The 115,343-nt window shown below is 55.8% G+C and carries 102 protein-coding genes and 2 pseudogenes (2 of these 104 only partly in view); 53 read left to right on the top strand and 51 right to left on the bottom strand.

Features of this window, described 5'->3' with window-relative positions:
* The 3 genes in view from glgX to treZ are tightly spaced (at most 15 nt apart) and all read right to left on the bottom strand, a layout consistent with a single transcriptional unit that may run on beyond the window.
* Positions 1-757, bottom strand: partial view of a glycogen debranching protein GlgX gene (glgX, locus tag ACOTXC_RS01305; RefSeq protein ID WP_421767324.1) — the 5' portion only. It extends 1,319 nt beyond the left edge of the window; 757 of the gene's 2,076 nt are visible here — the first part of the coding sequence; the start codon lies at positions 755-757; the stop codon falls past the left edge of the window.
* A gap of 15 nt (positions 758-772) precedes the next feature.
* Complete coding sequence (gene treY, locus ACOTXC_RS01310) at positions 773-3,241, bottom strand: malto-oligosyltrehalose synthase (RefSeq protein ID WP_421767325.1); 2,469 nt, start codon at positions 3,239-3,241, stop codon at positions 773-775.
* Complete coding sequence (treZ, locus tag ACOTXC_RS01315) at positions 3,238-5,025, bottom strand: malto-oligosyltrehalose trehalohydrolase (protein ID WP_421767326.1); 1,788 nt, start codon at positions 5,023-5,025, stop codon at positions 3,238-3,240. The genes treY and treZ overlap by 4 nt, the downstream gene beginning before the upstream one ends.
* A 131-nt stretch (positions 5,026-5,156) precedes the next feature.
* Here treZ and ACOTXC_RS01320 point away from each other — a divergent pair, with 131 nt between their 5' ends.
* The 4 genes from ACOTXC_RS01320 (at position 5,157) to ACOTXC_RS01335 (ending at position 8,675) form a co-directional block, all read left to right on the top strand.
* Positions 5,157-5,684: a GNAT family N-acetyltransferase gene (locus tag ACOTXC_RS01320; protein WP_022648161.1), complete on the top strand. Its 528-nt coding sequence runs from the start codon at positions 5,157-5,159 to the stop codon at positions 5,682-5,684.
* A 111-nt stretch (positions 5,685-5,795) separates the two neighbouring features.
* The gene (locus ACOTXC_RS01325; protein ID WP_421767327.1) at positions 5,796-6,680 is read left to right on the top strand and encodes an SDR family oxidoreductase; all 885 of its coding nucleotides are present in this window, start codon (positions 5,796-5,798) and stop codon (positions 6,678-6,680) included.
* Between the two features lie 107 nt (positions 6,681-6,787).
* A complete protein-coding gene (locus ACOTXC_RS01330) occupies positions 6,788-7,765 on the top strand; it encodes an MBL fold metallo-hydrolase (protein ID WP_421767328.1) in 978 nt (325 codons plus the stop codon).
* A 1-nt stretch (position 7,766) separates the two neighbouring features.
* Positions 7,767-8,675: a LysR family transcriptional regulator gene (locus tag ACOTXC_RS01335; protein ID WP_063841991.1), complete on the top strand. Its 909-nt coding sequence runs from the start codon at positions 7,767-7,769 to the stop codon at positions 8,673-8,675.
* Here the strand turns inward: ACOTXC_RS01335 and ACOTXC_RS01340 are convergent.
* On the bottom strand, positions 8,666-9,550 hold the full coding sequence (locus ACOTXC_RS01340; protein ID WP_421767329.1) for a LysR substrate-binding domain-containing protein: 885 nt from the start codon (positions 9,548-9,550) through the stop codon (positions 8,666-8,668). The two genes, ACOTXC_RS01335 and ACOTXC_RS01340, sit on opposite strands and share 10 nt — an antisense overlap.
* Positions 9,551-9,661: 111 nt before the next feature.
* On the opposite strand from ACOTXC_RS01340, the gene ACOTXC_RS01345 reads away from it, so the two are divergent.
* From ACOTXC_RS01345 to ACOTXC_RS01355, 3 genes are all read left to right on the top strand, one after another.
* Positions 9,662-11,143: a UbiD family decarboxylase gene (locus ACOTXC_RS01345; protein ID WP_421767330.1), complete on the top strand. Its 1,482-nt coding sequence runs from the start codon at positions 9,662-9,664 to the stop codon at positions 11,141-11,143.
* A gap of 129 nt (positions 11,144-11,272) precedes the next feature.
* Positions 11,273-11,560: a VF530 family DNA-binding protein gene (locus ACOTXC_RS01350; protein ID WP_022648167.1), complete on the top strand. Its 288-nt coding sequence runs from the start codon at positions 11,273-11,275 to the stop codon at positions 11,558-11,560.
* A 7-nt stretch (positions 11,561-11,567) separates the two neighbouring features.
* A complete protein-coding gene (locus ACOTXC_RS01355; RefSeq protein ID WP_022648168.1) occupies positions 11,568-12,857 on the top strand; it encodes a glycoside hydrolase family 10 protein in 1,290 nt (429 codons plus the stop codon).
* Between the two features lie 39 nt (positions 12,858-12,896).
* Here the strand turns inward: ACOTXC_RS01355 and dsbG are convergent, their stop codons facing one another.
* The 11 genes from dsbG to ACOTXC_RS01410 all read right to left on the bottom strand — a co-directional run bounded on the left by dsbG (position 12,897) and on the right by ACOTXC_RS01410 (position 25,865).
* Positions 12,897-13,673 carry a thiol:disulfide interchange protein DsbG gene (gene dsbG, locus ACOTXC_RS01360; protein ID WP_165715933.1) on the bottom strand — a complete coding sequence of 259 codons (777 nt, stop codon included), beginning with the start codon at positions 13,671-13,673 and terminating at the stop codon, positions 12,897-12,899.
* 41 nt (positions 13,674-13,714) lie between these two features.
* Positions 13,715-14,272, bottom strand: coding sequence for an RNA polymerase sigma factor (locus ACOTXC_RS01365; protein WP_173651615.1), 558 nt, complete (start codon positions 14,270-14,272; stop codon positions 13,715-13,717).
* A gap of 5 nt (positions 14,273-14,277) precedes the next feature.
* Entirely contained in the window at positions 14,278-14,691 is a 414-nt protein-coding gene (locus ACOTXC_RS01370) for a hypothetical protein (protein ID WP_063149932.1), read from the bottom strand.
* A 191-nt stretch (positions 14,692-14,882) separates the two neighbouring features.
* Positions 14,883-16,433, bottom strand: a complete 1,551-nt coding sequence (locus tag ACOTXC_RS01375) for a methyl-accepting chemotaxis protein (RefSeq protein WP_421767331.1) — start codon at positions 16,431-16,433, stop codon at positions 14,883-14,885.
* A 95-nt stretch (positions 16,434-16,528) separates the two neighbouring features.
* A complete protein-coding gene (locus ACOTXC_RS01380) occupies positions 16,529-17,545 on the bottom strand; it encodes a LacI family DNA-binding transcriptional regulator (protein WP_017693400.1) in 1,017 nt (338 codons plus the stop codon).
* 28 nt (positions 17,546-17,573) lie between these two features.
* The gene (locus ACOTXC_RS01385) at positions 17,574-18,980 is read right to left on the bottom strand and encodes a sucrose-6-phosphate hydrolase (RefSeq protein WP_421767332.1); all 1,407 of its coding nucleotides are present in this window, start codon (positions 18,978-18,980) and stop codon (positions 17,574-17,576) included.
* Positions 18,980-20,350 (bottom strand): sucrose-specific PTS transporter subunit IIBC, encoded by a 1,371-nt coding sequence (locus ACOTXC_RS01390; protein ID WP_421767333.1) that lies wholly within the window; start codon positions 20,348-20,350, stop codon positions 18,980-18,982. Before ACOTXC_RS01390 ends, ACOTXC_RS01385 begins: the two co-directional genes overlap by 1 nt.
* A 66-nt stretch (positions 20,351-20,416) precedes the next feature.
* Complete coding sequence (locus ACOTXC_RS01395; RefSeq protein ID WP_023306237.1) at positions 20,417-21,934, bottom strand: carbohydrate porin; 1,518 nt, start codon at positions 21,932-21,934, stop codon at positions 20,417-20,419.
* A gap of 171 nt (positions 21,935-22,105) precedes the next feature.
* Complete coding sequence (locus ACOTXC_RS01400) at positions 22,106-23,002, bottom strand: aminoimidazole riboside kinase (protein ID WP_421767334.1); 897 nt, start codon at positions 23,000-23,002, stop codon at positions 22,106-22,108.
* 88 nt (positions 23,003-23,090) lie between these two features.
* A complete protein-coding gene (locus ACOTXC_RS01405) occupies positions 23,091-24,302 on the bottom strand; it encodes a diguanylate phosphodiesterase (RefSeq protein ID WP_228338689.1) in 1,212 nt (403 codons plus the stop codon).
* A 66-nt stretch (positions 24,303-24,368) separates the two neighbouring features.
* Entirely contained in the window at positions 24,369-25,865 is a 1,497-nt protein-coding gene (locus ACOTXC_RS01410) for an alpha/beta hydrolase (protein ID WP_199008555.1), read from the bottom strand.
* A 267-nt stretch (positions 25,866-26,132) separates the two neighbouring features.
* On the opposite strand from ACOTXC_RS01410, the gene ACOTXC_RS01415 reads away from it, so the two are divergent.
* The 7 genes from ACOTXC_RS01415 to ACOTXC_RS01445 are packed head-to-tail and all read left to right on the top strand — an operon-like array spanning position 26,133 to position 32,961.
* A complete protein-coding gene (locus ACOTXC_RS01415; protein WP_161177224.1) occupies positions 26,133-26,987 on the top strand; it encodes a MurR/RpiR family transcriptional regulator in 855 nt (284 codons plus the stop codon).
* 12 nt (positions 26,988-26,999) lie between these two features.
* On the top strand, positions 27,000-27,572 hold the full coding sequence (ddpX, locus tag ACOTXC_RS01420; RefSeq protein WP_421767335.1) for a D-alanyl-D-alanine dipeptidase: 573 nt from the start codon (positions 27,000-27,002) through the stop codon (positions 27,570-27,572).
* A gap of 15 nt (positions 27,573-27,587) precedes the next feature.
* Positions 27,588-29,120 (top strand): ABC transporter substrate-binding protein, encoded by a 1,533-nt coding sequence (locus ACOTXC_RS01425; RefSeq protein ID WP_421767336.1) that lies wholly within the window; start codon positions 27,588-27,590, stop codon positions 29,118-29,120.
* A gap of 23 nt (positions 29,121-29,143) precedes the next feature.
* Positions 29,144-30,166 carry an ABC transporter permease gene (locus tag ACOTXC_RS01430; RefSeq protein WP_069596588.1) on the top strand — a complete coding sequence of 341 codons (1,023 nt, stop codon included), beginning with the start codon at positions 29,144-29,146 and terminating at the stop codon, positions 30,164-30,166.
* Positions 30,163-31,059 (top strand): D,D-dipeptide ABC transporter permease, encoded by an 897-nt coding sequence (gene ddpC / locus ACOTXC_RS01435; protein WP_022648185.1) that lies wholly within the window; start codon positions 30,163-30,165, stop codon positions 31,057-31,059. Before ACOTXC_RS01430 ends, ddpC begins: the two co-directional genes overlap by 4 nt.
* Positions 31,056-32,042: an ABC transporter ATP-binding protein gene (locus tag ACOTXC_RS01440; protein ID WP_421767337.1), complete on the top strand. Its 987-nt coding sequence runs from the start codon at positions 31,056-31,058 to the stop codon at positions 32,040-32,042. Before ddpC ends, ACOTXC_RS01440 begins: the two co-directional genes overlap by 4 nt.
* Positions 32,035-32,961 (top strand): oligopeptide/dipeptide ABC transporter ATP-binding protein, encoded by a 927-nt coding sequence (locus ACOTXC_RS01445; RefSeq protein WP_063147295.1) that lies wholly within the window; start codon positions 32,035-32,037, stop codon positions 32,959-32,961. The genes ACOTXC_RS01440 and ACOTXC_RS01445 overlap by 8 nt, the downstream gene beginning before the upstream one ends.
* A 30-nt stretch (positions 32,962-32,991) precedes the next feature.
* On the opposite strand, the gene ACOTXC_RS01450 is transcribed toward ACOTXC_RS01445, so the two are convergent.
* Positions 32,992-33,420, bottom strand: a complete 429-nt coding sequence (locus ACOTXC_RS01450) for an OsmC family protein (RefSeq protein ID WP_003857069.1) — start codon at positions 33,418-33,420, stop codon at positions 32,992-32,994.
* 69 nt (positions 33,421-33,489) lie between these two features.
* On the bottom strand, positions 33,490-34,377 hold the full coding sequence (locus tag ACOTXC_RS01455; RefSeq protein WP_072201089.1) for a LysR family transcriptional regulator: 888 nt from the start codon (positions 34,375-34,377) through the stop codon (positions 33,490-33,492).
* Positions 34,378-34,488: 111 nt separating this feature from the next.
* On the opposite strand from ACOTXC_RS01455, the gene ACOTXC_RS01460 reads away from it, so the two are divergent.
* The 7 genes from ACOTXC_RS01460 to adhP all read left to right on the top strand — a co-directional run bounded on the left by ACOTXC_RS01460 (position 34,489) and on the right by adhP (position 42,009).
* Positions 34,489-35,340, top strand: a complete 852-nt coding sequence (locus ACOTXC_RS01460) for a Vmh family MBL fold metallo-hydrolase (protein WP_421767373.1) — start codon at positions 34,489-34,491, stop codon at positions 35,338-35,340.
* Between the two features lie 51 nt (positions 35,341-35,391).
* Positions 35,392-35,913: a VOC family protein gene (locus ACOTXC_RS01465; RefSeq protein ID WP_063849073.1), complete on the top strand. Its 522-nt coding sequence runs from the start codon at positions 35,392-35,394 to the stop codon at positions 35,911-35,913.
* 141 nt (positions 35,914-36,054) lie between these two features.
* Positions 36,055-36,270 (top strand): biofilm-dependent modulation protein, encoded by a 216-nt coding sequence (bdm, locus tag ACOTXC_RS01470; RefSeq protein ID WP_022648192.1) that lies wholly within the window; start codon positions 36,055-36,057, stop codon positions 36,268-36,270.
* Positions 36,271-36,365: 95 nt separating this feature from the next.
* Entirely contained in the window at positions 36,366-36,503 is a 138-nt protein-coding gene (gene sra / locus ACOTXC_RS01475; protein ID WP_000841561.1) for a stationary-phase-induced ribosome-associated protein, read from the top strand.
* A gap of 176 nt (positions 36,504-36,679) precedes the next feature.
* Positions 36,680-38,377 carry an NAD-dependent malic enzyme gene (locus tag ACOTXC_RS01480; RefSeq protein ID WP_022648194.1) on the top strand — a complete coding sequence of 566 codons (1,698 nt, stop codon included), beginning with the start codon at positions 36,680-36,682 and terminating at the stop codon, positions 38,375-38,377.
* Between the two features lie 706 nt (positions 38,378-39,083).
* Entirely contained in the window at positions 39,084-40,793 is a 1,710-nt protein-coding gene (locus ACOTXC_RS01485; RefSeq protein WP_421767338.1) for an ABC-F family ATP-binding cassette domain-containing protein, read from the top strand.
* Positions 40,794-40,998: 205 nt separating this feature from the next.
* Entirely contained in the window at positions 40,999-42,009 is a 1,011-nt protein-coding gene (gene adhP / locus ACOTXC_RS01490; protein WP_023306254.1) for an alcohol dehydrogenase AdhP, read from the top strand.
* A 39-nt stretch (positions 42,010-42,048) separates the two neighbouring features.
* On the opposite strand, the gene ACOTXC_RS01495 is transcribed toward adhP, so the two are convergent.
* Positions 42,049-42,558, bottom strand: coding sequence for an RrF2 family transcriptional regulator (locus ACOTXC_RS01495; protein ID WP_421767339.1), 510 nt, complete (start codon positions 42,556-42,558; stop codon positions 42,049-42,051).
* Positions 42,559-42,688: 130 nt separating this feature from the next.
* Between ACOTXC_RS01495 and ACOTXC_RS01500 the strand changes: the two genes are divergently transcribed.
* A complete protein-coding gene (locus ACOTXC_RS01500) occupies positions 42,689-43,891 on the top strand; it encodes an NAD(P)/FAD-dependent oxidoreductase (RefSeq protein WP_148741982.1) in 1,203 nt (400 codons plus the stop codon).
* 39 nt (positions 43,892-43,930) lie between these two features.
* Here ACOTXC_RS01500 and araJ read toward each other — a convergent pair whose 3' ends face one another.
* On the bottom strand, positions 43,931-45,106 hold the full coding sequence (gene araJ, locus ACOTXC_RS01505) for an MFS transporter AraJ (protein ID WP_023306256.1): 1,176 nt from the start codon (positions 45,104-45,106) through the stop codon (positions 43,931-43,933).
* A gap of 161 nt (positions 45,107-45,267) precedes the next feature.
* On the opposite strand from araJ, the gene ppk2 reads away from it, so the two are divergent.
* A complete protein-coding gene (ppk2, locus tag ACOTXC_RS01510) occupies positions 45,268-46,086 on the top strand; it encodes a polyphosphate kinase 2 (RefSeq protein ID WP_022648203.1) in 819 nt (272 codons plus the stop codon).
* A gap of 59 nt (positions 46,087-46,145) precedes the next feature.
* Here the strand turns inward: ppk2 and fdnI are convergent, their stop codons facing one another.
* From fdnI to fdnG, 3 genes are read right to left on the bottom strand one after another with little or no spacing between them, the layout of a single operon-like run.
* Complete coding sequence (gene fdnI, locus ACOTXC_RS01515; protein WP_023300174.1) at positions 46,146-46,802, bottom strand: formate dehydrogenase-N subunit gamma; 657 nt, start codon at positions 46,800-46,802, stop codon at positions 46,146-46,148.
* Positions 46,795-47,679, bottom strand: coding sequence for a formate dehydrogenase subunit beta (gene fdxH / locus ACOTXC_RS01520; RefSeq protein WP_003857048.1), 885 nt, complete (start codon positions 47,677-47,679; stop codon positions 46,795-46,797). The genes fdnI and fdxH overlap by 8 nt, the downstream gene beginning before the upstream one ends.
* Before the next feature lie 11 nt (positions 47,680-47,690).
* Positions 47,691-50,738: a formate dehydrogenase-N subunit alpha gene (fdnG, locus tag ACOTXC_RS01525; protein WP_108367593.1), complete on the bottom strand. Its 3,048-nt coding sequence runs from the start codon at positions 50,736-50,738 to the stop codon at positions 47,691-47,693.
* A gap of 219 nt (positions 50,739-50,957) precedes the next feature.
* On the opposite strand from fdnG, the gene yddG reads away from it, so the two are divergent.
* The gene (yddG, locus tag ACOTXC_RS01530; RefSeq protein WP_045308154.1) at positions 50,958-51,836 is read left to right on the top strand and encodes an aromatic amino acid DMT transporter YddG; all 879 of its coding nucleotides are present in this window, start codon (positions 50,958-50,960) and stop codon (positions 51,834-51,836) included.
* Between the two features lie 624 nt (positions 51,837-52,460).
* Complete coding sequence (ompC, locus tag ACOTXC_RS01535; RefSeq protein WP_022648207.1) at positions 52,461-53,534, top strand: porin OmpC; 1,074 nt, start codon at positions 52,461-52,463, stop codon at positions 53,532-53,534.
* A 44-nt stretch (positions 53,535-53,578) separates the two neighbouring features.
* Here the strand turns inward: ompC (ACOTXC_RS01535) and ACOTXC_RS01540 are convergent, their stop codons facing one another.
* Positions 53,579-55,069, bottom strand: coding sequence for an MFS transporter (locus ACOTXC_RS01540; protein ID WP_023306260.1), 1,491 nt, complete (start codon positions 55,067-55,069; stop codon positions 53,579-53,581).
* 116 nt (positions 55,070-55,185) lie between these two features.
* Between ACOTXC_RS01540 and ACOTXC_RS01545 the strand changes: the two genes are divergently transcribed.
* The 6 genes from ACOTXC_RS01545 to narI all read left to right on the top strand — a co-directional run bounded on the left by ACOTXC_RS01545 (position 55,186) and on the right by narI (position 64,077).
* Positions 55,186-55,761, top strand: a complete 576-nt coding sequence (locus ACOTXC_RS01545) for a TetR family transcriptional regulator (protein ID WP_015570471.1) — start codon at positions 55,186-55,188, stop codon at positions 55,759-55,761.
* A gap of 209 nt (positions 55,762-55,970) precedes the next feature.
* Positions 55,971-57,356 carry a NarK family nitrate/nitrite MFS transporter gene (locus ACOTXC_RS01550; protein WP_421767340.1) on the top strand — a complete coding sequence of 462 codons (1,386 nt, stop codon included), beginning with the start codon at positions 55,971-55,973 and terminating at the stop codon, positions 57,354-57,356.
* Positions 57,357-57,423: 67 nt separating this feature from the next.
* A complete protein-coding gene (locus ACOTXC_RS01555) occupies positions 57,424-61,164 on the top strand; it encodes a nitrate reductase subunit alpha (protein ID WP_023306262.1) in 3,741 nt (1,246 codons plus the stop codon).
* The gene (gene narH / locus ACOTXC_RS01560; protein ID WP_023306263.1) at positions 61,161-62,705 is read left to right on the top strand and encodes a nitrate reductase subunit beta; all 1,545 of its coding nucleotides are present in this window, start codon (positions 61,161-61,163) and stop codon (positions 62,703-62,705) included. The genes ACOTXC_RS01555 and narH overlap by 4 nt, the downstream gene beginning before the upstream one ends.
* Complete coding sequence (gene narW / locus ACOTXC_RS01565; protein WP_421767341.1) at positions 62,705-63,400, top strand: nitrate reductase molybdenum cofactor assembly chaperone; 696 nt, start codon at positions 62,705-62,707, stop codon at positions 63,398-63,400. Before narH ends, narW begins: the two co-directional genes overlap by 1 nt.
* On the top strand, positions 63,397-64,077 hold the full coding sequence (gene narI / locus ACOTXC_RS01570; protein ID WP_022648214.1) for a respiratory nitrate reductase subunit gamma: 681 nt from the start codon (positions 63,397-63,399) through the stop codon (positions 64,075-64,077). The genes narW and narI overlap by 4 nt, the downstream gene beginning before the upstream one ends.
* A gap of 88 nt (positions 64,078-64,165) precedes the next feature.
* Here the strand turns inward: narI and ACOTXC_RS01575 are convergent, their stop codons facing one another.
* On the bottom strand, positions 64,166-64,615 hold the full coding sequence (locus ACOTXC_RS01575; protein WP_047365085.1) for a hypothetical protein: 450 nt from the start codon (positions 64,613-64,615) through the stop codon (positions 64,166-64,168).
* A 94-nt stretch (positions 64,616-64,709) separates the two neighbouring features.
* Positions 64,710-65,555, bottom strand: coding sequence for an N-hydroxyarylamine O-acetyltransferase (gene nhoA, locus ACOTXC_RS01580; protein WP_421767342.1), 846 nt, complete (start codon positions 65,553-65,555; stop codon positions 64,710-64,712).
* Between the two features lie 105 nt (positions 65,556-65,660).
* Between nhoA and ACOTXC_RS01585 the strand changes: the two genes are divergently transcribed.
* Positions 65,661-66,233: a flavin reductase family protein gene (locus ACOTXC_RS01585; protein ID WP_045622528.1), complete on the top strand. Its 573-nt coding sequence runs from the start codon at positions 65,661-65,663 to the stop codon at positions 66,231-66,233.
* A 48-nt stretch (positions 66,234-66,281) separates the two neighbouring features.
* Here ACOTXC_RS01585 and fusA read toward each other — a convergent pair whose 3' ends face one another.
* Positions 66,282-68,381, bottom strand: coding sequence for an elongation factor G (fusA, locus tag ACOTXC_RS01590; protein ID WP_023330144.1), 2,100 nt, complete (start codon positions 68,379-68,381; stop codon positions 66,282-66,284).
* 161 nt (positions 68,382-68,542) lie between these two features.
* On the opposite strand from fusA, the gene ACOTXC_RS01595 reads away from it, so the two are divergent.
* Positions 68,543-68,845 (top strand): ArsR/SmtB family transcription factor, encoded by a 303-nt coding sequence (locus tag ACOTXC_RS01595; protein ID WP_022648218.1) that lies wholly within the window; start codon positions 68,543-68,545, stop codon positions 68,843-68,845.
* On the opposite strand, the pseudogene ACOTXC_RS01600 reads toward ACOTXC_RS01595, so the two are convergent.
* Positions 68,840-69,775, bottom strand: a pseudogene (locus ACOTXC_RS01600) (LysR family transcriptional regulator). The gene ACOTXC_RS01595 and the pseudogene ACOTXC_RS01600 sit on opposite strands and share 6 nt — an antisense overlap.
* Before the next feature lie 85 nt (positions 69,776-69,860).
* Between ACOTXC_RS01600 and ACOTXC_RS01605 the strand changes: the two are divergent.
* The gene (locus tag ACOTXC_RS01605) at positions 69,861-70,337 is read left to right on the top strand and encodes a GNAT family N-acetyltransferase (RefSeq protein WP_022648220.1); all 477 of its coding nucleotides are present in this window, start codon (positions 69,861-69,863) and stop codon (positions 70,335-70,337) included.
* Positions 70,338-70,477: 140 nt separating this feature from the next.
* Here the strand turns inward: ACOTXC_RS01605 and ACOTXC_RS01610 are convergent, their stop codons facing one another.
* The 12 genes and pseudogenes from ACOTXC_RS01610 to ACOTXC_RS01665 all read right to left on the bottom strand — a co-directional run bounded on the left by ACOTXC_RS01610 (position 70,478) and on the right by ACOTXC_RS01665 (position 81,458).
* Positions 70,478-71,113: a helix-turn-helix domain-containing protein gene (locus ACOTXC_RS01610; RefSeq protein WP_022648221.1), complete on the bottom strand. Its 636-nt coding sequence runs from the start codon at positions 71,111-71,113 to the stop codon at positions 70,478-70,480.
* A gap of 90 nt (positions 71,114-71,203) precedes the next feature.
* Complete coding sequence (locus tag ACOTXC_RS01615; RefSeq protein ID WP_421767343.1) at positions 71,204-72,205, bottom strand: Kdo(2)-lipid IV(A) acyltransferase; 1,002 nt, start codon at positions 72,203-72,205, stop codon at positions 71,204-71,206.
* A gap of 185 nt (positions 72,206-72,390) precedes the next feature.
* Positions 72,391-72,621: a tautomerase PptA gene (gene pptA, locus ACOTXC_RS01620; RefSeq protein ID WP_022648223.1), complete on the bottom strand. Its 231-nt coding sequence runs from the start codon at positions 72,619-72,621 to the stop codon at positions 72,391-72,393.
* Positions 72,622-72,658: 37 nt separating this feature from the next.
* Positions 72,659-73,276: a glutathione S-transferase family protein gene (locus ACOTXC_RS01625; protein ID WP_421767344.1), complete on the bottom strand. Its 618-nt coding sequence runs from the start codon at positions 73,274-73,276 to the stop codon at positions 72,659-72,661.
* Between the two features lie 166 nt (positions 73,277-73,442).
* A complete protein-coding gene (locus ACOTXC_RS01630) occupies positions 73,443-74,330 on the bottom strand; it encodes an ABC transporter substrate-binding protein (protein ID WP_048965890.1) in 888 nt (295 codons plus the stop codon).
* Positions 74,331-74,339: 9 nt separating this feature from the next.
* Entirely contained in the window at positions 74,340-75,113 is a 774-nt protein-coding gene (locus ACOTXC_RS01635) for an amino acid ABC transporter ATP-binding protein (RefSeq protein ID WP_022648226.1), read from the bottom strand.
* A complete protein-coding gene (locus tag ACOTXC_RS01640) occupies positions 75,097-76,023 on the bottom strand; it encodes an amino acid ABC transporter permease (RefSeq protein ID WP_023300190.1) in 927 nt (308 codons plus the stop codon). Before ACOTXC_RS01640 ends, ACOTXC_RS01635 begins: the two co-directional genes overlap by 17 nt.
* A gap of 9 nt (positions 76,024-76,032) precedes the next feature.
* Positions 76,033-76,542, bottom strand: coding sequence for a GNAT family N-acetyltransferase (locus tag ACOTXC_RS01645; protein ID WP_023306272.1), 510 nt, complete (start codon positions 76,540-76,542; stop codon positions 76,033-76,035).
* A 9-nt stretch (positions 76,543-76,551) separates the two neighbouring features.
* Positions 76,552-78,815, bottom strand: a pseudogene (locus ACOTXC_RS01650) (NtaA/DmoA family FMN-dependent monooxygenase).
* A gap of 16 nt (positions 78,816-78,831) precedes the next feature.
* The gene (locus ACOTXC_RS01655) at positions 78,832-79,953 is read right to left on the bottom strand and encodes an amidohydrolase (protein ID WP_421767345.1); all 1,122 of its coding nucleotides are present in this window, start codon (positions 79,951-79,953) and stop codon (positions 78,832-78,834) included.
* Positions 79,950-80,951 (bottom strand): MsnO8 family LLM class oxidoreductase, encoded by a 1,002-nt coding sequence (locus tag ACOTXC_RS01660; protein WP_058646546.1) that lies wholly within the window; start codon positions 80,949-80,951, stop codon positions 79,950-79,952. Before ACOTXC_RS01660 ends, ACOTXC_RS01655 begins: the two co-directional genes overlap by 4 nt.
* 108 nt (positions 80,952-81,059) lie before the next feature.
* Complete coding sequence (locus ACOTXC_RS01665; RefSeq protein ID WP_421767346.1) at positions 81,060-81,458, bottom strand: (R)-mandelonitrile lyase; 399 nt, start codon at positions 81,456-81,458, stop codon at positions 81,060-81,062.
* A 112-nt stretch (positions 81,459-81,570) separates the two neighbouring features.
* On the opposite strand from ACOTXC_RS01665, the gene ACOTXC_RS01670 reads away from it, so the two are divergent.
* Together ACOTXC_RS01670 and ansP are read left to right on the top strand one after the other, a co-directional pair.
* Positions 81,571-82,461 (top strand): LysR family transcriptional regulator, encoded by an 891-nt coding sequence (locus tag ACOTXC_RS01670; RefSeq protein WP_063841748.1) that lies wholly within the window; start codon positions 81,571-81,573, stop codon positions 82,459-82,461.
* A 327-nt stretch (positions 82,462-82,788) separates the two neighbouring features.
* Positions 82,789-84,285 carry an L-asparagine permease gene (gene ansP / locus ACOTXC_RS01675; protein WP_022648235.1) on the top strand — a complete coding sequence of 499 codons (1,497 nt, stop codon included), beginning with the start codon at positions 82,789-82,791 and terminating at the stop codon, positions 84,283-84,285.
* Between the two features lie 92 nt (positions 84,286-84,377).
* Here ansP and ACOTXC_RS01680 read toward each other — a convergent pair whose 3' ends face one another.
* Entirely contained in the window at positions 84,378-85,439 is a 1,062-nt protein-coding gene (locus ACOTXC_RS01680; RefSeq protein ID WP_022648236.1) for a YncE family protein, read from the bottom strand.
* Positions 85,440-85,686: 247 nt separating this feature from the next.
* Between ACOTXC_RS01680 and pqqU the strand changes: the two genes are divergently transcribed.
* Entirely contained in the window at positions 85,687-87,804 is a 2,118-nt protein-coding gene (gene pqqU / locus ACOTXC_RS01685; protein WP_421767347.1) for a TonB-dependent receptor PqqU, read from the top strand.
* Positions 87,805-87,935: 131 nt separating this feature from the next.
* Here the strand turns inward: pqqU and ACOTXC_RS01690 are convergent, their stop codons facing one another.
* The 3 genes from ACOTXC_RS01690 to ACOTXC_RS01700 form a co-directional block, all read right to left on the bottom strand.
* The gene (locus ACOTXC_RS01690; RefSeq protein ID WP_022648238.1) at positions 87,936-88,604 is read right to left on the bottom strand and encodes a GntR family transcriptional regulator; all 669 of its coding nucleotides are present in this window, start codon (positions 88,602-88,604) and stop codon (positions 87,936-87,938) included.
* 256 nt (positions 88,605-88,860) lie between these two features.
* Positions 88,861-89,895 carry an NADP-dependent oxidoreductase gene (locus ACOTXC_RS01695; RefSeq protein WP_421767348.1) on the bottom strand — a complete coding sequence of 345 codons (1,035 nt, stop codon included), beginning with the start codon at positions 89,893-89,895 and terminating at the stop codon, positions 88,861-88,863.
* 66 nt (positions 89,896-89,961) lie between these two features.
* Complete coding sequence (locus ACOTXC_RS01700; RefSeq protein ID WP_017382277.1) at positions 89,962-90,537, bottom strand: helix-turn-helix domain-containing protein; 576 nt, start codon at positions 90,535-90,537, stop codon at positions 89,962-89,964.
* A gap of 148 nt (positions 90,538-90,685) precedes the next feature.
* Here ACOTXC_RS01700 and ACOTXC_RS01705 point away from each other — a divergent pair, with 148 nt between their 5' ends.
* Positions 90,686-91,204 (top strand): GNAT family N-acetyltransferase, encoded by a 519-nt coding sequence (locus tag ACOTXC_RS01705; RefSeq protein ID WP_023306282.1) that lies wholly within the window; start codon positions 90,686-90,688, stop codon positions 91,202-91,204.
* A complete protein-coding gene (locus ACOTXC_RS01710; RefSeq protein WP_193131961.1) occupies positions 91,201-91,650 on the top strand; it encodes a DMT family transporter in 450 nt (149 codons plus the stop codon). Before ACOTXC_RS01705 ends, ACOTXC_RS01710 begins: the two co-directional genes overlap by 4 nt.
* A 3-nt stretch (positions 91,651-91,653) precedes the next feature.
* Here ACOTXC_RS01710 and ACOTXC_RS01715 read toward each other — a convergent pair whose 3' ends face one another.
* Together ACOTXC_RS01715 and ACOTXC_RS01720 are read right to left on the bottom strand one after the other, a co-directional pair.
* Positions 91,654-91,887 carry a YdcY family protein gene (locus ACOTXC_RS01715; protein ID WP_058646539.1) on the bottom strand — a complete coding sequence of 78 codons (234 nt, stop codon included), beginning with the start codon at positions 91,885-91,887 and terminating at the stop codon, positions 91,654-91,656.
* 100 nt (positions 91,888-91,987) lie between these two features.
* Entirely contained in the window at positions 91,988-93,586 is a 1,599-nt protein-coding gene (locus ACOTXC_RS01720) for an ABC transporter substrate-binding protein (RefSeq protein WP_276170148.1), read from the bottom strand.
* A gap of 282 nt (positions 93,587-93,868) precedes the next feature.
* Here ACOTXC_RS01720 and ACOTXC_RS01725 point away from each other — a divergent pair, with 282 nt between their 5' ends.
* The 3 genes from ACOTXC_RS01725 to ACOTXC_RS01735 are packed head-to-tail and all read left to right on the top strand — an operon-like array spanning position 93,869 to position 100,357.
* Entirely contained in the window at positions 93,869-95,200 is a 1,332-nt protein-coding gene (locus ACOTXC_RS01725) for an SrfA family protein (protein WP_276170149.1), read from the top strand.
* 4 nt (positions 95,201-95,204) lie between these two features.
* Positions 95,205-98,186: a virulence factor SrfB gene (locus ACOTXC_RS01730; protein WP_421767349.1), complete on the top strand. Its 2,982-nt coding sequence runs from the start codon at positions 95,205-95,207 to the stop codon at positions 98,184-98,186.
* Positions 98,183-100,357: a virulence factor SrfC family protein gene (locus ACOTXC_RS01735; protein WP_421767350.1), complete on the top strand. Its 2,175-nt coding sequence runs from the start codon at positions 98,183-98,185 to the stop codon at positions 100,355-100,357. The genes ACOTXC_RS01730 and ACOTXC_RS01735 overlap by 4 nt, the downstream gene beginning before the upstream one ends.
* A gap of 33 nt (positions 100,358-100,390) precedes the next feature.
* Here the strand turns inward: ACOTXC_RS01735 and ACOTXC_RS01740 are convergent, their stop codons facing one another.
* Both ACOTXC_RS01740 and ACOTXC_RS01745 read right to left on the bottom strand, forming a co-directional pair.
* Complete coding sequence (locus tag ACOTXC_RS01740) at positions 100,391-101,149, bottom strand: alpha/beta fold hydrolase (protein WP_154051312.1); 759 nt, start codon at positions 101,147-101,149, stop codon at positions 100,391-100,393.
* A gap of 86 nt (positions 101,150-101,235) precedes the next feature.
* On the bottom strand, positions 101,236-101,409 hold the full coding sequence (locus tag ACOTXC_RS01745; RefSeq protein WP_003856960.1) for a GhoT/OrtT family toxin: 174 nt from the start codon (positions 101,407-101,409) through the stop codon (positions 101,236-101,238).
* 243 nt (positions 101,410-101,652) lie between these two features.
* On the opposite strand from ACOTXC_RS01745, the gene ACOTXC_RS01750 reads away from it, so the two are divergent.
* The 3 genes from ACOTXC_RS01750 to ACOTXC_RS01760 are packed head-to-tail and all read left to right on the top strand — an operon-like array spanning position 101,653 to position 102,546.
* Positions 101,653-101,979: a DUF1971 domain-containing protein gene (locus tag ACOTXC_RS01750; RefSeq protein ID WP_022648249.1), complete on the top strand. Its 327-nt coding sequence runs from the start codon at positions 101,653-101,655 to the stop codon at positions 101,977-101,979.
* A 27-nt stretch (positions 101,980-102,006) separates the two neighbouring features.
* The gene (locus ACOTXC_RS01755) at positions 102,007-102,360 is read left to right on the top strand and encodes a DUF1971 domain-containing protein (protein WP_421767351.1); all 354 of its coding nucleotides are present in this window, start codon (positions 102,007-102,009) and stop codon (positions 102,358-102,360) included.
* 3 nt (positions 102,361-102,363) lie between these two features.
* Positions 102,364-102,546 carry a DUF1869 domain-containing protein gene (locus ACOTXC_RS01760; RefSeq protein WP_003856955.1) on the top strand — a complete coding sequence of 61 codons (183 nt, stop codon included), beginning with the start codon at positions 102,364-102,366 and terminating at the stop codon, positions 102,544-102,546.
* Positions 102,547-102,581: 35 nt separating this feature from the next.
* On the opposite strand, the gene patD is transcribed toward ACOTXC_RS01760, so the two are convergent.
* From patD to ACOTXC_RS01775, 3 genes are all read right to left on the bottom strand, one after another.
* Complete coding sequence (patD, locus tag ACOTXC_RS01765; protein WP_421767352.1) at positions 102,582-104,006, bottom strand: aminobutyraldehyde dehydrogenase; 1,425 nt, start codon at positions 104,004-104,006, stop codon at positions 102,582-102,584.
* A gap of 139 nt (positions 104,007-104,145) precedes the next feature.
* On the bottom strand, positions 104,146-105,570 hold the full coding sequence (locus ACOTXC_RS01770; protein WP_421767353.1) for a PLP-dependent aminotransferase family protein: 1,425 nt from the start codon (positions 105,568-105,570) through the stop codon (positions 104,146-104,148).
* An 82-nt stretch (positions 105,571-105,652) separates the two neighbouring features.
* Positions 105,653-105,841 carry a hypothetical protein gene (locus ACOTXC_RS01775; protein ID WP_017693360.1) on the bottom strand — a complete coding sequence of 63 codons (189 nt, stop codon included), beginning with the start codon at positions 105,839-105,841 and terminating at the stop codon, positions 105,653-105,655.
* 417 nt (positions 105,842-106,258) lie between these two features.
* Between ACOTXC_RS01775 and ACOTXC_RS01780 the strand changes: the two genes are divergently transcribed.
* The 6 genes from ACOTXC_RS01780 (at position 106,259) to hslJ (ending at position 110,701) form a co-directional block, all read left to right on the top strand.
* Positions 106,259-106,741 (top strand): Hcp family type VI secretion system effector, encoded by a 483-nt coding sequence (locus tag ACOTXC_RS01780; RefSeq protein WP_063147267.1) that lies wholly within the window; start codon positions 106,259-106,261, stop codon positions 106,739-106,741.
* Positions 106,738-107,217 (top strand): DUF2778 domain-containing protein, encoded by a 480-nt coding sequence (locus tag ACOTXC_RS01785; protein WP_072053791.1) that lies wholly within the window; start codon positions 106,738-106,740, stop codon positions 107,215-107,217. Before ACOTXC_RS01780 ends, ACOTXC_RS01785 begins: the two co-directional genes overlap by 4 nt.
* A gap of 383 nt (positions 107,218-107,600) precedes the next feature.
* On the top strand, positions 107,601-108,995 hold the full coding sequence (locus ACOTXC_RS01790) for a cytochrome ubiquinol oxidase subunit I (protein ID WP_415343057.1): 1,395 nt from the start codon (positions 107,601-107,603) through the stop codon (positions 108,993-108,995).
* 5 nt (positions 108,996-109,000) lie between these two features.
* The gene (gene cydB, locus ACOTXC_RS01795) at positions 109,001-110,011 is read left to right on the top strand and encodes a cytochrome d ubiquinol oxidase subunit II (RefSeq protein WP_421767354.1); all 1,011 of its coding nucleotides are present in this window, start codon (positions 109,001-109,003) and stop codon (positions 110,009-110,011) included.
* On the top strand, positions 110,011-110,139 hold the full coding sequence (locus ACOTXC_RS01800; protein WP_017693358.1) for a DUF2474 domain-containing protein: 129 nt from the start codon (positions 110,011-110,013) through the stop codon (positions 110,137-110,139). Before cydB ends, ACOTXC_RS01800 begins: the two co-directional genes overlap by 1 nt.
* Before the next feature lie 124 nt (positions 110,140-110,263).
* A complete protein-coding gene (gene hslJ, locus ACOTXC_RS01805; RefSeq protein ID WP_023300211.1) occupies positions 110,264-110,701 on the top strand; it encodes a heat shock protein HslJ in 438 nt (145 codons plus the stop codon).
* A 1-nt stretch (position 110,702) separates the two neighbouring features.
* Here the strand turns inward: hslJ and ACOTXC_RS01810 are convergent, their stop codons facing one another.
* Positions 110,703-110,969, bottom strand: a complete 267-nt coding sequence (locus ACOTXC_RS01810) for a DUF333 domain-containing protein (RefSeq protein ID WP_003856935.1) — start codon at positions 110,967-110,969, stop codon at positions 110,703-110,705.
* Positions 110,970-111,240: 271 nt separating this feature from the next.
* Here ACOTXC_RS01810 and nifJ point away from each other — a divergent pair, with 271 nt between their 5' ends.
* The gene (gene nifJ, locus ACOTXC_RS01815; RefSeq protein WP_421767355.1) at positions 111,241-114,765 is read left to right on the top strand and encodes a pyruvate:ferredoxin (flavodoxin) oxidoreductase; all 3,525 of its coding nucleotides are present in this window, start codon (positions 111,241-111,243) and stop codon (positions 114,763-114,765) included.
* A 387-nt stretch (positions 114,766-115,152) separates the two neighbouring features.
* Positions 115,153-115,343: the 5' portion of a porin OmpC gene (ompC, locus tag ACOTXC_RS01820; protein ID WP_022648258.1), read on the top strand. 937 nt of this gene lie beyond the right edge of the window; 191 of the gene's 1,128 nt are visible here — the first part of the coding sequence; its start codon is at positions 115,153-115,155; its stop codon lies off the right edge, out of view.

The following is a 115,343-nucleotide window of genomic DNA, read 5'->3' on the forward strand; positions in this document are numbered from 1 at the left end:
CCGCCGGGCCGTAATAGCGGGACGCTGGCGCAAAGAAACCGAGCGAGTTATAGCCCCAGAAGTTTTTCAGGCCGCGATCGAGCAGGTGCTGATCGTCAGGGAACCAGTGAACCGGTAGCAGCTCGACCGAGGTAATGCCGAGGCTTTTGATGTACTCCACCGAGGCTTTATGCCCCATCCCCTCAAACGTACCGCGCAGTTCAGGCGGAATAGCCGGGTTAAGCTGGGTAAAGCCTTTTACGTGGCTTTCATAGACCACGGTATGCGGCCACGGGATATCGGGCCGGCGTGAGTCCTGCCAGTCAACGGCATTGGGGTCGATGACCTTACATTTGGGCGTAAACGGCGCGCTGTCTCGCGTGTCAAAACTGAGATCCAGCTCGTCGTGTCCCAGCTCATAGCCGAAGTGGGCATCGTTCCACTCAATTTCACCTACCAGTTCACGGGCATAGGGGTCAATAAGCAGCTTATTGGGGTTGAAGCGGTGACCCTTCTCCGGATCGTAGGGGCCGTAAACGCGGTAGCCATACAGCGCCCCCGGTTTCAGGTCCGGCACATAGCCGTGCCAGACCTCATGGGTATATTCCGGCAGTTCCAGACGGGCGATTTCTGTTTTTCCCGAAGGATCAAACAGACACAACTCCACCCGCTCAGCGTGGGCGGAAAACAGGGCGAAGTTCACCCCTTTTCCGTCATAATTTGCGCCCAACTGTTGGCCATGACCGGCCCGAATTTCAAACGTTGTATCCTTTGGCATTTTTGTTCTCCTCAATTATTCGCAGGTAAGCAGAACCAACAAACATCCCTTTTCAGACGTTAAATCCAGCGTCTCTGGCAGAAGGCGACGCTCACCGGTAAACAGATCCCGGTAGTGCTTCCCGGCCAGCGCCTGGGGTATGGCCACGGTAGTATTGGCCCACAGCATCGCATTATCGGTGACGTCAAACACCAGGCGCGGCACGGCGACGATCAGCGCCTCGTCATCTTTGATGCGGGCATAAACGATCAGATTCTCCTCCCGCTCGCCGGTTACCTTCAGCGGCAGCCAGTCGCCGTAGCGGAAAAGCGCAGGGTAATGTGGCCGAAGCCGTAACAGCGTGGCGGTGACGTACTGCTTCACGCTGCCGTCTCGCCAGCGTTGCGCATCGTTAAAAACGGTGCCATCCGCTACGCTGAGGTTTTCCGCCAGTGCGGCGAAATCCGGTTCGCGGCGGTTATCCGGGTCGACGAGGCTGAAGTTAAGCCCCTCGCTGCCCTGGTAGATGTCCGGTACGCCAGGCGCAGTCAGTTTGATCACCGTCTGGCTCAGGCTGTTCATTAACCCAGCCCGAATAAACGGCTGGAGTGCGGCACTGAAATCACGCAGGAACAGGGTGTTATCCGGGGAAAGCAGATGGCGCACGTAGTCCAGGACCACGCTCTCGTAACCTTCGTTGCTGTCGATCCAGTCGGTACGCTGCTTGGCCTCGCGCAGGGCTTTCTCGATAAAGCCGAGGAAACGCTCTTCCAGTGACTTAAGGCCATCACGATCCTCAGGCGACAGGGTTGCTGGCCAGACGCCCGCCAGCGCCTGGAAGATCATCCAGGTGTCGGCGGCGTTCGGCGCGGTGCCATCGTTGAGGAATCGGACCTGCGTCTGGTTCATCTGCCGCCAGCGCGCCAGATTTTCTCCCCACAGATCTGGCGCTTCCGTCAGCGTATACAGACGAGCTCGTGCATCCTCGCCGCGTTTGGTGTCGTGGGTGGAAGTTCCCAGCAGCGCATCGGGCTGACGGGCAAGTCGAATGCGCATCTCCTGATGAAAACGGGAAAGTGAAAACGCGCGCGGCGTCGGGTCGGCGCCGACTTCGTTCAGGGCCAGCTCCAGGTTATGGCGGAAGAACAACGTATCCTCTACCGATTTCGCCATCAGCGGCCCGGTCAGCTGCTGAAAACGGGTGCGGAAAAGCGAGGCCAGTGCGTGGTCATGCTCGGGCAGATCGCCGGAAAGAATACGCACAATCAGACTCAGAGCGGGTTCAGAGGTGTTGACGCTGGCGACCACGCGGCTGAGCAGCGCCACATCCGGTGACGTCAGCCCCTCAGCGGTGCCGTAGGTGCGATACACCGGAAACGCGATAAGCAGCTCGCGCAGGGCATGGCGGATATCCTCATGCTCCACTTCGGCACCGTTATGCCCGGCCAGCTCGCTGGCTATTTTGAGCAGCGTGGTAAATTCACCTTCAAAATTACGATCGGTCATCAGGCCTTTGGCGTTGCGAAGTTCCGCCTGCCTGTCAACGGTCGTACCCAGCGTCTCGTCGTAGAGCGTCTCCAGCCGCGAGAGGTTGGTATCATCCACCAGCACTTCCGCCAGGGAGGCGATAAACTCATAGCCCGTAGTACCTGAGATGGGCCACTCCGGAGGAAGCTGTTCCCCTTTGGCGAGGATCTTCTCTACCGTGATGTAGCAATCCGGTCCGGTCGCCGCACGCAGTCGCTGCAAATAACCCAGCGGATCGGCAAGCCCGTCCACATGGTCAATGCGCAGGCCGTCGACAACCCCGGCGTGGACAAGCTCAAGGATCAGGCGGTGCGTGTCTTCGAATACCGCCTCATCCTCTACCCGCACGCCGACCAGCCCGGTGATTTCAAAAAAGCGCCGCCATGAAAGCTGTTTCGGCGCTTCCCGCCAGGACATCAGCCGCCAGCTTTGCGCCTCGTGGATCTCAGCGATGCTCTTGCCTTCGGCATACGTGCCGGGATTAAGCGGATAGGCGGTATCATAGTAAACCAACGCCGCGCTGTCGGTGACACTGTCACGTTTCAGGGTGATAGCCCCCCGCTCCAGCTCGGCTTCAAAGGTGTCGCCAAGAAACGGCAACGTCAGCGGTCGGGACCAGTCGATATCAAAATATGCCGCATAGCGGCTCTGCCGACCATGCTCGATAACATCGCGCCACCAGCGGTTTTCCAGCGAGGTCGACATATGGTTAGGAACGATATCCAGAATCAGCCCCATTCCCGCCTGCTTTAATGCTGCCGCCATGCAGTCAAACCCTTCCCGCCCGCCAATCGCCGGGTCGATTTCGTTGGGGTCGGTCACGTCATAGCCGTGGGTGGAATCCGTGGTTGCGGTGAAAACAGGCGACGCGTAAAGATGGCTAATTCCGAGGTCTTTCATATACGGAATCAGGTCCACCACGCGATCGAAGGTCATGCCGTTGCGAAACTGAATTCGGTAAGTAGAGGAAGGGATCATAGCGCTGCTTCTCCATCAGCAAAGCGAACAACAATACTGTTCGGCGGCAGGTTTTCGACTGCCTCCGGCCAGCTAAAGATCGTTTTTCCGGGCAGGTCCGCTAAGGCGAGGGGCTTTTTGCCGATATTCAGCGCCAGCGACAGCGTACCGGACGGAAAACGCCAGCTCACGGCAACCATGCCGAGCGCCGTTTGCAGGACGTTACCCTCCACGGCGCCCCGCTGTTTCAGTAACGGGACGATAAAGCGTTGACGCAGCGCAATCAGTTCGCGCGTAACGTGCAGCCACGCCCTGCCTTCCTCCGTGTCTGCCTTGTTCCAGTCAAGCTTCGACCGCATAAAGGTATCTACGTCATTGGGGTCCGGTACGGTTTCATCGTGCCCGGCATGGCCGGTAAACTCTTTCGCGCGACCCTCCCGCACGGCTTTCGCCAGGTCGCCGTGGAAGTCGGTGAAAAAGAGGAACGGATGCGTTTCGCTATACTCCTCACCCATAAACAGCAGCGGGATATGTGGCGACAGGAGCAGCGCCGCGAACAGCACGCGCGTTTTCTCCGCCCCAGCCAGAGAGATAAGCCTCTCCCCCTGGGCACGGTTGCCGACCTGGTCGTGATTCTGAATAAAATCGACAAAAAACTGCGGTGGTTGCTCGCGACACTCTACCCCGCGCGATTTCCCGGTCTGAAGCGAGATTTCCCCCTGGTAGACAAAGCCCTCTGCCAGCGCCCGCGCCAGCTTTTTCTCCGGCTCAAAGGCAAAATCCTGATAATAGGCGTGTGATTCCCCGGTCGCAAAGACATGCGCGGCGTTGTGAAAATCATCATTCCATTCGGCGGTGAAAAGCGGTGTCTGACCATGTTCATCGCGCGGGTGCAGGAAAATCACGTTGCGACTGTCTTCGGTGGTCAGATGGATATGCCGATCTGGAAAGGCGTCGCGGATCCGTTGCGCTATCTCGGGAAGAATATGGGTCTCAGCGTCGTCATGGATCTGGTCGATGGCGTCGAAGCGCAGACCGTCAAGATGATACTCCGAGAGCCAGAATAACGGCGCCTCAGCGATGTATTGCCGGACGGCTTCAACCTCATAGGCTATACCGTTGCCCCACGGGGTCATACGATCCTGATGGAAAAACGCCGGCGAGAGCAACGGCAGGTAGTTCCCTTCCGGGCCAAAGTGGTTGAGTACAATATCCAGCACCACGGAAAGCCCGAGCGCGTGGGCGGCATCGATGAAGGCATGAAAATCATCCGGTGTGCCATAAGCTGAGTGCGGGGCATACAGCAGTACGCCATCATACCCCCATCCGCGCGCGCCCCCGAACTGGGACACGGGCATCACTTCCAGTTGCGTAATACCCAGTTCGGCCAGATAAGGCAATTTATCGATGGCCGCCCTGAAGGTTCCTTCCCCGGTGAAGGTGCCGATATGCATCTCGTAGATCACCGTCTCTTCCCACGGTCGTCCTTGCCATTCCCGCTGAGTGGGCAGGCTGCGACGCGGGTCGATCACCACCGACGGGCCGTTGACGTCAGCCTGTTGCGCGCGGGAGGCCGGATCCGGCACCGCCATTCCATCCTGTAAAACAAACTGATACGGCGTACCGTGTCTGACGCCGGGCACGTCAACCTGAAACCAGCCGTCGCCCACCGCCGCCATCGGAATGTCGGTGTCGGTTAAACGCAACGTGAGATCTTTCTGCCCTTCTGCCCAGACGCGAAAACGTACAACGTCATCGGAAATAAACTCAGCACCCCAGTGCCTGCGACATGTTCTGAATTCCATTCATTGTCCTCGAATGACCACATTTTACGCGGAACGAAATACAAGCTTAGACCAGGATGAACAGAGTGTTATGCCAGCAGGGTATGCCGCTTCGTCTATTATCTATTTATAACTCCCACTTAAGGAATACTATGCATATTCGAAAAGGATTAAGCACCGACCTCGCCCGTCTTGAATGTTGTGATTTTTCTTTTACGGTCGATGAGATTGCCAGAGAACCTTTTCTCAATGGTGATTTGCATATCGAGGCGCTAACCGATCCTTATCATAAAACCTATGAACTGGATCTCCAGACGCTGGAAAATCATTGCGTTAATCCCGATTCAATATTTCTTATCGCCGAAACGGATGACGGTGAAATCGCCGGTTTTATTACCGCGTCCTGCAACTGGAATAAATTTATTTCGGTGGATTACATTGCCGTGGAGCGTTCAAAACGCCGAACGGGCGCGGCGCACAAGCTGATGTCTGCCACCCACGTCTGGGCGCGAAGCCTCAATGCGCCCGGCTTACGGCTGGAGACGCAGAACGTTAATGTTTCTGCCTGCCTTTTCTATCGTCACTATGGGTTTATTCTGGGCGGTTACGATCGTTACCTTTACAACGCCCTGCCGGAAAAAGATGAGGTCGCCCTTTTCTGGTATTACATGCTGGCTTGAGAAAATATTTTATATTCGCCACTGGAATATAGATTTGTCTGAATTTGTCAATTTTGCCCGCTTACGTTTAATTAACGACTAATCTTGGAATTCACTATTAAGGAGGCCGGTATGTCTACAGGAAATAATCACACGCTGCATTACCCTCGTCCACCGTTTGCAGAACAACCGCAAAGGGCTCCCGGGCTGGCATCGGAAATGAAGCCAATACCGGATCATGGTGAAACAAGTTATATCGGGTCAGGAAAACTGGCAGGAAAAAAAGCGCTGATTACCGGCGGTGATTCCGGCATTGGTCGCGCGGTAGCCATCGCCTATGCCCGTGAAGGTGCAGATGTCGCTATTGGCTATCTGCCGGAAGAGGAGTCCGATGCGGCATCGGTCATTGCGCTGATTCAGGCCGAAGGCCGTAAAGCGGTCGCCATTCCCGGCGACATTCGCGTGGAGTACTTCTGCGACACGCTGGTGGAAAAAGCCGTTGCCGAACTGGGCGGCCTGGATATCCTGGTGAATAACGCCGGACGCCAGCAGTACTGTGAATCTATCGACGATCTCACCACGGCAGATTTTGACGCGACGTTTAAGACCAACGTCTATGCCCCCTTCTGGATCACCAAAGCTGCGCTGCGCCATTTGCAGGAAGGTGCCGTGATCATCAACACCACTTCCGTTCAGGCGTTTAAACCGAGCGCGATCCTGGTGGACTATGCGCAGACCAAAGCCTGTAACGTGGCCTTTACCAAGTCTCTGGCCCAGCAGCTTGGGCCGCGTGGCATTCGGGTGAATGCCGTCGCGCCAGGTCCATACTGGACGCCTCTTCAGTCCAGCGGCGGTCAGCCTCAGTCTAAAGTTCAGAAGTTCGGGGAAGATACGCCCCTGGGGAGACCGGGTCAGCCGGTTGAAATCGCACCGCTGTATGTGCTGTTTGCCTCCGATTCCTGCTCATACGCTTCCGGGCAAGTGTGGTGCTCTGACGGCGGTACCGGCGTGCTGTAAAGCATCCTCTCAGACCTATCCATTTCATGGATAGGTCACATTCACTCCCCTGCTGTTCTCAAAAATCGCAGTTGAACTATGATGAACTTACTATTAAGGAGCCCATCATGTTTACTGTGAAAAAACTCGCGATATCAACCCTGTTGACCGGTTCAGTTTTATTCTTTCCAGCGATCCACGCGGTGGCTAGCGTTCCGCAGCATGTGGTGAAACAGCAGGCTGGCGGCTACAGCGTTCAGGTTGGCGACACGATTATCACCGCCTTTACGGACGGCAGCGTGCCGCAGGATCTTCACGCCTTACTGCGCCGGACGACGGCGGAAAATACCGATGCGTTACTGGCCAAAAACTTCCAGGCCAATCCGGTGGAAGCATCGATTAACGCGTTTTATATCGCCTTGCCCGGTCACAAAATCCTGGTGGATACCGGTTCCGGTCAGCTCTTTGGCCCCGGCAAAGGCGGGCGGCTGATTGAAAGCCTGGCGACCCAGGGCATCAAACCCGAAGATATTACCGATATTCTAATCACCCATGCGCACTCAGATCACGCTGGTGGCCTGGTCAAAGACGGTCAGCGCGTGTTTACCCGCGCGCAGGTCTATGTCGGCAAACCGGATATCGATTTCTTCTTTAACGACAAGAACCAGAAAAAGTCTGGCTATGACCAGAACTACTTCGATGTCGCGCACAAGACATTAAAGCCTTATCTGGATGCCGGAAAAGTGAAGACTTTCTCAGGCTCCGAACAGCTTCTGCCGGGCATCAGCGGTACGGTTCACCCGGGCCACACCCCAGGTTCCGCGTTTTACACGCTGGAGAGCAAAGGTGAAAAAATTACCTTTGTCGGTGACATCATCCACGTCGCCGCAGTTCAGTTCCCGCAGCCCAACGTGACGATTGCTTACGATGAGGATCAGGACGGCGCCGCCCGGGTGCGCAACGCAGCTTTCGCTGAGTTTGTGAAAAACAAAGATCTGATTGCGGCGCCACATCTGCCTTTCCCCGGGATCGGCTATGTGACGAAAGGTGAGCGGGACGGCTACGCGTGGGTCCCGGTGACCTATACCAACCGTGACGCAAAATAAGATGTCCCCCTCCGATATGGATATGGACCTGATCCTGACGCTGGATGCGTTACTCAGGGACCAGAATATCACCCATGCGGCCGCGCGGCTGGGCATCAGCCAGCCAGCAATGTCTGCCCGCCTGGCACGCCTGCGCGTGTTGTTTGGTGAGCCGCTGTTTGTCCCTTCCCCACACGGACGTGGGGTGTTACCGACGCCGCGCGCCGAAGCGTTAAGGCCGCAGGTCGCGACGGTTTTGCAGGGTATATCGGCGATGCTTGAACCCACCACGTTCAACGCGCAGAACAGCAACCGCACTTTTGTTATTGCCCTGCACGAAAACCCGGCGCTAATGCTGGGGGCTGAGTTGCAGAATCAGATTAGCAGTGCGGCACCAGGTATCCGCCTGCGTTTTGCGCTCCCGGAAACCCAGCTGCTGTCAGCGCAGATGGAAAATGGCGATGTGGATATTTATGTTGGCGTTAATGCGGGGGCGCACGATGCATGGGTCAGACGCAAACTGTTTGACGATGAATATGCCACAGCCCAGCGGAAAGGCCATCCGCGCGGTACGGGGCCGGTGGATCTGGAAAGCTATTGTAGTCTTTCACACCTGGTGGTTTCATCCGAGGGCGACCCGTTCGCGGGCTTTGTCGATCAGCATCTGGCGGGGCTTGGCCACCAGCGTAACGTGGTGATGTCGACGCAAAGCTATGCGATGGCGCCTGCGATTGTTGCCGGTACCGATTTACTCTGCACCCTACCCAGGCGCATGTTGCTACGCTTTACGCAAACGCTTGATATTTTTCCGCCGCCGCTGGATCTCCCGCCGATCGTCATCGGTATGTACTGGCATCCGAAAAACAGTCAGGATCCGGCTAATCGCTGGCTACGTGAACAGCTTCTTCAGGCCGCCGGACGTCAGGTATGATCGAGGATACTCAGCAATTTTTTCAGGACCTCAGAGCGAATAATCCGGTGGCAAACCAGCGTCAGCTCGCTCTCCCGGAGTCGGTCAAGAATATCCACAAAGACGACGTTTTGTACGCATATCGCCTTCGCTGAAGCTGGCAGCATGGCGATGCCAAACCCTGCCGAGACGAGGCTTATCACCGTGGGGACATCGGTGGCATTTTGCACAACGTCAGGCTGTACGCCCGCGCTGTGGCAGGCATCATAGAAATATTGCTCCAGCCCCATCCCCTCCGGGTCGCGCAGGGCGATCCACTTCTCCTCTTTCACCGACGCAAGCGTCAGCGCGGCGGAGCCCGCCAGACTGTGTTGACGAGGTAAGGCCAGCACGGCTTTTTCCGTTGTGAATGGACGGCTTTGAAGATCGTCAGGCAGCAGCGGTAACGGGGCACGAATAATGGCCACATCCAGCTGGTTGCTTTGCACGCCGGTATAAAGTGTTTGCACGTTTCCCGTCATCATGGAAAGGCTGATGGCTGGCCATTTCTCATATAAAAGCCGCAGCGCGTCGGGCAGCTTACTGTCGAATATCGCGCTTGAAACGCATCCGAGATTCAGCACGCCCTGTTCCCCTCTGGCCGTCTGTCTGGCATCCAGAATCGCCTGATCGGTCATAAAAATCGCCACTCTGGCTTTACTGAGAAACGCCTCACCGGCTGGCGTCAGCGTCAGGCGACGATTCGCCCGGCTAAAGAGCATTACCCCCAGACGATCTTCAAGCGTTTTGATTTGCTGGCTTAGTGCCGGTTGCGCCATGTTAAGGCGCTCCGCCGCACGATGCATGTGAAGCTCTTCCGCCACCACGATAAAATTGCGCATCAGTCGAAACTGCATACTGTGCCTTCAGTATTGATAATAAAATTCATATTAATATAGCATAAATGATGCAATTGATAGCCTTCTTCGTCCGGTTAAGAATGGATGCAATCATCCGAGGGGGAAAATATGGAAAACCACATCAACGATCTCAGAAGTGCTATCGAACTGCTCAAACGCCATGAAGGTCAATACCTTGAAACCAACCATCCGGTCGATCCTGACGCGGAGCTGGCGGGTGTGTACCGGCACATTGGTGCTGGCGGCACGGTAAAACGTCCGACGCGCATCGGCCCGGCCATGATGTTTAACGCTATTAAGGGGTATCCCGACTCCCGTATTCTGGTCGGTATGCACGCCAGCCGCGAGCGGGCGGCGCTCCTGTTGGGCTGCGAGCCCTCTGAACTGGCAAAACATGTCGGCCAGGCGGTGAAAAACCCGATTGCTCCCGTTGTCGTCCCGGCGGACCAGGCGCCGTGTCAGGAGCAGGTGTTTTATGCCGACGATCCGGACTTCGATCTGCGTAAATTGCTTCCGGCACCGACCAACACGCCGATAGATGCCGGTCCGTTCTTCTGTCTGGGGCTGGTGCTGGCAAGCGATCCGGAAGACGCCTCGCTGACCGATGTCACTATTCACCGTCTTTGCGTTCAGGAGCGCGATGAGCTCTCCATGTTCCTTGCCGCGGGCCGCTATATTGAAGTGTTCCGTAAGAAAGCCGAAGAGGCGGGCAAACCCTTGCCGGTCACGATCAATATGGGTCTCGATCCCGCTATCTATATTGGCGCCTGTTTCGAAGCCCCTACTACGCCCTTCGGCTACAACGAGCTGGGTGTCGCCGGTGCGTTACGTCAGGCTCCCGTCGAGCTGGTGCAGGGTGTGGCCGTAAATGAAAAAGCGATTGCGCGTGCGGAAATCATCATCGAAGGCGAACTGCTGCCGGGCGTGCGCGTAGAAGAAGATCAGCATACCCACACCGGGCACGCGATGCCGGAATTTCCCGGCTACTGCGGGGAGGCTAACCCCTCCTTGCCGGTAATTAAAGTGAAGGCCGTCACGATGCGTCATCAGGCGATCCTGCAAACCCTGGTAGGACCGGGCGAAGAGCACACCACGCTGGCCGGTTTGCCAACGGAGGCCAGCATCCGGAATGCGGTGGAAGAAGCCATCCCCGGTTTCCTGCAAAACGTCTATGCGCATACCGCTGGCGGGGGCAAATTCCTTGGGGTATTGCAGGTGAAAAAACGCCAGCCTTCTGACGAAGGGCGTCAGGGTCAGGCGGCCCTCATCGCGTTAGCCACCTATTCCGAGCTTAAGAACATTATTCTCGTCGACGAAGACGTGGATATTTTCGACAGCGACGACATTTTGTGGGCGATGACGACCCGTATGCAGGGCGATGTCAGTATCACCCATCTGCCGGGGATCCGCGGTCACCAGCTCGATCCGTCTCAGGCGCCGGACTACAGTCCCTCCATTCGTGGCAACGGGATCACCTGCAAAACGATTTTCGACTGTACGGTGCCCTGGGCGCTAAAATCCCGCTTTGAGCGTGCGCCTTTTATGGAGGTAGACCCGACGCCGTGGGCACCTGAACAGTTTAAAAAATAGTATTAACCGGAAATCCTCTTCACCCTTTACGGGTGAAGAACCTCACGCTGAAATTGCCGCGTCCCCTGCTTTCTTGTAACCTTTGAGCGTTTATCACATCCCCATAAAAAATGAGACTACCGGACGCCTATGACAGCACCTATTTCCAACGATCCTTTGCATGGCGTAACGCTTGAAATGCAGGTTAACGCGCTGGTTGCGCGATATGGCTGGAATGAACTGGGCAACCGAATCAAAATCAACTGTTTTCGCAAGGACCCGAGTGTTAAATCGAGTCTGAAGTTCCTGCGCCGGACCCCATGGGCGCGGGCGGAAGTTGAAGCCCTCTACCTCGACTCCCTTCACGATGACGGTAACGAGGAACAGGACGAACCGGCGTTTAATCCCTGGACGGATGGCCGGACACCCAGGAGCTAACACGCAAATGATGCGACACGTAAAACGGACTGGCGCACTGCTTGGCTGCGCGCTTTTACTGGTAAGTTGCACTTCCAAACCACCCAAATCACTCGTTACCCCGCTGCCGCAGGCGAAACCTGTACAGCAGACTAACGAACCCATGCGCGGGATCTGGCTGGCGACCGTCTCCCGTCTCGACTGGCCCCCCGTGTCATCGGTGAATGGCCGCAGCGCGGACCAGCGTATCGCCCAGCAACAGAAGGCGCTGACGGACAAGCTCGATAAGCTGAAAAAGCTTGGGATCAACACCGTCTTCTTTCAGGTAAAACCGGACAGTACGGCGCTGTGGGCCTCTGAAATACTGCCGTGGTCAGATACCCTGACCGGGACTATCGGGGAAGACCCCGGTTACGATCCGCTCCAGTTTATGCTGGATGAAGCGCACAAGCGCGGGATGAAGGTTCACGCCTGGTTTAACCCTTACCGCGTCTCCACCAATACGAAGCCGTCGACCATCGCCGCGCTTAACCGTACCTCATCGCTTCATCCCTCCAGCGTCTACGTCCAGCATCCGGAGTGGATCCGCACCTCGGGGGATCGTTTTGTTCTCGACCCGGGCATTCCCGAGGTGCGGGACTGGATAACCCAGGTGGTGATGGAAGTGGTGAATCGCTACCCTGTCGACGGCGTTCAGTTCGATGACTATTTTTACACCGAGACGCCGGGCTCAACCCTGAACGATGCCTGGACCTTCAGGCGCTACGGCGAGGGATTTGCGTCGAAAGCTGACTGGCGTCGGCACAATACGCAGCAGCTGATTGTGCAGGTATCAAGGGCGATCAAGCAGGCAAAGCCTGAGGTTGAATTTGGCGTCAGCCCTGCGGGTGTATGGCGCAACCGCTCCTTCGACCCGGCAGGATCGGACACGCGCGGTGCCGCAGCCTACGATGAATCCTACGCTGACACGCGAAAATGGGTACAGCAGGGTTTACTGGATTACATTGCGCCGCAGATCTACTGGCCCTTCGCCCGCGACGCGGCACGATACGATGTGCTGACAAAATGGTGGGCTGACGTGGTGAAACCGACCCATACCCGCCTGTATATCGGGATCGCGTTCTACAAAGTGGGCGCGCCTTCCAGAAACGAACCGGACTGGACGGTGAACGGCGGCGTACCGGAGCTGAAAAAACAGCTCGACCTCAACGATTCACTGCCAGACGTAAAAGGCACCATCCTGTTCCGTGAAGACTATCTTAACCAGCCGCAGACGCAGGAAGCCGTAAATTACCTCCGGGGGCGCTGGGGTAGTTGACTGAAAAAAGGCAGAAAAGCCTTGTTTCTGCCTTTCTTTTTACGGCTTCGGCCCGAACATCGCCTCAAGCTGTTTTGCGTCTGGCATGCCCACGACCTGCTGCAGTTCGTTTTGGTCATTCAGGTAATAAATAGCCGGTGTGGCATTTGCGCCGAGACTGTCCATAAGCGTCTGGTGATTTTGCAGGATCTCAACGGTTTCCCGTGAAGCCACCCCTTCAGGTTTAGGCAGCTTTTTACCGCCGGACAGCTCGTACTCTTTCCAGGCCGACACCGGATCTTTGGCATTCAGGATCGCAGAGGCGTTACGCCCGCTGTTCGGGTTAAGAAACGCAACCAGCAGCGTGTTGAGCTGGACCTTGCCGGCCTTCACCCACGGCTGCGCTTCAGCCCAGAACTGCTTGCAGTACGGGCAGAACGGGTCGGCAAAAACAAAGACTTTGCGCGGGGCGCTCTCCGCGCCCTCTTTCAGCGGATGCGCCGCATTGAGCTTTTTCCACATCTCGCGGCCCATCGGGGCGTAGATCTCTTTCTGGAAAAAGGCCTCGCTGAGGTTGGTTCCCTTCTCATCATACAGATAGCCAGACACCACGTGCTTTCCGTCAGGGGTCAGAAAGAGCGTCACGCCCATGTCCTGATACTGCCCCAGCCACGCTGGCGCGCCGCCGGGGGCATCAATTTTCTTAATGATTTTGATATCCTGCTGCTCACTGAAGTGCTTTACCACATCCGGAAGCGACTCCTCTGCCCTGACCAACCCTGAAACCAGCAGAGCAGAGAGTAACAGCATCTTTTTCTTTGCTAACAGTTGAAGCATAACGACCCCTCTAAGATATTGTTTTTCAGAGTGGTCGAACTTTATTGCCCTGTCAACGCTTCATAAATATCCTTGAGGCGACTACGCAAAAATCGCACGGCTTTGTGTTTGCGGGATAATAACGCCTGCACGCTGTCGCCCGTTTCCTCCGCCAGCACCTTCATGGTGTATCCCTCAAATTCCGTTTTTTCAAACACCTCGCGCTGTGGTGGCGGCAGTTCCGACAGGGCTTGCCCCAACTCTTCCCACAGCAGCATGTTGAGATACTCCTCCTCCGGCGTTTGCGGTACGCCGAATAACGTTTCTGCAATCTCCTGCTCCGGAAAGTCCTCGTCATCTGCCGTCAGGTACCCCGGCAGTGAAACCTCATGCTTTTTTCGCGCCCGGTCGATCATCTCATTTCGCGCGGCGCGAAACAGCCAGGCGGCGACGTTCTCGACCGGTTGTTCCACTTTCATCAACTGCCAGGTCACTTCCTGAAGAATATCATCGACATCATCACGAACCGCAGTCCGTCCGCGAATGAAGGCTTTTAGCCGTGCGCGGCAGGCATTGAGTGCCGAGATCAGTAATGATTCCCCCGCCTCACCGGCTTTCATATCGCTCACTCAGTTTCCGGCGCTTTCGCAGCGTTATCATCTCGCTTCTCATCCCGGTCATCGTGCCACCGGCAATGACCGTGACGACCAAATCCTGCCCGACGCTGCTGAATGAAGGCTTCACGTTGTTCGGGGGTCATATTCATCCAATGTGCGTGCATACGACGGTGTGCACCGAACATGCCTGGACGAAAACCCAGCCCACCGAAAAGAATGCGGCTCAGCAGCAGGATCCCCAGCGCCTGCCAGAAGCCAATGGCTTTAACCCCCAGGATGGCCGGGAGTAACGCGTTCCACAGGGACATGACCAGCAGGCCAAGCACCACGAACAGGACTGCGCCTATCACAATGCCCTTGTACATACGATGGCGGCCCAAACCACGCCCGTGACCTTTTCCGTGCATATCAAAATTTCTCATGTGTACCTCGTTTATGTTGAATGATTATGGTCTCTGATGAGGTAGACGGATGAGGAACAGAAATATTGCCGGGGAAAGATAAAATTTATGTGATAGCGGCTTTGTACGGATAACAGTAATGGCTGAAGGAGATTGTGCAGCGGCTGAATGCAGACATTAAAAAGGCTCCAACAGGAGCCTTCCTCATTTAATCACGCAATTGCCGGCAGACGAAAACTCGAAATACTCTGCGACAGCTGCTGCGCCTGCTCCTCCAGCGAGGCCGCGGCTGCGGCGGATTGCTGCACCAGCGCCGCGTTCTGCTGGGTCACACCGTCCATCTCCGTTACGGCCTGCCCAACCTGACCAATTCCACGGCTCTGCTCTTCTGAGGCAACCGAAATCTGTTCCATCAGCGTATGCACTTTATTCACAGAGCTGATAATAGAATCAATCACCTCTCCCGAACGATTCACCAGTTCCGCACCGTTTTTCACGCTGGAAACAGACTGGGCGATAAGGCTTTCGATATCCTTCGCCGCCACCGCGCTTTTCTGGGCCAGGGTGCGCACTTCACTTGCCACCACGGCAAATCCTCGCCCCTGCGTACCGGCACGCGCCGCTTCAACGGCCGCGTTCAGCGCCAGAATATTAGTCTGGAAAGCAATACTGTTGATGACGCTGGTGATGTCCTCAATACGCTTCGAATTGGACGCGATAGTATTCATCGTTTCGATGACTTCACGGGTTACCGCTTCACCGGTATGGGCATTTTTCACGGCATCCTGCACCAGCTTACCGGCCTGGAAAACGTTATCGGTATTATTCGCCACCGTCGCACTCAGCTCTTCCATGCTGGCGGCCGTCTGGGTCAGGGCAGAAGCCTGTTGCTCGGTACGGGAGGCCAGGTCGATATTGCCGGAGGCAATTTCCTGCGCCGCATGCGTTACGGTGTGGCTGGCATCGCGCACCTGAGAAATGGTGGAGAGCAGCGCCTGGCGCATCTGCTCCATCGAGGACATCAGGTGATCGATTTCATTCCCGGAATCACGCTTGATCGGTACCGGTACGTCCAGCTTCCCGGCCGCAATCTGTCGACAGTGCTCGCGCGCCAGGTTCACTGGCGCAAAGACCACGCGTTTCATCAGCAGGCTGACGACGAAGATCACCACCACGAACAGCACCGCAATGCAGGCGATAATAATCAGACCCGACACAAAATTATGGCTCGCATCCTCGTTCAGCGTTGTGGCGTACTTCTGGTGAACGGAGAGAACCTGATCGAGCACAATTTCATATTGGCGATCGAGTTGAGACACCACGGGAATAAGAGCGTTGAACCGCGACACATCGTGAGCGGCGGCAGCGGCAATCAGCGGTGCCAGTCCCTGGTTACGGTAGTTTTGCCACGCCTCCTGGTAGGCAGTGACCAGCGGGGCTTCGTCCTGCAAACGCGGCGAGGCCATAAACGCCGAAAATGCACTATCGGCTTTGGTCAGCGCCTCTTTAACCGAGGCCAGTTTCGCAGACGAGTCGGTGGCGTCCCCCGCTTCCACCATTTTTACATACTCCATAACCCTGACGCGCAGGGTTCGGCTATGGTTAATGGGATCAATAATGGACAGGACCACCTGAATTTCTTTGTTCACATTATCCAGCGAAGTATTACTTTTAATGATGAGCCCAACGCTGGTGATGGTGCTGGCCACAAAGAAAAAAAGCAGGGAAAACAGGATAATCAGGGATGATTTTTTCAACGACATAACACACCTCAGGGATATAATTTCCCTTTGGTTATCGGCTGAATCCGATCTTTAATTAATTAAAGTTATTGATATATCCTTCAGACGTTACCCTGTCACTCCACGGCCTTGTATCGCCGTTGCAGTGTGGCATCCAGTTTACGCTGGATTGGCTCCGGCGTTTCCCCTTCAATCAGTTTGCCAATCAGATCAAAGCAGTGCCAGGCGAGCTGGCGGTTATCCTGACGAACGGTATCGACAGGAATGGTCAGAGAATCATAGAGATAGTGATCATCAAAGCTGGCCAGACGCATATCGCTTTGCAGCAGATTATGTTGCCCCATATAGCGCAACACCCCTTCCAGCAGACCGCAGGCGGCGGTAAAAAGGGCTTTTGGCGGGCGGCCCAGGCGCGCGCAAAGTTCGGCAAACATTTCGTAGCCGGAGCTCGGATGGTAATTACCATGAATAATCCACTCCGGACGTAACTCGACGCCAGCGTCACGCAGCCCCTGCTTAAACCCTTCCAGCCGGTCACGCGTCGGGGAAAGCCGCGGCTGGCCGCCGAGGAAGTAGAACTCATCCGGATGCTGGCGCGCAATGTCGGCCACCAGCGTGGCAGTCGGGGTAATTGAATCGGTGAGGACCAGCGGCAGAGAACTGTCGTTCATATGACGGTCAAAGAGCACAACGGGCAACTGCTCGCTCAGCTTTTGATAATCCGCGTCGTTGAGCATGCTGGAGGCGACAATCAGCCCGTCCACCTGGCGGGCCACCATGTTATTGACCACCACCGTCTCCTGGCCCGGATTTTCATCGCTACAGGAGATCAGCAGCTGAACACCCGCCTCGCGGCAGAGGGTCTCCAGCTCATGAGAAAAAACGGCAAACCCGTAGTTGGTGATTTCCGGCACCACCAGACCAATGGTGTGGCTGCGGTTGTCCCGCAGCGAACGGGCGTGAATACTGGGCTGATAATGATGTTCTTTGGCAATCGCCAGCACACGCTCGCGTGTCTCCTCCGCCACCCGAAGCTCTTTGCTGCGGCCGTTCAGAACCAGACTGGCGGTGGCTTTTGATACCCCCGCGAGCTCCGCGATATCTTTAATGGTGACGCGTTTTGTTTTTCTCACAACGACTTAGATCCGGCTGCCAAAACCCCTATTCTATCATGCAGCTGCGCAGCGACCAGTAGCGTAATGTGATATCGGACGCACCTTCGAAGCGTACCTGGGCCGGATGGTCAGGAAAATAGCGGCTGCTCATGACGCCTTCACCGTGATTGATGAAAATTTCGACGCTGGAACAGTCGCACAGCACGCATAAATGATGAACAGAGCCCTGCCAGTAGCGGGTCAACGTCTCTCCGGTTTCCAGGCTGGCGCGTTCCAGACGGATCCCCGCATCATCCATAATCAGCCGCAACGCGCCGGCAAAATCTACGTTTACGCACGATGCGCTCAGTTCGAACTCAAGACGCGTTCCCTCCAGCACCGGGGCATCGCTGGCGCGTCCCTGCCAGTGATGTTCATCCTCGCGCAGTGTTTCCAGCTCACGGACCGGCGTTTGCCAGAGCTTACCGTTGCGGTAGCGCAGCTCGCGCGGACAGGTCATCTGGTGGATCCAGCCGTGCCCCCGTGTAGGCTGGAGCATCTCTTCGCCGTCCGGCACGCCCATCCAGCCGATGAGGATGCGGCGGCCGTCTTCTGCCACCGTGGTTTGCGGCGCGTAAAATTCGAAACCGGCATCAAGCTCATGCAATTCGTCGTGCGCAAATGCAGGCGTTTGATAATCAAATGCCCCACTCATCCAGACGGCCGGATAGGTGTTGAGATAGCGATGCAGTTCGCGCGCCAGCCCCTGTGGGCAGCAGATCAAGACGTGTGTGCCATCAAGCGCAAACAGATCCGGGCACTCCCACATATAGCCCGCGTCCGTGAGTCCATTGACGCCGTGACCGGCGATTTCGCCGCAGGACGCCCAGGTGTGCAAATCGGCTGACGTAAACAGCAGCACCTTGCCGCGCTTATGCTGATCCTGCGCCCCGAGCACCATGTACCACTGCCCGTCATGGCGCCACACTTTCGGGTCGCGGACGTGCCCGGTATACCCGTCCGGCAGGGGCAACACCGGTCCCAGTTTGGCAAACGTGCCGTCGTCATTTTGCACCGCCAGACACTGCCAGGCGGTGCGGCCGCCATCGTCAAACTTAACGTTGCCGGTATAGCACAGGGTCAGCACGCCGTTGTTATCCATGGCGCTGCCGGAGTAACAGCCATTGCGGTCATACTCTTCGTCAGGCATCAGCGCCATTGGCTCGTGCTGCCAGTGCACCAGCTCTGCTGAGCTCCAGTGTCCCCAGCACTTGTAGCGATGATCGCAGCCCAGCGGGTTCCACTGATAAAACAGATGGTAACGTCCGGCAAACCAGATAAAGCCGTTCGGATCGTTCATCAGCCCCGTCACCGGCGCAGGATGCCACTGCGGATAGTGGCTGTCCGCTTGCGCACGCGGCTGGCCTTGCATAACGGCCTGCAACACGGCAGGCCAGCGGGAAGGTAAGGTCATTATTCAGAGTCCGTCTTATATTTCAGCAGCAGAGAGACGGTGAACGCCACGCCAAAGGCAATCACCATGCCGATAATATAGTTGAGCAGCGAGCTGGCCTGAACGATCGCCATACCGGGAAGCGCCGTCAGACCAACGGCGGTCATGTAGACATGCACCGACACTACCCAGGCCCCGCCCGCTGCGCCACCGATCAGGGCCGCGATAAACGGCTTCACGAAACGCAGGTTGATGCCAAAAATTGCCGCTTCGGTGATGCCCAGCATCGCGGAAAACGCCGACGGTAAGGTAATGGCTTTGATTTTGGCATCGCGGGTTTTGAACCACACCGCCAGACACGCCCCGCCCTGCGCCACGTTCGCCATCGCCCAGATCGGCAGCAGGAAGTTCACGCCAATCGACGGGTTACCCAGCAGTCCGGCCTCAATAGCGTGGAAGCTGTGGTGAATGCCGGTAATGACAATCACCGAATAGAGCCCACCAAACAACAGCCCGGCCAGCCAGCCCGCGTGGGCAATCAGGGTGCTAAGAATAAAGGAGATCCCGTCGCCCAGCCCGCGTCCCGCCGGGCCAATAATCAACAGCGCGATAAAGCCGGAGATAATGACGGTCAGGAACGGCGTCAGGATCAGATCTAACGCATCCGGGATCGCCCGGCGAAGCTGTTTTTCCACAATGCTCATAAACCACACCGCCAGCAGTACCGGGAAGACGGTTCCCTGATAGCCAATCATGGCGATTTCAAGACCGAAGAAGTTCATGGTGTGGAAGCCGGACGCTACGCCCCAGGCGTTGGTCAGCGCCGGATGAGTCAGGATGCCGCCGAGCGTTGCGCCCAGATACGGGTTGCCGCCAAACTCCCGCGCGGCGGTGAAGCCAATCAGGATCGGCAGAATAATAAACGCCGCCGAGCTGCACATATCCAGCATGATATAGAGCGCGTTATCCGGATTAACCCAGCCGTAGGTTTTAACCATCCCGAGCAGGCCCATCAGCAGACCCGAGGCCACGATCGCCGGAATAATCGGCACGAAGATGTTGGAGAGCAGACGCGCGATGCGCTGGAACGGGTTCAGCTTGCGGGCTGCAATATCCGCCGCTTCCGATTTACTGGACTCGCTAATCCCTGCCGCCTGAATAAACGCGGTGTAAACCTTATTCACCACCCCTGTGCCGAAGATCACCTGCATCTGCCCGGCATTTCGAAAACAGCCTTTCACGCCTTCAACCTTGCCGATAGCCTGCTGGTCGGCAAGCGCATCATCGACCAGCACCAGACGAAGGCGCGTGGCGCAATGTGCCGCGCTGGCAATGTTCTCTTTGCCACCGAGCAGCGGAATCAGCTCGCGCGCAATATGATTAAAATCCATAGATACCTCTTCCTGACCTCTTTTTATGATGTTCGAAACGCCCCCGCAATGCGGGAGCGTGAAGGGTTAAAACCAGGTTTCCATCTGCACCCCAAAGTTCCATTCCCCACCCGCGTTGAAGCCGCTGCTGCCAAAGGCGTCATCGCTGGCGTAGTTATCCAGCTTGCTGCTCCAGTCCATCCAGGTGGCGAACAGGCGCAGCTCCGGACGGCTGAAGAAATCGCCAATCTTGCCCGCCTTTAACGTCGGGGCAAAGGTCAGCTTGTAGAAGCTACCGTTAACCGCATTGCGATCCTTGTAGCCTTCCGGGTTTAAATCCATGTACTGATAGCTGCCCTCGAACGCGAGGGCGAAATTCTGGGTCACCTCTTTGATCAGACGCGTATTGAGCGTGACCCACTCATAGCTGTCGCCCTTCACGTAGCGGTCCTTACTGCTTTGCGCGAGTACGGCGGGCGCAATGTGCCAGCCACCGCCCAGCGGCGTGACACCGTAACTTGCAAAACGCCAGGTATCGGCTTCTGACAGCAATGCGCCGTCTGCACCAATGCTTTTCACCTCGGCGCCCAGACCGTGGCCGTAAAGCAGCGCCGTTTTGGCGGAACCTTCCCGCAGGCCGTAGAAGCTCTCGTTATGCAGACCCACCAACGCATGCACCCCGTTATTCGCCGCATCGGTTTTAATCGGATCGCCGTTGCTGTCCTTACGGTCGTCATTATCTTTTGCCCGTAAGCCGCTGACCATCAACTGCACCGGCCCGGCGAAGTGGTTCATGCTTAAGATGTAGTTCTGGACGTTGTTGTCGATCTCCTCTTCGCTGCCGAAATTACGGCCATAAAGGGAGAAGTTACTGCGCAGCGTATCGTTCCACTTCACGTCGTAGACGCCGCCGCCGGTCCCGGCGAGAAATACCACGTCGGAATCCAGCCAGTGAATGTCGAAGTTGTCGCGGTCAAAACGCTTACCCGCCCAGAAGGTGCTGCCTTTCAGCGCACCGGTAACGTCCGGCAAATTGCCCAGCTCGGCAAAGGCCTGACGAATGTTCAGGTCGCTGCTGTCTGCCGACCAGTCGTTATAGGTTTTCTGACCGTCGGCCAGCATCGCCTTAAAGCGCGTCGTCGCGCCATTTTCCAGCGTCTGTTTGTGCTCAACATTCAGCTCAACGTAGGTATCCGCTTCGTTCCCCAGACGCCCAATGGCCCCGCCCGTTTCCCCGGCGGGCGTCAGATAAGGGCCGCTTTTGCTGCTGGAGGCCGCGTCGTTCATCAGCAGGCCGGAACGGGCGTAACCGTGAAATTCAAAACCGCCTGTCCGGTCGGCTTTTTCTTCCAGCACCGTAGTACGTTGCGCCACCGCCTGTGTGGAGGTCTGCGCTTCCTGCTGCGCAGCCACCAGCTGCTGTGTTTTCTGTTCCGCTGCCGTGGCGCGCTTTTCAGCAACCTGCGCGCGGGTTTCCGCCTCCTGCAAACGCTGCTCCAGCGCCGCCAGGCGCGCTTCGATACGTGTCATATCCGTCTGGGCAAAAACAGAGGTACTCCCGGCCAGCATGCCTATCATCACGGCAAGTCTGCGTTTTTTATACATTTTGTCGCATCCCTAATAACTATCGGTAAAAGTGCTAAATTGCTAAACCGGTTTAGGCGAGTGATACTAAACCGTTAAATTTTGAATCGGCAACGTTTTTTGGTAAACCGTTTTAGTAAGTGTGATCGAGGCGACAATTCAGGCCCCCGACCGGAGGCCTGGCGACGTGAATTACAGTTCGTGATGATAAGGCAGCGCGGTCATTGCCCCTTTTGCGGTTGTCGCCAGCGCTCCGCAGCGCTGCGCTAACGTGATGACCTCTGAGAGACGGGCCTGGCCATGACGTGCCAGACCGAACAGCAGCCCGGCGACGAAAGCATCCCCCGCACCGGTGGTATCAATGCATTCCACGGGTGATGCAGGATAGTGCGTCAACGCGCCTCCCTGCCAGGCGGTCACGCCCTCTTTTCCCTGCGTCACCAGCACCAGCCTGGCCGGACAGGTGCGCATTAGCTCCGCCAGCCCCTCATGGACCTGCGCATTTCCGGTTAAGAACGCCAGTTCTTCCACCGAGATTTTCACCACATCTGCACAGGCTAATGCCCGCTCAAGACACTGACGCAGCTCGACTTCATCGTGCCAGAGATCGGCGCGGATATTGGGGTCAAAGCTGACGAATCCCCCCGCCAGTCTGATAGCGGACATCGCCTGAAACGTCGCGGAACGGCTGGGTTCGGCGCTGAGCGCGATAGAGCAGACGTGCAGCCACTCCCCGGCGCGGAATGGAGGGAGATCGGCAGAGTCGAGGAATAAATCAGCACTCGGGCGAACCATAAAGGTAAAGGAACGTTCACCGTCGTTATCGAGATCCACCACCACCGTGGAGGTGCGATGCTGCGGGTCCAGGCGCAGCCATTCTGTATTAACCTGCTCATCCGCAAGCGTTTTTTGCATAAAACGCCCGAAGGGGTCGTCGCCCACCCGGCCTATAAAGGCGCTTCTGCCGCCCAGACGCGCAATCCCAACCGCGACGTTGGCCGGTGCGCCGCCCGGACATTGCAGCAGTTTGCCCTCTCCGTCGGGCAACAGATCCACCACTGCATCGCCAAGTACCCAGATCGTCTCCATATCACCTTCTTAGCTAAATAATGTTAAACCGGTTTAGCTATTTAAGCACAGGCAGGGTGTCGGGGAAATATGGCGAGGGAAAATTTGCTTAACCTACCCGTTGGGGCCAGTGGATATCACCCACGCCATTGAGTTGCGGGCGGGCGAACAAAAAGCCCTGGAAGCGGCGAATACCGGCGGATTCAAGCCAGCACCACTCTTCTACCTTCTCAATGCCTTCTGCGACCAGCGTAATCTCCAGATCGGTGCAGCAGCTGATTATCGACTTCACAATCGCCTGCTTGGGTCCGCTCTGGTGGATATCGCTGACGATCTCTCTGTCGATTTTGAGCTTATCCGGCTGGAACCGGGTGAGCAGCGACAGACCGGCATAGCCGGAACCAAAATCATCTATTGCCAGCCCAACCCCTTCCGCTCGCAGCTGTTTAATGGCGCTGTTAAACTGGTTAAAGCCGGATATCATCTCGTTCTCAGTGACTTCAATGACCACCTGCTCTGGCTGTAGACCGTGCTTTTTGATCTGCGTTACCAGGAACTCTACCGCACCCGGCACGTTAACCAGCGACATTGGCAGCAGGTTCACCGCCAGTTTGTGGCTGCCGATGCCCAGCTTTTGCGCCAGCGCAAAGGTCCAGGCTTTGGTATGCAGATCGACTTCGTATATCTTTTCACGATCGAGACTACGGAAAAAATGCTCCGGGCTGCCGCCGTCGTTTCCGCGTATAAGCGCTTCGAGAGAACTGATTTTGCCTTCGGACGGCTCGACAATGGGTTGCAGCGCAAACTGGCAGGGCTGTCCCGCCAGCAGACCTAACCCTTTACCAAACGGCGCGCGCTCTCGCGAAAGCGTCCATTTATCAGGCTCATAGTCCGAAGCGGGTGGGATAGCGGTTTTGCCGGCGATAAAGGTCTGAATAAATTTGAAGACCCGATCCTCAGAAGTCAGGTAGCTTTCCAGCTTGCTGTAATGCAGAACCGATGCCAGAACCGCTTTCGGGGTCTGAACGTCCATGTTAAACAGCAGCATTCCCACGTCTTCGAAACGTCGGCGCGGACCGTAATCGCGCATCAGCTCCACCACGCCGGTATGCCGGTTGTCCGCACGGATGGTGTTAAAAAGCGCGACGACGTTCTGTTCCGTGCCTTCGAGAATTTGCAGAACGTCACGTCCACTGGAGAGAAGAATGCCTGAGATGCCCTGCTCCGTATTACGGATCCTGGCCTTTTCAACCAGCGAGTTTAACGCTGCGGAGGTGCAGGTTAAGCTCAGCTGGCTTCGATAAATGAGAGTTGTCAGCACAGAAACGGGGTCCGGTATGGGGTATACGCCTGAACGGTACTGTTTAACATAGTTCCCTGGGATGGCCTAGTCTATTCCACTTCGGGGTAGATTCTCCCCGAGACGGCTGTCGATCCGCGTCTGCATATAGTCGTAGAAAGGATTCGACGTTACGCGCATCAGCGCATCTTTGCCGACACTCAGAACCGATGTTTCTCCCCACAGGGCTATCGTCCCGAGACTGATTCCATAGCGGTTTTTCACCTCAGGATGGCGGCCATACAGATCGTCTTCAGGCGGGAACGGAATGGCAATATGCGACAGGGAATAAACCTCCTGCGGATACGAGACCGACAGCGGCGTCACCGTTTCCCGGGTGCTGCCCGCAGGCGTTGTCTTTGCCACCATATCAAACCTGTCAGGGCTGGCATTGGTCACGATTGTGACACTGTAACGTCTTTTCGCCTCGGGCAGCAGGTCAGCCACCGCCGTCCAGGATGATGGCCTGAACAGTGGACGGAAACTCCCGGCCTGATTGATGTCAAATACCACCAGTTCGCTGCCATTTGCCGGAAGCTGGTCAAACAGCCCGCTGACTACGGCGCGGGTACTGACCGTTGAATCCATGACCGACTGAAACGCCAGTACCGGCGGAAGCTGCGTTAGTTTGTGATCATGAACATCGCGGTTTATCTGCTCATGCAGCGCCCGGGTAAGCAGCCAGGACTGACGTGCCGCATTCACCGGGAACGAATTGTATTTATAAGGATTATATTCCGGAGAAATGTTGAGCCACGCGGCTTTGGCAAACGCCGGTAACATAGCCGGTAGCCCGGCGAATCCGGCAAAGCGCGCAAACGCCGTGACGCCAATCATCGGTGAGAGCAAAACGATCTGCTGAGGTTTACGCAGTTCAGGCGCATCAAGGGCGTCGAGGGCGTATTTCATCGCCAGCGCCCCGCCGTTGGAATAGCCCACCAGGTGCAGGGGAAGATCGTTCCCCGTCAGGCGTGTTGCTTCACGAACCGCAAGGCGCGTAGCTGCCAGCCACGCCTCCCAGTCAACGTCTGTCAACGCGCCCGGCGCCGTGCCGTGTCCGGGCAAACGAGGTACTACGGCCACAAAGCCGTGCTTTTGATAATTCACAGCCAGACGCCTGACGCTGTAGGGCGAATCCGTCAGACCGTGCAACAACACTACCGCCCCGCGCGGCTTTCCGGCAGGCATCAGCACAAACGACCGGTTTGCATCCGGAGTAAAGTGTCCAGGCCACACCAGGCTCTGACGGTAATAGCGGTTCAGCGGCGTGCGCTCTGCGGGGGTGACTTTCGCCGTCACCTCAGCATCAAGAGCGGTGAAGATGGCGTTTTCCCGCGCGACATAAGCTGCGAAGGTCGCGTTATCCATCTCCTGCACGGACATTTCGTCAGCCCGCCATGTATGCCAGTGATGCAGGGCCGGCCCCTGCTGCGAAAGATAAACCCGCACCGCCAGCAGAACGAGCACAATGATCCCGATGACCATCGCTATTTTTTTTGCGAGAGCCATCAGGCGCACGCTGACCCGCCAGGGCAAATTCGCCATGTAAGGCTCCCTCTCTTATCCACAGAGCTTTCATCTTACCAAAAAATGTGAAGAGGCTGTCGTATTCACCAAATAGATACCGCTCAGGCCGGACACTGCACCAAAAGTGAACTACGCTGCACAAATGTTGAGCATCTGTTAAACAAATATTGCATTAACTTTGCTGCACAGCGCGTTTTCGCCGCAATGTGAACATGGCACGCGTCCTGCATTGTTAATCTGATAACAGAAACCCGGCCTTTGACAGCCAGTTAACAGCGAGGCGGTATGACGACCAAACCAGAGGTGTTGAGCCGAATCGAAGCGACCTTTAGCCAACTCACCCCGAGCGAAAAACGGGTGGCAAGCTGGATGCTGGCGCACGTCGGACAGATCCCTTTTGAAACGGCTGAGAGCGTGGCGCTGGCAACGGCCACCAGCGGGATCACCGTCGGACGCTTTCTGCGCAAGCTGGGCTATCGCAACTTGGACGACGCCAAAAAAAGCCTGCGCAATCCCCACCAGCCCTGGGGCATTAACGAGCGTCTCGACTCCTGGAAGCAGCAACAGCCGCTGTCGGATCGCCTTCAGCACTCCCTGTCGCTGGAGGTGGACGCCATTGCCCATGTCTACCAGCTGGCGCAAAGCGAAACGTTCAGGCAGGTGGTCCAGCAACTTTCCCATGCCGACGCCGTCTTCGTGCTGGGGATCCAGTCCACGCGCGGGATCGCCAATGCGTTCTTCAGCCATCTGGAGTATCTGCGCCCGCGTGTAAGCTATTCCGAAGGGCTCTCCGGTAGCTGGGTGGAGTCGCTTAACTCCGGCTTTGCTAACCCGTATATCGTGCTGACCGATACCCGCGCCTACTCCGCCATTGCCCGCCAGTACTGCCGCGTGGCGAGCGAAAAAGGCCTGGCGATGGCGCTGATCACCGATATCTGGTGCCCGTGGGCGCGGGATTACCCGATTGATTTACTCCAGGTGAAGACCGATACCGGCCATTTCTGGGACTCGCTGGCGCCGGTGAGCTGTCTGTTCAACCTGCTGCTGTCGGGCGTCGTGGAGGCGCTGGGAGATGCGCTGCCGGAACGTCTGGCAATCAACCGACAACTACAACAAGAATTTGGTCAATTTGAACGCTAAAGGAGCGGAGCTATGCCTGAAGAGAGTCAACTGATTGATGTGGCGAAAACTTTTCCCACGCTGCATATCGATCTGAAATACGCGACCGCCGATAACATTACCGGCCGCCCGATCTATCAGCACGCCGCGTGCCTGCTGCACACGGATGCCGCCACCGCGCTGGCGAAATCGATCAGTATCGCCGCGCTGGCCGGTCTGAAGCTGGTGGTCTACGACGCCTACCGCCCCCAGCAGGCACAGGCGCAACTCTGGGATGCCTGCCCCAATCCGGAATACGTGGTGGATGTCGCGATTGGCTCGAACCACAGCCGGGGCACTGCCATTGACGTCACGCTGATGGATGAACACAACAACGTGCTGGATATGGGCGCCGGGTTTGACGAAATGCACGACCGTTCTCATGCCTGGCACCCTTCCGTTCCGCCCGAGGCGCAGCGAAATCGTCTGCTCCTGAACGCCGTTATGTACGGCGGCGGTTTTGTGGGCATCAGCAGCGAGTGGTGGCATTTCGAGCTGCCGAACGCCGCCAGCTATCCGCTGTTAGATGACCAGTTCGCCTGTTATCCGATCACACACTCACTGTAATTCTGGAGCCCGGCCATGAAAACAACGCTGCTTACTACCCTGATTGCCGCTACGCTCGCCCTGAGCGCCCTTCCCGCTCTGGCGGCGGTGCCAAAAGATATGCTGGTGATAGGGAAAGCTGCCGATCCGCAAACGCTGGATCCGGCGGTCACTATCGATAACAACGACTGGACGGTGACCTACCCCTCGTACCAGCGTCTGGTGAAATACAAGCCTGGCACCACGGAGGTGGAAGGCGATCTGTCGACGGGCTGGAAGGCGTCAGACGACCAGAAAGTGTGGACGTTCACCCTGGCAGATAATGCAAAATTCGCCGACGGCACGCCGGTGACCGCCGAAGCGGTCAAGCTGTCGTTTGAACGTCTGCTTAAAATCAACCAGGGACCTTCCGAAGCGTTCCCGAAAGATTTGAAAGTGGACGCGGTGGATGAGCATACGGTGAAATTCACCCTCAGCCAGCCGTTTGCCCCGTTCCTCTACACGCTGGCCAATGACGGCGCGTCGATCGTCAACCCGGCGGTGCTGAAGGCCAATGCCGCCGACGACGCACGCGGTTTCCTGGCGCAAAACACCGCGGGTTCCGGACCGTTTATGCTGAAAAGCTGGCGGAAAGGTCAACAGCTGGTGATGGTGCCCAACCCACACTGGCCAGGTGAAAAGCCGCACTTTAAGCGCGTCTCGGTGAAGATTATCGGTGAAAGCGCCTCGCGTCGCCTGCAACTTTCCCGTGGCGATCTGGATATCGCCGACGCCCTGCCGGTGGATCAGCTTGCTGCTCTGAAGCAGGAAGGCAAAGTGGCCGTGGCGGAATACCCGTCCCTGCGGGTGACCTACCTCTATCTGAACAACAGTAAGCCTCCAATGAATCAGGTGGATTTGCGCCGCGCGGTCTCCTGGGCGACCGATTACCAGGGGATGGTGAAAGGCATTCTCAGCGGGAACGGCAAGCAGATGCGCGGCCCGATCCCGGAGGGCATGTGGGGCTTCGATGCGAACGCCATGCAGTACAGCTTTGACGAGGCCAAAGCCAAAGCGGCGCTGGAGAAAGTCAAAGATAAACCTGCCAGCCTGACGTTCCTCTACTCCGATAACGACCCGAACTGGGAGCCTATCGCCCTCTCCACGCAGGCGAGCCTCGGCAAGCTGGGGATTAACGTCAAGCTCGAGAAACTGGCGAACGCCACCATGCGCGACCGCGTCGGCAAAGGTGATTATGACATTGCGATTGGTAACTGGAGCCCGGACTTCGCTGACCCGTACATGTTCATGAACTACTGGTTCGAATCGGACAAAAAAGGGCTGCCGGGTAACCGCTCATTCTATGAGAACAAAGAGGTCGATGCGCTGTTGCAGGCGGCACTGAAAACCACCGATCAGGCGGAACGCACCAAAGATTACCAGCAGGCGCAGAAAGTGGTGATTGACGAGGCGGCTTACGTTTATCTGTTCCAGAAGAACTACCAGCTGGCGATGAACAAAGAGGTCAAAGGCTTCACCTTTAATCCGATGCTTGAGCAGGTCTTTAACATCGCCACCATGAGTAAGTAACGGCCCACGCCGGGGGGAAGTGTATGACGTTCTGGAGCATTGTGCGCCAGCGCTGCTGGGGGTTAATCCTGGTGGTGGCCGGTGTCTGTATTATTACTTTTATTATTTCACACCTGATCCCCGGCGATCCGGCCCGCCTGCTGGCCGGTGATCGCGCCAGCGATGAAATCGTGCAGGGCATCCGCCAGCAGCTGGGGCTGGATCAACCACTCTATATTCAGTTTGGCCGCTACGTTGAGGCGCTGGCACATGGCGATCTGGGCACGTCTATTCGCACCGGTCGCCCCGTTGCGGAAGATTTGAAAGCTTTTTTCCCCGCCACGCTGGAGCTTGCCTTTTGCTCCCTGCTGCTGGCGCTGGTGATTGGCGTGCCGCTGGGCATTTTATCGGCGGTGTACCGTAACCGCTGGCTGGATCACCTGGTGCGACTGATGGCGATGACGGGCATCTCGACGCCTGCCTTCTGGCTGGGACTGGGAGTTATCGTTCTGTTCTACGGTCAACTGCAAATTCTGCCCGGCGGCGGCAGGCTGGACGACTGGCTCGATCCGCCCGCCCACGTTACCGGTTTTTATCTGCTGGACGCTCTGCTGGAAGGCAACGGCGAGGTGTTTTTCAACGCCCTGCAGCACCTGATTTTACCCTCCCTGACCCTGGCCTTTGTGCATCTTGGTATTGTGGCGCGTCAGGTACGTTCCGCGATGCTTGAGCAACTGAGCGAGGATTATATTCGTACCGCCCGCGCGAGCGGGTTGCCGGGCTGGTACATCGTCCTGCGCTACGCCTTACCCAACGCCATGATCCCCTCCATTACCGTGCTCGGGCTGGCGCTGGGCGATCTGCTGTACGGGGCCGTCCTTACCGAAACCGTGTTTGCCTGGCCGGGAATGGGAGCCTGGGTGGTGACCTCCATTCAGGCGCTGGATTTCCCTGCCGTCATGGGCTTCGCGGTCGTGGTATCGCTGGCCTATGTCTTAGTTAATCTGGTGGTGGATCTGCTGTACCTGTGGATCGACCCGCGAATCGGGCGCGGAGGTGCCGAATGATGTTAACTCAGGAAACGCCCGTCCCTGTCAGCACCGCTAAACAGCGCATCAACTGGGCAAAGCTGTTCTGGATGTTACGCAAAAGCCCGCTCACGCTGATCGGCGGGGTCATTATGATCGTGATGCTGCTGATGATGGTGGTCTCGCCGTGGATAGTCCCGCACGATCCGAACGCGCTGGATCTGACCGCGCGCTTGCAGGCACCGTCAGCCCAGCACTGGTTTGGCACCGATGAGGTGGGCCGGGATCTGTTCAGCCGCGTGCTGGTGGGCAGCCAGCAGTCCATCACAGCGGGGCTGGCGGTGGTGGTGATTGCGGGTGGCATCGGTTCGCTGCTCGGCTGTTTGTCCGGCGTACTTGGCGGGCGCGGCGACGCCATCATTATGCGCATCATGGACATTATGCTCTCCATCCCCTCGCTGGTGCTGACGATGGCGCTGGCCGCCGCGCTCGGTCCAAGCCTGTTTAACGCGATGCTGGCGATTGCGATTGTACGCATTCCGTTTTACGTGCGGCTGGCACGCGGGCAAACGCTGGTGGTGCGCCAGTTCACCTACGTGCTGGCCGCTCGCACCTTTGGCGCATCGCGCTGGCACCTGATCAGCTGGCATATCCTGCGTAACGCCCTGCCGCCGCTGATCGTACAAGCGTCGCTGGATATCGGCAGCGCCATTCTGATGGCCGCCACGCTGGGCTTTATTGGATTAGGCGCGCAGCAGCCGACCGCCGAATGGGGGGCAATGGTGGCCGTGGGGCGTAACTACGTGCTTGACCAGTGGTGGTACTGCGCGTTTCCGGGGGCGGCAATTCTGATCACGGCGGTTGGCTTTAATCTGTTTGGCGATGGTCTTCGCGACCTGCTGGATCCCAAATCAGGAGGGAAGCAGTCATGAGTGATTCCGTATTATCGATTGAAGATTTGCACTTGAGCTTCCCCATTTTTCGCGGTGACGTCCACGCGCTCAACCACGTCTCGCTGGAGATTGGCCGGGGTGAAATTGTCGGCGTGGTGGGCGAATCCGGCTCGGGAAAATCGGTCACCGCGATGCTGGCGATGCGCCTGCTGCCGGAAGGCAGTTACCATGTTCACCATGGCCGGGTCACGCTGCTCGGGGAAGATGTGCTGAACGCGTCGGAAAAACAGCTTCGTCAGTGGCGCGGCGCCAGGGTGGCGATGATTTTTCAGGAGCCGATGACGGCGCTTAACCCCACGCGCCGGATCGGCAGGCAGATGGTGGAGGTGATCCGCCAGCATCAGTCGCTTTCCCGCCGAGACGCGCGGCAGAAGGCGATCTCCCTGCTGGGCGAGATGCAAATCCCGGATGCGGCGCAGGTAATGGATCGCTATCCGTTTGAGCTTTCCGGCGGTATGCGCCAGCGGGTCATGATCGCCCTTGCCTTCTCCTGCGAGCCGGAGCTGATCATCGCTGATGAACCCACTACCGCGCTGGATGTGACCGTCCAGCTTCAGGTGCTGCGTCTGCTGAAACATAAAGCGCGCGCCAGCGGAACGTCGGTGCTGTTTATCAGTCACGATATGGCGGTGGTGTCGCAGATTTGTGACCGGATGTACGTTATGTACGCGGGCAGCGTGATCGAAAGCGGCAGCACGCAGACCTTGATCCACCATCCTGTGCACCCCTATTCGATTGGCCTGCTGCGGTGTGCCCCGGAAAATGGTAAACCGCGCGAGATCCTCCCGGCCATTCCCGGCACGGTACCTAACCTCAGCCACCTCCCGCGCGGATGTGCTTTTCGCGAACGCTGTTTTGCTGCCGGGGCGAAATGCAGCGAAACGCCGCGCTTAATTTCCACGGGCGCAGAAGGCCAGCAGGCTGCCTGCTGGTACCCACAACAGGAGAGACGCCATGTCTGAGGTACTGCTGGAACTGGATAGCGTGCATGTGAATTTTCCTGCGCGCAAAAACTGGCTGGGGCGCGTGACGGAACAGGTACACGCCCTTAACGGCATGGATCTCCGGATCCATCGCGGCGAAACGCTGGGCGTTGTGGGGGAATCCGGCTGTGGAAAGAGCACGCTGGCGCAGCTGCTGATGGGCATGCTCAAACCGAGTACCGGGGCCTGTCAGCGCGCGAATGCGGCGGGTGGTATGCAGATGGTATTTCAGGACCCGCTCTCGTCCCTTGATCCACGTTTACCCGTCTGGCGCACCATCACCGAGCCGGTGTGGATACAGCAACGTCGCAGCGAACGGGAGCGTCGTCAGTTGGCTGAAACGCTGGCGCAGCAGGTTGGGATTCGAGCGGAATATCTTGACCGCCTGCCGCATGCGTTTTCGGGCGGACAGCGCCAGCGAATCGCTATTGCCCGGGCGCTCTCTTCGGATCCGGACATCATCGTGCTGGATGAACCCACCAGCGCGCTGGATATTTCCGTCCAGGCACAGATCCTCAATTTGCTGGTTGCCCTGCAACAGCAGCGAAATCTGACCTACGTGCTGATCTCGCACAACGTCTCGGTGGTCCGGCACATGAGCGACCGGGTGGCGGTAATGTATCTGGGGCAAATCGTGGAACTGGGTCCGGCGAACCAGGTGCTGGGTCAGCCGCGCCATCCTTATACGCAGCTGCTACTTGACTCCGTTCCCCGGACCGGAGAACCGCTGGATGAGGATCTGGCGTTGCGAAAAACCGATCTTCCGGGTAATCGCCACCTGCCCGTTGGGTGCTATTTCCGCGACCGCTGTTCGCTGGCGACGCAGGGATGTGAACAGCCGCAACAACTCCAGCCCTCTTCCGCAAGCCGAAACGTGCGCTGCTGGCGTAACCGTTAAAAATGAGCCGGGCATGCGCCCGGCCCGATATCAGTTCAGTTTGTAATCCAGCGTGATTTCCGCTTTCAACAGCTGTGAGACCGGGCAACCGGCCTTGGCTTTCTGGATAATGCCGTCGAACTGCTGCGGATCGATACCCGGTACCGTCACCTTGCTTTGCAGCGCGACTTTGCTGATGGCAAAACCGCTGTCGGTTTTATCCAGCGAGACATCCGCCGTGGTATCGATGGAATCGGCGGTATAACCCGCTTCGCCCAGCATTAGCGACAGGGCCATAGAGAAACATGCCGCGTGCGCTGCGCCAATCAGCTCTTCCGGGTTAGTCCCTTTCTCGCCCTCGAAGCGGGTGTTAAAGCCGTAAGGTTGCTGGTTAAGGACGCCACTTTCGGTCGATACCGTCCCTTTGCCGCGTTTAATGTCGCCAGACCAGTGTGCTGAACCGTGCTTATGAATCGTCATTCTTGCTCTCCTTTTGGCTTACAAAGGGATAAGTATAGGACGCATAATCTATTTTGCAGGGAAGACAGACTAGTCCGATCGCGTGGCAAGGTGGTTTGCCAGCGCGTCGAGGAACACACGCTGCGCCGCAGGCTGATAGTCTCGCGACTGATAAATACCAAAAATGCCGATCGGTTTTGGCGTATAGGCGCTGAGCACCGGCACCAGGCTTCCCTGCCGTAGAGCCGCGTCGGCCTCGCGCTCGGGCAGCATGGCAATACCACAGTGATTTATCGCCGCCTCCATCAGCAGAGATGAGATGCTGGCGCTGAGATTGCCGCTGACCGCCGTCGTGATCGGCTCCCCTGCCGGCGTTAAAAAACGCCACGACTGACCGGCAAAAAAGCTGTAATGCAGGCAGTTGTGCCGGGCTAAGTCTTCCAGCTCCTCTGGAACGCCCCGGCTTGCAAGGTAGTGCGGCGAAGCGCAAAGCACGGACCGACACTCTCCCAACCGGCGAGCGATCATACCCGGTTCGGGGTTATCGGTGATGCGGATCGCCACGTCAATTCGCTCGCCCACCAGGCTCACCGGATGGTTGTTAACATCCAGCTCAATGCGCAGTTGAGGGTAACGCTGCAACAGATCGGGCAGCACCGGAGCGATAATCTGCATCGCGGTAAAATGCGCGCAGGCGACACGAAGCGTACCTGAGGGTAAATCCTTCACTGACTGATCTTCAATTTCCTGAGAAATTTGCGATAGCGTGCGCGTCTTTTGCAGGACTTTCTCCCCCGCCGCCGTCAGCGTCAGCTTACGGGTGGAGCGGTTAACCAGCCGCGCCCCAGCCCACTTCTCCATCTGCTCCAGATAACGGCTCACCATTGGACGGGAGATCCCCAGCGCCCGAGCCGCCGCGCTTAAACTCCCCAGCTCACAGATGCGGTTGTACACCTGGGCGGCAATAACGCGATCCATTTTGACCTCCATTTGCTCGATCTATGAAACTAAGCATCTCCTGTTTCAGGAATTCTGGCAAATGAAGAGATCCGTACAATAGAGACTTTCCTGAAGAACAGAGATATGACCATGACTATCGCCCGCCTTGCTTTGTTGACAACCCTTTTCACTCCGGCCGTCTTTGCCGCTCCGTTGACCGTTGATACGTATAACCCCCAGGAAAAAGGCATTTTTGCCGTTTCTTCCACGCTGGTATCTGGCCCGAAAGAGGCGGTACTGTTTGACGCCCAGTTCAGCGTGAAAGATGGCGAAGCGCTGGTAGAAAAAATTCGCCACAGCGGTAAAACGCTGAACAAAATCGTGATCACTTCCGGCGATCCGGATTTCTATTTCGGCCTGCAACCGCTGATGAAAGCCTTCCCTAATGCCAAAGTTGTCGCCACGCAACAGGTGGTGGACCATATCAGGGCCACAAAAGACGCGAAGCTCGCCTTCTGGGGGCCACAGATGAAAGATGGCGCGCCGACGCAGCTCTACGTGCCGCAAGTGCTTGCTTCAACCACCTTTATGATTGACGGTGAGAGAGTAAGCATTGAAGAGCCTGAAAGCTATGCGGCGTACGTCTGGATCCCATCCGCCAAAACCATCCTCGGCGGCACGGGCGTCTCATGGGGCATTCACGTCTGGACGGCGGATACCCAAACGCCGGAAAGCCGTAAACAGTGGCAGCAGACGCTGGATAGCATGGCTGCCCTTAAGCCCGAACGCGTTATTCCGGGCCACTACCTTGGGACACCGCCAGCGGGTACCGGCGCTATCGACTTTACCCGTCGCTATCTACAGCAGTTTGAAAAGGCCCTCAGGACGCATAAAGCGTCTACCGACCTCATCATCGCGATGAAAAAACAGTGGCCGAACCTAGCGGAAGAAAGTTCGCTGGAACTGAGTGCCAAAGTGAATACCGGCGAAATGAAGTGGTAATAAGCTGACTATCTCCTGCTATATTTAAATTTTTTATAGCAGGAGTTTACTATGACATCGTCAGTAAGGGGTATTGACCATATCGGTATTACGGTGCCCGACATTGAAAAAGCCACCCTATTTTTTGAACGCGCTTTCGGCGCACAGGTTTTATATCATTCTGTCGATGCAGAAACCGATAATATCGATCAGCCCGCCCAGCAACACACCTTAAAATTATTTCCCGGCACTAAAATTCATGCCATTCGCATGCTTGTTATGCCGCACGGACCCGGCATAGAACTTTTCGAAATGCATGGCCCTGAACAGGGAATGCCCGCTCGCGCCAGCGACTTTGGACTTCAGCATTTTGCTGTTTATGTTGATAATTTTGATAGTGCCATCGCGGCTTTCACCGCCGCCGGCGGTGAGATGTTCACCGCGCCGAAGCCGCTTAGCTTTCCGGATGAGCAAGGTGAAGGCAATGCTTTCTGCTATGGTCAAACCCCCTGGGGCAGCATTGTGGAATTGATCTCCTGGCCGACGCCCATGCCTTATGAAAAAACCACGAATTTACGCCGCTGGAAACCCTGAGTTTTATTTCTGTGCTACGGGAGATGTTATTTTTAATTCCAGGACGAATCTGAACCACAACGGCAAAAATATTTGCCAATCTGAATGTGAATTACGATTTTGCACGCCGTAACATTAAACAGACAACGACACGGAGGCAGCATGTTTACTTATTACCCGGCACATACCACAGCAGCACAACCGGAACTTGTTAACGCGATCGCACAAGGTCTTCACGCCGAGCACGGTGTTGTTACTGAAGATGACATTTTGATGGAACTGACCAAGTGGGTGGAAGCCACGGACAATGACATCCTCAGTGACATCTACCAGCAAACCATCAACTATGTGGTTAGTGGGCGAAACGCACCTCTGTAAAAACCTGCTAAGCTGGATCTGCAACCTAAGGGGTTACATTTCGTTTGCGTAAGCAAGCTTGTCCTTAAAACTATCAACAGGATTGAGGAGTTAACATGAAATCGAACCGTCAGGCACGCCATATTCTGGGACTGAACTACAAGCTCTCTAACCAGCGTAAAGTGGTTATTGAGGAGGGTAGCGAAACGCAAGTTACCCACGCCACCGGCAGGAAACGTCAGGCAGGCAAGTAATTTCCAGTACGAAATCCACAACACCATCGGTCACCCCGGTGGTGTTTTTCTTTATGTGTTGCGGTAATTAATATTCAGCTCCTTTATAATACCAACCGACCGCACCCCGTAGCACAGGCCAGAAAGATGACAAACAGCAGTGTCAGGGACGGATCTTCTTAAAAAGAGTGAGTGACATGGACAACAAACTGAAAAAACATCGTTCCCTTTATATTCCTTACGCCGGTCCGGTTTTACTGGAGTTCCCCCTTCTGAACAAAGGCAGCGCCTTTAGCATGGAAGAGCGCAGCAGCTTTAACCTGCTGGGCCTGCTGCCTGAAGTGGTTGAGACCATTGAAGAACAGGCAGAACGTGCCTGGATCCAGTATCAGGGCTTTAAAACCGAAATCGATAAACACATCTACCTGCGTAATATTCAGGACACCAACGAAACCCTCTTCTACCGCCTCGTGCAGAACCATCTTGAAGAGATGATGCCCGTCATTTACACCCCCACCGTCGGCGCGGCGTGTGAACGCTTCTCAGAGATCTACCGTCGTTCCCGCGGTGTGTTCATCTCTTATCAGAACCGTCACAACATGGATGACATTCTGCAAAACGTGCCTAACCACAACATCAAGGTGATCGTGGTGACCGATGGCGAACGTATTCTGGGCCTCGGTGACCAGGGCATTGGCGGGATGGGGATCCCCATCGGTAAGCTCTCGCTGTATACCGCCTGCGGCGGGATCAGCCCGGCCTACACCCTGCCGGTGGTACTTGACGTGGGGACCAATAACCAGCAACTGTTGAACGATCCGCTGTACATGGGCTGGCGTCACCCGCGCATTACCGACGACGAGTACTATCAGTTTGTGGATGATTTCATCCAGGCCGTGAAGCACCGCTGGCCTGACGTGCTGTTGCAGTTCGAAGACTTCGCACAGAAAAACGCCATGCCGCTGCTGAACCGCTACCGCGATGAGATCTGCTCGTTCAACGATGACATTCAGGGCACTGCGGCAGTGACCGTCGGTACGCTGATTGCTGCGAGCCGTGCGGCAGGCAGCCAGCTCAGCTATCAGAAAATTGTCTTCCTGGGTGCAGGCTCCGCGGGCTGCGGCATCGCCGAGCAAATTATTGCCCAGACCCAGCGCGAAGGCTTAAGCGAAGAGCTGGCCCGCTCCCGCGTCTTTATGGTGGACCGTTTTGGCCTGCTGACCGACGGCATGCCAAACCTGCTCCCGTTCCAGACCAAACTGGTGCAGAAGCGCGAAAACCTGAAAAACTGGGATACGGATAACGAAGTGCTCTCGCTTCTTGACGTGGTGCGCAACGTGAAGCCGGACATTCTGATCGGCGTGTCCGGGCAGACCGGCCTCTTCACGGAAGAGATTATTCGCGAGATGCACAAGCACTGCGAACGCCCTATCGTGATGCCGCTGTCTAACCCGACTTCACGCGTGGAGGCAACGCCGCAGGACATCATCGCATGGACCGAAGGTAAGGCACTGGTCGCAACCGGCAGTCCGTTTGATCCGGTGGTGTGGAAGGACAAACTCTACCCCATCGCGCAGTGCAATAACTCCTATATCTTCCCGGGAATTGGTCTGGGAGTTATCGCCTCCGGCGCGTCCCGCATCACCGACGAAATGCTGATGTCCGCGAGCGAAACGCTGGCAGGTCACTCTCCGCTGGTGAATAACGGTGAAGGCCTGGTACTGCCGGAGCTGAAAGACATTCACAAAGTGTCCCGCGCAATTGCCTTCGCGGTAGGCAAAATGGCGCAGCAGCAAGGCGTCGCGGTGAAAACCTCTGCCGATGCGTTGCAGCAGGCGATTGATGATAACTTCTGGATGCCGGAATACCGTAGCTATCGTCGTACTTCGATTTAAATCCGGGTGCTGACCGTTCCCTCGCCCCTCCGGGGCTGAGGGATCTCAGTAATTTGAAAGCAGAAGCGATAACCTTGCCTTCGGAATAACCGAAGGCTTTCAGCGAGGCCCTGGTCCGGCTGTAAATCGCTGAGGCGTTTCCTCCCGTCCCCGATAAGCCGGAAGGAATAAGCCGAAGGGACCGCGAAGCGGCGATTTTCCACCGGAAGCCCGGGTTGCCAGGGTGGTGGCGACTGAGCCACCCTGGCACGTTCACCGGTCATGTCATAACAGAGTAGCAAGGAACGTAAAGTGAACGGAATGACCACCCCAGCCGTATGTTCCCCTCACCCTGGCCCTCTCCCCTGTGGGACGAGGGGATGTTCTCTACCCATATTTATTTGTGGGGATCCCTCAGTCCTTTGGAAGAGGGTGAGACATCATGCCCTTCTTCCACTAGCCAAACCCATTTTCCCCCGCTACACTCCCTTCATCCATTAACCTACTGAATATATAAGGAGGCCAATTATGCTGTACTGTGAAATTTTCAATGTTTCACATACATTTGGTGATCGCACCAGCTCAAGCGTTATCGGTATCGTGCTGCGATAACTTCCGCTTGAGCGAAGACACCAACCCCTGAAATCCCTTCTCTCGGGCTTACTGAGTTATCGTCAGCGATGTTTGACGAGGCATAAACATGCCTGTAACTCTTGGGTAAGCAACAATGAGCACTTTACTCACTGCACAATCTTTACGTGTTGATACGGCGTTTGGCACGCTGTTCGACTCCCTCTCCTTTACGCTGAAAAAAGGCGACCGTATTGGCCTGCTGGGCGACAACGGCTGCGGCAAAAGTACGTTGCTGAAGGTGTTGGACGGCACAGACTCCCCTGCTGCCGGAACCGTCGCATTGGCCGGATACTGTCTGATGGCGCGCGTTGAGCAACACCTGCCAGAAGCCATTTATCCCCTGACCATGCTGGATGCCGTGCTGGCGCAACTGCCCGCGACTGAACGCGAGAGTCTGCACTGGAAAGCTGAAACGCTGCTGGCGGGTATGGGCTTTACACCGCAGGACATGGCCTTAACGTCGGCAACGCTGAGCGGCGGGCAGCACACGCGTCTCCTGCTGGCGCGGGCGCTGATCGGCGATCCAGATCTGTTACTGCTGGACGAACCGAGTAACCACCTCGATTTGCCGACCCTGCTCTGGCTGGAACAGTTTTTACAGAACTGGTCCGGCAGCTTTGTGCTGGTCTCACACGACAGGCAACTATTGGATGCCGTCACCAACGGCAGCTGGATCCTGCGCGATAAGATGTTGCACTACTTCGCCCTTCCCTGCACCGCCGCGCGTCAGGCGCTGGTAGCCAAAGACGAAAGTGATGCGCTGCGGCATAAGGCGGAGCAAAAGGAGATTGACCGCGTATCCGCCAGTGCCAGACGGCTGGCCACCTGGGGCAAGGTCTACGATAACGAAGATCTGGCCCGCAAAGCCAAACAGATGGAAAAGCAGGTCGAACGGCTTAAGGAGAGTCAGACAGAGCTCACCGCAGGCAGTCCGTGGACATTAACCCTGCGCGGTGACGCCCTGCGGGCAGACCGGCTACTGGAGATGGAAAACCTAAGCGTAGCGCCTGAGCCTGGCCTGTCTGAGCTGTTTCACGTCGACATTGCGCGGCTTAGAAGTGGCGATCGCGTGGCTATCGTCGGGCGTAATGGCTGCGGCAAATCATCACTGATGAAGCTTATCTGGCGGCATTTCTCAGGTGAACCTTCAGAGGCTGGCCTGAAACTTCATCCTCGCGTGTCGCCAGGCTATTACGATCAGACGCTGAATCAGCTTTCGGAGGAGGCAACAATCTTTGACGCGCTGGAGCCTTTCGCGCCAGATCCGCAGACCCGTAAAATGGCCCTCATCAGTGCCGGGTTCCCGTGGGCGCGTCACGGGCAAAAAGTCAGTACGCTGAGCGGTGGGGAACGTTCGCGCCTGCTGTTCATCGGCCTGACGCTTGCTCGCTATAGCCTTCTGATGCTGGATGAGCCAACCAACCACCTGGACATGGAAGGCAAAGAGGCGCTGGCGGAAACACTGCAACAGTTTGAAGGCGGAGTGCTGCTGGTGAGCCACGATCGTCAGTTAATTAGCCAGAGCTGTAACCGCTACTGGCTGATTGAGGACGGCAGGCTTAGCGAATGGCACGATGCGGAGGCGGTGTTTGAGCGCCTGCGTGCGAGCACCGGTCCGGTGGTGCCTGGGGCATCGAAGACTGCATCGAAGGCACCACCTTCAGCGTCTAACGATCTGCTCGAACGCCTGGTTGCCCTGGAAATGCTGCTGGAAGAGGATTTGGCGCGCAAGCCAAAACACCAAAAACCGCAGTTGCAGGCGCAATGGCGAAGAGAGATTGAGGAGATAGAAGCCCAACTATAAATCTGTACCCGGCGGTCGTTACGCCGGGTTTTTTACGTTAGCGTTTTCCCCTACTGATTATTAGAGGATCACCGTATTCTTAATCTGAAACTGAATTAATTGATGACATTATGTTGCGGTTGCCTTGCATTACAGCGCCAAAGTATTAATCCTTAATGGGTATTACACCTGCTATGCAGATACTCATTAGTAAAAGGAGAAACACATGAAGGCTGCTGTTGTCACTCAGGATCATCAGGTTAACGTTACAGAGAAAACCTTACGCGCGCTCAAACATGGTGAAGCGCTGCTGAAGATGGAGTGCTGTGGCGTTTGCCATACCGATCTCCATGTTAAAAATGGCGATTTTGGCGACAAGACCGGGGTGATCCTCGGCCATGAAGGGATTGGTATTGTCAAAGAGATTGGTCCGGGCGTCACGTCACTGAAAGTTGGCGATCGTGCAAGCGTGGCGTGGTTCTTCGAAGGCTGTGGCCACTGTGAATATTGTAATACCGGCAACGAAACTCTGTGCCGTGACGTAAAAAACGCGGGTTACTCCGTCGACGGCGGCATGGCGGAAGAGTGCATCGTGACCGCGGATTACGCGGTTAAAGTCCCGGAGGGGCTGGACTCTGCGGCGGCCAGCAGCATCACCTGCGCCGGTGTCACCACCTACAAAGCGGTAAAAGTCTCTGAGATCAAACCCGGCCAGTGGATTGCGATCTATGGCCTTGGCGGTCTGGGCAACCTCGCACTGCAATACGCCAAAAATGTCTTTAATGCGAAAGTTATCGCCATTGACGTGAATGACGAGCAGTTGAAGCTCGCTGCCAGCATGGGCGCAGACTTAACCGTGAACTCCCGCAGTGAAGATGCGGCAAAAGTGATTCAGGAGAAAACCGGCGGCGCACATGCGGCAGTGGTGACGGCGGTAGCGAAAGCGGCCTTCAACTCTGCCGTTGATGCAGTTCGCGCCGGAGGCCGCGTGGTGGCTGTTGGCCTGCCGCCGGAAGCGATGAGCCTGGATATACCACGTCTGGTCCTGGATGGAATTCAGGTGGTGGGCTCTCTGGTGGGTACTCGTCAGGATCTGCTCGAAGCCTTCCAGTTTGCGGCTGAAGGTAAGGTGGTTCCGAAAGTCACGATGCGCCCACTGGAAGATATCAACGCCATCTTTAAAGAGATGGAACAGGGCCAGATCCGTGGCCGTATGGTGATTGATTTACGTTCTTAACCGCGGTGGCCGGGTAGCGGGTTTGCCCTGCCCGGCCTGTCACGTAGACGAACGGCGATCGGAAATCCACTCCTGAACCTCGATCTGGAACGTGTCCGGCGCTTTTCGATACATCTTCCGCGCCAGATCCAGGATGGTATGGCGTCCTAACTCCTCTTCCATCCGCTGCTGCGCGCTGTCCATAACCGATCGCACCCCGCACGGTCCGTCACAGACCCAGGCCGGTGGCGTTTCATCAAATACCGCCAGGCGCTGACGCACTTCCCGACATTCGAACATATTCTTATCGCTGTCGATGGCGTGCGCCACGTCCAGCACGCTGATCAGCTCTGCCGGACGCGCCAGCCGGAATCCACCCCCCTTGCCTTCGGTGCTGATAACCAGCCCCGCGCGTGACAAACGAGTGAAAATCTTCCCAAGATAGTCGTACGGTACGCCCTGCAAGGCCGCCATCTCCCGGACGCTCATCTCACGCTCATTGCCTTTTGCATCCACCATACACATCAGGCTATGAATGCCATATTCCACACCAGAACTGTAAAACGCCATGGCTCACTCCGGGTTATTGTTCGCTGCATTATAACGAATTTTAACTCAGAAAGAAGTTGTCGTAGTTAACTCCGACAAGTATAGTGGCAGTTATGTCAGACACACAGCCTGACGAACAAAAGGATCGAGTATGAAAAAGCAGATTTTAATTGTGGGTAGTGGGTTTTCCGGTATGTGGGCTGCGGTCAGCGCCGCGCGTCTTTCTGCTCTGGAAGGTAATAATAGCCTCAGCATTGCCGTGCTGGCCCCGGTGCCGGAACTGCGCGTTCGTCCACGTTTTTATGAAGAGAACGTGTCGACGATGGTCGCGCCACTGACCGAACTGTTTGCTGAGCTGGGTATTGCCTTTATTTCGGGCGAAGCACAACGTATTGATACCTCATCTAAAACCGTTTTGTATCGCGATTCAAACGGCGCCATTGCCGAAGTCAACTGGGAACGTCTGATCCTCGCAACCGGTAGCCAGACTAAACGTCCGCCGATTGCCGGTCTGACTGAATACGCATTTGATATCGACCAACTCGACTCCGCCAGGCTGTTCGAGCAACATCTTGATTCGCTGGTTTCGCGCCCCTCCACCCCAGAACGCAATACCGTGGTCGTGTGTGGCGGCGGTTTTACCGGCATTGAGCTGGCAACGGAACTCCCTGCTCGTCTTCGCACCCGCTTCGGCGCCGATACAAAGACTAAAGTAATCGTAGTTGAAAGAGGTGCAACTATTGGCGGGCGTTACAGCGAGGCGCTGCGTAACACCATTGAAGAAGCAAGCAACACGCTGGACGTTGAATGGCGTTTAAACAGTGAAATTGAAGCTATTGATGCCAGCGGCGTGACGCTGAAAAACGGAGAGCGCATTGCCAGCGCGACTGTAGTGTGGACGGCAGGGGTAGAAGCTAACCCCCTCAGCCTGCAAATTGACGGGGAACGCGACACTCAGGGACGCCTTATCGTCACCGACACGTTGCAGATCCCTGCGCATCCGGAGGTTTACGCGACGGGTGATATGGCGCACGCCAAAACGGACGATGCGGGCAACACGGCACTGATGACCTGCCAGCACGCGATCCAGCTGGGGAAATTCGCCGGACATAACGCAGCTGCCAGCCTGTTAAATCTGGAGCCGTACCCTTACCGTCAGGTGAATTACGTCACCTGTCTGGATCTGGGTGGCTGGGGCGCGGTGTACACCGAGGGCTGGGAACAGCGTGTTAAATCCGTGCGCGAGGAAGGCAAAAAGATCAAAGTCGCCATCACCAACGAACTGATTTACCCGCCAGCAGCAGACAAAGCTGTCGCATTTGCCGCCGCTGACCCGCTGGCGAAATTCGTGTAGTCCCCTCCTGTGCCCGCGACCAGCGGGCAAAGCGTGAAATCAGGCCAGCGCTCCTGCGTTGGCCTGACGCTTTTTGGCACATAAAAAACCGTACATCAACAGAGAGGTCATTGCTGAGAAGGATAAGATCGCTGCCGGAAGCGTGACATAGCTCCAGCTAAAGCCGAGCGTAATCATCATTCCACCGAAATACGCGCCTATTGCGCTGCCGAGGTTAAACGCCATTTGCCCGCCTGCGGCCCCCAGCATTTCGCCGCCTTTCGCATTTTGCAGCAGCAGTATTTGCAGCGGCGCAGAGAGCGCAAACAGCCCGGCGCAGCAAACAAATCCCATTACCAGTGAAGCTGTTTTAAGCTCGCCAAACGCGAACAGTAACAGCAGCGAAGCCACAATCACCATGTCGGTGGTGGCAGCGATGCGCAGCGGGCTAAAGCGCGACGACAGCTTGCCGCTGAAGACATTACCCAGCACCATGCCCAGCCCCATCAGCATCATGATCGCGGTCATGACGCCCTCGGAAAAGCCTGACACGTTGACCATAAACGGCTTCACGAAGCTAAACCAGGCAAACACCCCGGCATTGCCAAACATCGTAGCGGCAAAAATCAGCCACGGTTCCGGTTTTTTCAGGAAGTGGAATTGTTCTGTCAGCCGGGTGGTTGTCGTGTCGTGAATGTCTGGCACCCACAGCAGAACAGAGAGGATCACCAGCGCATCAAAGACGGCAATCAAAAAGAAGGTGTAACGCCAGTTAAATTCATGTCCCAGCCACGTCCCGAGCGGGACGCCAAGCAAATTGGCAACGGTCATCCCGGCAATCATCCCTGCTACAGCAACCGTCACCTTACCCGGTGGCGCAATTTTTGACAGGATTATCGCCCCCACACCGAAAATCGCGCCATGCGGGAAACCAGAGATTAAGCGCCCCGCCGCCAGCCCTATGTAGGTGTCAGAGAAGGTAAAGAGCGCGTTACCGACGACGCACATCGCCACCAGAAACAGCAGCGTTGTTTTCAGCGAAAATTTACTGGAGAACAGCGCCACAATCGGCGCGCCGATCACTACGCCAAAAGCGTAAAACGAAATCATATTTCCGGCGGAGGGAATCGAAATGCCCGTATCATGAGCCAGTTCTGTCAGCACGCCCATGATGCCAAATTCAGCCATCCCCAGGCCAAAGGTAGCCAGTGCTAACGAAAAAATTGTTTTTTTCATACCGCGACCACTGTTAAAAAATACGCAGCGTGCATTATTGATTAAACTTGTATGGTGAACCAGTTCAAATCAGCTTTCTGACACATTAATCCATTCATTCAGGCCGATTACACGCTTAGTACGGCCTCGATCCCGCGACCGGACCGATAGGGAGACCCGCCATGGTCAGTAAGAAGAAAACCCGTGTTGTTGATGATGTCGTTAAAAACGCGCCGCTCAAAACCAAAGCGTACGAGCAAGAGCTTCGCCGCCTCCATGTTGAACTGGTTAAGCTCCAGCAATGGGTGGTCGCCAAAGGGTTAAAGGTCTGTATTGTTTTTGAAGGGCGAGACGGCGCGGGTAAAGGCGGCGCCATCAAAGCCATCACCGAACGCGTCAGCCCCCGGGTGTTTCGCGTTGTTGCGTTACCGGCCCCCACCGATAAAGAGAAAAGTCAGCTCTATTTTCAGCGTTACGTTCCCCATCTGCCCTCTGCCGGTGAAATCGTCATTTTTGACCGGAGCTGGTACAACCGCGCAGGCGTGGAAAGAGTAATGGGTTTCTGTACCGAAGAGCAGGCCGACAAATTTCTTGATGGAACGCCGGTGATGGAAAAAGCGATGGTCGATGCCGGGATCATATTGTTGAAATACTGGCTTGAAGTAACGCCAAAAGAGCAGGAACGCCGCCTGCGCGATCGCATTAATGATGGTCGCAAGATCTGGAAGCTGTCTCCAATGGACATAAAATCTTTCAATCTGTGGGATGAATATACCCTCGCCCGTGATGCGATGTTTAAAGCGACCGACACCGCCTGGGCGCCGTGGTTTGTGGCGCGCTCAGAAGATAAAAAACGGGTTCGGTTGAATATTATTTCGCATCTGCTTTCACAGATCCCCTATAAAGAAATTCACGTTGACAAGGTGGATTTACCGAAACGCAAGATCGGCAAAGTGAAGCCAACAAAATATCCCTTCCGGTATATTGCAGAGCGGTTTTGATACAGGGAAGCAGACCAGCACAAGCGCAGCGCCGCCGGACAATGCCGACGGCGCGAGGTTTACTTCAACCCTTCCGAACTCTCTTTTTGCGCTTCAAGACGCTCAATGTCGCGGTACCAGCGCGGATGGTGCTTCTGCGCCCAGCGGCGGCTCACCTTCCCTTCAATCATGCCTTTAATCGATCCTTTCACCCAGAATGCCATATACATATGGATCAGAATGGCGTGGATCAGAATAATGGCCGAGGTCGCGTGGATCAGCAGCGCATAACGCACTACCTGAATCGGGAAATAGTGCGCAAAATACGGACGCCAGATGATCACCCCGGTCACCAGCAGCACAAAAATCATGCTCATGATGGTCCAGAACATCATCTTCTGCCCGGCGTTATATTTGCCCACCTTCGCGACTTTATGCTCGTTGCCTTTCAGAACCTCAACAATCCCTTTTAGCCACGGAATATCCTGCTTGTCAGGGATGTTGTGATGAACGAAACGCACAAACATAAACATCAGCACCACGAAAATCAGTACGCCGAAGAACGGATGCAGTATGCGCCCCATCTGCGGTGTCCCGAAGGTTTCCGTTAGCCACTGTAGCGTCGGGAAGAAGAACGAAATGCCGGATACCGCCACCAGGAAGAAGCAGATGACCACCGTCCAGTGACAGGCGCGATCGACAAATTTTGTGCGCACTATCATTTTCGACTTACTCATGATGCTCCTCCTCGTCGTCATCCACCTCTTTATTCGGCCCGATACCGATGTAGTGATAAATCAGCCCGGCAAAGGTGGCGATAAAGCCCGCCGCTGAGAGCGGCTTAAGCGCCCCTTTCCAGAGGTTGATTGAGGTATCGATCGCCGGATCTTTCGGCAGATTGTGATACAGCTCCGGCTGGTCATTGTGGTGCAGAACATACATGACGTGCGTACCGCCCACGCCCTGCGGGTTATAAATCCCGGCCTTGTCATAGCCGCGCGCTTTGAGCTTATCCACCCGCTGCTGCGCCACTTCCAGCATCTCTTTTTTGGTGCCGAAGTGGATAGCCCCGGTAGGACAGGTCTTCACGCAGGCAGGCTCCTGTCCGACGCTGACGCGATCGACACACAGCGTGCATTTATAGACCCGGTTATCTTCTTTATTGAGGCGCGGGATATTAAACGGACAGCCTGCGATGCAGTAGCCGCAGCCGATACAGTTATCCTGCTGGAAGTCGACGATCCCGTTGGCGTACTGAATAATTGCACCCGCAGACGGGCATGCCTTCAGGCAGCCCGGATCTTCACAGTGCATACAGCCGTCTTTACGGATTAGCCACTCCAGCTTGCCGTTCTGGTCGGTTTCGCTAAAGCGCATCACCGTCCAGGACTTGGCGCTCAGATCAGCCGGGTTATCGTAAACGCCAACGCAGTGCCCCACCTCGTCGCGGATATCGTTCCACTCCGAGCAGGCCACCTGGCAGGCCTTACAGCCCACGCAGGAGGAGACATCGATCAGCTTGGCGACTTCTGCCTTGTAGTCCCGCGCGCGAGGCGCGGGCGTTATCGGGTTGGTCGCGGAGCGTTTAATAATGTCTTGTGTTTCCATCGCCATTTAATCGCTCCTTACGCTTTCTCGATGTTGACCAGAAACGCTTTATACTCCGGCGTTTGCGAGTTGGAATCGCCGACGTTTGGCGTCAGGGTATTGGCGATGTAACCTTTCTGCGCCACCCCTTCAAAGCCCCAGTGCAGCGGGATGCCGACGGTTTCTACCTGCTGGCCGTGTACGTTCAGACTTTGCAGACGACGGGTGACCACCGCTACCGCGCGAATAAAGCCGCGCTTGCTGCTCACCGTCACGCGATCGCCATTGGCAATGCCTTTCGCCTTCGCCAGCGTTTCGCTTATCTCCACAAACTGTTCCGGCTGCGCGATGGCGTTAAGCCGCGCATGTTTGGTCCAGGTATGGAAATGCTCGGTCAGGCGGTAGGTAGTTCCGACATACGGGAACTTGTCCTTTTTACCTAAACGCAGCACGTCATCTTCATAGATACGCACTACCGGGCTGGAGACCACGTTCGGGTGCAGCGGGTTAGTGCCGAGCGGCGTTTCCATCGGCTCGTAATGTTCCGGGAACGGCCCTTCCGCCAGCTTGTCGATGGCAAACAGACGCCCCAACCCTTCCGGCTGCATGATAAACGGCCCGGTGTTGCTGCCCGGCGCGGCGGTGTTGAAGTCCGGGATATCGTTCCCCGTCCACTTCGTGCCGTTCCACTCGATCAGCATGCGTTTCGGATCCCACGGCTTACCGTTCACGTCTGCCGAGGCACGGTTGTACAGTACGCGGCGGTTCAACGGCCACGCCCATGCCCAGCCCAGCGTGTTGCCCAAGCCTGACGGATCGGCGTTATCACGGTTGGCCATCTGGTTACCCTGCTCCGTCCAGCTGCCGGTGTAGATCCAGCAGGACGAGGCCGTGCTGCCGTCGTCACGCAACAGCGCGAAGCTATTGAGCAACTGGCCTTTCTTCGCCACCAGATTGCCGTTGGCATCGTACAGATCGGCCAGCGCCACGCCGTTGTTCTCTTTTGCCACCTCTTCAGACTCAGGATGATCCGGCTGCTTGTAGTTCCAGCTCATCTTCAGCAGCGGCTCAGCGCCTTTGCCGCCTTCGGTGCGGTACATTTCGCGCAGACGATGGTAAATCCCGGCCAGAATTTCGCCGTCATTACGCGCTTCACCCGGCGCATCCTGACCTTTCCAGTGCCACTGTAGCCAGCGGCCAGAGTTGGCAATAGAACCGTCCTCTTCCGCAAAGCAGGTCGATGGCAGTCGGAACACCTCGGTCTGAATGGATGCCGGATCGACATCGTTAGACTCGCCGTGGTTCTGCCAGAACGTAGACGTTTCGGTGACCAGCGGATCGATAACCACCATGTACTTCAGCTTGCTCAGGCTGCGAACGACTTTGTTTTTATCCGGGAATGACGCCACCGGGTTAAAGCCCTGGCAGATATACCCCGTGACGTCGCCCTTATCCATCATGTTGAAATACTTGATGACATCGTAAGCCTGATCCCATTTCGGCAACCACTCAAAGCCCCAGTCATTCTCTTTCTGCGCCGCATCGCCGTAGAACGATTTCATCAGACTGACGGCAAACTTCGGATAGTTACTCCAGTAGTTCACCTGGTCCGGACGCGTCGCTTTTGGCGTGTTGGCGTCAAGCCAGCTTTGCCAGTCGGTCTGCTTCTCCGACGGCAGGGTCAGGTAACCCGGCAGGCTGGTCGACAGCAGGCCGAGATCGGTTAAGCCCTGAATGTTGGAGTGTCCGCGCAGGGCGTTCACGCCACCACCGGCCATCCCCATGTTGCCGAGCAGCAGCTGGATCATCGCCATGGTACGGATGTTCTGCGCGCCCACGGTATGCTGCGTCCAGCCCAGCGCGTACAGGAAGGTGGTTGTTCTGTCGGCGGCACTGGTGGAGGCCAGCACTTCACATACTTTCAGGAAGTCTGCTTTCGGCGTACCGCAGATGTTTTCCACCACGTCTGGCGTATAACGGGAAACATGCTGTTTCAGCAAGTTCCAGACGCAGCGTGGATCGCTCAGGGTCTCATCGCGTTTCGCGTAGCCGTTTTCGTCGAATTGATAGTTCCAGGACGATTTATCGTACTGACGTTTCTCTGCGTCATAGCCGCTGAACAGGCCATCTTCGAAGGCGAAATCTTCCCGCACCAGCAGGCCGGCATTGGTGTAATGCTTAACGTATTCCGCGTTAATCTTATTGTTTTCGATCAGGTACAACAGCACGCCGGAAAGGAACGTAATATCCGTACCGGAGCGTATCGGCGCATAAATATCAGCCACCGATGCCGTACGCGTAAAGCGTGGATCGACGACAATCAGCGTCGCATCGTTGTTGTTTTTCGCTTCCATCGCCCAGCGGAATCCCACCGGATGGGCTTCAGCGGCGTTACCGCCCATCACCACCACGACGTTTGCGTTTTTGATATCAACCCAGTGGTTGGTCATCGCACCGCGACCAAATGTTGGAGCAAGACTTGCTACCGTTGGTCCGTGTCAGACGCGCGCCTGGTTATCAACCGCCAGCATGCCGAGGGAGCGCACAAATTTTTGCGTCAGCATGCCGGTCTCATTACTTGCCGCAGATGCACACAGCATCCCGGTGGAGGTCCAGCGGTTTACCGTAACGCCCTGCTCGTTCTTTTCAATAAAGTTGGCGTCGCGATCCGCTTTCATCAGTTTTGCAATACGTGAGAAGGCCTCGTCCCAGGAGATGCGCTGCCATTTATCAGAGCCCGGCGCACGATATTCCGGATAGCGCAGACGGTTTTCACTGTGGACGTAGTCCAGCAGCCCCGCCCCTTTCGGGCAAAGCGCCCCGCGGCTCACCGGATGGTCCGGGTCCCCTTCAATATGATAAATCGCTTCTTTGGCGTTCTTCGCGCCATCACCCAGGCTATACATTAATAGCCCACAACCCACGGAGCAGTATGTGCAGGTGTTACGGATCTCTTTCGCGCGCAGCAGTTTATAGTTGCGTGCCTGAGCCAGCGCCATTTTGGGAGCGAATCCCAGCATTGCGGCTGTTGTTCCGGCCATACCGCCCGCGCAGATTTTAAAAAATTGTCTGCGGCTGACGTCCATTGCTGTCCTCGTTATCTGATAAGACTTCGCGCCGCAAACTAACAGCAAAGCCCCTGTTTTTTTTGCGTCAAATCAAGGTCGCCGAACTTCGCCCCCTTAATAGTCACCGCCGGTATGATTTATTACTCCTTTCGGGTTAACCGCGAAACAGAAAATTCGCCTGGTGAATGGGTTAGATGCTATAAGTTTACCCTTTGATTTTTATGAGACTGGCAGGGTATGGACAGAAAAAGAGCAACGCTGATTGGCCTGGTGGCCATACTGCTGTGGAGTACCATGGTGGGTCTCATCCGCAGCGTCAGTGAGGGACTTGGCCCGGTGGGGGGCGCAGCAATGATCTACACCGTCAGCGGATTATTGTGTCTGGCGACGGTAGGTTTCCCTGATATTAAACGGTTTTCGAAAGGCTATCTCATTGCGGGCAGCGTCCTGTTTGTCAGCTATGAAATGTGCCTTGCCCTGTCGCTTGGCTTTGCCGCGACGCGCTCGCAGGCAATTGAGGTGGGCATGGTCAATTATCTCTGGCCAAGCCTGACGATTGTGTTCGCCATTTTGTTCAACGGACAAAAATCCACCCTGTGGGTGATCCCCGGCTTAGCGATCTCCCTGTTGGGCGTGGGCTGGGTCTTAGGCGGCGAAAACGGGCTGCACGTTCACGACATCATGCAGAACATCGTTTCCAGCCCGCTGAGCTACGGGCTGGCATTTGCCGGTGCCTTTATCTGGGCCGCCTACTGCACCGTCACCAGCAGGTATGCCAGAGGGCAAAATGGCATTACTCTTTTCGTCCTGCTGACCGCCCTGAGCCTGTGGGTCAAATATGCCGTCAGCGATCAGCCTGAAATGGTATTCAGCGTGCCGGTAGTCGTGAAGCTGTTGATGTGTGGTGTTGCCCTTGGCTTTGGCTACGCCGCCTGGAACATTGGGATCCTCCACGGTAACGTCACGGTGCTTGCGGCCGTCTCCTACTTCACCCCGGTACTCTCTGCCGCGCTGGCGGCTATTATGCTGAGCTCTCCGCTTTCATTCTCATTCTGGCAAGGTGCATTAATGGTTTGCGCAGGATCATTACTTTGCTGGTATGCCACCCGCAAATAGCATTTTAATTTTACCGGGCACGAATTATGCCCGGTAAAAATTAACATTATTTTAATATGTGATCACAGTAAAGAATATTATTTATAACATTCGTATGTATTTCTATTTCTGTATAGAGTACTCATAAAAAGTCAGATCCGTTGTGGAAATTGACATAAACTGACAACGCAGGTAATTAATTCAACCCCAATATTCCCGCACTATATAGCACATAGTGCAATAGTTTATTTCTGGATGTTTCTTTTAAAAAACAGTTGCAGGCTCCAGGATAAATCCACAAGCCACTGTTTTAAAAGTCAATAACGCGGCCAATTCCTTGACATTACCTGCCAAGCCCTTTTATCTCTCTCTAAAAACAAAAACGCATGGCAACTATTTCCAGCCTTATTATCGTGTTTTGTTAATAATCAATTTATGTATATAAATTAACCTTACTGAGCGATTTAAGGGAAATTTATCGGATCAGGATCACACTAATTGAAATTATCTTTAATATTTTGAAACTTATTATTGAAAGCAGTCTACGGAATTTTAAAAATAGTCTGCCATTGACGATAAGCCTCGTTTAAAAATCGCTCAGGTGGCTTAGGAAATACCTAAATAAAATTATAAGGGTTAGTTAAGATGAAACTTAAATTAGTTGCAGTGGCAGTGACTTCCATGTTGGCGGCTGGCGTTGTTAACGCGGCTGAAGTTTTTAACAAAGACGGTAACAAACTGGATCTGTACGGCAAAGTTACTGGTCTGCACTATTTTTCTGATGATGCTGGTAGCGACGGCGACAAAACATACGTTCGTCTGGGCTTCAAAGGTGAAACTCAGATCAACGATCAGCTGACCGGATACGGCCAGTGGGAATATGAGTTCAAGGGCAACCGCTCTGAAGCTCAGGGTTCCGACGGCAACAAAACCCGTCTGGCCTTCGCTGGTCTGAAATTCGATGAATTCGGTTCCTTCGACTACGGTCGTAACTACGGTGTTGCTTATGACATCGGCGCATGGACTGACGTTCTGCCAGAGTTCGGTGGCGATACCTGGACGCAGACTGACGGCTTCATGACCGGTCGTACCACTGGCGTTGCCACCTACCGTAACACCGACTTCTTTGGTCTGGTTGACGGCCTGAACGTGGCTGCCCAGTACCAGGGTAAAAACGACCGTTCAGAGATCACCGAATCCAACGGTGACGGCTGGGGTCTGTCTTCTACCTATGAATTCGACGGCTTCGGTGTGGGTGCGACCTACGCGAAATCTGACCGTACTGACCGTCAGGTTCGTGCTGCAAGCAACCTGAACGCCGGTGGCGAAAACGCAGAAGTCTGGGCTGCTGGCCTGAAGTACGATGCGAACAACATCTACCTGGCAACCACCTACTCTGAAACCCGCAACATGACGGCGTTCGGTAGCGGTCACGTTGCCAACAAAGCACAGAACTTCGAAGTTGTGGCTCAGTACCAGTTTGACTTCGGTCTGCGTCCATCCATCGCTTACCTGAAATCCAAAGGTAAAGACATCGGTTCTTATGGCGACCAGGACCTGGTTGAATACGTTGACGTTGGCGCGAGCTACTACTTCAACAAAAACATGTCCACCTACGTTGATTACAAAATCAACCTCGTGGATGACAGCCAGTTCACCAAAGATGCCAAAGTGGCTACCGACAACATCGTGGCTGTAGGTCTGACCTACCAGTTCTAAGAGGTGTTAGTTCAAAAGGCCAGCCCTCGCGGCTGGCCTTTTTTTTACTGCTGCCCTCCGACCTTCGCCAGACTAAACCAGATCCCGATCGCCAGAATCATCAGCATGGCTCCCGCACTGCCCAGGGCCACGCTGTGCGAGGTGATGAACGCGGTTTTTGCCGCCGTCATCACCGGCTCGGCCAGTGACGGCGTCAGCTCCTGCGCGACCTTCATCGCTTCACCGATGGACGACGAGGCTTTATCGGTCAGCGACGCGCTCAGCCCCTGCGGCAGTACAATTGACGCCGAAAAGCTGCGGGTTAACAACAGACCGAAAATGGCGATCCCGAGACCAGCGCCCAGCTCGTAGGACATGGTTTCGATCGCGCCTGCCGCGGCCGCTTTCTCTTTCGGCGCGGCAGCCATGATCGCTGACGTCGATGCCAGCAGTGCGCTGGCGGCACTGAAGCCCAGCAGCACCATCAGGCTCCACGCCTGCCACTGTTGGGTGCTGAAATCGAGCGTCGACAGGCCGATAAAACTGATCGCGCTTAGCCCCATGCCTCCGGCCGCGACAATGCGCAGCCCCAGACGCCCGACCAGCACACCCGCGATCGGCCCGCTAAATCCGCTCGCCACCATCACCGGCAGCATAAATATCCCTGCTTCAAACGGCGTAAAACCATGCACGAACTGCAACTCCTGCGCCATCAGCAGTTCAAAGCCCACCAGCGCAATCATGGCGGTCATCGCCATGACCACGCCGCTTAAAATAATGCGATGGCAAAACAGACGCATGTCGATCATTGGCACGCGCGCGCGCAGCTGGATACGGACGAAAATAAACAGCATCACCGCCCCGGTAAGCAGCGTAGAGGCCACCATCCACGGCGACAGCACCCCTTTCAGGGCGGTTTTGGCGCTGTAGACCAGCAGTAAAATGGCGACAATCAGCATAATGGCATGGCTAATATTGAGCGGCTGCTCGGGCCGACCCTGCTGAGCAGGCACAAAGCGCGCAGCAAGCGAAACCACGATCAGCACGATCGGCACGTTAATCAGGAAGACCGAACCCCAGTAAAAGTGCTCCAGCAGCATGCCGCCAATCAGCGGGCCAAATGCCGCGCCGCCCGACCCAACGGCAGCCCAGACGCCAAGGGCGATGTTACGGTGCCGCACGTCAATAAACAGCGTGCGGATCCCTGCAAGCGTAGCCGGAATGATCATCGCCGCGCCAATCGCCAGCGACGCGCGGGCGGCAATCAGCCAGCCCGCGGACGGCGCAAAAGCCGCCGCTAACGATGACAGGCCAAACAGCACGCTGCCGATCATCAGCAGGCGCTTAAAACCTATGCGATCGCCCAGCGCGCCCATCGGCAGCACCATCCCCGCCATCACCAGCGAGTAAATATCAATAATCCACAGCAATTCGTTGCCGCTGGCACCAAGCGTCATGCTCAATGTTGGCGCCGCCACGTGCAGCACCGTCGCGTCAATCGCCACCGGGATATACACCAGCACGATAATCACTAACGCTAACCACTGACGAAACATAAATTTCCTTTTCAGTTAAAAACTGGACACATGTCCAGATTGCGATCCTACGTAAAGTTGAACACTTGTCCAGCTCTTTGTTACACTCGTTTCGTTGCCATTGAGAGTGAGAAATTATGCGTTATCTGAGCAAGGACGAGCGGCGGGAAGAGATCCTACAGGCCGCAATGCGCGTGGCGCTGACCGAAGGATTCGCTGCGATGACCGTGCGCCGAATCGCTACCGAAGCGGGCGTCGCCACCGGGCAGGTGCATCACCACTTTGCGTCGGCCGGCGAGCTTAAATCGCTGGCGTTTGTCAGGCTGATCCGCGATTTGCTGGATGCTGAAATCGTTGGCGAAAACGCAGGCTGGCGCGAGCGCCTGCATGCCATGCTCGGCAGCGATGACGGTGGGTTTGAGCCCTACATTCGACTGTGGCGGGAGGCGCAAATTCTCGCCAGCCGGGATAGCGATATCAAAGGCGCTTACGTTTTGACCATGGAGATGTGGCACCAGGAAACGGTCGCAATTATCCGCGCCGGGGCGGAGGCCAACGCCTTTACGCTTGCTGATCAGCCGGAAAATATCGCCTGGCGTTTAATTGGTCTGGTATGTGGCCTGGATGGCATATATGTCTTAAATATGCCTGAAATGGACGACGCGGCATTTAATAAGCATCTGGATAAACTTATCTCCCTCGAATTGTTTTAATACTCCCATCGGAGTATTAATTTCTGCAAATAGTTACAATTAGTAACACATAAAGCGAACCCTGATTCCCATTCCAAACTCAGGGATTCGCTTTTTTATCTATCCTTTCAGATGTATCCCATAACATCCTATAAATTTCATACGCCAATGACAGGTATCTTTCTGTTTTTCCTTCTTTTTCTCTCCACTTCGGTAAGCAAGAGGGTGATATGTCACATCAAAGCGAGAAGAGTAATCAGCATCTGTTGAGTAACTGGAAACCGGAAAACGCGCAATTTTGGGAGAATAAAGGGAAACATATCGCACGAAGAAACCTGTGGATTTCCGTGGCATGTTTGCTTCTGGCGTTTTGCGTCTGGATGTTGTTTAGCGCTATTGCGGTAAATCTTAATAAGGTCGGATTTAATTTCAGCACCGATCAGCTTTTTATGCTAACGGCATTACCTTCTCTCTCCGGCGCGATATTGCGTGTCCCCTACTCTTTTATGGTGCCGATATTTGGCGGGCGTTACTGGACCGTGTTAAGCACCGTTATCCTGGTCGTACCCTGTGTCTGGCTTGGGATCGCCATCCAGAATACCGCCACGCCCTATTGGATCTTCATCATCATCGCACTGCTGTGCGGTTTTGCCGGTGCCAACTTCGCTTCCAGTATGGGAAACATCAGCTTCTTCTTCCCGAAAGCCAGACAGGGCAGCGCACTGGGCATTAACGGCGGGCTGGGTAACCTGGGCGTGAGTGTGATGCAGCTGGTTGCGCCGCTGGTGATTTTCCTGCCGATGTTTACCTTCCTCGGCGTGCACGGCGTACCGCAGGAGGATGGCTCGACGATGTGGCTGGCGAACGCGGCGTGGATCTGGGCGCCGCTGCTGATTCTGGCCACCATTGCGGCGTTTTTTGGCATGAATGACATCGCCAGCTCGAAAGCGTCCATTGCCAGCCAGCTTCCGGTGCTTAAGCGCTTTCATCTCTGGCTGCTGAGCCTGCTTTATCTGGCAACCTTCGGCTCGTTTATCGGTTTCTCGGCAGGCTTTGCCATGTTGTCGAAAACCCAGTTTCCGGACGTTAATATCCTCCACCTCGCCTTCTTTGGCCCACTGATCGGCGCCCTGGCGCGTTCGGCTGGCGGAATGATTTCGGACAGACTGGGCGGCGTAAGGGTGACGCTGATCAACTTTATCTTTATGGCCATCTTTAGCGCCCTGATTTTCCTGACGCTCCCCGGGTCTGGTTCAGGCAGCTTTATCGCCTTCTATCTGGTCTTTATGGGCCTGTTTCTGACCGCAGGCCTGGGTAGCGGCTCGACCTTCCAGATGATCGCGATTATCTTTCGCCAAATCACCCTCGACCGCGTGAAAAAACAGGGCGGGAGCGATGAACAGGCACAGCATGAAGCGGTGACCGAAACGGCTGCGGCGCTGGGGTTTATCTCTGCCATCGGTGCGGTGGGCGGGTTCTTTATTCCCAAAGCCTTTGGCACCTCCCTGGCGATGACCGGTTCCCCGGTGGGCGCCATGAAAGTCTTCCTCGTGTTTTACATCGTCTGCGTGCTCGTCACCTGGCTGGTGTACGGCCGCAAATCCTCACAAAAATAATAACTACCTCTTCGCCGGAGCGTGATGCCTCACCCTCCGGCCATGTTATCGAAGCAGGAGAAATGTCATGAGCAAACTGTTGGACCGCTTCCGTTACTTCAAAACAAAAGGCGACAGTTTCGCCGATGGGCACGGCCAGGTGTACCACACCAACCGCGACTGGGAGGACAGCTACCGTCAGCGCTGGCAGTTCGACAAGATTGTGCGATCCACCCACGGCGTTAACTGCACCGGCTCCTGTAGCTGGAAGATTTATGTCAAAAATGGCCTGGTGACATGGGAAACCCAGCAGACCGACTACCCGCGTACCCGCCCTGACCTGCCTAACCACGAACCGCGCGGCTGCCCGCGTGGCGCAAGCTACTCCTGGTATCTCTACAGCGCCAACCGTCTCAAGTACCCGCTGGTACGCCGCAGGCTGATCGAGCTCTGGCGCGAGGCGCTGGCGCAGCATACCGATCCGGTGCTGGCCTGGGATGCCATTCAGAACGATCCGCAAAAAGCGCAAAGCTACAGAAAGGCGCGGGGTAAAGGCGGGTTTATCCGCTCAAACTGGAAAGAGCTTAACCAGCTGATTGCTGCCGCCAACGTCTGGACCATCAAAAATTACGGCCCGGATCGGGTAGCCGGTTTTTCCCCTATCCCGGCCATGTCGATGGTCTCTTATGCCGCCGGTACGCGCTATCTCTCCCTGCTCGGCGGCACCTGCCTGAGCTTCTATGACTGGTACTGCGATTTGCCTCCGGCATCGCCGATGACCTGGGGCGAGCAGACCGACGTGCCGGAATCGGCGGACTGGTACAACTCCAGCTATATCATTGCCTGGGGCTCGAACGTGCCGCAGACGCGTACCCCGGACGCCCACTTCTTTACCGAAGTGCGTTACAAAGGCACCAAGACCGTCGCCATTACGCCGGACTTCTCGGAGGTGGCGAAGCTCAGCGACCAGTGGCTGGCCCCCAAACAGGGTACCGACAGTGCCCTTGCCATGGCGATGGGGCATGTGATCCTCAAAGAGTTCCACCTTGATAACCCGAGCGATTACTTCCTCAACTATTGCCGCCGCTACACCGACATGCCGATGCTGGTCCTGCTGGATGAACAGGCTGACGGTCGCGTGGTGCCGGGCCGCATGCTGCGCGCGTCGGATCTGGCCGACGGGCTGGGTGAAACCAATAATCCGGAGTGGAAAACCATCGCCTTTGACGTAGCCGGAAATCTGGTGGCGCCGAACGGCTCTATCGGTTTCCGCTGGGGCGAAAAAGGCAAATGGAACCTGGAGTCGCTGGCCGCGGGACAGGAGACCGAGCTGACGCTTTCCCTGCTCATCACCCACGACAGTGTGGCAGACGTGGCCTTCCCTTACTTCGGGGGCAACGAGAACCCGCATTTCCGCAGCGTGAAGCAGGAGCCGGTGCTGACGCGCCGCGTACCGAGTAAAACCCTGACGCTGGCCGACGGCAGCCAGAGACGCGTGGTCAGCGTGTACGATCTGGTGCTCGCAAACTACGGCCTCGATCGCGGTCTGGAAGACAGTAACGCGGCGGCAAACTACGCCGAGATCAAAGCCTACACCCCGGCCTGGGGCGAACAAATTACCGGCGTACCCGCTTACCTGATAGAAAAAATCGCCCGTGAATTTGCCGACACGGCGCACAAAACCCATGGTCGTTCGATGATCATCCTCGGGGCCGGTGTGAACCACTGGTACCACATGGACATGAACTACCGCGGGATGATCAACATGCTGGTCTTCTGCGGCTGCGTCGGGCAAAGCGGCGGCGGCTGGTCGCACTATGTCGGCCAGGAGAAACTGCGTCCGCAAACCGGCTGGCTGCCGCTGGCCTTCGCGCTGGACTGGAACCGTCCGCCGCGCCAGATGAACAGCACCTCTTACTTCTACAACCACGCCAGCCAGTGGCGCTATGAGAAGCTCACCGCACAGGAGCTGCTTTCTCCTCTTGCAGACGCGTCGAAATTCACCGGACATCTGATTGATTTCAACGTCCGCGCCGAGCGCATGGGCTGGCTCCCTTCCGCGCCGCAGCTCAACCTCAACCCGCTGCACGTTAAGGCCCGTGCCGACGCCGCCGGAATGTCGCCGCAGGATTACACCGTGCAGGCGTTAAAATCGGGCGATATTCGCTTCGCCTGCGAACAGCCGGACAACGGCAAGAACCACCCGCGCAACCTGTTTGTCTGGCGTTCTAACCTGCTTGGCTCGTCCGGAAAAGGCCATGAGTACATGCTCAAATACCTGCTTGGCACCGAGAGCGGGATCCAGGGCGAGGATTTAGGCTCAACGGATGATGTCAAACCTGAAGAGGTGGAATGGCAAACCGCCGCCATTGAGGGCAAGCTGGATCTGCTGGTGACGCTCGATTTCCGTATGTCCAGCACCTGCCTGTTCTCCGATATCGTCCTGCCGACCGCCACCTGGTATGAAAAAGACGATATGAATACCTCGGACATGCATCCGTTTATTCACCCGCTCTCTGCCGCCGTTGACCCCGCGTGGGAGTCCCGCAGTGACTGGGAGATCTACAAAGGCATCGCCAAAGTCTTCTCTGAAGTGTGCGTCGGGCATCTCGGCACCGAAACTGACGTGGTGCTACAGCCGCTACAGCATGACTCCCCGGGGGAACTGTCGCAGCCTTTTGATATTCTGGACTGGCGCAAAGGCGAGTGCGATCTCATCCCCGGTAAAACCGCGCCAAACATTGCGGTCGTCGAGCGCAACTATCCGGAAACCTACGAGCGCTTCACTTCTCTCGGTCCGCTGCTGGACAAACTCGGCAACGGCGGAAAAGGCATATCGTGGAACACGCAAAACGAAGTCGATTTCCTCGGCAAGCTCAATTACGTCAAGCTCGACGGCCCGGCCAAAGGCCGACCGCGCATTGAAACCGCCATTGATGCTTCAGAGGTGATCCTCGCTCTTGCGCCGGAAACCAACGGTCAGGTCGCGGTCAAAGCCTGGGAGGCCCTCGGCGAACTGACCGGGCGCGATCACACCCATCTGGCGCTGAACAAAGAAGACGAGAAAATTCGCTTCCGCGATATTCAGGCGCAGCCGCGCAAAATTATCTCCAGCCCAACGTGGTCCGGCCTTGAGAGCGAGCACGTGTCGTATAACGCAGGCTATACCAACGTTCACGAGCTGATCCCGTGGCGCACGATTTCCGGCCGCCAGCAGCTGTATCAGGATCACACCTGGATGCGCGCCTTCGGTGAAAGTCTGGTGGCCTATCGTCCACCGATTGATACCCGCAGCGTCACCCATATGCGCGAGATTCCGCCGAACGGCTTCCCGGAAAAAGCGCTTAACTTCCTGACGCCGCACCAGAAATGGGGCATTCACTCCACCTACAGCGAAAACCTGCTGATGCAGACCCTGTCACGCGGGGGGCCAATCGTCTGGATCAGCGAAACCGACGCGCGCGAGCTGGGGATTGAGGACAACGACTGGATCGAAGCCTTCAACGCCAACGGCGCCCTCACCGCCCGCGCGGTGGTCAGCCAGCGCGTGCCGCCGGGCATGACCATGATGTACCACGCTCAGGAGCGCATTCTGAACATTCCGGGGTCAGAAGTGACCGGACGGCGCGGCGGGATCCACAACTCGGTCACCCGCGTCTGTCCGAAACCGACCCACATGATTGGCGGCTACGCGCAGCTGGCGTACAGCTTTAACTATTACGGCACCGTCGGCTCGAATCGCGACGAGTTCATTATGATCCGCAAAATGAAAAACATTAACTGGCTGGACGGCGAAGGTCGGGATCAGGTTCAGGAGGCGAAAAAATGAAAATACGCTCACAGGTTGGCATGGTACTGAATCTCGATAAATGCATTGGCTGCCACACCTGCTCGGTCACCTGTAAGAACGTCTGGACCGGGCGCGAAGGGATGGAGTATGCGTGGTTTAATAACGTCGAAACCAAACCGGGTATCGGCTATCCGAAAAACTGGGAAGATCAGGATGAGTGGCAAGGCGGATGGATCCGCAGTATTCACGGCAAGCTGACCCCGCGCCTCGGCGGAAAAATGGGCGTCCTGTCGAAAATTTTCGCCAACCCCGTGTTGCCGCAGATTGACGATTACTATGAACCTTTCACCTTCGATTACCAGGATCTGCACCGCGCCCCGGAGGGGGATCACCTCCCTACCGCCCGCCCCCGCTCGCTGATTGACGGTAAGCGGATGGATAAGATCGTCTGGGGGCCAAACTGGGAGGAGCTGCTGGGTGGCGAGTTCGAAAAACGCGCCCGCGACCGAAACTTTCAGAAGATCCAGAAAGAGATGTACGGTCAGTTCGAAAACACCTTCATGATGTACCTGCCGCGCCTGTGCGAGCATTGCCTCAACCCGAGCTGCGTCGCCACCTGCCCGAGCGGTGCGATTTACAAACGCGAAGAGGACGGCATTGTGCTGATCGACCAGGACAAATGCCGCGGCTGGCGACTGTGCATCAGCGGCTGCCCGTACAAGAAAATCTACTTCAACTGGAAAAGCGGCAAGTCAGAGAAGTGCATCTTCTGCTATCCGCGCATCGAGTCCGGCCAGCCGACCGTCTGCTCAGAAACCTGCGTTGGACGCATCCGCTACCTTGGTGTGCTGTTGTATGACGCGGACCGTATTGAAGAGGCGGCCAGCACCGAGCATGAAACCGATCTGTATGAGCGCCAGTGCGACGTGTTCCTTAACCCGAACGATCCGGCGGTGATTGAAGAAGCCCTGAAGCAGGGCATCCCGCAGAACGTCATCGACGCAGCGCAGCGTTCCCCGGTTTACAAAATGGCGATGGACTGGAAGCTCGCCCTGCCGCTGCATCCGGAATACCGCACCCTGCCGATGGTCTGGTATGTGCCGCCGCTGTCACCGATTCAGTCCTACGCGGACGCGGGTGGTCTGCCGCAGAGCGACGGTGTACTGCCTGCGGTCGAAAGCCTGCGCATCCCGGTGCAATACCTGGCAAATATGCTCAGCGCGGGCGATACCGGCCCGGTGCTGCGCGCTCTGAAGCGCATGATGGCGATGCGCCACTACAAACGCTCCCAGACCGTGGAAGGCGTGACCGATACCCGCGCCATTGAGGAAGTGGGCCTGACCGAAGCGCAGGTTGAGGAGATGTACCGCTATCTGGCCATCGCTAACTACGAAGACCGCTTCGTGATCCCGACCAGCCACCGCGAAATGGCGCGCGACGCCTTCCCGGAGAAAAACGGCTGCGGCTTCACCTTCGGTGACGGCTGTCACGGCTCCGACACCAGGTTCAACCTCTTCAACAGCAGCCGCATCGACGCGATCAACATTACCGAGGTGCGCGATCACGGGGAGGGAGAATAATGCAGATCCTTAAAATCATCGCGCTACTGATTGAGTATCCCGATGAGCTGCTTTGGGATAACCGTGAAGAAGCGCTTTCCCTGGTGGAACAGGATGCGCCCATGCTAGTGCCGTTTGCGCAGCAGCACCTGAGCGCCCCGCTGCTGGATAAGCAGGCCGAATGGTGTGAAGTTTTCGAGCGGGGGCGCGCGACTTCACTACTGCTGTTCGAGCACGTTCACGCCGAGTCCCGCGATCGCGGTCAGGCGATGGTCGACCTGATGAGCCAGTATGAGAAAGCCGGGCTGGAGCTGGATTGCCGCGAGCTGCCGGACTATCTGCCGCTCTATCTGGAATATCTCAGTATCGTCAGCGACGACGAGGCGCGTGAAGGGCTGCAAAACGTCGCGCCTATACTGGCGCTGATTGGAGGCCGCCTGAAACAGCGCGAGGTAGCGCATTACCAGCTGTTTGACGCCCTGCTGTCGCTGGCGGAAACACGGCTTTCCAGCGACAGCGTGGCGAAACAGGTATCCGGTGAAAAACGTGATGATACCCGTCAGGCGCTGGACGCCGTGTGGGAAGAGGAACAGGTCAAGTTTATCGAAGACAACGCCACATCGTGCGACAGTTCGCCGATGCAGCAATATCAACGACGCTTTAGCCAGGACGTCGCGCCGCAGTACGTGGACGTCAGCGCCGGAGGCCCAAAATGACTCATTACCTGAACGTGTTTTTCTATGACATTTATCCGTACATCTGCGCCACCGTCTTCTTCCTCGGCAGTTGGTTGCGCTACGACTATGGGCAGTACACCTGGCGGGCGTCATCAAGCCAGATGCTCAGCAAGCGCGGGATGAACTGGGCTTCGAACCTGTTTCATATTGGGATTCTGGGGATCTTCTTCGGGCACCTGTTCGGCATGTTAACCCCGCACTGGATGTACGCCTGGTTTTTACCCGTCGCGGTTAAACAGCAGTTAGCCATGATTGCGGGAGGTATTTGCGGGGTGCTGACGCTGATCGGTGGGTCGATGCTGCTGATCCGCCGCCTGTTCAACCAGCGGGTGCGTGCCACGTCCACCACGCCGGATATTATCATCATGAGTATCCTGCTGCTTCAGTGCATCCTTGGGCTGTCGACCATTCCTTTCTCCGCCCAGTATCCTGATGGAAGCGAGATGATGAAGCTGGTGGGCTGGGCGCAGGGGATCGTCACGTTTAAGGGAGGCTCGTCGGAAATGCTGAGCGGCGTCGCGCCGATCTTCCGCGTGCATCTGGTGCTGGGGATGACGATCTTCCTTATCTTCCCGTTCACCCGTCTGGTGCACGTTTGGAGTGCGCCGTTTGAGTATTTCACCCGTCGCTATCAGGTGGTGAGATCGCGCCGTTGATTTTGTCGGGTGGCGGCTTCGCCTTACCCGACCTACGTTTCAAGCCGCTGTAGGCCCGGTAAGGCGTAGCCGCCACCGGGCCGCACTGTCAGAACAGCGTACTTCCGCTGACGACTGAAATAACCAACAGCAGCAGCAACACTGCGACGATCAGACCAAAAGCCAGTAACGCCGCATGAAAAGCGAGCGTAGCCCCAGAAAAAAACAGTGCGCCACTCACCCCCCATCGGTTCTCTTTGCGCATCCCACCCGTGAAGGCAAGCCCTAATGCCACCACAGACAAAATTACTCCGCTATTGATAAGAATACTGTCGATATCGACCGTTTTCTTTTTCGCCTCAACGGTCGGTTGTTCCCCTTTGATGCCAGCAATAATCCCTTTTTTCACCGCCGAAACCTTTTCAGCCACAACAATTTCAAGCGCTGTCGACTTTGTTGAAAAAGGACCAAAGGTGAACTGCACTAATGAGACAAGCAGTGCAATAACCCCGAGTAACATTCCCACTGAACTGAATTTATTCCGCAACAAGATTTCCATATCAGCATGCCTTCGATGATGTTTAAACTAACCCGCCGAATGGCGGCCTACGTTCGGGCACCCGTAGGCCCGGTAAGGCGTAGCCGCCACCGGGCTATTTACCTGCCTGTGGATGCGTATCAAACCCCGCCATCACGGCCGTCAGCTCGGCCAGGGTAAAGCCGTGCTTCGGGTCATCAACGCCCAGGCCAAACCGCGCCTGCATCAGCTTATACAGCGCCTCCGCATCCGGCAAATGGATCTGCTCCTCCACATGCCCGTTCTGCCAGTGGGTAAAATTAAAGTTGGTCAGCGTCAGCTTGCCCCCGTCCGGCAGGTGGCGACACATCAGCAGGTGATGACGAAAATGGGACTGAGGCCAGTGCGCCGACCAGAAGTTACCCATCACGTAATCGTTGAAGTACTGGGTCCCCAGGTCAAATTGGTACATTGACTGCCAGTGCTCGTGATGGCGGAATTGCAGTACCCAGTCATTACCCTCGCTCAGCAAACGATAACACCCGTGCGGGGTTTCCTGCTCCTCGTTGGCGATCAAACGAATCGGCGCCGTCAGCGTTTGTCCGCCAAATCCCACATCGGCGATCCAGCGCTCGCCGTTCAGCTCAACCAGCAGCAACCGGTGCGTGCGCGGCGGCATCTGCGACGGATTCGCCAGCACAACCCGCCCCAGCACGCTGCGTACCGTAAACCCAACTTCGCGCAACACCCGCTCAAACAGGCCGTTTTGCTCGAAGCAATATCCCCCCCGACGCGCGGTGACCAGTTTATCCACCAGACACCCGTCGTCCAGATGGATTTCCCGCGGCAAAACGACGTCAATATTTTCAAAAGGGATCGCGCAGTTATGGTGTAAATGGAGCCCCCGCAGGGTATCGATATTAACCTGTACGGGCTGCTGCCAGCCCGTGCGGGCAAAATAAGCACTCAGAAATGGGGACATGATTTGCTCCATGATGTGATATCCCCTGTTTATAAACTATTTTCCCTTATGCATATGCGCAAAAGTGCTTTTTCGCCATACTCATCGTGTACATGAGGAGTTCCTATGAGCCACTTTCGTCCTGTTGAATTACGTCATGCCAGCCGTCTTCTGAATCACGGTCCAACCGTGCTCATCACCAGCCGGGATGAGACCATCGATCGTCGCAACGTCATGGCCGCCGCATGGTCTATGCCGGTGGAATTTGAACCCCCGCGTATCGCGATCGTGGTAGACAAAAGCGCGTGGTCACGGGAGTTGATCGAACGCAGCGGGAAATTCGGCATTGTGATCCCCGGCGTGGCGGCAGCCAACTGGACCTGGGCGGTCGGCAGCGTCAGCGGGCGCGACGAGGATAAATTTAACTGCTACGGGATCCCGGTTATTCATGGCCCTGAGCTTGGTCTGCCGGTTATAGAAGAGAAATGTCTGGCGTGGATGGAGTGTCGGTTATTACCTGTCACTTCTGCGGCAGAGAAATATGACACCCTGTTTGGCGAAGTGGTTTCCGCCGCGGCAGATGAACGCGCATTTGTCTCCGGACGCTGGCAGTTTGACGGGGATAAGCTGAATACGCTGCATCATCTGGGGGCCGGGACGTTTGTGACGAGTGGGAAGATGGTGAAGGCGCTGGATTAACGCATCTCAAAAAAGAAAAGCCCTCTTCCTGAGGAAGAGGGCTTTTTATTACTTAACACGCTTCGCAATAATCTCATCCGCCACATTCCGCGGAGCTTCCGCAAAATGATGGAACTCCATCGTATACGTCGCGCGCCCCTGGGACATCGAGCGCAGCGTGGTGGCGTAGCCAAACATTTCAGCCAGCGGGACGTCAGCGCGAATAATCTGGCTGCCGTACTGCTCTGCCATCCCCTGCACCATGCCGCGGCGGGAGGAGAGATCGCCCATAATGTTCCCGGCATACTCTTCCGGCGTTTCCACCTCAACGTGCATCACCGGCTCAAGAATAACCGGATCCGCCCGCCGCGCGCCCTCTTTGAAGCCGAGGATCGCCGCCATGCGGAAGGCCATCTCCGAGGAGTCAACGTCATGGTAGGAACCAAACGTCAGGGTCGCTTTCACATCGACAACCGGATAGCCCGCCAGCACACCCGTATTCATGGCTTCTCGCAAGCCTTTTTCCACCGACGGGATGTACTCCCGCGGCACTACCCCGCCTTTGGTGGCATCTTCAAACACAAAACCACTTCCGGCTGCTAACGGCTCCAGACTCAGGACCACATGACCGTACTGCCCTTTCCCGCCGGACTGTCGGACAAATTTACCTTCAATATCCTTCACCGCTTTACGCAGGGTTTCACGGTAGGTGACCTGCGGACGACCAATGTTTGCCTCAACGCCAAACTCACGCTTCATGCGGTCAACGATGATTTCGAGATGCAGTTCGCCCATCCCGGAGATAATGGTCTGACCGGACTCTTCGTCCGTGTGCAGACGGAAAGACGGATCCTCCGCCGCCAGGCGCTGTAGGGCGATCCCCATTTTCTCCTGATCGGCCTTGGTTTTCGGCTCAATCGCCAGCGAAATAACCGGGTCCGGGAACTCCATCCGTTCAAGGGTGATCACCGCATTCGGGTCGGTCAGCGTGTCACCGGTGGTGACGTCTTTCAGCCCGACACAGGCTGCGATATCCCCTGTGCGCAGCTCGTCCACCTCATGGCGGTCGTTGGCATGCATCAGCACGATGCGCCCGATTCGCTCTTTTTTGCCCTTCACCGGGTTATAAACCGCGTCGCCTTTGCGCAGTATGCCGGAATAGACGCGAATAAAGGTCAACTGTCCGACGTACGGATCGCTCATCAGCTTGAAGGCCAGCGCAGAGAATGGTTCATCATCGCTTGGGTGGCGCTCGGCGTGCTGTCCGTCTTCGTCTACCCCATCAATAGCGGGCACGTCCAGTGGAGACGGCATCAATTCAATCACCGCGTCGAGCATGCGCTGCACCCCCTTGTTCTTGAAAGCGCTGCCGCACAGCATGGGCTGTATTTCACCGGAGATCGTCCGGATCCGTAACCCTTTGATGATTTCCGCCTCATCCAGTTCGCCCGTCTCAAGGTACTTATCCATAAGCTCATCGCTGGCTTCTGCCGCAGACGAGACCATTTTTTCTCGCCACGTCTGGGCGGTGCTCAGCAGATCGTCGGGCACCGGCGCGTAGGTGAACGCCATGCCCTGGGTCGCATCATCCCAAAGAATGGTGCGCATCTTGATGAGATCAACCACGCCGGTGAAGTGTTCCTCTGCGCCCACGGGGATCACAATCGGGACCGGATTAGCTTTCAGCCGCTCCTGCATCATCCGCACCACGCGGAAGAAATCCGCACCCGGGCGGTCCATTTTGTTGACGAATGCCAGACGCGGGACGTGATATTTATTCGCCTGACGCCAGACGGTTTCCGACTGCGGCTGCACGCCGCCGACGGAGTCATAAACCATCACCGCGCCGTCGAGCACACGCATGGAACGTTCCACCTCAATGGTGAAATCCACATGCCCGGGGGTGTCGATAATATTGATGCGGTGCGGTTCAAAGCCTCTGTCCATACCGGGCCAAAAACAGCTCACCGCCGCCGACGTAATGGTGATCCCGCGCTCCTGCTCCTGCGCCATCCAGTCGGTGGTTGCCGCGCCATCGTGTACTTCACCCAGCTTGTGGCTCATCCCGGTGTAAAACAGGATGCGCTCAGTGGTGGTTGTTTTGCCCGCATCGATATGCGCGGAGATACCGATGTTGCGATAACGTTCGAGTGGAATGGGTCGGGGCATGATATTTCCTTACGTCTTCATGACGGGTTTGTGACGACCAGGATAGTCGCGTGTTTGTTCGTTTGTTATAATAGTCCTATTGTACGAGTATTATCGAACTATTTTTTAACGGTTGACCTATTGTTGATATAGCTCAATCTCACGCGAGACGCAGGAAAACGATGATCCCAAACCACCCGGAACCAGAACAAATACTGCTGGAAAATGTGCTGTTCGCCCTCGGCAATCCGCTGCGGCTGGCGATTATTCGACGGCTGGCCGACGGCAGTGAGCTGAGCTGCAACGCGCTGCGCCCGGACGAGGTGGTGAAATCAACCATGACTCACCACTGGCGTGTACTGCGCGACAGCGGCGTGATCTGGCAGCGCCCGCAGGGGCGCGAGAATATGATTTCACTGAGAAGAGAAGATCTGGACGCCCGCTTTCCGGGGCTGATGGCGATCCTGTTACAGTCGAAATCATAAGCGCACTGACTGTTGCCTTTCGGCCAGCGCGCGCAGCGTAGCTTTGAGCCAGTTCGTAACGCCTCGTTTCCCGCTGCGCTTGTGCGAATAAATTTTTACTTCAAACGGACTGATGTGGAACGGTAAATCAAAAATTTGAATACGGGTAGCTGGCAGCAGCTTTTCAGCGGCGAATCGAGGTAACGCCATCAGCAGATCGCTTTCTGCAATAACAAACGGGGCGCTGAGCATAGACGGGGTTTTGATCGCAATGTGTCGGGTATAACCCATGCGTTCCAGCTGCAAATCCAGCACCCCCTGCTTCTCATTCCACGGCGTAACCACAAGATGCCGGGCGGCGAGATAATCCTCTAGCGTGAGCGCGCTCCGGCTCGCATTGCTAATCACCACATATTCATCTTCGAACCAGCTGATCTCTTCCAGCTCCGGGTACCGGCGATCCTCAATGGTGCTGAATCCCAGGGCCAGATCCACCTCTCCTGCCAGTAATTCCGTCAACGCCGGGCTGTGCGGCAAATATCGTAATTCCAGACGCAAGCCAGGCGCCGCATGTTGAAGCGTATTCATGAGCGCAGGGAATATGCAGAACGCGGTAAAGTCCGTTATCGCGATCTGCAAACACGCTGTACTGACAGCAGGATCAAATTCCGGCTGCGGCGACAGCTCCTGGTCGAGATATTTCAGGGCCGATGCAATAACTGGCGCAAGCTGGGTGGCATAGACGCTGGGACACATTCGATGTCCTTCCCGTTAGAACAGCGGGTCGTTGAGCGAAACACGCAGCCGTGACAGGGCATGGCTGAGCGCCGAGGTGCTCATCGCCAGCTCATCTGCCGCAAGTCGAACGGAACTGTGGCGATAAATCGCGTCAAAAACCGGCAGAAGGTTTAAATCAAGGCGCCTTAAGGCTGGATGCATAATATTCATCATTTATTGATTTCATTGCACTTAATTCTTCTGACATTAGCCTTTATGCTTATCCCCATCAACTACAAACAAAGATAAAGGGAAAGGAATGAGCATTACGATTCGTCAGGCGCGACCTGAAGATGCAGCGGCAATATACGATATGATTTACGAACTCGCAGTCTATGAAAAAGCGCCAGAAGAAGTGGTCACCACGCCGGACGAAATCCGTAAAACGCTGTTTGGTGCAGACAGTAAAACCGAAGCGCTGGTTGCCGAATATGCAGGCCATGCTGTGGGGTATGCCGTTTTTTTCACCAGCTATTCCACCTGGCTTGGCCGCAACGGCATCTATATGGAAGATTTGTATGTCTCCCCGGAATACCGCAGCAAGGGTGCGGGAAAAGCACTGCTTAAAAATATCGCGCAATGCGCAGTGGAACGTCACTGCGGCCGGCTGGAATGGAGCGTGCTTGACTGGAACCAGTCTGCAATTGATTTTTATCTGAGCATCGGCGCGGTACCGCAGTCCGAATGGGTACGCTATCGTCTTGATGGCGAGGCATTGCGGGCATTTGCTGAGTAGCAATGCCATCGCGTGAAACGCCCCTCTTTCTAAGGGGCATAATGTCAATGACAGCGTTGCTGAAGCACGGTATATCTGAGAAAGAGCTTACCGTCTTTTTTTGTTTTCTCTGAGACGCTCGACGATTCAGCGACCGAGGTTCATTCCGGCTGCGTCAGGCTGTATACGGGGATCCGCCGGGTTGTCATCGTAAGCGTATCAAACACCTCAGTCTCTGACGTCACAATCCTCGTGCCCGTTTTTCTAAGCCTCTGCACATCGGCCGCGATGCGCTGAATGCCAAACCAGAAAAGCCCGTCGAGCGCCGTTACAGATAGTCCATTTTCGAGTGCCAGTTTGAGTCGTTCCCTGGGCGCTTTCACCTGCTGTGCAATTTGCCGGTAAGGTACTTCACTTCCGCCAGTGCTGTCGCTTCGCTGGATCCGCGTTTTCAGGTGATAGGTAAATTCGTCAGGAACGCCTTCCAGGTCCTGTTTAAGGCTGTAAACGCAGCCAAACCGCTTGCCGTTGAACAGGACATTTTTTTGACTGAGCTGGAACTCATTTCTGATCCCATCAATCAACTGCGGGGCGCGGGTGAGGAGTAACCGGAAGGGAAGCTCAAAGCTGGTCACATAATCCACATTCAGCAGCGCGAGACGCAAACGCTCTTCCGCACCGGATTTTTGCTCGCGACACTCGCGCATCACTTCTGCCCACTGGCGGGTCAGACGTTCTGGCTCGGCGACTTCGGTGAGGAGATATTTTTCAAGGTGATAGTCGACTCTTCCGGTCATATTTTGCATCCCGACAAGGTGGATGCGGTAATTCTATCCAGCGGCGCAGATTTTATAAAGGGCGGAGCGCAACGGTATCCGCCCCCTGTGTTACTGCTGGATACTCGACCGATCCGACATATCGCTGGCAGCGAAAGTTCTGACTGAGGACTGGACCTGTTTTTTTCGCGCATACCGGTCCGGTTGCCCTTCAGGACGCGTTTTGAAGCGACGATGCAGCCACATATATTGCTCGGGTGCCATCATCACCGCACGCTCAATCGCCCTGTTCATCTGCGTAGCCACGGCCACTTTATCGCCTCCCTGCAAGGTATCGCTAATATCGTCCAGGATAATCAGCTCATACCCTGTGCCGTCTGCTTTTCTGCGTGGTACAAACGGGATCACGGCCGGTCTGGCACTCTTCACCAGCATATAGCTCCCGGCAGTTGTCGCGGCGTCCGGGACGGCAAAAAACGGCACAAACACGCTATTCGTTTTTCCATAGTCGTGATCCGGGGCATACCACAGGATCTCGTTTTGCTTAAGCGCGCGGATCATGCCCTTCAAATCGTAACGGTCGAGCATGGTTTTATTGGAACGCAGACGACCGCGCGTCTGTAGCCAGTCGAGCAACGCATTGTTGTTGGGACGATAGACGCCAATACCCGCGTTGAGCATGCCAAAGATGCGTGCGCCTAATTCCAGCGTGAGAAAATGCATGCCAATGAGCACCACGCCCCTTCCTTGCGCCCTTGCCTGTTCCATATGTTCGTAGCCGGTCACGCTGAAGTGTTTGCGCACGCGCCAGTCAGGCCAGAACCACGCGATGCCCGTTTCGATGACGCCCATTCCAACCGATTCAAAATTACGCTCAAGCAAACGCTCGCGCTCACCCTCTTTCATCTCCGGAAAGCAAAGCTCAAGATTTAGTCTGGCGATTTCCACGCGGCGTGGAAGCAGACGCATGGCCAGACGCCCGAGTCCGTGCCCTGCTTTTAACAGAAGCGAATATGGGAGCTGGACCGTACACCAGAGTGCGGCGATGCCTGCCCAACTGAGCCAGTAACGAGGATGAATAAAGGCGAGTGAAAACCGAGGTAATTTTGTCATGAAAAAATTATCCTTTTACTATCTGTACTTAATCTGGTGCAGTTGTAGTGCTTACCTGCTGATTTAACGAATATTGTTCGGAGGAGTGAATTGTAGCGGAAACGTTGTGCTGTTTATTATCGATTTTTGCGAAAGGAATGAAAGGCGGGGATCGCCGGGTGATACTGCACCACCCGGCAGGCGAGTTACATCGAATAGCCGGGCTTCTTAATCAGTTCATCCAGTTTAGGTCCAATCTCGGTATCCCAGACCTGCGCCTTCCAGTCAGCTTCCTGGACTTCGTGAAGCGCCACGGAGATTGAGCGATCTTTGCTGTTCAGATGACGGACTATCGTTTCGGCGATATCCGCCGCCAGGGCCGTTTTTTGTTCGTCAGTCAGATCGCGTGGGAAACATTTGATATCAACGTGAGGCATGGGCAGGGCTCCTTTTATAGGTTAGCGTTCCACGTTATCAGATTATGTCGTTAGCTTTTAGCACCTTGTGCAGTTCTGGCAACGCGCAGACGGCATCCGCGATGGCGGTGATATTAGGTGCGTTGGTGGTAAACCACTCATGACCTGGCCCCCAGGTACGCACGACGGCAATATAGACGTCAAGCAGCGTTAGCTGTTGGCCAAAGGCATAAGGCGAGGCGCTGAGCTGGCTGTCAAACCACAGATAGAGGGATTTCCGGTACTCAATACAGTTTTTCTTCAGCTGTTCCGGGGCATCAGGCACCCAGCGTTCCGGGTAATCTGCATACGTAAAGGTGGGATAGACGTTCGCCACAAACCAGATGAGCAGGCGCTGAAACTGCTGGCGCTCGGCCTGCCCAACGGGCGGCGCGAGGTCGGGTCGTCTGTCGAGCACCATCAGGGCGATCGCCGCGGTTTCCGTCACGATCGCCCCGTTTTCCAGGTCCAGCGTCGGCACCTGGCACAGCGGGTTCAGTTTCAACAGCAATTCGCGCTGCGGGCCGGGCTGGTCAAACCCATCCACGTTGACGAACTGATACGGGATGTCTGCCAGAGTCAGCATCACTTCACTGATTGCCGATCCCCAGCCGGGTACGCCATAGAGTTTGATCATGTTGCCTCCTCAGGGATGAAAACCCTAAGTGTATACCCGTCATACTTCAAGTTGCAGGTGCGTTGGCTGCATTCACTCACCCCAGTCACGTACTTATGTACGCTCCCGGGGATTCGTTCCCTTGCCGCCTTCCTGCAACTCGAATTATTTAGGGTATAGAGCACCATTAGTAGGTTATCCCGGGTGGATTAACTTCTGAAGACGTCACTGCTTCGCCCGCTTCCCCCCAGCGCGCCAGCACCTTTTGATAATCCCCGCGCTTAATCGCACCGTCCAGCGCAGCCTGCAACGCATACACCAGCCCATTGCCTTTTTTGGTTGTGGTGGCGACATAGGCTTTCTTCGGTCCTAATCCCACGACGCGGGTTTTGCCGGTTAACGCGGCTTTGTAGGCCGAAACGGACTGCGGTCCAAAGAAGACATCCGCCCTGCCGGACTGAATATAGAGATTGCCTGAGGCGTCGTCGGTCAGATAAACCGGCAACGCAGGCTCGCGTCCGGCCTTTTTATTCTCTTCGTTCCAGCCCAGCAGAATACGTTCCTGATTGGTGCCTGACCCGACAATCACCTTTTTACCGGCCAGATCTTTCGCACTGGTGATCGACTGTACGTTGCTGGTGGATTTCACCGAGAAGGCCAAGGAATCGACGCGATAGGTTGCAAAATCGAACTTCTCCTTACGTTGCTCGGTGACGGCGATATTCACCAACGCCACGTCATAGCGCCCGGAAGTGATCCCCAGCGGCCAGTCTTCCCACGCCGTTGGCACCAGCTTCAGCTTCAGCCCCAGACTGCCCGCCAGCAACCGGGCGATATCCGGGTCGCTGCCAATACGGGTGCGGTTATCACTGGCCAGCAGCGCCAGCGGCGGAGAATTCAGGGCTGAAATCGCCACCGTGAGGGTACCCGGCTCAACAAATTTATAGTTCGCCGGGATTTTCGCCACTGCCTGTTGATCAACCGTCACTGGCAGCGGCTGTTCGTTGGCCTTTAAATCAATGCTGGCGTGGCTCGCTGTCGTGAAGACCAGCCCCGCCAGGAGTCCATATTTCATCTGCGCTCCTTACAGCACTTTTGAGAGGAACTGGCGCGTTCGCGGATGCGACGGTCGGTTTAACACGTCGTCGCTGCTGCCCTGCTCCACAATTTTACCGTCGACCATAAATACCACCTGGTCCGCCACTTCCCGTGCAAAGCCGATCTCATGGGTGACCACCACCAGCGTAGTGCCGGAGCGGGCGAGCTTTTTAATCACGTCCAGCACTTCGCCAACCAGTTCCGGATCCAGCGCCGAGGTTGGTTCATCAAACAGCATCACGCGCGGGCGCAGCGCCAGCGCGCGGGCAATGGCAATGCGCTGCTGTTGGCCGCCGGAGAGGTGACGCGACCAGGCATCGGCTTTATCGCGCAGACCTACCACATCCAGAAGGCTGTAGGCGTTTTCAATAGCCTCTTTTTTACTGAACTTTTTATGCGCGATGGGTGCTTCAACCAGGTTTTCCAGCACCGTAAGATGCGGAAAAAGATTGAAGTTCTGAAACACGTACCCAACGTTGACGCGCTGTTTGAGGATCTCTTTCTCTTTGAGCTCGTAGAGTTTGTCACCCTGACGGCGATAGCCGATGTAATCCCCGTCAATCTGGATAAAGCCTTCGTCTACGCGCTCCAGATGGTTAATAGTGCGCAGCAGCGTCGATTTTCCCGATCCAGAGGGTCCGAGGATCACCGTCACGGAGCCCGGTGGGATCTCAAGCGTGACGTTATCGAGCGCTTTATGTCGGCCAAAAAACTTACTGACGCCGGTTATGGAAATGTGTCCTTCAGGAGAGGCTTGCATGAACGGGCTCCTGTGCTGACGAAGTGGTGACGGAACGCGCGCGGCTGGTCGCCCGGCTCTGGTTTACGGCGGAGCGGCGCTCGCTGCGGGCGAGTCCACGCTCAATAACATGCTGGATGGCAGACAGTACGGTGGTGATCACCAGATACCAGACGGCCCCCACCATCAACAGCGGGATCACCTCCTGGGTGCGGTTGTAGATCATCTGGATCGTGTAGAACAGTTCCGGCATCGCCAGCACGTAAACCATCGCCGTCCCTTTGGCGAGGCTGATGATTTCGTTAAACCCGGACGGCAGGATGGTGCGCAGCGCCTGGGGGAGAATTATGCGCACGGTGCGACGCCACGCCGGCAGACCCAGCGCAGCGGCCGCCTCATACTGACCGTGGTCGACCCCAAGGAAGCCCCCGCGAATGATCTCCGCAGTATAGGCGCTCTGCACCAGCGTCAGCCCCACGATGGCGGTAGAAAACTGCCCGAGAACGTTGATGGTTTCAAAGCTGCCCCAGGTAATGCCGGTAAAAGGCACGCCGAGAGAGAGCGTGTCGTAGAGATAGGAGAAGTTATAGAGGATAATCAGTACCACGATCAGCGGCAGCGATCGGAACAGCCAGATGTAACCCCACGCCAGGCTGTTCAACAGCCATGATGACGAGAGCCGAGCCAGCGCCAGCATGCCGCCAATCACCACGCTCAGTACGGTGCTTATCAACGTCAGCAGCAGCGTCTGTCCGACGCCTTCGAGGATCACCGGGTCAAAGAACCAGCGGGCAAATACCGCCCATTCCCAGCGCGGATTAAAGGCCACGGACTGGATCACGACCGCCAGCACAAACAGCGCCACCACGGCGCCAGCAGCGCGCAGCGGATAACGTGCCGGGACCACTTTTATGGTTTCAACGTTGCTCATCGTCGCTCCTTATGCGGTTTTGCTGAGCGCTTCGCGGATCAGCGTCTTGGTGAAACGCAGCCGACCGTCGAACGGCGGCTGGCTATACTCTTCCGGGTCGCGGTTGAGATCGAACTGCGGCTGATACCCCTGACTGAGATAGAGCCGCACCGCCTCCGGCTGACGAAACCCCGTAGTCAGGTAGATGTGGCTGTAACCCGCCAGCACCGCCCGGCGCTCCAGCTCCTGTACCACGCGCGCGGCCAGTCCCTGCTGGCGCAGCGTTTTATTCGTCCAGATACGTTTGATCTCTGCGGTATGTTCGTCGAAGGGCTTGTACGCCCCGGTGGCGATGATCTCGCCATCGCGCTCCAGGACGATAAACAGCCCCTGCGGCGCCAGGTACCACTCTGTCAGCTCGACTTCCGCATCCTTTGAAAAGTAGTCGCCGTAACGAGCGGCGTACTCACCGAAAAGCCCCGCGATAATGGGCTGAAGATCGACATCTTCCGGCGAAACGTCACGAAATTGTTCGCGCATAGCGCCTCCTTAATCGCCCAGACCCGCCGGGTTAACTTCGGAACTGGAGATACGCTCCACGCCTTCCCCCCAGCGGTTTAGCACTTTGTCGTAATCTCCGTTCTTGATCGCGCCGTTCAGCGCGGTTTGTACCGGTTCGACCAGGCCGCTGCCTTTTTTCAGCGTCACCGCGATATGCGCCGCCTTCGGCCAGCCGCCGTCGACGCTGCCGACAAGTTTGGTTTTACCGTTGAGCGCCGCTTTCCAGGCGCCGATCACGTTCGGGCCAAAGTAGGCGTCCGCGCGTCCGGACTGAAGCGCCAGCGTTTGGGCCGCGTCGTCTTTGGTGTAGATCGGCGTAAAGGGTTTAAGCCCTTTTTTGAGGTTCTCTTCGTTCCATGCCAGCAGAATGGCTTCCTGGTTGGTGCCGGAACCCACGATGATGCGCAGCCCGGCGATATCCTCTGCCTTCACAAGCGAGTTGATGGGACTGGTGGATTTCACGTAGAAGCCAAGTGAATCCTTGCGATAGGTGGCGAAGTCGAACTTCTCTTTGCGCGCTTTGGTGACGGTGATGTTGCTGATAGCCGCATCGTATTTCCCGGAGGCCACCCCCAGCGGCCAGTCCTCCCAGGAGGTGGGAACCACGTTCAGCTCCAGCCCAAGGCTGTCCGCCACCAGACGCGCAATGTCGACCTCACTTCCCAGCAGGGTCTTGTTGTCGTCGGAAAAGACCGTCAGCGGCGGTTGATTCAGTCCCGCTACCGCCACGGTAAATTTCCCCGGCACGGCAAAGCGATAGTCGTTCGGCAGTTGCGCGATCGCATCGCTGTTTTTGGCGGTATTGATCGGCGTTTTATTGGCCTCAATGCTCACGCCGGTGCCGTTAATATTGACGTTCTCTGCCCAGACGGCAGGGGTAAAAGCCAGCGCAAGCGCCAGAATAAGCGATGATTTCTGCATAGCGTTTTTCTCTTTTATTGTTGTGTGAACTGATTTTTGGGCTCGTCTAAGCCCAGACTTTCGCGCAGCGTGGTGCCGGGATAGTCGGTGCGGAACAGGCCGCGCGCCTGTAAAAGGGGGACCACCTGGTCGACAAAGCGCGGGAAGGTGTCCGGCGTACCGCCCTGAATGATGAAGCCATCCGCCGCCTTCTCCTCGAACCAGGCCTGTAAACCATCGGCCACCTGCTCCGGTGTGCCGGAAAAACGCGGGCGCGGCGATGCGGCTTCCAGCGCGACCTGACGCAGAGTTAAGTTGCGCTCACGGGCGTTACGCTTGATTTCATCGGTGGTGCTGCGGAAGCTGTTTTTGCCCAAATCGCCAATATCCGGGAACGGCGCGTCGAGGGAATACTGGCTGAAGTCGTGATGCTCGAAATAACGTCCAAGGTAATTCAGCGCATCATTAATGGAGACCAGTGCCGCCGTGGTTTGATACTGGTTTTCTACGTCATCGGCGTCGTTTCCAACAATCACGCTGACGCCCTGGAATATATATAAATCCCCTGCGCGGCGGCCGTGACTTTCCAGCTGCTGTTTAACATCGTGGTAAAAAGCCTGGGCTTCTTCCAGCGTGTCATGGTGGGTAAAAATCGCGTCAGCATGTTTTGCCGCCAGCTTTTTACCGTCGTCGGACGCACCAGCCTGAAAGACAATCGGACGTCCCTGCGGGGTGCGGCCAATATTCAGCGGGCCGGAAACCTGGAAGAAATCACCGTGGTGATCCAGAGTATGCAGTTTCGACGCATCAAAGAACTGTCCGCTCTCTTTATTGCGGATAAAGGCATCCCCTTCCCAGGAGTCCCACAGCCCTTTCACCACGTCGAGATACTCATCGGCAATGCGGTAGCGCAGCGCATGCTCCGGGTGTTTTTCGCGGGAGAAGTTCTTCGCTGACCCTTCCAGCGGCGACGTCACCACGTTCCAGCCCGCGCGTCCGTTGCTCAGGTGATCGAGGCTGGCGAACTGGCGGGCAGCGGTGAAAGGCTCGCTGTACGAGGTGGATAACGTGCCGACCAGCCCCAGGCGCGAGGTGATACTCGCCAGCGCGGACAACAGCGTCAGCGGCTCAAAGCGGTTTAAAAAATGCGGAATGGATTTCTCGTTAATATAAAGACCGTCGGCCACAAATATAAAGTCGAGCTTGCCCTCTTCTGCTTTTAAAGCCGTTTCTTTGACGAAATCAAAATTAATGCTGGCATCCGCGACCGCCGCCGGGTGGCGCCAGGCAGACATATTTCCGGATGCACCATGCAAAATGGTCCCCAGCCGCAATTGACGATGTGCAGACATATTCACCTCAAATTAATTAAACGTGTTGCAGGGCTTTTTCCGCGAGCTGAGCAAAATAGCGGGCAGCGGGTTCGATTAATGCTTCGTCCGGGTTAAATGCCGGGTGATGTAACCCAAACGGACTGTTGCTGCCAATGCTGACAAACGCGCCGGGTATGTTTTGCAGATAGACCGCGAAATCCTCCCCGCCCATGTGCAGTTCCGCATGCCGGGTTTCATATCCCGCTTCGCGCGCGACCGAGGTGGCAAACCCGGCCCAGTGTTCATCGTTCACCAGCGCGGTGGGCCCGGCGTACCAGGAGATGTTGATCTGCGCGCTAAAGGCGCTGGCAAATCCGGCGGCGATTTCACCGACGCGCGCTTTGACGTTCTGCTGCACTTCCGTACGGTGCGTGCGCAGCGTGCCCTCCAGCTCAACGCTTTCCGGCAGCACGTTCCAGGTATTCCCCCCGGCGATGCGCGTCACGCTCAGAACAACCGAATCCAGCGTATTGACGTTACGGCTGGCAACGCTTTGCAGCGCGGTCACCAGCTGGCTTGCCAGCACGATGGCGTCGTTGCCTTCATGGGGACGTGCGGCATGCGCGCCTTTGCCGGTAACATGAATAACGAAGCGATCGACGTTCGCATAGAATGGGCCGCCGCGCGTAGCAAACTCGCCGACCGGCAGTGAAGGCTCGTTATGCATTCCGAAAATCGCGCGTACGTCACGTAACGCCCCGGCCCGCACCATACTTTTTGCTCCGCCGAAATTCTCTTCCGCAGGCTGGAACAGGATCCGCACGCGACCGTTGAGCGAGGCTTCCCGCTCCTTTAGCTTTAACGCAGCGCCGAGGATCACGCTGGTGTGGATGTCATGGCCACAGGCATGCATCACCCCCGCACGCCGGGAGCTAAACGGCACCCCACTGCGCTCGTCGATGGGTAACGCGTCGATATCGGCGCGCAGCGCAACCAGTGCGTTGCCCGTGCCGATCTCCGCAACCAGCCCGGTCTGGAGATCGTAAGGCAGCGGTGCAATCCCGGCCGCCGTCAGCCACTCGCGCAGGCGCGCCGTTGTTTCGACCTCCTGACCGGAGAGTTCAGGGTTCTGGTGCAGCTCACGGCGCCAGGCAATCAGTTGTTCGCTAAAGCTCATACGGTCACCTCCCTGTTAAATCGCGCCTCGGCCAGCAGTCGCAGTGACTGCACGCGCGTTGCGCCATCAGCGACCGGCGTGTCGATGATAAATTCGTCAATTCCCCACTGCTGATGCAGCGCGTTGAGCTGTTCAAGCACCGAATCCGCCGTTCCGGCCAGCAGAGACTGCGCCCGACGTGCGATGCGCACCGGGTCACTCCCCGCCTGCCGCGCAAAGGCGTAGGCCTGTTCTTCGCTGGCCACGGTGACGCGCTGTCCGTTTACCAGCTCCACGCCCCACACTTCAACCTTCTGCGCCAGCGCATCGGCCTCAGCCTGGGTTGGGGCAACAATGACCTGCACGGCAACAATCACCTCCCGGACGCTGTGTTGACGCCACGCTGTGACGACCTCGCGCAGCAGCTCAGGATCACCGTTCAGATGGGCGGCAAAGACAAAATGCCAGTCGAGGGAGGCCGCCAGTAGTGCGCTTTCGGTACTGGCGCCCAGCAGAAATCCCCGGGCAGGCACCGGCGGCAGCGGCGTGGCGCGAACGTCCTCCTCCGCTGACTGATTTTCAGGGCGGATCCAGCGATCAAGCTGCGTCAGTTGTTCAGTAAAGCTGCCTTTTTCCTGCGGATTTAGGCCGTACTGCAAGGCGCGGGTAGAAAGCGGCAGACCGCCGGGCGCTTTGCCAACGCCCAGATCAACCCGGCCCGGCGCAATGGCGGCCAGTACGTTAAAATTTTCGGCGACTTTATAGGGGCTGTAATGTTGCAGCATGACGCCGCCTGAGCCCACGCGAATACGTTTTGTTTGCCCGAGGATCCAGGCAATCAGCAGCTCCGGCGAGGGGCTGGCAAGCTGCGGGGTATTGTGGTGTTCGGCAATCCAGAAGCGGTGATAACCCAGCGTTTCTGCCTGTTGCGCCAGTGCTAAGGTTCGCGCCAGCGCATCGGCGGCTGTTTCGTGTTCTGCGACGGGGCTTTTATCCAGAAGGCTGATTCGCCATGACATGTTGCGTTCTCGTTTGACTTAACATGTCGTCATTATTAAAGGCGGATTTCACCTCTGAGAAACAATTAATTTACATTTGGATTGCCGGAAATCAGCTATAGCTTACCGCTACTCGTTCGGATACTGCTCGTCGGTGACCTTCTCCAGCCATGCCACCGGGCTCCCGTCGACAGCTTCTGCGATGGCGATATGGGTCATGGCCGTCTGCACGCTTGCACCGTGCCAGTGCTTCACGCCGGGTGGGATCCAGGCGATATCACCCTGATTCAGCGGTTCCGCCTCTTTCCCCCACTCCTGTAACCAGCCGCGCCCCTGCGTCACGATCAGCGTTTGTCCAAGAGGATGCGTATGCCAGGCGGTACGTGCGCCGGGTTCAAAGGTGACGGTCGCGCCGCCGACTTTTGCCGGTTCAGTCGCCTGGAAAGGTGCGTCAATGCGCGCGCTGCCGGTAAACCAGGCCTCTGGCCCATGAACGGAAGGTAGCGAACCGCTACGGATAATTTTCATGATCTACTCCTCGTTTGCTATTGCGTTAACAGTAGCGTAAAGCCATGGGGAGCATTAGAGTGCATAATCAGAAAGGAACTATGAGTTCAATTCATAAATAGGATAAGCCGCCATGTTAAAAGACAACTTCAACGATCTGCTCTCCTTTATGGTTGTCGCCCGGGAGCGCAGTTTTACCCGCGCCGCGGCGCAGCTTGGGGTATCTCAGTCGGCGCTCAGTCACGCAATGCGCAATCTGGAAGCGAGGCTGGAAGTCCGTCTGTTAACCCGCACCACCCGCAGCGTGGCCCCTACCGAGGCCGGCGAGCAACTCTTCATGCGCTTAAGCCCCCATCTGCTGGAGATCGAGCAGGAACTTACCGCGCTGCGTGATACCCGCGACAGACCTGCCGGGAATATTCGCCTAACCGCCGGGGAGCACGCCATGTCTGCCGTGCTGTGGCCTGTGCTTAAACCCTTTATGGCGCAGTATCCTGACATCAACGTTGAAGTCACGGTGGACGATGGGCTGACAGATATTGTCGATGGCCGCTTTGACGCGGGGGTGCGTCTGGGTGAGCAGGTGGCGAAAGATATGATTGCGGTACGTATTGCGCCGGACATGCGCATGGCGGTCGTCGGGTCGGCAGACTATTTGCATCGTTTCGGGGTACCGGAAACGCCGGAGCAGCTTGATCAGCACCGCTGCATTAATATGCGCCTGCCCACACGCGGCGGATTATATGCCTGGGAATTTGAACGGGACGGACGTGAGCTGCGCGTGCGGGTTGACGGCCAGTTGATCCTCAACAGCCTGCCGCAACGCATTGATGCCGCCGAAAACGGTCTGGGGCTGGCGTACGTCCCGGAAGATGCGGTTCAGGACGCCCTTGCTGAGGGCCGGTTAGTGCGTGTGCTTGAAGCCTGGTGTCCGGCTTTTGCCGGTTATCATCTCTATTATCCGAGCCGCCGCCAGCACACTTCCGCGTTTTCATTACTTATCGCAGCTCTGCGGCATCCATAAGTTCTACCTATAGGTAACTATTAAGTAAACCTGATGATTAAATCAGCATTCGCCGACCTTTTTGCCTAAAAAAACGTCACGATTCAGCGCGTTGTGATCGCAGTCTGCTCTGACCACACGATTTCCTTCGACGAGCATCACTTTCGGCACGGTTATATTTTGCGTCGCTTATCAATTGCGGGTAGGATGCCTCGCCATGTTTTGCCTTATCCATACACAGAATGACTGGAAAGGCAGCATGTGTCTGCGCAGAAGCAATCGTTTGTTTCGGCTTCTGCCAGGCAGGACTATCACGTTAATGGTTCAGACAGGCAAACAGGTAACTCAATGAAAACAAGCAATAAAAGCGCAGCCGATCATCATGCTGCTAAACGTCGCTGGTTGAACTCTCATGAAGAGGGCTATCACAAGGCGATGGGCAACCGTCAGGTTCAGATGATCGCCATCGGCGGCGCTATCGGTACAGGTCTTTTTTTAGGTGCAGGCGCACGTCTGCAAATGGCTGGCCCCGCTCTCGCCCTGGTCTATCTGGTGTGCGGGATCTTCTCTTTCTTCATTCTTCGCGCCCTCGGCGAGCTGGTGCTCCACCGCCCTTCCAGCGGTAGCTTTGTCTCTTACGCCCGTGAATTTCTCGGTGAAAAGGCCGCGTATGTCGCGGGCTGGATGTACTTCGTTAACTGGGCAATGACCGGTATCGTCGATATCACCGCCGTTGCGCTGTACATGCACTACTGGGGCGCGTTTGGCGATGTGCCGCAGTGGGTATTCGCCCTCGGGGCGCTGGCAATCGTCGGGACCATGAACATGATTGGCGTGAAATGGTTCGCCGAGATGGAGTTCTGGTTCGCGCTGGTGAAGGTGCTGGCCATTGTGATCTTCCTGGTGGTCGGGACCGTATTCCTCGGCACCGGTAAACCGCTGGACGGCAACGCCACCGGCTTCCACCTGATTACCGATAACGGTGGTTTCTTCCCGCACGGCCTGCTGCCAGCGCTGGTTCTGGTGCAGGGTGTGGTGTTCGCCTTTGCCTCCATCGAACTGGTCGGTACGGCGGCAGGTGAATGTAAAGATCCGCAGACGATGGTGCCAAAAGCCATCAACAGCGTGATCTGGCGTATCGGTCTGTTCTATGTGGGCTCCGTGGTATTGCTGGTACTGCTGCTGCCGTGGAATGCATACCAGGCGGGGCAAAGCCCGTTTGTGACCTTCTTCTCTAAGCTGGGCGTGCCGTACGTGGGCAGCATCATGAACATCGTGGTACTGACTGCCGCGCTCTCCAGCCTGAACTCCGGGCTCTATTCGACGGGCCGTATCCTGCGCTCCATGTCGATGGGGGGCTCTGCGCCGAAGTTTATGTCGAAGATGAGCAAGCAGCAGGTGCCTTACGCGGGTATTCTGGCTACGCTGGTGGTGTATATCTTTGGCGTGTTCCTGAACTATCTCGTGCCGTCTCAGGTGTTTGAGATCGTGCTGAACGTCGCTGCGCTGGGCATCATCGCCTCCTGGGCCTTTATCGTGGTGTGTCAGATGCGTCTGCGCAAAGCAATTAAAGAAGGGAAAGCGGCTGACGTCAGCTTCAAGCTGCCGGGCGCGCCGGTAACATCCTGGCTTACCCTGCTATTCCTGTTGAGCGTGCTGGTGCTGATGGCGTTCGACTACCCTAACGGCACCTACACCATCGCTACAATCCCGCTTCTGGCGGTGCTGTTGATTGCTGGCTGGTTTGGCGTGCGTAAACGCGTGAATGAAATCCACAGTACCGCCCCGGTTCATCCTGGAGATGACAAACAGGATGGTCCGCTGGTGGAAGAGACGTCGCGTTAATAAAAAAGCCGGGTGGCGGCTACGCCTTACCCGGCCTGCATTTCATTGTTTTCCAGGCCCGGTAAGCGCAGCGCCACCGGGCAATTCCCACCTTAAAGCGCGATACGAATCACATCGTCAGGCTGAGTGGCTTCCTGCTGACGGGTAGACTTCTGTTTCACCGTCACGTACAGCGTTTTACCGTCCGCAGACAGCGCCAGGCTGTTCGGGTAAACCGGCGTATCGAAGGTTTTGGTCACTTTGTAAGTTTTGGCGTCAATCACGCTCACCTTACCCGCCTCGCGGTGCGTCACATAGGCTTCGTTACGCGCCGGGTTAAACAGTACGGCCAGCGATTCTGGCGCGGCGATTTTCTGCATTACGCTGCCATCTTTCAAATTCACCACCAGCACTTCAGGCTGTTTTGAATCCGTCACAAACGCACGCTGGCCGGCAGTGTCCAGGCTCAGGTTCAGGTAGAAGTGCTCTTTTCCGTCTTCCTGTACTTTCTTACGGCTGAGGATTTTGTTGGTCGCGGTATCAATGGTCACCAGCTCACCGTCCGCATTGGTGGTATACAGGCGTTTTGCCTTCGCATCCAGCGCCAGTCCGGTGCTGAACGTGCCGGTGTTCGTGATGGTGTCCTTCAGCTTCAGCGTTGCGCCATCAACAACCCAGATCACGCTCTCCTTGCCGATGCCGGTAATGTATACCGTATTGGTCGTGTCATCGGCCACCAGCTGGCGCGGCTGAAGCGGCTTCACCGTGTCGCTACGTTTGCGATCGTCCAGCACCAGGCGCCCTTTCACCTCGCTCGTTTTGGCGTCAATCGCCGTCACGGCGCTGTTGACGGTGTTACCGAACCACAGCGTCTGGGTGGCGTTATCGATCGTGGCGCCAAACGGCTTGAGATCGTTATGAATCGCCTGCGTCACTTCCAGCGTGACCGGATCCAGACGATAGACCACGCCGCCCTTATCGGTTTTGCGGCTTTGTGACGTCGCAACCCACAGCGCGTTTTCCTGCTGGCTGACGGCCATTTCATACGCGCCCTTGCCGACCGCTTTGCGCAGCATCTCTTCAGCGGCATGAACCTGGAACGTACCGGCAAACAGTAAAGAGCCCAACAGCAGAGACCCACGCAGGCGCGGCGAGCACAGATGACGTAAAGACATAACAATTCCTTTTTAAATGAGGATATTTACCGCTGACATCGCTTCCGGCGGGCAAAGTCATCGCTTTGCCGTTATTTTAATGAGAATAGTAATCATTAATGAGTTGAATGTGGAGTATTTCTTTCCTGCAAAACCTTACATTCACGAAATGTGCGGTTATAGTTTTCATAACATTTACAAAGGATTTAACATATATACACAGGTTCCAGTTGATTTGTTTCGAAATTTTTCTTAACCGGCTTACTCCATGAAAATTATTACTGCCCATAAGGCATCACTACCCCTGTTGTTCGTTCCCGTCATTTTTGGCCCGCTGACTGCGATGGCCGCGGATGAACAGACCCTGATCGTCAGCGCCACGCCGCAAACCGTCTCCGAACTGGACACCCCGGCCGCAGTCAGCGTGGTGAGCGGCGAGGATATGCGACATGCCACACCGCGCATCAACCTTTCTGAATCCCTTGGGAGCGTACCTGGCCTGCAAATCCAGAACCGCCAGAACTATGCTCAGGATCTGCAACTTTCCGTTCGCGGATTCGGCGCGCGCTCAACCTTCGGCGTACGCGGGATCCGCATGTACGTGGACGGCATTCCGGCAACCATGCCCGATGGCCAGGGGCAGACATCAAACATTGACCTCAACAGCATAGAGAGCGTCGACGTGCTGCGCGGCCCCTTCTCTGCCCTGTACGGTAATGCCTCCGGCGGCGTGATCAACATCAACACCCAGACCGGACAACAGCCAGCCACCATTGAAGCCAGCAGCTATTACGGCAGCTACGGCACCTGGCGTTACGGTATGAAGGCCACCGGGGCGGTGGGTGATGGTACTCAGGCGGGCGATGTGGATTATGCCGTATCCACTACCCGTTTCACCACCCATGGCTATCGCGACCACAGCGGCGCGCGCAAAAACCTCGCCAACGCGAAACTGGGCGTGCGTATTGATGATGTCAGCAAGCTGACGCTGATTTTTAACAGCGTGGACATGAAAGCCAACGATCCGGGCGGACTGAGTTATCAGGAGTGGCAGAATAACCCGCGCCAGTCACCACGTGGCGATCAGTACAACACGCGTAAGACCATTAAGCAGACCCAGGCCGGGATCCGCTACGACCGTCAGCTGAGCGAACAGGACGACCTCAGCGTGATGATGTATGCCGGTGAGCGTGAAATGACTCAGTACCAGTCCATTCCGGCGTCCACTCAGCGCGAGAATCCTGCGCATTCGGGCGGTGTGATTGATATGCAGCGTCACTATCAGGGTATTGATACGCGCTGGACCCACCGCGGCGAACTGCTGGTTCCGGTGACATTTACCACCGGGTTGAACTACGAAAACATGAGCGAAAATCGTCGCGGGTATGAGAACTTCGTGATGGGCAACGGCGTGCCGGATTATGGCGTGAAGGGTAATAAACGCCGTGACGAACGCAATCTGATGTGGAACCTGGATCCCTACCTGCAAACCCAGTGGCAGCTAACGCAAAAACTGTCCTTAGAGGCGGGCGTACGTTATAGCTCCGTCTGGTTTGACTCCAACGATCGTTACATTACCCCGCAAAACGGTGATGACAGCGGCGACGCCAGCTACCACAAATGGCTCCCGGCAGGTGCGGTGAAATACGCCGTGACCGACGCATGGAACCTGTATGCTGCGGCAGGACGGGGATTTGAGACGCCGACCATCAACGAACTTTCCTACCGTTCTGATGGCAAAGGTGGCCTCAATATGAACCTGCAACCGTCCACCAACAACACCTATGAGATTGGCAGCAAAACCCGCATCGGCAATGGCATCCTGACGGCGGCGCTGTTCCGCACGGATACCGACAACGAGATCGTGGTGGACGAAAGCAAGGATGGTCGCACGACTTATAAAAACGCGGGAAAAACGCGCCGTCAGGGTGTGGAAATTGCGCTCGACCAGCAGTTTGCCGAGAACTGGAAGCTGAAGATGGCGTGGACCTATCTTGATGCCACCTACCGCACCAACGTCTGTAGCAATGCAGACTGTAGCGGCAACCGGATGCCGGGGATCGCCCGTAACATGGGATATGCGTCGTTTGGCTGGGAGCCTGAGGAAGGCTGGTACGCGGGGGCAGATGCCCGCTACATGAGCGATGTCATGGCCAACGATACCAACACCGCTAAAGCGCCCTCTTATACCGTAGTGGGCCTGAATACCGGCTATAAACTCAACTACGGCAAATGGGGAATGGACGTCTTTGGTCGCGTCGATAACCTGTTCGATAAAGAGTACGCCGGTTCAGAGATTGTTAACGCTGGCTACAACCGCTATTACGAACCTGCCCCTGGTCGTAACTATGGCGTGGGCCTGTCGGTCTCTTATCGTTTTGAGTAAACCATTCTCCGGCAGCGCACGTTGCCGGTAAAAAATAAGCAAAATAACATCATTCCCGGTTGCCTGATGCGCCGGGAATATAATCAAGGACGTTTGATACAAATAAACAAATAAGTGCGCCAGAGGGATCCTTAACTGTAGTATTGCCGTTGCAGAAGAATATTGGCTTCATCAATGGCTTTGTCGATCGCTTCCCGGCTGGCCGTCACATCCCTTTGCTCAAGCGCAGAAAGCAGATCGTCATAATGATAGGTCGCTGCGGGAACCTCGCTTAACTCTTCATGCAGATAGTGAATGCACGGACCAATCCGTACCCAGAGCTGCTCAATCAGCGAGTGAAGGGTCGGCATCTCGGCATACTGATAGAGCGTGAACCGGAACACGCGGTTGGCATGGATCGCTTTCTGTACATCGCCCTGATGCATGGCGGCACTGAAGTTATCTGACAGCGCGCGTAACGCATCCAGTTTGGTCTCGGTCATATTCTGGCACGCCGCCGCAACGGCCATCGGTTCAAGCTGCTTTCTGATGGCGTTAATTTCGTTATAGCGTTCCAGCGTCACTTCTGGCACCAAAAACGCCTGCGCTGGCGTGGCCTGTAATGCCCCCGCCGACACCAGGCGCAGCAGGGCTTCGCGCACCGGTGTGATACTGGTGCCCAATTTATCCGCAATCTCTTTTGTAACGAGTCGAGCCCCAGGTTTTAATGAGCCCGTAATTAATGCTCCCTTTAAACTGTTCTCTACTTGCAAAGTCAGACTGATTCTTTGTGCTTTTTCCATATGTTCCAAATCAAGCATGTTTAATTCCCGTAGCCAAACAAAATGCCATTTTCAGCGTCTGTTTAAAAAAACATCGCCGGTTAGATATATCCTGTATCGTCATGCCTGGTATGAGGGGCGCGCGTAATATTAAAATCGCTCAAATAATATTGCATTTTTCACTTCTGGCTCAGCTGGGCCGAGGCGCGCAAAGCTTATGGATTAATTAAAGACAATATATCGTATCTTCACAAATAATTATGGCGGACACTGCCCGCCATAACCGATGCTCTGTTTAGTCGGCCGCCACGCGGATCACAACCTTGCCGAAGTTTTTCCCCTCAAGCAGGCCAATCAGGGCGTCCGGCGCCGCGTCCAGCCCTTCCGTAACCTGCTCGCGATAGTGAATTTTGCCTTCCTGCACCCAGCGGCCCATTTCCTGCTGGAACTCGTCAATACGATGACCATAGTCCTGCGCGATAATAAAACCCTGCATACGGATGCGTTTTTTCAGGATGGTCCCCATCAGTAGCGGTAAGCGGTCCGGACCCTCCGGCAGGTTGGTCGCATTGTAGCCGCTGACCAGTCCGCAAACCGGCACGCGCGCGGAGGTATTCAAGAGCGGCAGCAAGGCGTCAAAGACTTTACCGCCGACGTTTTCGTAATACACATCAATGCCCTGCGGGCAGGCTTTAGCCAGTTGTTCGTCAAAATCATCCGCATGGTGATCCAGACAGGCATCGAAACCGAGCACGTCGACAGCATGACGGCATTTCTCCTCCCCGCCAGCCACGCCGATGACCCGGCATCCTTTGATTTTACCGATCTGCCCCACCGTTGCGCCGACCGGCCCCGTGGCCGCCGCCACGACAAGGGTTTCCCCTGCCTGAGGCTGGCCGATATCGAGCAGCCCCATATACGCGGTGAAGCCCGGCATCCCTAGCACGCCGAGTGCCCATGAAGGATGCGACGGGTTTTCACCCAACTTAACCAGCCCCTGCCCGTCGGATAGTTCATACTCCTGCCAGCCGCTGTAACCCAGAACCCATTCACCCTCTTTATAATCCGGATGACGGGAGGTCTCGACGCGGCTTACCGTGCCGCCCACCATCACCGCGCCAATCTCGACCGGAGGTGAATAGGATGGCGCATCGCTCATACGGCCTCGCATGTACGGATCAAGCGAGAGCCATACGGTGCGTAATAACACCTGCCCCTCTGCGGGCGCGGGGATCGGCTGCTCTTCCAGGCGGAAATTATCGGCAACCGGCGCGCCGTGTGGACGGGAAGCCAGTACCCAGCGTCGGTTTTGCGTAGTAGATTGACTCATTCATCGCTCCTTACTGCTGAAAATGTCATTCAAGTCTGGCACGTTATCCTGCGGATCGCCTGTGCATTATGAGCCGGACTGATTAAGCCGCACGACCAGATAAAGGCACGATTCATCCGTTTCGTTGATAAACCGGCAGTCGTTCGGCGGCCCGAGTTCCAGACAATCTCCGGCCTTCATTTCATGGCGAGTATCCCCCTCCAGAAAGACCAGTTCACCTGCCTGCAACCAAATCAGCTGTCGTGCCAGCGCATAAGAGGAGGCGGGCATCGGCACATCGCTACCTGCGGGTAGCTCCACCTGGACGAGGTCGATAGGCATATCGCTGCGCGGCGACACATGGCGACGCAAATAGTGGGTTTGCGGATCGCGCCAGACGGGCTGGTTCGCCAGACGTAACAGTTTGCCCTCCTGCATTTCCGCGCGCGCAATAAGCGTAGACATGCTAATACCGAAGGCACCGGATAACCGCGCAAGCAGCGTCGCCGTTGGGCTACTGTCACCCCGTTCAATCTTATGGATCATGGCGCGTGAGATACCTGCCCGTTCGGCCAGTTCGCTTAATGACCAGCCCCGCGACTCGCGTTCAAGGCGTATGCGGGCGCTAATGCGTTGATTCATATTGTCTGTCATTGTATTCATGACGTCATACTATAGTGTACGGATGGTTTTTCGGGGCAGTTTTGTGACAAAAAAATAGGGATTTTGTCGTAGCGATGCAATATAAGAACTGTGTAATATTGTGAGTAAATCGTACTACTATAGTGAACAACACAGCCAGAGGTTACCCATGATTGTTCGTCATGCCTGCAAAGAAGATTGTGCCGCTATCGGTGAAATTTATAACCATGCGGTGCTGCACACCGCCGCCATCTGGAATGATAAAACTGTCGACACCGATAACCGTATCGCATGGTTTGAGGCGCGTACTCTGTCGGGTTATCCAGTGCTGGTCAGTGAAGAAGACGGAGTGGTGACGGGATACGCCTCATTTGGCGACTGGAGAGCGTTCGACGGATTTCGCCACACGGTGGAGCACTCGGTGTACGTTCATCCCGAACATCAGGGCAAAGGCATTGGCCGGCTGCTGATGACGGAGTTAATCAAGGAAGCCCGCCAGATCGGTAAACACGTGATGGTTGCCGGTATTGAGGCGCAGAACCAGGCGTCAATTCATCTGCACGAAACCCTTGGCTTTATTACCACCGGCAATATGCCGCAGGTGGGAACCAAATTCGGTCGCTGGCTGGACTTAACCTTTATGCAGCTCCAGCTTGATGAGCGCAGCGATCCGGATGCTCTGCCATGAATCAATCGTTGACGTTAGCGTTTCTGGTAGCCGCCGGGATTGGGCTGGTGGTGCAAAACACCCTGATGGTGCGCATTACGCAATCTTCCTCCACCATTCTTATCGCCATGCTGATGAACTCGCTGGTGGGGATTGTGCTGTTTGTCAGCATTTTGCTGGTGAAAAATGGCCTGGCGGGGTTTAACGAACTGGCGTCAACGGTGCGCTGGTGGACGTTGATCCCCGGCCTGCTGGGGTCTTTTTTTGTCTTTGCCAGTATTAGCGGCTATCAGAATGTGGGCGCGGCAACGACCATTGCCGTCCTGGTGGCAAGCCAGCTGATTGGCGGTCTGGTGATGGACATCCTCAAGAGCAACGGCGTTCCCCTGCGCGCGCTGGTTGGCCCGGTCTGCGGCGCAGTGATGCTGGTGGTCGGCGCCTGGCTGGTGGCACGGCGCCAGTTTTAACCCTTACAGAATAGTCCCGCCCTGGGTGAGGTGGGCATGGCGTGCCTCCGCCTCTTCTTTATGCTGCTTACCATGATGCGCAATCGCGGTACGCAGGCGCTGCTGCTGGGTATAGCGATCTTCACGGCTGAGCTCTGCATCATCGCTTAATTCGATCAGCAGTTCGTTCATGTGAGTAATTACGCTCTCTTGGATGGTGGCATCGACGCGGGCGATAACATCATTTAAATGTGACATTGTCACTCCTTTTCACGTGCCCGGTGGCGCTACGCTTACCGGGCCTACATTTGAAACCCGTAGGCCGGGTAAGGCATAGCCGCCACCCGGCAAAATACGATCAGTTCAGCTTCGCTTTCGAGAAATCGCTGCCCATCAGGCTTACGCTGTACCCGGTCACATTGCTGCGGGTCGCGTAGAACGTTTTGCCGTTAGCTAACGCAATCCACGGTGCCTGCTGGTAGAAAATCTCCTGTGCCTGACCATACAGCTTCGCACGTTCGTCCGGGTTGCTGGTCAGTTTGGCCTTTTGCACCAGCTCATCATACCCCTTATCACACCAGCGCGCGGCGTTAGATCCGGTTTTGATGCTGTTACAACCCAGTAGCACATCGGCGAAGTTGTCCGGATCGCCGTTATCAGACATCCAGCCGAACAGCGCGGAATCATGCTCGCCTTTGCGCATGCCGGAGAGATATTCCCCCCACTCGTAAGAGACGATTTTCGCCTTCACGCCCACCTTCGCCCAGTCAGCCTGGATCATCTCTGCAATGCGTCGGGAGTTCGGGTTGTACGGACGCTGAACCGGCATGGACCAGAGGGTCACTTCCGCGCCTTTCTCCAGACCCGCCTGCTTCAGCAGCGCTTTCGCTTTTTCAGGATCGTAGCCGTAATCCTTCAGTTCTTTATTAAAGCCGAGCATGTTCGGCGGGATCGGCGATTTAGCGATCGTACCAGACCCCATAAAGACCGCGTTCACAATGGCTTTTTTGTCCGTCGCGTAATTCAGAGCCTGGCGCACCAGCACGTTATCAAACGGTTTTTTCTCTGTGTTGAACGCCAGGTACCCCACATTCAGCGCATCCACCGAGTGCAGCGTCAGGTCTTTGTTTTTCTTGATCGCTTCAAACTGCACCGGCGACGGCGCAGGAATGATCTGACACTCGTTCGTTTGCAGCTTCGCCAGACGCGTCTCAACGTTTGGCGTGATGGAGAAGATCAGGTGTTTGGTCGGCACCTCTCCCTCCCAGTAGTTCGGGTTGGCGACGTAGCGGATAAGCGAATCCACCTTGTACTGCTGAAGCACATACGGCCCGGTGCCGATTGGCCAGGTGTCCACATTTTCAGGCGTGCCCTTTTTCAGCATCGCGTCCGCGTACTCGGCAGAGAGGATCGAGGCGAAGTCCATTCCCCAGTCGGCCAGGAAAGCCGCGTTGGGTTCGCTCAGCGTGAACTGAACATGATAATCGTCGATCTTTTTCACATCCTGAATGAGCTTGTCGAGACCCACGTCATTAAAGTATTCGTAATTACCCTGGGAAACATTGTGATAGGGATGCTTAGGGTCTTTCTGACGCATAACGGAGAAAATAACGTCATCAGCGTTAAAATCACGGGTCGGTTTGAAGTATTTATTGCTGTTGAATTTCACCCCTTTACGCAGGGTAAACGTGTATGTTTTGCCGTCTGGCGAAATGGTCCACGACTCCGCAAGAGAAGGCACCGGCGTGTTTTTTACCGGGTCGAAGTTAATCAGACGGTTATACAGCGTTTGCGAGCTGGCGACAAACGAGGGGCCAGAGCTGGCGATCTGCGGGTTAAACGACTCCGGCGACGCCTCGGAGCAGTAGATAATGGTGTCTTTGTTTGCCGCCCATGCGGCGCTTGCCGGTAGCAGCGCGCTCAGCGCGAGGGCGAGCACGGTTTTCCCTGTAAACATAATTATTACCCTTTCGGTTTTATTATAGTGAACAGTAATAACAGCACAGACGTTTTGGCCTGACAAATAACGAATCACTATCAGGTTATTCTAAAGCCGTACATTTCGCTGGTTTTAACATCAGCCCGCAGAAACCGATTTGCCTTAAGGTCCATTATTCGTCAAGCACAACCGTTACGATCAATGCCGCAAGAAATCGTCCCTTTTGTCGTCTCCTCCGCCGTTTGCTTGCTTACCTGATTCGCTAAAGTAATGGCGTGAAGAAGTCTACAGGACCAAATCGTGGCAAAAACACTTTTACGCAGCGGCAATCTGGATGATTTTCAGGCCGTTGGCGGCGGCGGACAGGCCGTTTTTGAATCAGCGCTGCAAATCCGCGAAGCGCTTCGGTTGCGCAAACAGCAGGCTATCGTCGATTGCCTGGCCATTCCTCAGGTCAATGACGGCGGCGATCGCGTTGACTGGTACTCCCCGGTTGAGGGAACCGTCTCCAGCTGGAAGGCGGCGGATGAAGACGAGCGTTTTCGCGCCCTGCGCTATCTGGAAAACACGCTCGCCAGCATGGAGTCGCTGAGTAAAAAATGCCTTCAGTCACCGAAAACGGCGCAGCAACTGTTTGGATCTCTGCTCTCTAAAGCTTTCCAGTTTCCCGGTGAAAACTTTGTTTTCCTGGTGGATGGCAAACCGGTGATCTGCTTCTGGGGTTTCGTCAGTCTTAACGAAAACGCGCGCGACGACGTGCTGGACTGCCTGCGCGAATCGTTGGTCCCTGAACCTGAACCCGTGATGATTAACGAACCTGAACCTGAGCCAGAACCGGCCCCGGTGGTGACCTTCGAGCAGGCCGACGCGCCGCTTATCACGCCTGTGGCTACCGTCCGTATCACCGAAGATGAGCTGTATACGCCAGAGCCGGTGCGCATGAACACCGTGCCGTCAGAGCCCGCACCAGCGGTGGTGCAGAAAAAACGTCGCTCCCCCCTGTGGTTGCTGCCGGTTGCCGCCGTCATTATTGCAGCCATTGCCACGCCGCTGCTCTGGCCAAAACAGGCCCCGACCGCAGCGCCAGTTACTTCACCAGCGCCAGCACCTGTCGCCATTGCTCCGGCCCCCGTGAAGACGGTTGAGCCGCTTGAGCTGAAACTCCCGCTGCACCAGGCAGAAGTGGTAGAGCCGAAGGTGAAGACGCCTGCCCCGGCAGCCGAACCGGTGGTCATTACCGCGATACCGAAAGATGCAATGGTGATGGAAGCAAACCAGGTCAAAGCGGGGTTAACGCGCTTCCTGAACGGCACCTGGCGCGCGTTTCTCGATGTGCAGGATCCGCTCACCGGCAAACCGCCGTCTCTGCGCTACCAGATCCAGAACAATAAAGGTTTCGCCCGGGTCGTGCATGGCGACAACATTGTCTGCCGGGTAGACGTCTTTTCCGGATTACACAGCAACGGCGAGCTGTTGATCAAAACGCGCGGAAACGCTCGTTGCACCGACGGTTCACGCTATCCGATGCCGGAAGTGACCTGTAAGGCAGGTGCCAGCGACGTGGCGGAATGCACCGCACGTTACGATGCCAACACCGTCGTTCCTCTGACGTTCAAGAAAGCAGGTGTCTGATCCTATGCTGGTTAATCTTTGCGACTATAAACAGAGCGTGACGCTGATTGCTAACAGCGGCGTACAGTTTCTCGATTTTGGCCTGACTCCGCAGGACACCGCCAGCAACGGGCGTTTCGTGCGTAAAACGGCAAATGGCCCGCTGCTGCGCCTGGATTTTGACCTGGTCAACGGCCGGTACACGCTGCCTGCCCCCGATGGCGGGAAGCCGGAAGTGGTCAAGCCTGAAAGCACCATTCCACTGCATGACTCCCTGACCGTGCTGGACGGTGTCTGGCTGCCGCTCCCTTTCCTGCGCTTTAACCCGCCGCGGACGTTTGTTGATGGCCCGGATAACTGGGCGCGCGTCCAGGTACGGAAGCTGTCCACGCCCGACGCGGCTGGCAATACGCACCGGGTCACCGTCGCGCTCGACAGCCAGATTGCGGAGCATGCGACGTCTGCCCTGTCGCCGGTTGAAAACGACATTCTTAACGGCACGCGTTTCGCCCTCGCCTGGCGCGACAGTGAGGTTGAGAGTTTCCTCGACCAGACCTGGATTGACGGCTGGCTGCGTGAAGCCTTCACACAATATGCTGACGGTGTTGAAAAACGCGCCGAGCGCGAGCTGCATCAGGCCATGCGCAGCTTTGAATATCAGGCGCACTGGCTCAACCTGCTCTCCATGCTCGGTGAACAACTCACCGTGCCGGAAGTGAAGTTTGTCACCCATACCCTGAGCACCCCTGCTATTCCTGTCGATCTGATCCTTGACGTAGGCAACACCCACACCTGCGGCGTGATTATTGAAGATCATGGTGATGCCAACGACGGCCTGCGCCAGACGGCTGAACTCCAGGTGCGTTCCCTGAGTGAGCCGCAGTTTCTGAATGAGCCGCTGTTTACCAGCCGTCTTGAATTTTCCGAAGCGCGTTTTGGCAAGCAGCACTTCTCGGTGGAAAGCGGCCGGGAGGATGCGTTCGTCTGGCCATCCATTGTCCGCGTGGGTGATGAAGCGCGTAAGCTGGCGATGCAGCGTCTGGGCACGGATGGCAACAGCGGTATCTCCAGCCCGCGTCGCTATCTGTGGGACGAGACGCCGGTGGTGCAGGACTGGCGCTTTAGCCAGATGAACAGCAAAACTCAGCGCGAACCGCTGGCAACCGCGTTTCCGCTGATGAACCTGATGAACGACGACGGGGAACCGCTCTTTACGCTGCCGCAGGATGAGCGCCTGCCGGTCTTCTCTCCGCAGTACAGCCGCAGCACCCTGATGACGCACATGCTCTGCGAGCTGCTGGCTCAGGCGCTTGGCCAGATTAACAGCGTAGCCACCCGCTTGCGGCTCGGCTTCCCGGCCTCTCCCCGCCAGCTGCGGACGCTGATCCTCACCCTGCCTTCGGCGATGCCGAAACAGGAGCGCGAGATTTTCCGGCGCCGCATGTTCGAAGCCATCGCCATCGTCTGGAAAGCGATGGGCTGGCACCCGCAGGATGAAGATTTTGCCAGCCGTAAACAGCAGGAAAAAAGCGTGGTGCCGGTCCCTGAGATCCAGATGGAGTGGGACGAGGCCAGCTGCGGCCAACTGGTGTGGCTGTATAACGAAGCCATCTCCCACTTCGGTGGCCAGACCGAGGCCTTTTTCGCCTCCCTTGCCCGTCCGGATCGCGCGCCTGAGCCTGGCGTCCAGCCGGGGCGCGCTCTGCGCGTGGCCTCGATTGATATCGGCGGCGGCACAACGGATATGGCTATCACGCACTATCAGTTAGATGATGGTTCCGGAAATAACGTCAAAATCACCCCGCAGCTGCTGTTCCGCGAAGGGTTCAAGGTCGCTGGCGATGATACGCTGCTGGACGTGATCCAGCGCTACGTTCTGCCCGCCCTGCAAACCCAGCTTCAGAAATCCGGCATAGCCGATGCCTCCCAGCTGATGGCATCCCTGTTCGGTGACTCCGGGCGGATCGATACCCAGGCGGTCCTGCGCCAGCAGACGGCGCTTCAGCTCTTTATGCCGATCGGTCACGCGATCCTGGCGGCGTGGGAATCGAGCGATGTTGACGATCCGCTGGCCGGGCTGCATGCCACCTTTGGCGATCTGCTTGCGCAAAAACCGACGCGCAACGTGATGAATTATCTCCAGCAGGCGATCGACCATGCGTTGCCTGCCGGCTCAGAACACTTTGATCTGTTCAGCGTCCCGCTGCACGTCAGCTTCCGGGAGATGCGGGACGCCATGCTGGCGGGTCAGTTCACGCTTGCCGCCCCGCTTCATGCGGTATGTGAGGCGATCTCTCATTACAGCTGCGATATCCTGCTTATCACGGGACGGCCGGGCTGTCTGCCGGGCGTTCAGGCCTTGATTCGCCACCTGCAACCGGTGCCCGTCAACCGCATCGTCTGGCTGGATAAATACCAGGTTCATGAATGGTATCCGTTCAGCCAGCAGGGACAGATCGGCAACCCGAAATCCACCGCTGCGGTGGGAGCGATGCTCTGTAGCCTGGCGCTGGATCTTCGTCTGCCGCGCTTTAACTTTAAAGCAGCGGATATCGGCGCGTACTCTACGGTGCGCTATCTGGGCGTGCTGGATAACACCATCAATACCCTGCGGGACGAGAACGTCTGGTATCACGATATCGACCTCGATAAACCCGGCGCGAAACTGGACGCCCGTCTGCACTTCCCGCTGCGCGGCAACGTTACGCTCGGCTTCCGGCAGTTGGCCAATGCCCGCTGGCCCGCGACGCCGCTCTATACCCTGAGCATCAACTCAGCCGAGCTGGCGAAAGCCATTGCGGGCGACGGTGTACTGAACGTGCGCCTGAAGCTGCGTGGCGGCACTAAGCAGGAAGGCCCGGAATCTTTCGAGCTGAGTGATGCCTGGCTACAGGACGGCACGCCCGTGCCGCCGGATGCCCTGACATTTAAACTGAATACTCTGGCCGATCGCCGACACAGCGGCAGCCACTACTGGATCGACAGCGGGAGCGTATACCTCAAATGACTGCGACGACTGCCACCACTCAGGCCTTAATCGGGTGGATCAACGAGACGCGACAGCACGCCCCGATGCTGGATAACGAAGCCGACGCCCTGCTTGCCCGCCTTAACGCCGCGCGCGCGCGTGAAGAGGCCCTCGAACGTGCCCTTGCCTGCCAGGGCAGCATCGGCTTATACGGCCACTCGCAGGCCGCGAAAGCGCATCTGCTGGCCTCCCTGTGCGGCAGCGGCGACGAACGGCTGAACGTTACGCCGGGTCAACGCACGTTTGATTACTTCTCGCATATTAACCCCGGGCATGCGCCGACCAACATGGCCGTGCGTTTCACCAGAGCGACCAGCGAGGTCGCAGACGACGCGTTTCCCCTGCGCCTGAGCCTGGTAACGGAGGCCGAGCTGGTACAGCTGTTTATCGCCCGCACCACGTTGGATCCGCAGATCCGTGCGGTGGATAAATCGGTGATTGAAGCCCGGCTTGAGAAGTGGCGTACGCTGCGTCAGCCGCACAGCGTGCCGGGAATAACGGAGCAGGAAGTCGCGACCGTTGCCCGGTTCTGGCAAACCGTAGTACCCGGCGCTAAGCAGCATATTGATGATGCCCTGTGGCACCAGTTTGCCCTGCTGGTTCCGTCGCTTGATCTCAGCACCCGCGCCAGCGTCTGGTCTCTGCTGTGGGGTGAGCAGCAGGAGTTAACCCAGCAGTGGCTTAAACTCGCCCAGGTGCTGCATCAAACCAGCCATGCCAGCGCGCTTGCGGCGCCGTTGAGTCTGCTGGTGGACAGTTTTGGTCTGCCGTGTGAAGGTTTCCTTACTCACGGGGCCTTTACCGTGCCGGAAGCGCAGGAAACATTGCTTCATCCGGTAAATAACGGCGAGTTGCTTAATGCCATTAGCCTGCCCGTCGATGTGCTGGCCTGCCTGACCCGCGAAGTGGTGCTGCCCGTTGGAAACTGCGTTCTGGATAACGTAGATATTATTGATATTCCGGCCATTTCTGAGGAAAACACGCCGCTGATGACGCAGGCAAAATGCCTGTGGTTGCTGGAGCATTATCGTCAGCACATACAGCCGGATGTCCTGGTTATCTGCAATGCGACGGCCCACCACCAGCAGACGGCAAAAACGGCCAGGCTCCTGCAAAACTGGGTCAAAGAGACGCAGCCGGTGGAAGAGTCCGCGTTGCCGGGCCTGGTCTGGGCCATTACCCCTCACGATGCGCGGTTTACCACAAAGCAGAATCTGGACGAAGCGGTGCAACAGTTGCTGGGCCAGCCGGGTCTGCGCTGGGGTACGCTCCAGGCGCTCGATACCCACAGCATGCAGCGGGTAATTGAATGGCTGTCGCAGGCTACCCTTCCAGCACAGCGCCAGAAGCGTCTCCACGCGCTGAAAAGGCTGTTGCAACAGTCTCTGACCACGCTGATGCGCGCATACGTAGCCCCACTCACTCAGGAGCCAGGCGCAGGGCGGGCAGAGGCCGAAAAAATGGTCCGAACGCTGCAAGGCAGCGCCGCTCGTCATGGAGAACTGCTTGAGGGGCTTCTGCCGCCGTTAAACGCGTTTGAGACGCTGCTGACGGTTCACCAGCCCCGTGAGGAACAGGTCAACGGCCTGTTTAACGACGTTATCGATCTGTTTGCGGAAGAGACGCCGGAATATCCAGGCGCGTTGCAGACCAAAGACAAGGCGCGACTGGCCCATAACGTGTGGGTTAACCATCTTCGTCAGTGGAGTCGCAACGACGCGGCCGCCGCCCGTCTGGGCCTGGACCCAGAGGTATTGCATCAGATTGCGGATGTGCTGATCGTTACCAGCTACCGGCTGGATCTGCCGCTGCAACTGCAACGCATTGCAGAAACAGATAAAAGCAGTGCTGCGCAGCTGCATGCCGCGACAGGCAATTTCGTTAGCTGGCTTGGCTATGAACTGACGCCCGTTTCTGAACGGCCTGCAAGCCGGATCCGCAAAGGTCAGCCAATTTTTGTGGCGCCAGTTGTGAGCAACGCTTCACCCCGTCTTACCCGACTTGGCGAGCAGCCTGTTCATGCGGCGACAGCCTATGTTTATGACTGGCTGGTTGCGCTCTACACCCGCGCGATTGAGAATGTGGATTATCAGTGCCCGTATGACATTAAGCCTGATGCGCGGAAAGCCTTGTCTGCCTTGCTGTCTTAATCATTGCAGCCCGCAGCAATGCGGGCTACCCCTTCATGATCCGTTTATGAAGCCAGACAAAGCCTGAGCCAACGCTGACGGGTTTTCCCAGGACATTGAATGGCCCGCATCAGGGATAATTTTTACAGCAACGCCTTTTTGTTGCAGGCGATTAAAATCGTCATCAGGCAGGGACCACTCACCAAAAACTAACATGACCGGGCAGCTCAATGACAAAAACAGGTGTTCCCAGTCGGGTTTAACGCCCTTGACCAGGCTCGTTGCGCCGCGCCAGACGGCCCAGGGGGCATTGCTTTGAAGGCTTCCAGACCACGCCGTCGTTTCCGCCCGCAGCATGTCATCATAGCCCTGTTCCAGAAAATGTTGTTCCGTTTGGGCCGCAATTGCCCGGCTGAACAGCCCGCCACCCGCATGAAAATTGGGTTCAGACACTATCAGGCCTTTAACGCGTGACTTCAGCAGCGTTGCCGTTTCGATAGCGATACTCCCCCCCATGCTATGACCATAGAGCCAAAGACTATCCAGGCCGAGATGGTCTAACAGTTCAACCACCACCTGCGCCTGTTCACTTGTGCGATAACGGTAGTTGTCAGGTTTGTCACTGTAACCGCTACCGGGGAGATCGATCAGAATGGCTCTGCGCCCCCCGAAACGGGTATCACAGACAATACGAGGATATTCATACGACGATGCACAGCCCAACCCGTGGATAAACACAACCGGGTCACCGAAACCGGGAAGATCCTGCCAGCGCACCGTGCAGCCTGCTTGCTGTGAATAGAAACTGTTCATAAGCACTCCATGTATGACGGACTGTATATTTATACAGCCTCAATGTATGGAATGCTATGTCTGGATGCCGATTCTTGAAGCGTGCTTCAGAAAAGAGATATTAACAGGGCAACAGGAAAGCTCATCGGCCAGGTAGATCCCACCAGGAATGCGCTCAACAGGCGAATACGTTTACGATCTTTAGACAGGAACCAGGTAATTAATGCGCAGATGGAGGCCATGATTGCGTAGAAAACCAACATCTTTTGATACAACGTCATTCTGTTTACCTGAGCCGAAAAATAACCGCACGCAATATGCGTCATATGTTGACACAGATCAAGTTTTTTCGTTACACAATAACCACTTAATTATTAATGATAATAACAACTGAGTACCTTGTGTAACAACGCCGGGTAAAGCAAAACGGTTATTATTGATAAGATGCATATAGAATGCACTTTTTGGTAAATCCATCCCTGCAGAAAGCAGTCTAATAAAAGCAGGCTTTTAAGGGAGGAAACATGCTACGCATTCCGCAGAGTTGCATTCACACCCGTTCCACGCCTTTCTGGAACAAAGAAACGGCCCCCGCCGGCATTTTTAAACGTCACCTTGATACGGGCACGCAGCCGGGCGTTTACCCTCGCCTGTCGGTGATGCGCGGCGCGGTGCGTTATCTGGGCTATGCTGATGAATTTACACCTGAGCCTGACAGCGAGCTCGTCATTGAAGCGGGTCGTTTTGGCGTTTTCCCGCCAGAGAGATGGCACCACATTGAGGTGATGACCGACGATACCTTGTTCAATATTGAATTCTTTGTTGAACCTGAGGTGCTTAAGTCCCTTTAAGCGTCCGACAACATGAAGGAAACTATTATGTTACGTATTCCTGAAAACTTTGTTCATACCCGCTCGACACCGTTCTGGAATAAAGAGAGCGCCCCAAAAGCGCTTTTTACCCATCACAACACCAAAGCCGGCGTGTACGGTCGGTTGTCCGTCATGAAGGGTGCGGTGCGTTACTTTGGCTTTGCCGATGGCGATGCCACCGAACCCGATCTGGAAGTGATCATTGAGGCCGGTTCTTTTGGCATCTCGCCACCGCAAAAATGGCACCGCATTGAGCTACTGACCGACGACACGTATTTTAATATCGACTTTTTCGCGGATCCTGCCGTCACGCTCAGCGGTGCGGGTATCGGTAGAGTGGTCAACACGCATAAGGAGTAAATAATGGGTAAGGCTACCTATACCGTGACCGTCACCAACAACAGCAACGGCGTGTCGGTGGATTATGAAACAGAAGCGCCAATGGAGCTGTTGATTCCGGACGTCGCGGCAGATGTCGTGAAGGATCTGGTGAATACCGTTCGCGCCTACGATACGGAAAATGAACACGAGGTATGTGGCTGGTAAGCTGATTCGCCCGGCACTGCGCCGGGCATGAGGGTTTAGTGTTTAAACATCACATGTCGGACTACCGTGTAATCCTCAAGTCCGTAGACCGACATATCTTTGCCGTAACCGGATAACTTCATTCCGCCGTGCGGCATTTCGCTCACCAGCATAAAATGGGTATTGACCCAGGTGCAGCCATACTGCAACCGTGCGCTGAGTCGATGGGCGCGTCCGACGTCTTTTGTCCAGACGGACGAGGCCAGGCCGTATTGCGAATCGTTAGCCCAGCTCAGCACCTGCGCTTCATCCTCAAATTCCGTCACGCTGACCACCGGGCCAAACACTTCTCGCTGGACGATCGCATCTTCCTGCTTCGCCCCGGCCAGCAGCGTTGGCTGGAAGTAATATCCTGCCCCCTCTCTTTTACTGCCACCGGTGACGACGCGGATATGTCCAAGGGCTTTGGCTTCATCCACGGCAGCGCAAACGCGGGAAAGATGCGCAGCGGAGCTGAGCGGGCCCAGCTCCGTTGATGTATCGTCCGGCGCGCCCATTTTCAGGCTGGTAACAGCTGCGCCCAGCTTTTCGACCAGCGCGGAGTAAATCCCCTTCTGGGCATAGATACGACAGGCTGCGGTACAATCCTGACCAGCATTGTAGAAACCAAACGTACGCACGCCTTCAACCACGGCATCCAAATCTGCATCGTCAAAGACAATGACCGGGGCTTTTCCGCCCAATTCCATATGGGTACGTTTAACTGAAGATGCGGTATGCCCGATAATATGTTCTCCGGTAGCAATAGAGCCGGTGAGAGAAACCATACGGACTTTTTCGTGACCGGTCAGCGGATCTCCTACGGTTTTGCCGCGACCAAACAGCACGTTGAGCACGCCTGGCGGGAAGATATCTTTCGCCAGTTCCGCCAGCTTCAGCGCCGTCAACGGGGTGATTTCAGACGGCTTGATGACGACACAGTTTCCCGCCGCCAGCGCGGGCGCCAGCTTCCACGCCGCCATCATCAGAGGATAGTTCCAGGGCGCGATAGAGGCGACAACGCCAACCGGGTCGCGGCGAATCATTGAGGTATGTCCTTCGAGGTATTCTCCGGCAGCCAGCCCATTCAGGCAGCGGGCGGCCCCGGCAAAGAAGCGAAACACATCGACCACGGCCGGGATCTCATCTCCCTGGACACAGTGCAGCGGTTTCCCGCAATTTAGCGACTCCAGTTGTGCGAACGCGTCAGCGTTGGCTTCTATCACATCAGCCAGTTTCAACAAACTTTCGGCGCGCGTTTTGGGCGTCGTTTGCCCCCACTCAGTGAACGCGCGATCGGCAGCCTGGACGGCAGCGTCCACCTGTGCTGCCGACGCTTCAGCAATCTCCAGCAATACTTCACCCGTGGCAGGATTATAAACCGCCTGCTTCTCACCCTCGCCGGCCACCAGTTCACCATTAATCAGCAATTGATTTTGCATAGCATCGTCCTGTTGAAATCTACATTGTTTTCGCTGTCAGCACACGTTCTGGCGGGCAGAAACGTGACAACGTCACGTCACCAATCCGCACTCCCTTACTAAAGGTAGACCGCGCGTCATGTCGCTTCAGGAATTTTCATCAAGGTGTGACTGGGTGCAGCATCATTTCGCGGATTACCCCCGCCAGCTGGACGACCGCCTGCTCCTCCCGCTCTCCCCATCCCCATGAGGTATTGAAACGGAAAAACGGTGTCCAGATATTGGACGTGGAAAACATCTTGCCGGGCGCAATGCTGATTTGATGAGCTAATGCCTTTTCACTCAACCGCCCCGCATCCAGCTGTTCAGGCAGTTCCAGCCATAAAAAGTAGCCGCTGTCGTTATGATGGATTTTGACGCCGGCAGGCATATGGCGCAAAAGCGATTGCCAGGCCTGCTGTTTGCGTTCAGCAAGCGTGCGCCGCAGGCGACGAAGGTGGGCGTCGTAACGTTTGGTCGCCAGGTAATCCACCAGCGCCAGCTGCATGGGAGAACTGGTGGATAACGTACTCATCAGCTGCAACTGCTGAATACGGCGCGCATGTTTTCCCGCCGCCACCCAGCCAATACGAAAACCAGCCACCAGACACTTGGAGAATGAGGAGCAGTGCAACGTCATATCCTGCTTATCCCAGGCCTTTGCCGGAAGCGGCTTTTCGCGGCCAAAGTAGAGTTCGCTGTAAACATCGTCTTCAATCAGCGTGACGTTATGCCGGGTTAATAAGGCCACCAGCTGAGCTTTCTTCTCTGCAATCAGCGTGAAGCCGAGCGGGTTCTGACTGTTGGTCATCAGCCAGCAGGCTTTCACCGGATAATCATTTAACGCCTGCTCAAGGGCACTGAGATCGATGCCCTCACGCACGTCAGTAGCAACCGACAGCGCTTTCAGTTTCAGACGTTCAAGTGCCTGGAGTGCGCCATAAAAACAGGGGTTTTCAACGATAACCCAGTCACCTGGTTCAGTGACAGCCTGCAAACTAAGGTTGAGTGCTTCGAGCGCGCCCGCGGTGATCACAATTTCATCCGGGGAGATATTCATCCCCTGCTGAGCGTAGCGACGGGCAATGGCATGACGTAAGTCGACGTTACCCGGCGGCAGGTTTTCAATCACGCTCATGGCCGTGGCCGTTTTACTGACATTAGCCAGCGAGCGGTTGAGTTGCTGAAGCGGGAATAGGCGCGGATCGGGAAATGCCGAGGCAAAAGGGACAACGGAGGGATCGCGGCTGGCCTGTAGCACGTCGAAGATATAGGTGTTGATGTCAACTACTTCATCGCGCATCACCTGCGCGGGCGGTACTGGCTGGTGTGTGGTCGGACGGGCGGCAACGTAATAGCCTGACTGCGGTCTGGCAACAATGCGCCCCTGACTTTCCAGCATCTGATACGCGTGGCCCACGGTCATGAAACTCATGCCGCTGCTTGCCACCTGCTCTCGCAGAGAAGGCAGCTTATCGCCCGGCAACCATACGCCAAGCTCAATCTGCGAGATAATTTGTTGCGCCAGACGCTGGTATTTTTTCATCAGATTCTCCTTATTGCTGACAGTGTATATCAGCAGGAGAAAAAGAGAAGAATTTGCTAACTGTTATGGGAAACGCGGCAGATTACTTGCGATACTCAGTAATGTGATTCTGAGCAGAACGCGCTGCGGCCAGGTGGTCGAGCGTGATCATCGACGATTTGCAGAAAATGCATTTTGCGCCGAACGGATTTTTGTCAGACACATCAAAAGCTGAGGTGCGGTACTGCGAGCCATGACAGCATGGGCAGCGGAAATGGATATAAGAAGTCATAGGATTCTCCTGTAAACGTAAAAACGTAAATTACTCATGAGCCGATCAGGCAAAAGTTGGTTCGATACAAAACTAATCGGAATGTAGATAAAGACCCAAGAGAGGCTGCGGAGAGGCACAACGTGATGAGAACTGCTTTATAAAACTACGTCAGATATTTATTTGGATTCAAAACCAGAAATCCATTAACGCATGTTGCTGGCGACAAAGCAAGCTGTTTAATGCGTAAAAATCATAAAAAGAAATTTTTTATTCAAGATTGTCTACAGCTTCATTGATTATTCAAGAAACCGATTTCGAAGCACCAACACATAACACATTGAAATATAATTGTTTTATATGGCATTTTATGCCTACCTGGTTGGTTCAACAGAGGTATTAACTTTTCAGATTCACTCAGAAAAAAGGAACTATAGGATGGCAATTCCAGCATACCTCTGGCTAAAAGATGACGGTGGCGCGAATATTAAGGGCTCTGTCGACGTTGTAAATCGTGAGGGAAGTATCGAAATTTTGAGTTTTGGGCACGGCCTGTATCTCCCTACCGACAACATGACCGGTAAGATCACAGGTACCCGTATTCATAGCCCACTTAATTTTGAAAAAGAGTTCGACAGCTCAAGCCCCTATTTGTACAAAGCAGTAGCAAAAGGACAAACCTTAAAAAGCGCTGAGTTTAAGTGGTATCATATCAATAATGCAGGCCAGGAGGTCGAATACTTCAACATGCTACTGGAGAACGTGAAAGTTGTCTCTATCTGCCCACTCATGCATGATATAAAAAATCCCGCGACTGAAAAACATAACCATCTCGAAAGTATCGCACTTCGCTACGAAAAGATTACCTGGAAGCATTGCGACGGGAATATTCTCTTCTCTGATGAATGGAAAGACAGATGATTCGATGTACTTTTCATTTAAACGGGGGACAACTTTCAACGCTGAGCTGTCCTGGCCTGGGTTTTTTCCCCGCATATTCAGGAAACTCAGGTCACAACAGAAACAATCCTGATGCCGTTTCAACGCCTGAGGTAGGGCCATTACCACCCGGACTCTATTATATCGTTACACGTCCTCGAGGTGGGTTAGCTACCCACTGGCATGATGTTATCAAAGAGTTTGAAAGCGGATCGAACCGTGATTTTTGGTTTGCTCTTTATCGTCATGATAATCACATTGACGATACAACCTTTATCAACAGAGTTGAGCGAGGATCTTTTCGTCTACACCCTGCGGGACAGTCCGGTATTAGTAATGGATGCATCACATTACCAAACCATGCTCACTTCAGAATATTAATGCATGGACTACTGGCGTCCGGCACAATAAAAGTCGCTGCTGGATTAAATGCACTTGGCACCATACAGGTATATTGATGAATGCAAGAAAACATGCCCTTACGTGGGTGGTCGAAACATTGATGCTTTTCATTATTTATTCGCTGGTATGCTACATCATGCCGGATGTTTTACTTTATCACCTCTACACCAGACATTTTGGATTTGTAACTGAACTTGAATGGAGTGAAAGCTACACATTATTACTTTTTATTTTTTCCTTTCTGCTTAACGCCGTATTGATCTACCTTTGGGCGTTACGAAAGTGAGCGTTAACATGGGCGGTAATATTACCGCCCGATACAAGTTTCACATAGACCGTCAAGAAAACTGTTATAGATAAATAACATCGGTCTGTCTCTGCAACCCAGACCTGGCAAAGCTTAGAATGGCATCGAATTTTTTGCACTGCGGAGTTTTGCATGTTTGGTTTAGATGCGTTTCATCTTGCGCGAATACAGTTCGCCTTTACCGTATCCTTTCATATTATTTTTCCGGCGATAACCATTGGCCTGGCGAGCTATCTCGCCGTGCTGGAAGGGCTGTGGCTGAAAACAAAAAATCCCGTCTGGCGCTCGCTGTACCATTTCTGGTCGAAGATCTTCGCCGTCAACTTTGGGATGGGCGTGGTCTCCGGCCTGGTGATGGCTTATCAGTTTGGCACCAACTGGAGTGGGTTTTCCCAGTTCGCGGGCAGTATTACCGGCCCCCTGCTGACCTATGAAGTGCTTACCGCATTCTTCCTTGAGGCGGGGTTCCTCGGGGTAATGTTGTTTGGCTGGAATAAGGTCGGGCCGGGGCTGCACTTCTTTTCGACCTGCATGGTCGCCCTGGGGACCCTCATGTCTACGTTCTGGATCCTCTCGTCAAACAGCTGGATGCAGACACCGCAAGGGTATGAAATCATCAACGGTCAGGTCGTTCCGGTGGACTGGTTTGCCGTGGTGTTTAACCCCTCCTTCCCTTACCGCCTGCTGCACATGTCGATAGCGGCATTTCTCAGCAGCGCGCTGTTTGTCGGTGCTTCCGCGGCCTGGCATTTGCTGCGCGGGAACAATACGCCCGCTATTCGCACCATGTTTTCCATGGCGTTGTGGATGACGTTGATCGTGGCCCCAGTCCAGGCGCTGGTGGGGGATATGCACGGGCTTAACACCTTAAAACACCAGCCAGCGAAAATAGCCGCCATAGAAGGCCACTGGGAGAATCCGCCGGGTGAGCCTACCCCGCTGCTGCTATTTGGCTGGCCGGATATGGAGCAGGAACGGACCCGTTTTGGCCTGGAAATTCCCGCTCTCGGCAGCCTGATCCTGACCCACAGTCTCGATAAACAGGTTCCGGCATTGAAGGAGTTCCCAAAAGAAGATCGCCCGAACGCCACCATTGTCTTCTGGTCTTTCCGCATCATGGCCGGCCTGGGGATGTTGATGCTGCTCCTGGGCGTGACGGCAATCTGGCTGCGTTACAAACAGCGCCTTTATACCTCACGTTCCTTCCTGTGGTTTGCCCTGCTGATGGGACCGTCCGGGCTGATCGCGATCCTCGCCGGATGGGTAACAACGGAGGTCGGCCGCCAGCCGTGGGTCGTCTATGGACTACAGCGTACGAAGGATGCGGTTTCCGCGCATGGCGATCTGCACATGAGCATCAGTTTGCTGGCCTTCTTCGTGGTTTATACCGCGGTATTCGGCGTGGGTTACAGCTATATGGTGCGTCTGATTAAAAAAGGGCCGCAGCCCCATGAATCCTTCGCGACTGAATCCGATGGCCGCCCTGCTCGTCCGCTTTCTGCCGTCACCACTGAATTTAAGGAGTAACCGTAATGGGTATCGATCTTTCCATTATCTGGTTCGTGATTATCGTTTTCGCCACGTTGATGTATATCGTGATGGACGGTTTTGATCTGGGGATAGGCATCCTGTTTCCGGCAACGCCGAATGCGGACGACCGCGACGTGATGGTCAACAGCGTGGCTCCCGTCTGGGATGGCAACGAAACCTGGCTGGTGCTTGGCGGTGCGGCCCTGTTTGGCGCCTTTCCTCTCGCCTATGCGGTTATCATCGACGCGCTAACCATTCCACTGACAATAATGCTGATCGGGCTTATATTTCGTGGCGTCGCCTTCGAATTTCGCTTCAAAGCGACTCCGGCGCACCGCCCGTTCTGGGATAAGGCCTTTATTGGTGGATCAATTGTGGCGACCTTTAGCCAGGGCATCACCGTCGGCGCGGTCATCCAGGGGTTCAGTGTCACCGGTCGCGCTTACAGCGGTGGTCCGTTTGACTGGTTTACCGCGTTCAATTTTTTCTGCGGTGCGGGTCTTGTAGTGGCTTACGCGCTGCTAGGATCAACGTGGCTGGTAATGAAAAGCGAAAATGCCCTGCAAAAGCGGATGCGTCAGGTATCGAAAGTGCTTTTGCTCCTGCTTCTGGTATTCATTGCGGTAATCAGTATATGGACCCCTCTCGCCCAAGCAGCCATTGCTGCGCGCTGGTTTACGCTGCCAAATCTGTTTTATCTGCTGCCCGTTCCTGCGCTGGTTGCGATCCTGAGTCTGTGCCAGTGGCGCTGCCTGAACGATCCTGCGAGCCATACACTGCCGTTTATCATGACGTTAGGGCTGGTTTTTCTTGGCTTTAGCGGGCTTGGGATCAGCATCTGGCCGCATATCATCCCGCCGGACATTACCCTCTGGCAAGCCGCTGCGCCAGCCCAAAGCCAGGGCTTCATGCTGGTGGGCGCACTGTTGATCATTCCTGTGATTCTGGTCTACACCTTCTGGAGTTATTACGTTTTTCGCGGAAAAGTACAGCATGGGGAGGGTTATCACTGATGCAACAACCTGTATGGAAACGTTTGATGTGGCTTGCCATCATCTGGGGCGGCAGCGTCCTGGCACTGGCCTGCGTAAGTATGCTCTTTAAAATGCTGATGGCCGCAGCCGGATTTAAATCGCACTAATTCATTCACCGGGTGCGTTGCCGCCCGGTCCTTATCTCGCACTTTCAGATAAACCCCATTAACACCCTGGAGGGTATGGTTACACTGAAAAAATATTTACAGCATTGATAGTTTGAGAAGAAAAATGAAAAAGCTCGCGGCAGTAAGTTTAATCAGCCTCGCACTGGCGGGATGCGTTAATCCCGGTAAAGCCTCCGTTCAGACCGATCAGTTAGAGAATCACCGTTTCGTGCTGGAAAACGTTGATGGAAAAGCGGTTAAGGGCCTGAAAACGCAGCCTGAAATTCGGTTCAGCGCGCAGCCTAGTATCAGCCTGATTAACAACATTGCCGTCTCCGGCACAATGTGCAACGGCTTCAACGGCCAGGGAAAATTGTCCGAAGGAGAGTTGACGGTCAAAACGCTGGCAATGACGCGGAAACTCTGCACCGAGCCGCAGCTTAATGAACTGGATCAAACCCTCGCCGATATGCTACGCACAGGCGCTCAGGTAGACCTGACCGAAGACCAGTTAACGCTGGCGACAGCCAATAAGTCTTTAATGTTTAAGCGAGTTGAATAACTCAGTAACTCCCGCACGATCCTACGGCAAGCGACTGCTCACTACAGCGTTTGCCGTTTGGCAACGCGCACATGCCGATAGCGGAGCCGTCGAGCTGACGGGCAACGGAGAGTGACCCTCCGATCATTGCGCAGTTGGCCTGGCCTGAACTGGACATAGCCGCTCGCATACCTGGCGTAACGTGTGCCGCTGTCGCCTGCTGTACAGGTTCATTGCTGCATGCCGACAACAGTAACGCGGCACATCCGACCCAAAATGCAGAACGCATACCTTCCTCCCCATAGTTAAAGCGAAACCTATGCATAATAGGCATCACGCGCCGCATCGTCGAGAGTGGATGTGCGTATTTATGCGCTCTGGTAACAATTTCTCGCAATTTTTTATCGCGAATAGCCATCCAGTCATTGATACAGCGCATCCCAAGGACACAAAAGCGAAAATCGTAAAACCTGAGCTTTGCTAAAATACACAGATAATATTCAGGGTCTGTCGTCGTTTTACAGGCCCTTCATTTTTGCGCAATGTAAGGGTGTTGTCCTATGCAAACTATTGACGGCAATGGTGCAGTCGCGTCTGTTGCGTTTCGCACCAGCGAAGTTATCGCCATCTACCCCATCACCCCAAGCTCCACGATGGCTGAACAGGCTGACGCCTGGGCTGGTAATGGGGTAAAAAACGTCTGGGGCGATGTCCCGCGGGTTGTTGAGATGCAGTCCGAAGCCGGCGCCATTGCCACCGTGCATGGTGCGTTGCAGACCGGTGCCCTGTCGACCTCGTTCACCTCGTCTCAGGGGCTGCTGTTGATGATCCCCACGCTTTACAAGCTGGCAGGACAATTAACGCCGTTTGTCCTGCACGTCGCCGCACGTACTGTAGCCACACACGCGCTCTCTATTTTTGGCGACCACTCAGACGTGATGGCCGTGCGTCAGACCGGCTGCGCTATGCTCTGCGCCAGCAGCGTGCAGGAAGCACAGGACTTCGCGCTGATTTCGCATATCGCCACGCTGAAAAGTCGAGTGCCATTTATTCATTTCTTCGATGGTTTTCGCACCTCTCACGAGATCAATAAAATCGTTCCGCTGCCGGATGACACCATACTGAACCTGCTGCCGCAGGCTGACATTGATGCCCATCGCGCTCGGGCCCTCAATCCGGAACATCCGGTGATCCGGGGTACCTCTGCCAACCCGGATACCTATTTCCAGTCCCGCGAGGCGACAAACCCGTGGTACAACGCGGTATATGAGCACGTCGAACAGGCGATGGACGATTTTGCCGCTGCGACGGGTCGCGTATATAAGCCATTTGAATATTACGGTCATCCGCAGGCCGAGCGCGTGATCGTCCTGATGGGCTCCGCCATCGGCACCTGTGAAGAGGTGGTCGATGAGCTTCTTACGCGTGGTGAAAAAGTTGGCGTACTAAAAGTTCGCCTCTACCGTCCATTCTCTGCGAAACATCTGCTCGCTGCCCTGCCGGAAAGCGCGCGTGCCGTGGCGGTACTTGACCGCACCAAAGAGCCTGGCGCGCAGGCTGAACCCCTTTACCTTGATGTTATGACCGCTCTGGCTGAGGCGTTTAATCACGGTGAACGCGAAACGCTGCCGCGCGTCATTGGCGGGCGTTATGGTTTGTCTTCCAAAGAGTTCGGGCCGGAGTGCGTCCTGGCCGTATTTGCTGAACTGCGCGAGGCAAAACCGAAGCCGCGCTTTACGGTCGGCATTTATGATGACGTGACTAACCTTTCTCTCCCTTTGCCGGAAAACACCCTGCCCTCGAATGCGAAACTGGAAGCGCTGTTCTACGGTCTGGGCAGCGACGGCAGCGTCTCGGCGACCAAGAACAACATCAAAATTATCGGTAACTCCACGCCGTGGTATGCGCAAGGGTATTTCGTTTACGATTCCAAAAAAGCGGGCGGGTTGACCGTCTCGCACCTGCGCGTCAGCGAACATCCAATCCGCTCGGCATACCTGATTTCTCAGGCGGATTTTGTTGGCTGTCATCAGCTCCAGTTTATCGATAAATACCAGATGGCCGAGCGCCTGAAGCCCGGCGGTATTTTCCTGATCAACACCCCGTATAGCGCCGATGAGGTCTGGGCACGACTGCCCCAGGAAGTCCAGGCGGTGCTAAACCAGAAACAGGCGCGCCTGTATGTCATTAACGCCGCGAAGATCGCCCGCGAGTGCGGCCTGGCCGCGCGTATCAATACGGTTATGCAGATGGCGTTCTTCCACCTGACCAATATTCTGCCGGGCGACAGCGCGCTGATGGAGCTCCAGGGGGCGATAGCCAAAAGCTACAGCAGCAAAGGTCAGGAGCTGGTTGAGCGCAACTGGCAGGCGCTGGCGCTGGCCCGCGAGTCGCTGTTCGAGGTGCCGTTGCAGCCGGTCAATACCAGCAGCCCGAACCGGCCGCCAGTGGTGTCTGACGCTGCCCCGGATTTCGTCAAAACCGTTACGGCGGCGATGCTTGCCGGGTTGGGCGACACTCTTCCCGTCTCTGCGCTTCCGCCTGATGGCACCTGGCCGATGGGCACGACCCGCTGGGAAAAACGCAACATTGCCGAAGCGATCCCTATCTGGAAAGAAGAGCTGTGCACCCAGTGCAACCACTGCGTGGCGGCCTGCCCGCACTCGGCCATTCGCGCCAAAGTGGTGTCGCCAGAAGCGATGGCGGACGCACCGGAAAGTCTGCACTCGCTGGATGTAAAATCCCGTGATATGCGTGGCCAGAAATATGTTCTTCAGGTGGCACCAGAGGACTGTACCGGCTGTAACCTGTGCGTCGAGGTGTGCCCGGCGAAAGATCGTCAGGATCCCTCAATCAAAGCCATTAATATGCTGTCGCGTCTGGAACATGTTGAAGAAGAGAAAGTGAATTATGACTTCTTCCTCGACCTGCCCGAAATCGATCGCAACAAGCTGGAACGTATTGACATTCGTACCTCGCAGCTCATCACCCCCCTCTTCGAGTACTCCGGGGCGTGTTCCGGATGCGGTGAAACGCCGTACATCAAACTGCTTACCCAGCTTTACGGCGACCGGATGCTGATTGCCAACGCGACGGGCTGCTCGTCAATCTATGGGGGGAACTTGCCGTCCACGCCTTATACCACCGACGCGTATGGCCGCGGCCCGGCTTGGGCAAACTCGCTATTTGAGGATAACGCGGAATTTGGTCTGGGATTCCGCCTGACGGTCGATCAGCACCGCGCCCGCGTAATGCGTCTGCTGGAACAGTTTGCCGATAAAATCCCGGCAGAGCTGAATGACGCCCTGCATGCGGAGGCCACGCCTGACGTTCGTCGCGCACAGGTTGCTGAACTGCGCCACGCGCTTCAGGGTGTTGAAGGGGCTGAACAACTGCTGACCGATGCTGACGCGCTGGTTGAAAAATCTATCTGGCTGATCGGTGGCGACGGATGGGCCTACGATATTGGTTTCGGTGGTCTTGATCACGTCCTGAGCCTCACCGAAAACGTTAACATTCTGGTGCTTGATACTCAGTGTTATTCCAACACCGGCGGACAGGCCTCGAAAGCAACGCCACTGGGTGCGGTCACGAAATTTGGTGAGCATGGCAAACGTAAGGCGCGTAAAGATTTGGGCGTCAGCATGATGATGTATGGACACGTCTACGTCGCGCAGATTTCGCTGGGCGCGCAGCTTAACCAGACGGTGAAAGCCATACAGGAAGCGGAAGCGTATCCTGGCCCGTCGCTGATCATCGCCTACAGCCCGTGTGAGGAGCATGGCTACGATCTGGCGCTTAGCCACGACCAGATGCGTCAGCTTACCGCAACCGGCTTCTGGCCGCTGTACCGCTTTGACCCGCGCCGTGCCGATGAAGGAAAATTACCGCTGGCGCTGGATTCCCGTCCGCCTTCAGACGCCCTTGCCGAAACCTTACTTCAGGAGCAGCGTTTCCGCAGGCTGAACGCTCAACAACCAGAAGTAGCAGAGCAGCTATGGAGGGACGCGGCAGCGGATCTTCAGAAGCGTTATGACTTCCTTGCACAGCTGGCGGGGAAAGCGGAAAAATCAACCAGCGAATAACCGTTATGCCCGGCTTGTCCGGGCATTTTTTTGCCATAAAAAAGCCCGATGCACGTGCACCGGGCTAATCCAGAAGTTCGGTGAAAATTGCCTCAACGTTCTGAACAATATTCACGTGAATTATGGATGAAAAAATCTTAAAGGCATATAACGCCATGGAGAATACCTTCTTTACCACTTAATTAATAATTTTTATTTTGTATCGATTATAACGATTAATTCACGGCATCAATTGTTATTTCAAACGCATCATTTGCTTTAGATTTTACTCAACCCGTAACAATTATATTTTATTCATCAGCCCTCTGTGTGATTTAGCATGGGACAGCTTTCCAGCCCGGAAAGTTCACTAAGCAATAAAAAAATAACTGCAAAGGAATAATCAAAATGCAAAGAAAAGTACTGGCACTGATGATCCCCGCTTTGTTAATGGCTGGAGCCGCTCACGCAGCTGAAATTTATAATAAAGACGGCAATAAACTGGATCTGTATGGCAAAGTAGATGGTCTGCATTATTTCTCTGACGATGCGTCAAAAGATGGCGACCAAACCTATATGCGTCTGGGTTTCAAAGGTGA

Source organism: Enterobacter cloacae complex sp. IR5428, from assembly GCF_049238585.1.
Taxonomy (GTDB): Bacteria; Pseudomonadota; Gammaproteobacteria; order Enterobacterales; family Enterobacteriaceae; genus Enterobacter; species Enterobacter intestinihominis.

Excerpts from the sequence above, each read along its gene's own strand:
- ACOTXC_RS01425 (WP_421767336.1), top strand. The coding sequence starts at position 27,588 with ATGAAAACAACGCTGCTTACTACCCTGATTGCCGCTACGCTCGCCCTG.
- ACOTXC_RS01680 (WP_022648236.1), bottom strand. The coding sequence starts at position 85,439 with ATGTCTTTACGTCATCTGTGCTCGCCGCGCCTGCGTGGGTCTCTGCTG.
- ansP (WP_022648235.1), top strand. The coding sequence starts at position 82,789 with ATGAAAACAAGCAATAAAAGCGCAGCCGATCATCATGCTGCTAAACGT.
- ACOTXC_RS01690 (WP_022648238.1), bottom strand. The coding sequence starts at position 88,604 with ATGCTTGATTTGGAACATATGGAAAAAGCACAAAGAATCAGTCTGACT.
- ACOTXC_RS01450 (WP_003857069.1), bottom strand. The coding sequence starts at position 33,420 with ATGACGATTCATAAGCACGGTTCAGCACACTGGTCTGGCGACATTAAA.
- ACOTXC_RS01555 (WP_023306262.1), top strand. The coding sequence starts at position 57,424 with ATGAGCAAACTGTTGGACCGCTTCCGTTACTTCAAAACAAAAGGCGAC.
- ACOTXC_RS01695 (WP_421767348.1), bottom strand. The coding sequence starts at position 89,895 with ATGAGTCAATCTACTACGCAAAACCGACGCTGGGTACTGGCTTCCCGT.
- ACOTXC_RS01550 (WP_421767340.1), top strand. The coding sequence starts at position 55,971 with ATGTCACATCAAAGCGAGAAGAGTAATCAGCATCTGTTGAGTAACTGG.
- dsbG (WP_165715933.1), bottom strand. The coding sequence starts at position 13,673 with ATGCTTCAACTGTTAGCAAAGAAAAAGATGCTGTTACTCTCTGCTCTG.
- ACOTXC_RS01345 (WP_421767330.1), top strand. The coding sequence starts at position 9,662 with ATGGAAAACCACATCAACGATCTCAGAAGTGCTATCGAACTGCTCAAA.
- ACOTXC_RS01465 (WP_063849073.1), top strand. The coding sequence starts at position 35,392 with ATGACATCGTCAGTAAGGGGTATTGACCATATCGGTATTACGGTGCCC.
- ACOTXC_RS01660 (WP_058646546.1), bottom strand. The coding sequence starts at position 80,951 with ATGTCATGGCGAATCAGCCTTCTGGATAAAAGCCCCGTCGCAGAACAC.
- ACOTXC_RS01330 (WP_421767328.1), top strand. The coding sequence starts at position 6,788 with ATGTTTACTGTGAAAAAACTCGCGATATCAACCCTGTTGACCGGTTCA.
- nifJ (WP_421767355.1), top strand. The coding sequence starts at position 111,241 with ATGCAAACTATTGACGGCAATGGTGCAGTCGCGTCTGTTGCGTTTCGC.
- ACOTXC_RS01400 (WP_421767334.1), bottom strand. The coding sequence starts at position 23,002 with ATGGAGACGATCTGGGTACTTGGCGATGCAGTGGTGGATCTGTTGCCC.
- adhP (WP_023306254.1), top strand. The coding sequence starts at position 40,999 with ATGAAGGCTGCTGTTGTCACTCAGGATCATCAGGTTAACGTTACAGAG.
- ACOTXC_RS01630 (WP_048965890.1), bottom strand. The coding sequence starts at position 74,330 with ATGAAATATGGACTCCTGGCGGGGCTGGTCTTCACGACAGCGAGCCAC.
- ACOTXC_RS01625 (WP_421767344.1), bottom strand. The coding sequence starts at position 73,276 with ATGATCAAACTCTATGGCGTACCCGGCTGGGGATCGGCAATCAGTGAA.
- ACOTXC_RS01755 (WP_421767351.1), top strand. The coding sequence starts at position 102,007 with ATGTTACGTATTCCTGAAAACTTTGTTCATACCCGCTCGACACCGTTC.
- ACOTXC_RS01540 (WP_023306260.1), bottom strand. The coding sequence starts at position 55,069 with ATGTTTCGTCAGTGGTTAGCGTTAGTGATTATCGTGCTGGTGTATATC.
- ACOTXC_RS01810 (WP_003856935.1), bottom strand. The coding sequence starts at position 110,969 with ATGCGTTCTGCATTTTGGGTCGGATGTGCCGCGTTACTGTTGTCGGCA.
- ddpC (WP_022648185.1), top strand. The coding sequence starts at position 30,163 with ATGATGTTAACTCAGGAAACGCCCGTCCCTGTCAGCACCGCTAAACAG.
- pqqU (WP_421767347.1), top strand. The coding sequence starts at position 85,687 with ATGAAAATTATTACTGCCCATAAGGCATCACTACCCCTGTTGTTCGTT.
- ACOTXC_RS01760 (WP_003856955.1), top strand. The coding sequence starts at position 102,364 with ATGGGTAAGGCTACCTATACCGTGACCGTCACCAACAACAGCAACGGC.
- ACOTXC_RS01785 (WP_072053791.1), top strand. The coding sequence starts at position 106,738 with ATGATTCGATGTACTTTTCATTTAAACGGGGGACAACTTTCAACGCTG.
- ACOTXC_RS01485 (WP_421767338.1), top strand. The coding sequence starts at position 39,084 with ATGAGCACTTTACTCACTGCACAATCTTTACGTGTTGATACGGCGTTT.
- ACOTXC_RS01585 (WP_045622528.1), top strand. The coding sequence starts at position 65,661 with ATGAGCCACTTTCGTCCTGTTGAATTACGTCATGCCAGCCGTCTTCTG.
- ACOTXC_RS01415 (WP_161177224.1), top strand. The coding sequence starts at position 26,133 with ATGACGACCAAACCAGAGGTGTTGAGCCGAATCGAAGCGACCTTTAGC.
- ACOTXC_RS01665 (WP_421767346.1), bottom strand. The coding sequence starts at position 81,458 with ATGAAAATTATCCGTAGCGGTTCGCTACCTTCCGTTCATGGGCCAGAG.
- ACOTXC_RS01715 (WP_058646539.1), bottom strand. The coding sequence starts at position 91,887 with ATGTCACATTTAAATGATGTTATCGCCCGCGTCGATGCCACCATCCAA.
- ACOTXC_RS01350 (WP_022648167.1), top strand. The coding sequence starts at position 11,273 with ATGACAGCACCTATTTCCAACGATCCTTTGCATGGCGTAACGCTTGAA.
- ACOTXC_RS01710 (WP_193131961.1), top strand. The coding sequence starts at position 91,201 with ATGAATCAATCGTTGACGTTAGCGTTTCTGGTAGCCGCCGGGATTGGG.
- ACOTXC_RS01375 (WP_421767331.1), bottom strand. The coding sequence starts at position 16,433 with ATGTCGTTGAAAAAATCATCCCTGATTATCCTGTTTTCCCTGCTTTTT.
- ddpX (WP_421767335.1), top strand. The coding sequence starts at position 27,000 with ATGCCTGAAGAGAGTCAACTGATTGATGTGGCGAAAACTTTTCCCACG.
- ACOTXC_RS01320 (WP_022648161.1), top strand. The coding sequence starts at position 5,157 with ATGCATATTCGAAAAGGATTAAGCACCGACCTCGCCCGTCTTGAATGT.
- bdm (WP_022648192.1), top strand. The coding sequence starts at position 36,055 with ATGTTTACTTATTACCCGGCACATACCACAGCAGCACAACCGGAACTT.
- ACOTXC_RS01780 (WP_063147267.1), top strand. The coding sequence starts at position 106,259 with ATGGCAATTCCAGCATACCTCTGGCTAAAAGATGACGGTGGCGCGAAT.
- narI (WP_022648214.1), top strand. The coding sequence starts at position 63,397 with ATGACTCATTACCTGAACGTGTTTTTCTATGACATTTATCCGTACATC.
- pptA (WP_022648223.1), bottom strand. The coding sequence starts at position 72,621 with ATGCCTCACGTTGATATCAAATGTTTCCCACGCGATCTGACTGACGAA.
- ACOTXC_RS01775 (WP_017693360.1), bottom strand. The coding sequence starts at position 105,841 with ATGACTTCTTATATCCATTTCCGCTGCCCATGCTGTCATGGCTCGCAG.
- ACOTXC_RS01635 (WP_022648226.1), bottom strand. The coding sequence starts at position 75,113 with ATGCAAGCCTCTCCTGAAGGACACATTTCCATAACCGGCGTCAGTAAG.
- ACOTXC_RS01645 (WP_023306272.1), bottom strand. The coding sequence starts at position 76,542 with ATGCGCGAACAATTTCGTGACGTTTCGCCGGAAGATGTCGATCTTCAG.
- ACOTXC_RS01605 (WP_022648220.1), top strand. The coding sequence starts at position 69,861 with ATGAGCATTACGATTCGTCAGGCGCGACCTGAAGATGCAGCGGCAATA.
- ACOTXC_RS01500 (WP_148741982.1), top strand. The coding sequence starts at position 42,689 with ATGAAAAAGCAGATTTTAATTGTGGGTAGTGGGTTTTCCGGTATGTGG.
- ACOTXC_RS01445 (WP_063147295.1), top strand. The coding sequence starts at position 32,035 with ATGTCTGAGGTACTGCTGGAACTGGATAGCGTGCATGTGAATTTTCCT.
- ACOTXC_RS01735 (WP_421767350.1), top strand. The coding sequence starts at position 98,183 with ATGACTGCGACGACTGCCACCACTCAGGCCTTAATCGGGTGGATCAAC.
- treZ (WP_421767326.1), bottom strand. The coding sequence starts at position 5,025 with ATGGAATTCAGAACATGTCGCAGGCACTGGGGTGCTGAGTTTATTTCC.
- ACOTXC_RS01800 (WP_017693358.1), top strand. The coding sequence starts at position 110,011 with ATGCAACAACCTGTATGGAAACGTTTGATGTGGCTTGCCATCATCTGG.
- ACOTXC_RS01740 (WP_154051312.1), bottom strand. The coding sequence starts at position 101,149 with ATGAACAGTTTCTATTCACAGCAAGCAGGCTGCACGGTGCGCTGGCAG.
- narH (WP_023306263.1), top strand. The coding sequence starts at position 61,161 with ATGAAAATACGCTCACAGGTTGGCATGGTACTGAATCTCGATAAATGC.
- ACOTXC_RS01495 (WP_421767339.1), bottom strand. The coding sequence starts at position 42,558 with ATGGCGTTTTACAGTTCTGGTGTGGAATATGGCATTCATAGCCTGATG.
- ACOTXC_RS01355 (WP_022648168.1), top strand. The coding sequence starts at position 11,568 with ATGATGCGACACGTAAAACGGACTGGCGCACTGCTTGGCTGCGCGCTT.
- ACOTXC_RS01385 (WP_421767332.1), bottom strand. The coding sequence starts at position 18,980 with ATGACCTTACCTTCCCGCTGGCCTGCCGTGTTGCAGGCCGTTATGCAA.
- fdxH (WP_003857048.1), bottom strand. The coding sequence starts at position 47,679 with ATGGCGATGGAAACACAAGACATTATTAAACGCTCCGCGACCAACCCG.
- fusA (WP_023330144.1), bottom strand. The coding sequence starts at position 68,381 with ATGCCCCGACCCATTCCACTCGAACGTTATCGCAACATCGGTATCTCC.
- ACOTXC_RS01595 (WP_022648218.1), top strand. The coding sequence starts at position 68,543 with ATGATCCCAAACCACCCGGAACCAGAACAAATACTGCTGGAAAATGTG.
- yddG (WP_045308154.1), top strand. The coding sequence starts at position 50,958 with ATGGACAGAAAAAGAGCAACGCTGATTGGCCTGGTGGCCATACTGCTG.
- ACOTXC_RS01745 (WP_003856960.1), bottom strand. The coding sequence starts at position 101,409 with ATGACGTTGTATCAAAAGATGTTGGTTTTCTACGCAATCATGGCCTCC.
- ompC (WP_022648207.1), top strand. The coding sequence starts at position 52,461 with ATGAAACTTAAATTAGTTGCAGTGGCAGTGACTTCCATGTTGGCGGCT.
- patD (WP_421767352.1), bottom strand. The coding sequence starts at position 104,006 with ATGCAAAATCAATTGCTGATTAATGGTGAACTGGTGGCCGGCGAGGGT.
- ACOTXC_RS01480 (WP_022648194.1), top strand. The coding sequence starts at position 36,680 with ATGGACAACAAACTGAAAAAACATCGTTCCCTTTATATTCCTTACGCC.
- cydB (WP_421767354.1), top strand. The coding sequence starts at position 109,001 with ATGGGTATCGATCTTTCCATTATCTGGTTCGTGATTATCGTTTTCGCC.
- ACOTXC_RS01460 (WP_421767373.1), top strand. The coding sequence starts at position 34,489 with ATGACTATCGCCCGCCTTGCTTTGTTGACAACCCTTTTCACTCCGGCC.
- ACOTXC_RS01340 (WP_421767329.1), bottom strand. The coding sequence starts at position 9,550 with ATGCAGTTTCGACTGATGCGCAATTTTATCGTGGTGGCGGAAGAGCTT.
- ACOTXC_RS01700 (WP_017382277.1), bottom strand. The coding sequence starts at position 90,537 with ATGAATACAATGACAGACAATATGAATCAACGCATTAGCGCCCGCATA.
- fdnI (WP_023300174.1), bottom strand. The coding sequence starts at position 46,802 with ATGAGTAAGTCGAAAATGATAGTGCGCACAAAATTTGTCGATCGCGCC.
- ACOTXC_RS01370 (WP_063149932.1), bottom strand. The coding sequence starts at position 14,691 with ATGAGAAATTTTGATATGCACGGAAAAGGTCACGGGCGTGGTTTGGGC.
- ACOTXC_RS01670 (WP_063841748.1), top strand. The coding sequence starts at position 81,571 with ATGTTAAAAGACAACTTCAACGATCTGCTCTCCTTTATGGTTGTCGCC.
- ACOTXC_RS01770 (WP_421767353.1), bottom strand. The coding sequence starts at position 105,570 with ATGAAAAAATACCAGCGTCTGGCGCAACAAATTATCTCGCAGATTGAG.
- ACOTXC_RS01615 (WP_421767343.1), bottom strand. The coding sequence starts at position 72,205 with ATGACAAAATTACCTCGGTTTTCACTCGCCTTTATTCATCCTCGTTAC.
- ACOTXC_RS01390 (WP_421767333.1), bottom strand. The coding sequence starts at position 20,350 with ATGGATTTTAATCATATTGCGCGCGAGCTGATTCCGCTGCTCGGTGGC.
- sra (WP_000841561.1), top strand. The coding sequence starts at position 36,366 with ATGAAATCGAACCGTCAGGCACGCCATATTCTGGGACTGAACTACAAG.
- araJ (WP_023306256.1), bottom strand. The coding sequence starts at position 45,106 with ATGAAAAAAACAATTTTTTCGTTAGCACTGGCTACCTTTGGCCTGGGG.
- ACOTXC_RS01640 (WP_023300190.1), bottom strand. The coding sequence starts at position 76,023 with ATGAGCAACGTTGAAACCATAAAAGTGGTCCCGGCACGTTATCCGCTG.
- ACOTXC_RS01325 (WP_421767327.1), top strand. The coding sequence starts at position 5,796 with ATGTCTACAGGAAATAATCACACGCTGCATTACCCTCGTCCACCGTTT.
- ACOTXC_RS01410 (WP_199008555.1), bottom strand. The coding sequence starts at position 25,865 with ATGGCGAATTTGCCCTGGCGGGTCAGCGTGCGCCTGATGGCTCTCGCA.
- ACOTXC_RS01365 (WP_173651615.1), bottom strand. The coding sequence starts at position 14,272 with ATGAAAGCCGGTGAGGCGGGGGAATCATTACTGATCTCGGCACTCAAT.
- treY (WP_421767325.1), bottom strand. The coding sequence starts at position 3,241 with ATGATCCCTTCCTCTACTTACCGAATTCAGTTTCGCAACGGCATGACC.
- ACOTXC_RS01335 (WP_063841991.1), top strand. The coding sequence starts at position 7,767 with ATGTCCCCCTCCGATATGGATATGGACCTGATCCTGACGCTGGATGCG.
- ACOTXC_RS01455 (WP_072201089.1), bottom strand. The coding sequence starts at position 34,377 with ATGGATCGCGTTATTGCCGCCCAGGTGTACAACCGCATCTGTGAGCTG.
- ACOTXC_RS01440 (WP_421767337.1), top strand. The coding sequence starts at position 31,056 with ATGAGTGATTCCGTATTATCGATTGAAGATTTGCACTTGAGCTTCCCC.
- narW (WP_421767341.1), top strand. The coding sequence starts at position 62,705 with ATGCAGATCCTTAAAATCATCGCGCTACTGATTGAGTATCCCGATGAG.
- ACOTXC_RS01545 (WP_015570471.1), top strand. The coding sequence starts at position 55,186 with ATGCGTTATCTGAGCAAGGACGAGCGGCGGGAAGAGATCCTACAGGCC.
- ACOTXC_RS01720 (WP_276170148.1), bottom strand. The coding sequence starts at position 93,586 with ATGTTTACAGGGAAAACCGTGCTCGCCCTCGCGCTGAGCGCGCTGCTA.
- ACOTXC_RS01395 (WP_023306237.1), bottom strand. The coding sequence starts at position 21,934 with ATGTATAAAAAACGCAGACTTGCCGTGATGATAGGCATGCTGGCCGGG.
- ACOTXC_RS01430 (WP_069596588.1), top strand. The coding sequence starts at position 29,144 with ATGACGTTCTGGAGCATTGTGCGCCAGCGCTGCTGGGGGTTAATCCTG.
- ACOTXC_RS01705 (WP_023306282.1), top strand. The coding sequence starts at position 90,686 with ATGATTGTTCGTCATGCCTGCAAAGAAGATTGTGCCGCTATCGGTGAA.
- hslJ (WP_023300211.1), top strand. The coding sequence starts at position 110,264 with ATGAAAAAGCTCGCGGCAGTAAGTTTAATCAGCCTCGCACTGGCGGGA.
- ACOTXC_RS01610 (WP_022648221.1), bottom strand. The coding sequence starts at position 71,113 with ATGACCGGAAGAGTCGACTATCACCTTGAAAAATATCTCCTCACCGAA.
- ppk2 (WP_022648203.1), top strand. The coding sequence starts at position 45,268 with ATGGTCAGTAAGAAGAAAACCCGTGTTGTTGATGATGTCGTTAAAAAC.
- ACOTXC_RS01750 (WP_022648249.1), top strand. The coding sequence starts at position 101,653 with ATGCTACGCATTCCGCAGAGTTGCATTCACACCCGTTCCACGCCTTTC.
- nhoA (WP_421767342.1), bottom strand. The coding sequence starts at position 65,555 with ATGTCCCCATTTCTGAGTGCTTATTTTGCCCGCACGGGCTGGCAGCAG.
- ACOTXC_RS01575 (WP_047365085.1), bottom strand. The coding sequence starts at position 64,615 with ATGGAAATCTTGTTGCGGAATAAATTCAGTTCAGTGGGAATGTTACTC.
- ACOTXC_RS01730 (WP_421767349.1), top strand. The coding sequence starts at position 95,205 with ATGCTGGTTAATCTTTGCGACTATAAACAGAGCGTGACGCTGATTGCT.
- ACOTXC_RS01655 (WP_421767345.1), bottom strand. The coding sequence starts at position 79,953 with ATGAGCTTTAGCGAACAACTGATTGCCTGGCGCCGTGAGCTGCACCAG.
- ACOTXC_RS01790 (WP_415343057.1), top strand. The coding sequence starts at position 107,601 with ATGTTTGGTTTAGATGCGTTTCATCTTGCGCGAATACAGTTCGCCTTT.